The organism is Ruegeria sp. BHSC029 (genome assembly GCF_059613085.1).
Genome location: NZ_JBXWRU010000006.1, coordinates 163284 through 275318, shown reverse-complemented (window position 1 = coordinate 275318; position 112035 = coordinate 163284). Strand labels below are relative to the sequence as shown.

The 112035-nt window shown below is 61.6% G+C and carries 115 protein-coding genes, 1 tRNA gene and 1 riboswitch (2 of these 117 running past the window's edge); of the genes, 67 read left to right on the top strand and 49 right to left on the bottom strand.

The genetic code is table 11. From position 1 onward, the window contains the following. The 6 genes from AC2FML_RS16345 to AC2FML_RS16320 form a co-directional block, all read right to left on the bottom strand. Nucleotides 1-995 carry the 5' portion of a hypothetical protein gene (locus tag AC2FML_RS16345; protein ID WP_496783877.1) on the bottom strand. The gene continues 439 nt to the left of window position 1, outside the view, so 995 of the gene's 1434 nt are visible here — the first part of the coding sequence; its start codon is at nt 993-995; its stop codon lies beyond the left edge, outside the window. 782 nt (nt 996-1777) lie between these two features. Then, nucleotides 1778-1951 carry a hypothetical protein gene (locus tag AC2FML_RS16340; RefSeq protein ID WP_170359951.1) on the bottom strand — a complete coding sequence of 58 codons (174 nt, stop codon included), beginning with the start codon at nt 1949-1951 and terminating at the stop codon, nt 1778-1780. A 42-nt stretch (nt 1952-1993) separates the two neighbouring features. Beyond that, nucleotides 1994-2299 (bottom strand): hypothetical protein, encoded by a 306-nt coding sequence (locus AC2FML_RS16335; protein ID WP_496783876.1) that lies wholly within the window; start codon nt 2297-2299, stop codon nt 1994-1996. Nucleotides 2300-2352: 53 nt separating this feature from the next. Then, nucleotides 2353-2967 carry a hypothetical protein gene (locus tag AC2FML_RS16330; RefSeq protein ID WP_496783875.1) on the bottom strand — a complete coding sequence of 205 codons (615 nt, stop codon included), beginning with the start codon at nt 2965-2967 and terminating at the stop codon, nt 2353-2355. Between the two features lie 55 nt (nt 2968-3022). Continuing rightward, nucleotides 3023-3385: a hypothetical protein gene (locus tag AC2FML_RS16325; RefSeq protein ID WP_496783874.1), complete on the bottom strand. Its 363-nt coding sequence runs from the start codon at nt 3383-3385 to the stop codon at nt 3023-3025. A 300-nt stretch (nt 3386-3685) separates the two neighbouring features. Next, on the bottom strand, nt 3686-3985 hold the full coding sequence (locus tag AC2FML_RS16320; RefSeq protein ID WP_496783873.1) for a hypothetical protein: 300 nt from the start codon (nt 3983-3985) through the stop codon (nt 3686-3688). Nucleotides 3986-4630: 645 nt separating this feature from the next. Next, a riboswitch (cobalamin riboswitch) is annotated at nt 4631-4838 on the top strand. Between the two features lie 103 nt (nt 4839-4941). Here AC2FML_RS16320 and AC2FML_RS16315 point away from each other — a divergent pair. The 4 genes from AC2FML_RS16315 to AC2FML_RS16300 are packed head-to-tail and all read left to right on the top strand — an operon-like array spanning nt 4942 to nt 8122. Then, nucleotides 4942-5340 (top strand): DUF1636 family protein, encoded by a 399-nt coding sequence (locus AC2FML_RS16315; protein WP_170359959.1) that lies wholly within the window; start codon nt 4942-4944, stop codon nt 5338-5340. After that, nucleotides 5337-6143, top strand: coding sequence for an ABC transporter ATP-binding protein (locus AC2FML_RS16310; RefSeq protein WP_496783872.1), 807 nt, complete (start codon nt 5337-5339; stop codon nt 6141-6143). The genes AC2FML_RS16315 and AC2FML_RS16310 overlap by 4 nt, the downstream gene beginning before the upstream one ends. Next, nucleotides 6140-7093 carry an ABC transporter substrate-binding protein gene (locus tag AC2FML_RS16305; RefSeq protein ID WP_170601071.1) on the top strand — a complete coding sequence of 318 codons (954 nt, stop codon included), beginning with the start codon at nt 6140-6142 and terminating at the stop codon, nt 7091-7093. Before AC2FML_RS16310 ends, AC2FML_RS16305 begins: the two co-directional genes overlap by 4 nt. Continuing rightward, nucleotides 7094-8122: a FecCD family ABC transporter permease gene (locus tag AC2FML_RS16300; RefSeq protein ID WP_170445399.1), complete on the top strand. Its 1029-nt coding sequence runs from the start codon at nt 7094-7096 to the stop codon at nt 8120-8122. Nucleotides 8123-8433: 311 nt separating this feature from the next. Here the strand turns inward: AC2FML_RS16300 and AC2FML_RS16295 are convergent, their stop codons facing one another. Further along, nucleotides 8434-8820: an XRE family transcriptional regulator gene (locus AC2FML_RS16295; RefSeq protein WP_496736174.1), complete on the bottom strand. Its 387-nt coding sequence runs from the start codon at nt 8818-8820 to the stop codon at nt 8434-8436. 124 nt (nt 8821-8944) lie between these two features. On the opposite strand from AC2FML_RS16295, the gene AC2FML_RS16290 reads away from it, so the two are divergent. The 6 genes from AC2FML_RS16290 to AC2FML_RS16265 all read left to right on the top strand — a co-directional run bounded on the left by AC2FML_RS16290 (nt 8945) and on the right by AC2FML_RS16265 (nt 16372). Further along, entirely contained in the window at nt 8945-10486 is a 1542-nt protein-coding gene (locus tag AC2FML_RS16290; protein WP_496783871.1) for a recombinase family protein, read from the top strand. Beyond that, a complete protein-coding gene (locus AC2FML_RS16285) occupies nt 10486-11142 on the top strand; it encodes a plasmid partitioning protein RepB C-terminal domain-containing protein (protein WP_496783870.1) in 657 nt (218 codons plus the stop codon). Before AC2FML_RS16290 ends, AC2FML_RS16285 begins: the two co-directional genes overlap by 1 nt. After that, the gene (locus AC2FML_RS16280; protein ID WP_496783869.1) at nt 11142-12041 is read left to right on the top strand and encodes a plasmid partitioning protein RepB C-terminal domain-containing protein; all 900 of its coding nucleotides are present in this window, start codon (nt 11142-11144) and stop codon (nt 12039-12041) included. The genes AC2FML_RS16285 and AC2FML_RS16280 overlap by 1 nt, the downstream gene beginning before the upstream one ends. A 730-nt stretch (nt 12042-12771) precedes the next feature. Further along, nucleotides 12772-14781 (top strand): hypothetical protein, encoded by a 2010-nt coding sequence (locus tag AC2FML_RS16275; protein WP_496783868.1) that lies wholly within the window; start codon nt 12772-12774, stop codon nt 14779-14781. Further along, nucleotides 14778-15614: a hypothetical protein gene (locus AC2FML_RS16270; protein ID WP_496783867.1), complete on the top strand. Its 837-nt coding sequence runs from the start codon at nt 14778-14780 to the stop codon at nt 15612-15614. The genes AC2FML_RS16275 and AC2FML_RS16270 overlap by 4 nt, the downstream gene beginning before the upstream one ends. Next, nucleotides 15611-16372 carry a DUF6339 family protein gene (locus tag AC2FML_RS16265; protein WP_496736188.1) on the top strand — a complete coding sequence of 254 codons (762 nt, stop codon included), beginning with the start codon at nt 15611-15613 and terminating at the stop codon, nt 16370-16372. Before AC2FML_RS16270 ends, AC2FML_RS16265 begins: the two co-directional genes overlap by 4 nt. A 36-nt stretch (nt 16373-16408) precedes the next feature. Here AC2FML_RS16265 and AC2FML_RS16260 read toward each other — a convergent pair whose 3' ends face one another. Then, nucleotides 16409-18010, bottom strand: a complete 1602-nt coding sequence (locus AC2FML_RS16260; RefSeq protein WP_496783866.1) for a DNA cytosine methyltransferase — start codon at nt 18008-18010, stop codon at nt 16409-16411. Nucleotides 18011-18077: 67 nt separating this feature from the next. Here AC2FML_RS16260 and AC2FML_RS16255 point away from each other — a divergent pair, with 67 nt between their 5' ends. After that, nucleotides 18078-18542, top strand: a complete 465-nt coding sequence (locus AC2FML_RS16255) for a very short patch repair endonuclease (RefSeq protein WP_496736194.1) — start codon at nt 18078-18080, stop codon at nt 18540-18542. A 66-nt stretch (nt 18543-18608) separates the two neighbouring features. On the opposite strand, the gene AC2FML_RS16250 is transcribed toward AC2FML_RS16255, so the two are convergent. From AC2FML_RS16250 to AC2FML_RS16230, 5 genes are all read right to left on the bottom strand, one after another. After that, nucleotides 18609-21224, bottom strand: coding sequence for a 3'-5' exonuclease (locus tag AC2FML_RS16250; RefSeq protein WP_496736196.1), 2616 nt, complete (start codon nt 21222-21224; stop codon nt 18609-18611). Nucleotides 21225-21315: 91 nt separating this feature from the next. After that, nucleotides 21316-22935 (bottom strand): Hsp70 family protein, encoded by a 1620-nt coding sequence (locus AC2FML_RS16245; RefSeq protein WP_496783865.1) that lies wholly within the window; start codon nt 22933-22935, stop codon nt 21316-21318. After that, the gene (locus AC2FML_RS16240) at nt 22932-24368 is read right to left on the bottom strand and encodes a hypothetical protein (RefSeq protein WP_496783864.1); all 1437 of its coding nucleotides are present in this window, start codon (nt 24366-24368) and stop codon (nt 22932-22934) included. The genes AC2FML_RS16245 and AC2FML_RS16240 overlap by 4 nt, the downstream gene beginning before the upstream one ends. A 259-nt stretch (nt 24369-24627) precedes the next feature. After that, a complete protein-coding gene (locus tag AC2FML_RS16235; RefSeq protein ID WP_496783863.1) occupies nt 24628-25068 on the bottom strand; it encodes a hypothetical protein in 441 nt (146 codons plus the stop codon). 6 nt (nt 25069-25074) lie between these two features. Beyond that, entirely contained in the window at nt 25075-25416 is a 342-nt protein-coding gene (locus tag AC2FML_RS16230) for an AAA domain-containing protein (RefSeq protein ID WP_496737101.1), read from the bottom strand. On the opposite strand from AC2FML_RS16230, the gene AC2FML_RS16225 reads away from it, so the two are divergent. Beyond that, nucleotides 25366-26571, top strand: coding sequence for a recombinase family protein (locus AC2FML_RS16225; RefSeq protein WP_496783862.1), 1206 nt, complete (start codon nt 25366-25368; stop codon nt 26569-26571). The two genes, AC2FML_RS16230 and AC2FML_RS16225, sit on opposite strands and share 51 nt — an antisense overlap. A gap of 372 nt (nt 26572-26943) precedes the next feature. On the opposite strand, the gene AC2FML_RS16220 is transcribed toward AC2FML_RS16225, so the two are convergent. After that, nucleotides 26944-27033: transfer RNA gene (locus AC2FML_RS16220), tRNA-Ser, on the bottom strand. 709 nt (nt 27034-27742) lie between these two features. Here AC2FML_RS16220 and AC2FML_RS16215 point away from each other — a divergent pair. Further along, a complete protein-coding gene (locus AC2FML_RS16215; RefSeq protein WP_496783861.1) occupies nt 27743-28528 on the top strand; it encodes a FecR family protein in 786 nt (261 codons plus the stop codon). 38 nt (nt 28529-28566) lie between these two features. Then, nucleotides 28567-30801, top strand: a complete 2235-nt coding sequence (locus AC2FML_RS16210) for a CHASE2 domain-containing protein (protein ID WP_496783860.1) — start codon at nt 28567-28569, stop codon at nt 30799-30801. A gap of 231 nt (nt 30802-31032) precedes the next feature. Here AC2FML_RS16210 and hemC read toward each other — a convergent pair whose 3' ends face one another. After that, on the bottom strand, nt 31033-31995 hold the full coding sequence (gene hemC / locus AC2FML_RS16205) for a hydroxymethylbilane synthase (RefSeq protein ID WP_496783859.1): 963 nt from the start codon (nt 31993-31995) through the stop codon (nt 31033-31035). Between the two features lie 106 nt (nt 31996-32101). On the opposite strand from hemC, the gene hemE reads away from it, so the two are divergent. Continuing rightward, complete coding sequence (gene hemE / locus AC2FML_RS16200; protein ID WP_496783858.1) at nt 32102-33136, top strand: uroporphyrinogen decarboxylase; 1035 nt, start codon at nt 32102-32104, stop codon at nt 33134-33136. A 54-nt stretch (nt 33137-33190) separates the two neighbouring features. On the opposite strand, the gene AC2FML_RS16195 is transcribed toward hemE, so the two are convergent. Further along, nucleotides 33191-34285: a CaiB/BaiF CoA transferase family protein gene (locus tag AC2FML_RS16195; RefSeq protein WP_496783939.1), complete on the bottom strand. Its 1095-nt coding sequence runs from the start codon at nt 34283-34285 to the stop codon at nt 33191-33193. Between the two features lie 185 nt (nt 34286-34470). Between AC2FML_RS16195 and AC2FML_RS16190 the strand changes: the two genes are divergently transcribed. From AC2FML_RS16190 to uvrC, 8 genes are all read left to right on the top strand, one after another. After that, on the top strand, nt 34471-35745 hold the full coding sequence (locus AC2FML_RS16190; protein ID WP_496783857.1) for a TAXI family TRAP transporter solute-binding subunit: 1275 nt from the start codon (nt 34471-34473) through the stop codon (nt 35743-35745). An 84-nt stretch (nt 35746-35829) separates the two neighbouring features. Next, complete coding sequence (locus AC2FML_RS16185) at nt 35830-36354, top strand: SRPBCC family protein (RefSeq protein ID WP_480697222.1); 525 nt, start codon at nt 35830-35832, stop codon at nt 36352-36354. A gap of 91 nt (nt 36355-36445) precedes the next feature. Next, the gene (locus AC2FML_RS16180; RefSeq protein WP_170343068.1) at nt 36446-37375 is read left to right on the top strand and encodes an ABC transporter ATP-binding protein; all 930 of its coding nucleotides are present in this window, start codon (nt 36446-36448) and stop codon (nt 37373-37375) included. Further along, nucleotides 37372-38133 carry an ABC transporter permease gene (locus AC2FML_RS16175; RefSeq protein WP_093963579.1) on the top strand — a complete coding sequence of 254 codons (762 nt, stop codon included), beginning with the start codon at nt 37372-37374 and terminating at the stop codon, nt 38131-38133. Before AC2FML_RS16180 ends, AC2FML_RS16175 begins: the two co-directional genes overlap by 4 nt. Nucleotides 38134-38237: 104 nt before the next feature. Further along, nucleotides 38238-39035 (top strand): S49 family peptidase, encoded by a 798-nt coding sequence (locus tag AC2FML_RS16170; protein WP_496783856.1) that lies wholly within the window; start codon nt 38238-38240, stop codon nt 39033-39035. Between the two features lie 168 nt (nt 39036-39203). Continuing rightward, nucleotides 39204-40154: a calcium/sodium antiporter gene (locus AC2FML_RS16165; RefSeq protein ID WP_170342350.1), complete on the top strand. Its 951-nt coding sequence runs from the start codon at nt 39204-39206 to the stop codon at nt 40152-40154. 22 nt (nt 40155-40176) lie between these two features. After that, nucleotides 40177-40956, top strand: a complete 780-nt coding sequence (locus tag AC2FML_RS16160) for an SDR family oxidoreductase (protein ID WP_496783855.1) — start codon at nt 40177-40179, stop codon at nt 40954-40956. 290 nt (nt 40957-41246) lie between these two features. Next, nucleotides 41247-43121 (top strand): excinuclease ABC subunit UvrC, encoded by a 1875-nt coding sequence (gene uvrC / locus AC2FML_RS16155; protein ID WP_496783854.1) that lies wholly within the window; start codon nt 41247-41249, stop codon nt 43119-43121. Here uvrC and AC2FML_RS16150 read toward each other — a convergent pair. After that, entirely contained in the window at nt 43106-44005 is a 900-nt protein-coding gene (locus AC2FML_RS16150) for a DMT family transporter (RefSeq protein ID WP_496783853.1), read from the bottom strand. The two genes, uvrC and AC2FML_RS16150, sit on opposite strands and share 16 nt — an antisense overlap. Nucleotides 44006-44196: 191 nt before the next feature. Between AC2FML_RS16150 and pgsA the strand changes: the two genes are divergently transcribed. Genes pgsA through AC2FML_RS16135 form a run of 3 tightly spaced genes read left to right on the top strand, consistent with a single transcriptional unit; the run spans nt 44197 to nt 45562 of the window. After that, nucleotides 44197-44865: a CDP-diacylglycerol--glycerol-3-phosphate 3-phosphatidyltransferase gene (gene pgsA / locus AC2FML_RS16145; protein ID WP_170342342.1), complete on the top strand. Its 669-nt coding sequence runs from the start codon at nt 44197-44199 to the stop codon at nt 44863-44865. Between the two features lie 3 nt (nt 44866-44868). Next, complete coding sequence (gene moaD / locus AC2FML_RS16140) at nt 44869-45114, top strand: molybdopterin converting factor subunit 1 (protein WP_170406910.1); 246 nt, start codon at nt 44869-44871, stop codon at nt 45112-45114. Nucleotides 45115-45118: 4 nt separating this feature from the next. Continuing rightward, nucleotides 45119-45562: a molybdenum cofactor biosynthesis protein MoaE gene (locus AC2FML_RS16135; RefSeq protein ID WP_170373118.1), complete on the top strand. Its 444-nt coding sequence runs from the start codon at nt 45119-45121 to the stop codon at nt 45560-45562. Nucleotides 45563-45566: 4 nt separating this feature from the next. Here the strand turns inward: AC2FML_RS16135 and AC2FML_RS16130 are convergent, their stop codons facing one another. The 3 genes from AC2FML_RS16130 to ubiA all read right to left on the bottom strand — a co-directional run bounded on the left by AC2FML_RS16130 (nt 45567) and on the right by ubiA (nt 48836). Continuing rightward, the gene (locus AC2FML_RS16130; protein WP_093963571.1) at nt 45567-45887 is read right to left on the bottom strand and encodes a hypothetical protein; all 321 of its coding nucleotides are present in this window, start codon (nt 45885-45887) and stop codon (nt 45567-45569) included. A gap of 1 nt (nt 45888) precedes the next feature. Continuing rightward, nucleotides 45889-47808 (bottom strand): OmpA family protein, encoded by a 1920-nt coding sequence (locus AC2FML_RS16125; RefSeq protein ID WP_170359987.1) that lies wholly within the window; start codon nt 47806-47808, stop codon nt 45889-45891. Between the two features lie 65 nt (nt 47809-47873). After that, nucleotides 47874-48836: a 4-hydroxybenzoate octaprenyltransferase gene (gene ubiA / locus AC2FML_RS16120; protein WP_496783852.1), complete on the bottom strand. Its 963-nt coding sequence runs from the start codon at nt 48834-48836 to the stop codon at nt 47874-47876. A 12-nt stretch (nt 48837-48848) separates the two neighbouring features. On the opposite strand from ubiA, the gene AC2FML_RS16115 reads away from it, so the two are divergent. The 7 genes from AC2FML_RS16115 (at nt 48849) to pheT (ending at nt 57192) form a co-directional block, all read left to right on the top strand. Next, complete coding sequence (locus AC2FML_RS16115; RefSeq protein WP_170365504.1) at nt 48849-49574, top strand: 16S rRNA (uracil(1498)-N(3))-methyltransferase; 726 nt, start codon at nt 48849-48851, stop codon at nt 49572-49574. Continuing rightward, nucleotides 49574-50422, top strand: a complete 849-nt coding sequence (locus AC2FML_RS16110; protein WP_496783851.1) for a GNAT family N-acetyltransferase — start codon at nt 49574-49576, stop codon at nt 50420-50422. Before AC2FML_RS16115 ends, AC2FML_RS16110 begins: the two co-directional genes overlap by 1 nt. Next, nucleotides 50419-50946: a hypothetical protein gene (locus tag AC2FML_RS16105; protein ID WP_170391769.1), complete on the top strand. Its 528-nt coding sequence runs from the start codon at nt 50419-50421 to the stop codon at nt 50944-50946. The genes AC2FML_RS16110 and AC2FML_RS16105 overlap by 4 nt, the downstream gene beginning before the upstream one ends. A gap of 77 nt (nt 50947-51023) precedes the next feature. Then, nucleotides 51024-52394, top strand: coding sequence for a glutamate--cysteine ligase (locus AC2FML_RS16100; RefSeq protein ID WP_496783850.1), 1371 nt, complete (start codon nt 51024-51026; stop codon nt 52392-52394). 112 nt (nt 52395-52506) lie between these two features. Then, nucleotides 52507-53574: a Hint domain-containing protein gene (locus AC2FML_RS16095; RefSeq protein WP_170372356.1), complete on the top strand. Its 1068-nt coding sequence runs from the start codon at nt 52507-52509 to the stop codon at nt 53572-53574. A 73-nt stretch (nt 53575-53647) separates the two neighbouring features. Then, entirely contained in the window at nt 53648-54721 is a 1074-nt protein-coding gene (gene pheS, locus AC2FML_RS16090) for a phenylalanine--tRNA ligase subunit alpha (protein WP_496783849.1), read from the top strand. 74 nt (nt 54722-54795) lie between these two features. Beyond that, on the top strand, nt 54796-57192 hold the full coding sequence (gene pheT, locus AC2FML_RS16085) for a phenylalanine--tRNA ligase subunit beta (protein WP_496783848.1): 2397 nt from the start codon (nt 54796-54798) through the stop codon (nt 57190-57192). Between the two features lie 46 nt (nt 57193-57238). On the opposite strand, the gene AC2FML_RS16080 is transcribed toward pheT, so the two are convergent. After that, nucleotides 57239-58123, bottom strand: coding sequence for a LysR family transcriptional regulator (locus AC2FML_RS16080; RefSeq protein ID WP_496783847.1), 885 nt, complete (start codon nt 58121-58123; stop codon nt 57239-57241). 84 nt (nt 58124-58207) lie between these two features. Between AC2FML_RS16080 and AC2FML_RS16075 the strand changes: the two genes are divergently transcribed. Both AC2FML_RS16075 and AC2FML_RS16070 read left to right on the top strand, forming a co-directional pair. Further along, nucleotides 58208-58840 carry a class I SAM-dependent methyltransferase gene (locus AC2FML_RS16075; protein WP_480728434.1) on the top strand — a complete coding sequence of 211 codons (633 nt, stop codon included), beginning with the start codon at nt 58208-58210 and terminating at the stop codon, nt 58838-58840. 89 nt (nt 58841-58929) lie between these two features. Further along, a complete protein-coding gene (locus AC2FML_RS16070) occupies nt 58930-59379 on the top strand; it encodes a YtoQ family protein (RefSeq protein ID WP_093963775.1) in 450 nt (149 codons plus the stop codon). A 48-nt stretch (nt 59380-59427) separates the two neighbouring features. Here the strand turns inward: AC2FML_RS16070 and AC2FML_RS16065 are convergent, their stop codons facing one another. After that, entirely contained in the window at nt 59428-60126 is a 699-nt protein-coding gene (locus AC2FML_RS16065) for a glutathione S-transferase family protein (protein ID WP_496783846.1), read from the bottom strand. 214 nt (nt 60127-60340) lie between these two features. On the opposite strand from AC2FML_RS16065, the gene AC2FML_RS16060 reads away from it, so the two are divergent. Continuing rightward, the gene (locus AC2FML_RS16060) at nt 60341-61147 is read left to right on the top strand and encodes a mechanosensitive ion channel family protein (RefSeq protein ID WP_170367577.1); all 807 of its coding nucleotides are present in this window, start codon (nt 60341-60343) and stop codon (nt 61145-61147) included. An 88-nt stretch (nt 61148-61235) separates the two neighbouring features. Here the strand turns inward: AC2FML_RS16060 and ald are convergent, their stop codons facing one another. After that, on the bottom strand, nt 61236-62354 hold the full coding sequence (gene ald / locus AC2FML_RS16055; RefSeq protein WP_170342313.1) for an alanine dehydrogenase: 1119 nt from the start codon (nt 62352-62354) through the stop codon (nt 61236-61238). Nucleotides 62355-62489: 135 nt separating this feature from the next. Between ald and AC2FML_RS16050 the strand changes: the two genes are divergently transcribed. Together AC2FML_RS16050 and ppk2 are read left to right on the top strand one after the other, a co-directional pair. After that, entirely contained in the window at nt 62490-62948 is a 459-nt protein-coding gene (locus AC2FML_RS16050; protein WP_496783845.1) for an Lrp/AsnC family transcriptional regulator, read from the top strand. A gap of 150 nt (nt 62949-63098) precedes the next feature. Next, nucleotides 63099-64016: a polyphosphate kinase 2 gene (gene ppk2 / locus AC2FML_RS16045; protein ID WP_496783844.1), complete on the top strand. Its 918-nt coding sequence runs from the start codon at nt 63099-63101 to the stop codon at nt 64014-64016. A gap of 46 nt (nt 64017-64062) precedes the next feature. On the opposite strand, the gene AC2FML_RS16040 is transcribed toward ppk2, so the two are convergent. Then, a complete protein-coding gene (locus AC2FML_RS16040; protein ID WP_174819822.1) occupies nt 64063-65139 on the bottom strand; it encodes a CAP domain-containing protein in 1077 nt (358 codons plus the stop codon). 308 nt (nt 65140-65447) lie between these two features. Continuing rightward, nucleotides 65448-65654: a 30S ribosomal protein S21 gene (rpsU, locus tag AC2FML_RS16035; protein ID WP_005614280.1), complete on the bottom strand. Its 207-nt coding sequence runs from the start codon at nt 65652-65654 to the stop codon at nt 65448-65450. Between the two features lie 111 nt (nt 65655-65765). Here rpsU and AC2FML_RS16030 point away from each other — a divergent pair, with 111 nt between their 5' ends. After that, nucleotides 65766-66458, top strand: a complete 693-nt coding sequence (locus AC2FML_RS16030) for a COQ9 family protein (RefSeq protein WP_496783843.1) — start codon at nt 65766-65768, stop codon at nt 66456-66458. A 64-nt stretch (nt 66459-66522) separates the two neighbouring features. Continuing rightward, the gene (locus tag AC2FML_RS16025; protein ID WP_170373109.1) at nt 66523-67509 is read left to right on the top strand and encodes an NAD(P)H-quinone oxidoreductase; all 987 of its coding nucleotides are present in this window, start codon (nt 66523-66525) and stop codon (nt 67507-67509) included. A 33-nt stretch (nt 67510-67542) separates the two neighbouring features. Here AC2FML_RS16025 and AC2FML_RS16020 read toward each other — a convergent pair whose 3' ends face one another. Beyond that, nucleotides 67543-68400, bottom strand: coding sequence for a DUF2189 domain-containing protein (locus AC2FML_RS16020; protein ID WP_170391778.1), 858 nt, complete (start codon nt 68398-68400; stop codon nt 67543-67545). A 192-nt stretch (nt 68401-68592) separates the two neighbouring features. Here AC2FML_RS16020 and AC2FML_RS16015 point away from each other — a divergent pair, with 192 nt between their 5' ends. Then, the gene (locus tag AC2FML_RS16015) at nt 68593-69576 is read left to right on the top strand and encodes a quinone oxidoreductase family protein (RefSeq protein WP_170373107.1); all 984 of its coding nucleotides are present in this window, start codon (nt 68593-68595) and stop codon (nt 69574-69576) included. 48 nt (nt 69577-69624) lie between these two features. On the opposite strand, the gene AC2FML_RS16010 is transcribed toward AC2FML_RS16015, so the two are convergent. The 9 genes from AC2FML_RS16010 to AC2FML_RS15970 all read right to left on the bottom strand — a co-directional run bounded on the left by AC2FML_RS16010 (nt 69625) and on the right by AC2FML_RS15970 (nt 75735). After that, on the bottom strand, nt 69625-70158 hold the full coding sequence (locus AC2FML_RS16010) for an outer membrane protein (protein WP_170360015.1): 534 nt from the start codon (nt 70156-70158) through the stop codon (nt 69625-69627). A 256-nt stretch (nt 70159-70414) separates the two neighbouring features. Continuing rightward, nucleotides 70415-70888, bottom strand: a complete 474-nt coding sequence (locus AC2FML_RS16005) for a YHS domain-containing (seleno)protein (RefSeq protein ID WP_093963550.1) — start codon at nt 70886-70888, stop codon at nt 70415-70417. Nucleotides 70889-71085: 197 nt separating this feature from the next. After that, a complete protein-coding gene (locus AC2FML_RS16000) occupies nt 71086-71355 on the bottom strand; it encodes a hypothetical protein (protein WP_170360017.1) in 270 nt (89 codons plus the stop codon). After that, a complete protein-coding gene (plsY, locus tag AC2FML_RS15995; protein WP_170360019.1) occupies nt 71352-71957 on the bottom strand; it encodes a glycerol-3-phosphate 1-O-acyltransferase PlsY in 606 nt (201 codons plus the stop codon). The genes AC2FML_RS16000 and plsY overlap by 4 nt, the downstream gene beginning before the upstream one ends. Continuing rightward, nucleotides 71957-73237 carry a dihydroorotase gene (gene pyrC, locus AC2FML_RS15990; protein WP_496783842.1) on the bottom strand — a complete coding sequence of 427 codons (1281 nt, stop codon included), beginning with the start codon at nt 73235-73237 and terminating at the stop codon, nt 71957-71959. The genes plsY and pyrC overlap by 1 nt, the downstream gene beginning before the upstream one ends. After that, nucleotides 73234-73620, bottom strand: coding sequence for a hypothetical protein (locus AC2FML_RS15985; RefSeq protein ID WP_367646421.1), 387 nt, complete (start codon nt 73618-73620; stop codon nt 73234-73236). The genes pyrC and AC2FML_RS15985 overlap by 4 nt, the downstream gene beginning before the upstream one ends. Beyond that, complete coding sequence (locus tag AC2FML_RS15980) at nt 73605-74123, bottom strand: hypothetical protein (RefSeq protein WP_170435996.1); 519 nt, start codon at nt 74121-74123, stop codon at nt 73605-73607. Before AC2FML_RS15980 ends, AC2FML_RS15985 begins: the two co-directional genes overlap by 16 nt. Then, complete coding sequence (locus AC2FML_RS15975; protein WP_170367586.1) at nt 74120-75055, bottom strand: aspartate carbamoyltransferase catalytic subunit; 936 nt, start codon at nt 75053-75055, stop codon at nt 74120-74122. Before AC2FML_RS15975 ends, AC2FML_RS15980 begins: the two co-directional genes overlap by 4 nt. A 65-nt stretch (nt 75056-75120) precedes the next feature. After that, on the bottom strand, nt 75121-75735 hold the full coding sequence (locus AC2FML_RS15970) for a scavenger receptor class F, member 2 (protein ID WP_496734343.1): 615 nt from the start codon (nt 75733-75735) through the stop codon (nt 75121-75123). An 85-nt stretch (nt 75736-75820) separates the two neighbouring features. Here AC2FML_RS15970 and AC2FML_RS15965 point away from each other — a divergent pair, with 85 nt between their 5' ends. The 6 genes from AC2FML_RS15965 (at nt 75821) to AC2FML_RS15940 (ending at nt 83319) form a co-directional block, all read left to right on the top strand. After that, nucleotides 75821-76588 carry a uracil-DNA glycosylase gene (locus tag AC2FML_RS15965; RefSeq protein ID WP_496783841.1) on the top strand — a complete coding sequence of 256 codons (768 nt, stop codon included), beginning with the start codon at nt 75821-75823 and terminating at the stop codon, nt 76586-76588. Continuing rightward, nucleotides 76585-77184: a metallophosphoesterase family protein gene (locus tag AC2FML_RS15960; protein ID WP_496783840.1), complete on the top strand. Its 600-nt coding sequence runs from the start codon at nt 76585-76587 to the stop codon at nt 77182-77184. The genes AC2FML_RS15965 and AC2FML_RS15960 overlap by 4 nt, the downstream gene beginning before the upstream one ends. After that, the gene (locus AC2FML_RS15955) at nt 77181-77801 is read left to right on the top strand and encodes a LysE family translocator (RefSeq protein WP_496783839.1); all 621 of its coding nucleotides are present in this window, start codon (nt 77181-77183) and stop codon (nt 77799-77801) included. The genes AC2FML_RS15960 and AC2FML_RS15955 overlap by 4 nt, the downstream gene beginning before the upstream one ends. 6 nt (nt 77802-77807) lie before the next feature. Next, on the top strand, nt 77808-78350 hold the full coding sequence (gene moaB / locus AC2FML_RS15950; protein WP_093963541.1) for a molybdenum cofactor biosynthesis protein B: 543 nt from the start codon (nt 77808-77810) through the stop codon (nt 78348-78350). 107 nt (nt 78351-78457) lie between these two features. Further along, nucleotides 78458-79912, top strand: a complete 1455-nt coding sequence (locus tag AC2FML_RS15945; RefSeq protein ID WP_496783838.1) for an efflux RND transporter periplasmic adaptor subunit — start codon at nt 78458-78460, stop codon at nt 79910-79912. 5 nt (nt 79913-79917) lie between these two features. Then, nucleotides 79918-83319, top strand: coding sequence for an efflux RND transporter permease subunit (locus AC2FML_RS15940; protein ID WP_496783837.1), 3402 nt, complete (start codon nt 79918-79920; stop codon nt 83317-83319). On the opposite strand, the gene AC2FML_RS15935 is transcribed toward AC2FML_RS15940, so the two are convergent. Both AC2FML_RS15935 and AC2FML_RS15930 read right to left on the bottom strand, forming a co-directional pair. Continuing rightward, nucleotides 83286-83717, bottom strand: a complete 432-nt coding sequence (locus AC2FML_RS15935; protein WP_496783836.1) for an NUDIX hydrolase — start codon at nt 83715-83717, stop codon at nt 83286-83288. The two genes, AC2FML_RS15940 and AC2FML_RS15935, sit on opposite strands and share 34 nt — an antisense overlap. A 4-nt stretch (nt 83718-83721) precedes the next feature. Then, on the bottom strand, nt 83722-84534 hold the full coding sequence (locus AC2FML_RS15930) for a protein-disulfide reductase DsbD domain-containing protein (RefSeq protein ID WP_496783835.1): 813 nt from the start codon (nt 84532-84534) through the stop codon (nt 83722-83724). A gap of 141 nt (nt 84535-84675) precedes the next feature. Between AC2FML_RS15930 and AC2FML_RS15925 the strand changes: the two genes are divergently transcribed. Next, the gene (locus AC2FML_RS15925) at nt 84676-85230 is read left to right on the top strand and encodes a YqgE/AlgH family protein (protein ID WP_496783834.1); all 555 of its coding nucleotides are present in this window, start codon (nt 84676-84678) and stop codon (nt 85228-85230) included. Here the strand turns inward: AC2FML_RS15925 and AC2FML_RS15920 are convergent, their stop codons facing one another. After that, nucleotides 85231-86181: an L-threonylcarbamoyladenylate synthase gene (locus AC2FML_RS15920; protein WP_496783833.1), complete on the bottom strand. Its 951-nt coding sequence runs from the start codon at nt 86179-86181 to the stop codon at nt 85231-85233. It abuts the gene before it with no gap. Nucleotides 86182-86316: 135 nt separating this feature from the next. On the opposite strand from AC2FML_RS15920, the gene AC2FML_RS15915 reads away from it, so the two are divergent. The 7 genes from AC2FML_RS15915 to AC2FML_RS15885 all read left to right on the top strand — a co-directional run bounded on the left by AC2FML_RS15915 (nt 86317) and on the right by AC2FML_RS15885 (nt 92848). After that, entirely contained in the window at nt 86317-88020 is a 1704-nt protein-coding gene (locus tag AC2FML_RS15915) for an acyl-CoA dehydrogenase (RefSeq protein ID WP_496783832.1), read from the top strand. Further along, nucleotides 88020-89066, top strand: coding sequence for an MBL fold metallo-hydrolase (locus tag AC2FML_RS15910; protein ID WP_496783938.1), 1047 nt, complete (start codon nt 88020-88022; stop codon nt 89064-89066). The genes AC2FML_RS15915 and AC2FML_RS15910 overlap by 1 nt, the downstream gene beginning before the upstream one ends. Nucleotides 89067-89070: 4 nt before the next feature. Continuing rightward, nucleotides 89071-89523, top strand: coding sequence for a DUF6173 family protein (locus AC2FML_RS15905; RefSeq protein WP_496783831.1), 453 nt, complete (start codon nt 89071-89073; stop codon nt 89521-89523). Nucleotides 89524-89587: 64 nt separating this feature from the next. Next, on the top strand, nt 89588-91426 hold the full coding sequence (locus AC2FML_RS15900) for a glycerophosphodiester phosphodiesterase family protein (protein WP_496783830.1): 1839 nt from the start codon (nt 89588-89590) through the stop codon (nt 91424-91426). Continuing rightward, entirely contained in the window at nt 91413-91973 is a 561-nt protein-coding gene (locus AC2FML_RS15895) for a hypothetical protein (RefSeq protein WP_496783829.1), read from the top strand. Before AC2FML_RS15900 ends, AC2FML_RS15895 begins: the two co-directional genes overlap by 14 nt. Before the next feature lie 91 nt (nt 91974-92064). Continuing rightward, a complete protein-coding gene (locus AC2FML_RS15890) occupies nt 92065-92199 on the top strand; it encodes an aa3-type cytochrome c oxidase subunit IV (protein ID WP_093963530.1) in 135 nt (44 codons plus the stop codon). A gap of 16 nt (nt 92200-92215) precedes the next feature. Then, nucleotides 92216-92848 (top strand): hypothetical protein, encoded by a 633-nt coding sequence (locus AC2FML_RS15885; protein WP_496783828.1) that lies wholly within the window; start codon nt 92216-92218, stop codon nt 92846-92848. Here AC2FML_RS15885 and AC2FML_RS15880 read toward each other — a convergent pair. Both AC2FML_RS15880 and AC2FML_RS15875 read right to left on the bottom strand, forming a co-directional pair. Beyond that, entirely contained in the window at nt 92837-93169 is a 333-nt protein-coding gene (locus AC2FML_RS15880) for an AzlD domain-containing protein (RefSeq protein ID WP_170360054.1), read from the bottom strand. The genes AC2FML_RS15885 and AC2FML_RS15880 overlap by 12 nt on opposite strands. Next, on the bottom strand, nt 93166-93882 hold the full coding sequence (locus tag AC2FML_RS15875; protein WP_170342980.1) for an AzlC family ABC transporter permease: 717 nt from the start codon (nt 93880-93882) through the stop codon (nt 93166-93168). Before AC2FML_RS15875 ends, AC2FML_RS15880 begins: the two co-directional genes overlap by 4 nt. Here AC2FML_RS15875 and AC2FML_RS15870 point away from each other — a divergent pair. The 5 genes from AC2FML_RS15870 to AC2FML_RS15850 are packed head-to-tail and all read left to right on the top strand — an operon-like array spanning nt 93881 to nt 97850. Further along, on the top strand, nt 93881-94825 hold the full coding sequence (locus tag AC2FML_RS15870; RefSeq protein WP_480632381.1) for a formate dehydrogenase accessory sulfurtransferase FdhD: 945 nt from the start codon (nt 93881-93883) through the stop codon (nt 94823-94825). The two genes, AC2FML_RS15875 and AC2FML_RS15870, sit on opposite strands and share 2 nt — an antisense overlap. Continuing rightward, entirely contained in the window at nt 94815-95471 is a 657-nt protein-coding gene (mobA, locus tag AC2FML_RS15865; protein ID WP_170360058.1) for a molybdenum cofactor guanylyltransferase MobA, read from the top strand. Before AC2FML_RS15870 ends, mobA begins: the two co-directional genes overlap by 11 nt. After that, nucleotides 95468-95977: a molybdopterin-guanine dinucleotide biosynthesis protein B gene (gene mobB / locus AC2FML_RS15860; RefSeq protein ID WP_496783827.1), complete on the top strand. Its 510-nt coding sequence runs from the start codon at nt 95468-95470 to the stop codon at nt 95975-95977. Before mobA ends, mobB begins: the two co-directional genes overlap by 4 nt. A 20-nt stretch (nt 95978-95997) precedes the next feature. Further along, a complete protein-coding gene (locus AC2FML_RS15855) occupies nt 95998-97257 on the top strand; it encodes a molybdopterin-binding protein (RefSeq protein WP_496783826.1) in 1260 nt (419 codons plus the stop codon). Beyond that, nucleotides 97254-97850: a GNAT family N-acetyltransferase gene (locus AC2FML_RS15850; protein ID WP_496783825.1), complete on the top strand. Its 597-nt coding sequence runs from the start codon at nt 97254-97256 to the stop codon at nt 97848-97850. Before AC2FML_RS15855 ends, AC2FML_RS15850 begins: the two co-directional genes overlap by 4 nt. Here AC2FML_RS15850 and AC2FML_RS15845 read toward each other — a convergent pair. The 3 genes from AC2FML_RS15845 to AC2FML_RS15835 all read right to left on the bottom strand — a co-directional run bounded on the left by AC2FML_RS15845 (nt 97847) and on the right by AC2FML_RS15835 (nt 99941). Further along, nucleotides 97847-98839: a hypothetical protein gene (locus AC2FML_RS15845; RefSeq protein ID WP_170438503.1), complete on the bottom strand. Its 993-nt coding sequence runs from the start codon at nt 98837-98839 to the stop codon at nt 97847-97849. The genes AC2FML_RS15850 and AC2FML_RS15845 overlap by 4 nt on opposite strands. 12 nt (nt 98840-98851) lie before the next feature. Beyond that, nucleotides 98852-99322, bottom strand: a complete 471-nt coding sequence (gene greA / locus AC2FML_RS15840) for a transcription elongation factor GreA (RefSeq protein WP_005978981.1) — start codon at nt 99320-99322, stop codon at nt 98852-98854. A 238-nt stretch (nt 99323-99560) separates the two neighbouring features. Then, nucleotides 99561-99941, bottom strand: a complete 381-nt coding sequence (locus AC2FML_RS15835; protein WP_005978983.1) for a VOC family protein — start codon at nt 99939-99941, stop codon at nt 99561-99563. 89 nt (nt 99942-100030) lie between these two features. Between AC2FML_RS15835 and soxR the strand changes: the two genes are divergently transcribed. The 4 genes from soxR (at nt 100031) to AC2FML_RS15815 (ending at nt 104898) form a co-directional block, all read left to right on the top strand. After that, nucleotides 100031-100486, top strand: coding sequence for a redox-sensitive transcriptional activator SoxR (gene soxR / locus AC2FML_RS15830; protein WP_170342262.1), 456 nt, complete (start codon nt 100031-100033; stop codon nt 100484-100486). A 136-nt stretch (nt 100487-100622) separates the two neighbouring features. Next, complete coding sequence (locus AC2FML_RS15825) at nt 100623-102269, top strand: electron transfer flavoprotein-ubiquinone oxidoreductase (protein ID WP_496783824.1); 1647 nt, start codon at nt 100623-100625, stop codon at nt 102267-102269. A gap of 105 nt (nt 102270-102374) precedes the next feature. After that, nucleotides 102375-104087, top strand: coding sequence for a tetratricopeptide repeat protein (locus AC2FML_RS15820; RefSeq protein WP_496734292.1), 1713 nt, complete (start codon nt 102375-102377; stop codon nt 104085-104087). Then, nucleotides 104077-104898 carry a 4-(cytidine 5'-diphospho)-2-C-methyl-D-erythritol kinase gene (locus AC2FML_RS15815; RefSeq protein WP_170406812.1) on the top strand — a complete coding sequence of 274 codons (822 nt, stop codon included), beginning with the start codon at nt 104077-104079 and terminating at the stop codon, nt 104896-104898. The genes AC2FML_RS15820 and AC2FML_RS15815 overlap by 11 nt, the downstream gene beginning before the upstream one ends. Here the strand turns inward: AC2FML_RS15815 and AC2FML_RS15810 are convergent. Then, entirely contained in the window at nt 104891-105889 is a 999-nt protein-coding gene (locus AC2FML_RS15810) for a polyprenyl synthetase family protein (protein ID WP_170360074.1), read from the bottom strand. The two genes, AC2FML_RS15815 and AC2FML_RS15810, sit on opposite strands and share 8 nt — an antisense overlap. A gap of 56 nt (nt 105890-105945) precedes the next feature. Here AC2FML_RS15810 and AC2FML_RS15805 point away from each other — a divergent pair, with 56 nt between their 5' ends. From AC2FML_RS15805 to AC2FML_RS15795, 3 genes are all read left to right on the top strand, one after another. After that, a complete protein-coding gene (locus AC2FML_RS15805; protein ID WP_093963516.1) occupies nt 105946-106161 on the top strand; it encodes a putative signal transducing protein in 216 nt (71 codons plus the stop codon). After that, entirely contained in the window at nt 106158-106931 is a 774-nt protein-coding gene (locus AC2FML_RS15800) for a tRNA1(Val) (adenine(37)-N6)-methyltransferase (RefSeq protein ID WP_170342957.1), read from the top strand. The genes AC2FML_RS15805 and AC2FML_RS15800 overlap by 4 nt, the downstream gene beginning before the upstream one ends. Before the next feature lie 120 nt (nt 106932-107051). After that, the gene (locus tag AC2FML_RS15795; RefSeq protein ID WP_093963770.1) at nt 107052-107216 is read left to right on the top strand and encodes a YdcH family protein; all 165 of its coding nucleotides are present in this window, start codon (nt 107052-107054) and stop codon (nt 107214-107216) included. On the opposite strand, the gene yddG is transcribed toward AC2FML_RS15795, so the two are convergent. The 5 genes from yddG to AC2FML_RS15770 form a co-directional block, all read right to left on the bottom strand. Further along, nucleotides 107213-108079 carry an aromatic amino acid exporter YddG gene (gene yddG, locus AC2FML_RS15790; RefSeq protein ID WP_496783823.1) on the bottom strand — a complete coding sequence of 289 codons (867 nt, stop codon included), beginning with the start codon at nt 108077-108079 and terminating at the stop codon, nt 107213-107215. The two genes, AC2FML_RS15795 and yddG, sit on opposite strands and share 4 nt — an antisense overlap. Further along, entirely contained in the window at nt 108076-109023 is a 948-nt protein-coding gene (locus AC2FML_RS15785) for a transcriptional regulator GcvA (protein ID WP_496783822.1), read from the bottom strand. The genes yddG and AC2FML_RS15785 overlap by 4 nt, the downstream gene beginning before the upstream one ends. 298 nt (nt 109024-109321) lie before the next feature. Further along, complete coding sequence (phbB, locus tag AC2FML_RS15780; RefSeq protein ID WP_093963512.1) at nt 109322-110044, bottom strand: acetoacetyl-CoA reductase; 723 nt, start codon at nt 110042-110044, stop codon at nt 109322-109324. Between the two features lie 186 nt (nt 110045-110230). Beyond that, nucleotides 110231-111406: an acetyl-CoA C-acetyltransferase gene (locus tag AC2FML_RS15775; protein WP_170445531.1), complete on the bottom strand. Its 1176-nt coding sequence runs from the start codon at nt 111404-111406 to the stop codon at nt 110231-110233. 196 nt (nt 111407-111602) lie between these two features. Next, on the bottom strand, nt 111603-112035 hold the 3' portion of the coding sequence (locus tag AC2FML_RS15770) for an EAL domain-containing protein (protein WP_170360083.1). Its footprint extends 401 nt past the window's final position; only the last 433 of its 834 coding nucleotides appear in the window; the start codon falls outside the window, past its right edge; its stop codon occupies nt 111603-111605.

Here is a 112035-nt window from a genome sequence, read left to right as displayed (position 1 = left end):
TACCAGTAGGGCGTGAAATCAATATTTCCCACACGGTCCTGCTGGCTGAAGATGAAGTCGAGCAGAACAATCTCGGTAAGCTCCTGCATCCAGAATGCCATCTGCCGGTCGCTGACATCGGGCCCAAGGTCCTTGTTGATCTGCCGATCCTTTCGGCCTTCCCTGACACCCTCTGCAATGGCCTCGGGCAAGCGTTTTGACGACCGCAAGGCCAGGAAAGCGGGTGTTTCCTGAAAATCGCGATTTTGGCCTTTGCCCCAACCGGACTTGCGGGTGCCGTTGATTTCCGAGCCGTAGCGATGACCGGGGCTATCAAGCAGGACACCGTATATCTGCGTTCGATCCGCGGTGAACAGATCATCCGTCGGTTGGTACGAGTTCGGGTCGGCATCCGCAGCCACGAAAACCCGCCAGCCTTCATGGTTCATGCGCCCGCCATGAGATCCGCCGGAAATCGCAAGGCCGGGCTCTGCAACCTCGGTAAGATGCGCCTTAGCGTCCATGCTGCGCCAGACCGCCACCGGAACTTTCACCGTCGCGTCGAAATACCTTGAGAAATGATAGTAGAGCAGTGACGAGGTGGAAAATGTTCCGCTTGTACCCTTCTGGTTCATGGTGGATTTGAATTTGGCCACTCTGCCATTGGCCAGTTCTTTTGCCGACTTGCCCTCCTTGCAAGCGTTTCTCTCGAACTCAGAGCGGTTCCCCACGTAGGGTCCTTCCGAAATATCGTAGACGGCCATTCCCGGGCTGGTGCTCCAAGTTTTTGGGCAAATGGCGATTTCGGGCGCATAGAAATCGATCTCGCAATAGGCAGTTTCTTCCTCAAGATCGCTGTTCTTGTACTCGCCCGTTGGGACTTTTTCGATCCGAATGCAGCGTTCCGTAACACCATTGGGACTATCAAATGTCGTGGCTTCTCCGCGAACATCGTCGCTCGCCCACAAGGCAGTGGGCGCAATGAAAGCCAGTGACCCCAGAAGATTGAACCTCATTTGGATAGTCCTCCCGATGTCATTTGGGGCAAATCGCGGCCTGTTGTTCGGCGGAGATCTTCAAACTGGGGTCGACACTGAAGTATGAGAATTTCGAGTCAATCCACTGGTCACACCCGCCCGAACATGGGGCCCCGTTTCGGGCATCATTCCAATATTTCTTGGCCCTGTCTTCCGTCCAGCCGCAAAACTGAACAAGCGCCATTGCCGACAAGGCGCCTGAGGAATGAACGCCCCACATACAGTGCACCAGGACAGGACCCTTTCCAGGGTCCTCAATCACCTCGTGTACGGCGGCCATGACACTGCCGGGGCGGGACGATCTGGCGTTCTGATAGTCAAAGGATCCGTTTCCACAACTGGTTCGGCCGTATTCAGTGTTCTTGCCGAAATCCGCGTAAAACCCGGCTGAAAACCCTTCATCGCACAGTGTTTCGCGCTGAGCGTTGCTCAAGCCCGTCCGACCCTTGTCGCCGCCCCTGAAGCCAGAGCGATACAAAACGCCGCTTAGGACTGGGCGAAAGAAAGCGACGCCGTCGACGCCTCCGTCGCTGCCCTTTGAGAGCATCTGGCTGTTGCTTGGGCCACCGTTTCGACTGGTGACGTCAGAATTCGCCGCAGTTGCCAGAACACCGATGAATATGAGGGACGTCAAAAACCGCATGCGTATTCCTTTCTGTTTTCAGCCGGCGATGCTCACGCTTTTCCTGCCGGCAATCCCGCGGAGAGACGTGTTCACGGTAACCAGGTCAGGTCGGCGGTTGGCTTCTCGCCCTCCAGAATTAAATCGGCCACACCAAGTTGATGATAAAGACGACCACGAAGTAGGCCAGAACAACTTTCCAATTCCATTGGTGTTTGTTTTCTTCGTTGATCACGCCGGCCGATTTCAGGGCCAGGTTGGTGATGATCAGGGCGACAACGGTAATCGCCGCATGTGCCAGGTCGAAATGCAAGCTGGAGCTCCTTTTTGCAGATTTGGGATTGATGAATGTGTGTCAGCAGTCACCTGACGGCAGCATCGCTACGTCCGAGTATCTTCCCTCAGATGTCGTGATCCGAGCACAAGCACCGGTCTCCTTGTTGAACCAGTACGAGGTCAGCCCTTCGCTTCGGATGAGTTCAAACCCGAGACTTTGAATGCCCATTTCAGCCTGACCCGCTCTTGCGCCTTCAAATGACGACAGATCGCTGGAACTGCCCACAATCGGTGCACTTGCTTCCACTGATCCGCCACTTTCGCCGCATCCTGCAAGCTCAGAGACACTGACCGCGCCGATCGCCACTAGGGTCTTGGACTTCATCTGTTTTTCCCCGGTTGTTTTGGAAATGCGGTTCAGGGTTTCAGGTCGATCACCTACTCAATTCCAAAAATGACGTTGTAGTCGACGGCAGAGCTGCCGCGGTTGATGACCTCGACAACATGATCGCCGGATTGCCACAGCTGTCCGCGATACTCCTTGTCCGCAGACATCAATCCCAGCAATTCAGACCCATCGGGGTTGCGAATGACGTAGTCCAAGGATCCATTTCGGGGAGCAACGCGGACGTAAAGGAACTGTTCGTTCTTCGCGCCAAGAACGTATTGCTGCGATTCCCCTGGCGCGAGTAGGCCGACGAGCTCGGCGCCGGTGGATCCGGCATCGAATGTGACGCGCTGGCTACCTGTAGACCCGGAAGCGCCGTCCATGGCTCCGCCACCATCATCCATCGCCTCGACAACCGACATCTCGCCAATGCTTCCGTCCTTGTACGCAATGCAGCGCCAAAGTGTTCCGCCGGCGTCACGCAGCATGACGAGCGTGCCGGCTTCCGAGAACTGTGAGCTTTCGATCGTACCGGATTGACCGTCCGGTCCACCGACCTGTCGCAGATGGTCGATACACGCGTCGTCGGCGTCTGACATGGCCAGGGCGGCCGTTCCGCTGATCGCAAGTGCGGGTGTGAAAAGATTCCAAAAACTGCGTTTCATAAGCAGGTCCTCTGTCGGTCTATCGTAAATGTTGTGTTTCCGGTGAGCAGAAACCTCACTTCGCTTCCCGCAGCTTTGCCAGAAATTCATCGCATGCCTGTGCGCTGCCGACGATCTCGTCCGTCGTTTCAATTCCTTGCAATGATGCCATCTCGGAGTTCACGCGATTGAGGATCTGATCTGCTTGCTCGGCGGTGATCAGGTTCTCGGCCTGAGCTCCCTTCAATGTGGTGCACACACCGGCGGACAAGCCTGTCGCAACGCCGACACCCATCGCGGCCCCGCCGCCCAAGGTCATCGCTCCAACCACGCCGAGGATGAGCCCGATCACAAGCCCCAAGATCACTTTTCCCATGTTTTCCTCCCATTTGGCGGGAAAGAGTTCCGCCTTCATTCCTGGCGCAAACCGCGTGCCCATCTGCATATCAAAACCAGTGCCAACACGTTGAGCACCGGTGCTATCGCCGCGAGCCACGGTTTGGCGGACTCTGAGAAAAGGTCCACCGCAAGGACCCAAGGCAGACCCAGCGGCAAAAGAAACACGCCAGACAATGGGTCTCGCTCCTGTCCAAACCAGCCAAACGTGCCCGTCACAAACGCAAACAACGCCAACAGGTAAAGGGTCGCGAACGCGATGATGGTTATTCTGCAGACCAAGCCGGACCTCTGCGTATCAAGCCAGTGCTGCGCAGCCGATTTCGGCTACGCATCAAACGGGTCACAACGCGCCTTCGTCGCCCAGGAACTCGATACCAGCTGTCGCGCCATCACTGTAGGCAATACAATTCCACGGAGCCCGATCCTCTCCAACCCCAACGGTGACTTGTGTTCCAGCCTCGCTGAACGCGGATGAGAGCACGACCACTTGCGAATTGTTGGTTGTTTTGGCCACGTCTCGCAGACACGCCTGTTGGGCGGGTGTCAGTTCGGCAGGTGCGCTAGACGTGCTGGTGTCGTCGCAGGCCGCTAGCAGTGCGAAACACGTCGCGCCTGAAATCATCGTGACTTTGTTAATCATTTTCTTCTCCTCACAGATTTGTTGATACTTTTGGAATAGGTGGTCTTATTTTGCGCGCTCACGTCTAAGCGGTCCCCGATTTTGCGGCCAATGACATGGCTGGCAGACAGATATTCTGCCGATCCCCGGGACCGTGAACAAAGCGTGCTGATGTTATGACATTATGGGTAAAAACCGGTGCGAACTTTCGCGGAAGGGTTCGTAAATTTAATCCCGGCACTGCGTCCTCCCAACGCTGATCTTCGTAAAATGCCTTCCGACCGCCAGCACTCACTCCAGCAGTCGGAAGGGCCCGACGAAACGGGCGACAGCGACAACAACGGAGGTAAAGCTAAAGTTGTGTCGAGTTCGTATGTTTGAATCAATCACAGGATAAATCAATGATTTTTCCGCGCGTAAATTTTGTACGCTTTCCAACGATAGGCTTCTGCATTCAAAGGGAAAAGGCGAGGCCGCTCACGGAGGCTTGGCAGTCGGCCCGCTTGCGCCGCCGTGTTTCGGGACCTTCCGAGCTATCTTAATCCAGTTGGTCAAAACGACGTGATTCTCGGCCCGGTCTGTCGCTCAGGTGGTGCCGAAGGGTCGCCTGGATACCTCCATTACGCACCCGCCCAGAACGTCGTTGACAGTGCAACCCGACTCATGGATGAGATTTGCGCTGATGGTTCCCGATCGTTTCGGCGGTCGGGTAAAAGGGAATACGGTGCGGCGCCGTTCTGACGCCAATTCCGTGACTGCCCCCGCAACTGTAGGCGGTGTGCGACCCCCGGATGCCACTGGGCCGATAGGTCTGGGAAGGCGGGGCAAGCCATACATCGCGAGTCAGGAGACCTGCCATCATCAAACGCAACTCAACCCGGGCGGGGTGTCCCGGAAGGAGGCCAAGATGGCATTTTCGGCTTGCGCCGCTGACATGACTGGTTCCCTTTCCGTCCCGCGATTTCGCGGAGGGCGAAGTGAGCCGACAATCAACACATCACATCACGGTTTGCCTATCTTGCCGACCCAAGGGCGCAGCCGTACGCCCCGGGCCTGACCTGATCGGACGATTGCGCGCCGCGCTGGCCGAAGACGACGGTTTGGCAGGTTTTGACGTTTCCGGTGCGGCCTGCATGGCCGGGTGCACCCGACCCTGTACCGTCGCCTATCACGCGCCGGGCAAGGCATCTTACCTGTTTGGCGGCCTGACGTCTGAAGAGACCGGGGCATTGGTGGAATTCGCCCGGCTGTACCAGCAGTTGCGCGATGGATGGTGCAGCTCGGTCGACCGCCCGGCCGGGCTTCGCCACGCGACGCTGGCCCGCATTCCAGCCGCGATGGCTGCGTCTTCGGAAAATGCGGATTGCGCCTCATGAGCGCGCCTTTGCTGTCGGTGGATACCGTCACCTGGGCGCCGCGAAAACGAGCGCCGTTGGTGCTGCACGAGACCAGTTTTGCGCTGATGCGCGGGCAGGTCATGGGGGTTGTGGGGCCGAACGGTGCCGGCAAGACAACCCTTCTGCGGATGATCTACGGCTATCACCGTCCGTCCTCGGGCGACATTCTGGTGGACGGCGTGTCCGTCAAAAGAATGGCCCCCCGGGCGCTGGCGCGTCAGGTTGCCGCCGTGCTGCAGGAGCAGCCCTCGGATTTCGCGCTGACCGTGCGCGACATCGTGGCGTTGGGACGTGTGCCGCACCGGTTAGGCCTGTCCACGCCCGGCAGTCGTGACCACCAGATCATCGAGTCCGCGCTTCACCGAATGGATCTGCACGGGTTTGCCGACCGTGGGCTGGCCACTCTGTCCGGCGGCGAGCGTCAGCGTGTGATGGTCGCCCGCGCCCTTGCCCAAGAGCCCCGGATTCTTGTGCTGGACGAGCCTACCAACCACCTGGACATCCGCAACCAGCTAGAGGTGTTGCGGCTGATCCGGGACCTCGACCTGACGATCGTCACCTCGCTGCACGATCTGAACCTGGCCGCCGATGTCTGCGACCGTGTTCTGATTCTGAAGAACGGTCGACCCTGCGGCTTTGGCCCAACCCAGACAGTGCTGAGTGACAGGCTGGTCTCTGACACGTTCGATGTCACCGCCCGGCAAGAGCAACTCAGCCTCAGTCACAAACCTCACCTGACCTATCAACTCCCCAATCCCCAACCAGAAGGAAGCTTGGAATGAAACCGACCACCCTAGTCCTGGGCTTGGCTTTGGCCGCCAATACCGCGATCGCGGAAACCACCGTGCAAAGTTGCAATCGAACCGTCACCTTTGACGAACCGCCCAAGGCGGCGATCTCGAACGACGTGAACCTGACGGAAATGATGCTGGTGCTGGGCCTGGCCGACCGAATGGTGGGATATACCGGCATTTCCGGCTGGAAGACGTTGGACGAGGACATGCGCGCCGGAGTGCAGCAGCTGCCCGAGCTGTCGGCCAAGTATCCCAGCAAAGAGGTGCTGGTCGGCGCAGATGCCGATTTCTATTTCGCGGGCTGGAACTACGGGATGAAAGTGGGTGGCGAGGTGACGCCAGAGACGCTCGAACCTTTCGGGATCAAAGTCTACGAACTGACTGAAAGCTGCATCCATATCGGCGACAAGCCCAAAGCCAGCATGAGCGACATGTACAACGATCTTCTGAACCTCGGTCGTATCTTCGGTGTCGAAGACAGGGCGCAAAAGCTGGTCCAGGGATATAAGGCCGAACTTGCTGAGATCACATTCAGCCTGAATCCTTCGGACGAGCCGCTGCGTGTCTTTGTCTATGACAGCGGCGAGGATACGCCGTTCACTGCCGGCCGCTATGCCATGCCGACCGCTCTGATCGAGGCCGCAGGCGGCGTCAACATCATGGATGATTTCGAGAAAAGCTGGGCGACCGTCACCTGGGAGGAAGTCGTCGATCGCAACCCCGAAGTCATTGTGATCGTCAATTATGGCGACGTCGCCGCCGAGCAGAAGCGGGACTTCATGGTCAATAATCCTGCATTTGCAGATCTGGACGCGGTCAAGAACGATCGTTTCGTGGTCCTGGAATATGTCGAGGCCACACCCGGACCGCGCAACATAAAGGCGGTTCGGAAGCTCGCCCATGGCTTTTGGGGCCCGGCTGCCTCGGTCGGCAACTAAATGCGCGTAGTGCAGGCGCGCCGGGTACTTCCGCTCTGGGCAGCGATGCTGGTGGGGCTGGTCGTGTTGGTCGTGTCCTTGTCCTTTGCGATCTCGGTGGGGGCCATTTCGGTGCCCACCAAGACCGTCTGGGGAGTGTTGCTGCACGAAGCCGGCCTATCCTCGGACGAGCCGACATGGTCAAAGGGCCGCGCCGCGATTATCTGGGAAATCCGTTTTCCGCGCGCCTTGCTTGCCGTCATGGTCGGGGCCGGACTGGCGATAGTCGGGGCCACCCTCCAGGCGGTCACAAGAAACCCGCTGGCCGATCCGCACCTGCTGGGCATTTCGGCCGGCGGCGCGTTTGGAGCCATTCTTGCCTTGTTGCATACCGGCTTGTTTCTGGGGCTTCTGACCGTGCCGGTCATGGCGTTTCTGGGTGCCCTGGCGGCCACGCTGACGGTCCTGAGCGTTGCCCGCTGGGCCGGCGCCACAAGCGCGGACCGCCTGGTCCTGACCGGTGTGGCGGTGTCTTTCGTCATCATGGCTGGCGCCAACATTCTGATTTTCCTCGGCGATCCCAAGGCGGCCCATACGGTCGTGTTCTGGATGTTGGGCGGGTTGGGGTTGGCTCAATGGTCATACCTGATCTACCCGCTGGCGATCCTGCTGCCATGCGGCACCTGGTTGTGGCTTCAGGCCGCTAGGCTGAACGCGATGACCATCGGGGATGAGACTGCAAGCTCGTTGGGTATTGCGGTGGCGCGGTTTCGGCTTGGTGTCTTTGCAGCTGGCGCGCTGATCACCGGAGTCATGGTGGCCTTCTCGGGCATGATCGGCTTCGTCGGTCTGATGGTTCCGCATATCGTGCGGTTCCTTGTTGGCGGAGACTATCGACGCGTCGTCCCTCTGTCAGCAATTCTTGGGGCTTTGTTCCTGCTCTGGGCGGATGTAGTCGCCAGAACTGCAATGGCCCCGGAGGACATCCCAGTTGGCGTCGTCACGGGTCTTTTGGGAGGGATCTTCTTTATTCTGTTGTTGAAACGCTGAGTGTTGAGGCCCGTTGGCGGATCATCAGCCAAACGGTGCTTGAAGCTGGCGGAGCACCGGCGAAGGCGCGCGGCAAAGGAGTAGAACTTGCAAGCAAGCCCTTCACTATCTTAGCCGTATTAATGGGTAATGGCGGTGCTGGGAGACCAATGCGAACCAGTCTCTACTAAAATGGCGGCACGCGAGAACACCCGGCGAACTCCGGGCGATTTTCTAACTTTCTGAATTTTCTAGGCTTTGATCGAGCGAAGCGACTTCGAACTGAACGTCACTCTACTCAGGAGTGCCGCGAACCTGGCGCGAAACGTCGCCTACTCGTTTTCAGCAGCCCCTGCCTCGGACGTGCCGAGAAGGCCGTCCAAGACCTTGAACATCTGAAGAAGGGTTTCGCGGGTTTCGTGAAGTCCCGCCCCGATCTTCAACTCACCTCGCCCGGCCAACGAGAGCATAGCTGCCAACACCTCGTTCGAATTCCGCATGAGCTCGACCAGGTGCTCTCCAGCCGGACCGTGGGAGCCGGCAAGCCAGTTCTTGGCCGTTCGCTCCGAGACACCCGTCCAGCGCATCACGATCTTGATCGCCCGATGAGATCCGCCGAGCTCCCGCTTCAGCGCAGCCGCAATGGCCATTTGGTATTTTAATCGATCGACCTTCCCTTCGTCGTCATCTGGAAAAGTCTTGCCCATCTTAGGAAACATTTTTCCGAACCTCCGCGTCTATGCTTCGGCCCCATGGAATCACAGGCATTTCCCGTGACTTGCCGAAGGCGAAAAATGAAAGGCTCGGTTCTTGAGCTGGAGGGACGGACATGACGGAGGCGCAATGGCGCCAAAGGGAGCGCAGCCTCGGCGCGCCGCTCAATACGTCCGCATGTCGACCGAGCACCAACGCTATTCGACCGAGAACCAGTCGGACGCGATCGCGCATTACGCTGAGCAGCGCGGGATCGAGATCGTCCGCACCTATTCGGATGAGGGAAAGAGCGGTCTAAGGATCCAGGGCCGAGATGGGCTCAAGCAGCTCATCGACGATATTCAATCCGGCAAAGCCGATTTCGAAGCGGTGCTCGTCTACGATATCAGCCGCTGGGGCCGGTTTCAGGATGCAGATGAGAGCGCCTATTACGAGTACATCTGCAAACGCGCCGGTATCTCCGTGATCTACTGCGCCGAGCAGTTCGAGAACGATGGCGGCCCGGTCTCGACGATCGTCAAAGGCGTCAAGCGCGCCATGGCGGGCGAGTACAGTCGGGAACTTTCGCAGAAAGTCTTCACGGGCCAATGCCGACTGATCGAACTCGGCTATCGCCAAGGCGGCCCGCCTGGCTTCGGCTTGCGGCGCATGCTGATCGACGAACATGGGGTCGCGAAAGGCGTTCTGGAGCGCGGCGAGCATAAAAGCATTCAGACGGATCGGGTCACCCTTGTCCCGGGCCCGGCCGAAGAAATCGCCATAGTCCAAGAGATATTCCACGCCTTCGTGGTAGATCGAAAGTCCGAGGCCGAAATCGCCGAGGTTCTAAATGCCCGAGGCATCCTGACAGACCTCGAACGGGCCTGGACCCGCGGGACCGTGCATCAAATCCTGATCAACGAGAAATACATCGGCAACAATGTCTGGAACCGCAGCTCCTTCAAACTGAAGAAACGGCGTGTGCAAAACGATCCCGAGATATGGGTCAGAGCCGAGGGTGCCTTCGAGGGCATCGTCGATCCTGATCTCTTTGCCGCCGCAAACGCCATCATCACCGCGCGATCGAGCAAGCTCACCGACGACGAAATGCTCGAAGGCTTGAAGGAAGTATTCGAGGCCGAGGGCTTTCTGTCTGGTCTCGTCATAGACGAAGCTAAAGCGTTGCCATCGAGCAGCGCGTACCGATCACGGTTTGGGAGCCTCCTTCGCGCCTACCAGTTGGTCGGGTTCAAGCCAGATCGGGACTACAGGTACATCGAAATCAATCGGCGCTTGCGCGAGCTCCATCCGAATATTGTCGCCGAGACGATTGCCGGCATCGAAGCTTCGGGCGGCAAAGTAGAGCGGCATCCCCGGAAAGACCTGCTCACGATCAATGGCGAATTCACCGCGTCCCTCGTTATCGTCCGGTGCAGCGAAACCAATGCGGGGTCTCTCCGGTGGAATATCCGCTTCGACATGAGCCTCAAACCGGACATCACGATTGCCGTGCGCATGGATCGGCCGAACCAGCGTCCGCTCGATTACTACCTGCTCCCCAGCCTCGACATGACTCTCCCCCGCATTCGCCTGGCCGAGCACAAAGGCTTGTCGCTCGATGCCTATCGCTTCGAGACGCTGGACCGGTTGTTCGACATGGCGGTTCACGTCCCAGTACCGGAGGTGGCCTGATGGCAGACCCGCAACCCCAAGCCCCCGAATTGATTCCGATGGATCGCATCACCGTGGTGAACCCGCGCGTGAGGAACCGAAAGGCTTTCAGAGAGATCGTCGACAACATCGCCGAGCTCGGGTTGAAACGGCCGATCACCGTTGCCGCGCGCAAAACCCAGCTTTCTCTCAAATATGTCCGCGGCGTCCTTCGGCTCCTCGAGAGCGGCGAGCACAGATTGCTCAGAGCCGTTGAGAGCGGAAAGCTTCCGGTCAGCGTTGCCGTCGATATCGCTGAGGCAAAAGACGCGGAAGTGCAGGACGTTCTCCGCCAGGCCTACGAGAACAACCAGCTGCGCGGCGGCCGACTGATGGCCGCGAAACGCCTGGTTGAGGCCCGTCAGCAATACGGGAAAGGACAACCGAGTGCAGACCGAAAGAAGAGACGAACGCTTTCGGTCGAAAGCTTGATCCGGACCTATCAGAACGACGTCGAGAAGAAACAAGTCCTTCTGCGTAAGGCGACCGCGACACGTAACGAGCTGATGTTCATCACGGAAGCGCTTCGCAAACTCCTGAATGACGAAAACTTTGTCACCCTTCTGAGGGCCGAAGGTTTGGCGACGATTCCGAAGAACCTCTCTGACCGCCTGGCCGCTCGAACGGGAGACCTCTGATGGCACGATCTGGGCGCTCCAAAACGATCAACATGGCGTTTGAGAAAGACCTCATTCAGCTGCCGCTCGAGCAGATCTGCCCGCTCTACGCAGTTCGAAAGGAAACCAAGGAGACAGTGAAATACCGTCAGGTCGTCGCCTCCATCAAAGAAGTTGGGCTCGTCGAGCCCCTCGTTGTCGTCCGCGACCAATCCGATCCCGAGAAATACATGCTGCTCGACGGCCACGTGCGCCTCGCGATCCTGGCGGATCTCGGAGAGCAGGATGCGCCGTGTCAGGTTTCGACGGACGACGAAGCCTTCACCTACAACAAGCGCATCAGCCGTCTCGCCACCATTCAGGAACACAAGATGATCCTGAAAGCGCTCGAGCGCGGCGTTCCCGAAGAACGGCTGGCCCGGGCGCTCAATGTGAACGTCAAATCCTTGCAGGACAAAAAGCGCTTGCTAGATGGCATCTGCCCAGAGGCAGCTGAGCTTCTCAAGGACAAGCAGGTCGCGCTGACCGGGTTCCAAATCCTGAAGAAGATGAAGCCGATGCGTCAGATCGAAGCCGCAGAGCTGATGGTGACGATGAACAAATACACCGTCAATTACGCCCGCTCACTTTTGGCTGCGACGCCGGCCAGCCAATTGAAGGATCCGGAGAAGCCGAAAGCTGTGAAAGGGATCTCCCGCCAGCAACTCGAGCTGATGGAGCGCGAGTCCGCGAATTTGGAGCGAGAGTTGCGCCTGGTCGAGGACACATACGGCAGTGATCACCTCGATCTGGTTCTGGCCCGCGGCTACGTCGCCAAGCTCATCAGCAATGCTCGCATCACTCGGTATCTCGAGATGTATCATCCTGAGTTTCTGCCTGAGTTCGAAAAGATCACGGAGACGGAGGCCCTGGCCTCCTGATCCGAGCAGTTCGGTCAATTTCGGCTGGACTGCATTCGGGGACCCGGACCCATAGAAGCGCGGGGACCGCAGGAGACGCCGCACGGTGGGGCGGATCGAGTGCAGCGGTGGGGATGGCGGCGATCCCGCGCGGGGCCCACCACGCCGAGATTATCCACTCGGCCAGACTCGCGAGAATTCTCTCGCGACCGGGCCGAAGCGCATATCCACGCGGAATGGCGCTTCGGCCAGCGGTGATCAGACCTTACTTGCCTCAGCCTAGCCTAGCAAAACTTTGCCATTATTTGCCGATATCCAATGCGAACATGCAAACGAAGTGATGCCGACATCCAAACGACAATACTGTGACGACCGATCAAACATCCAACTTCAGTCGACACGCCGAAGTCGCCTCTGGAGCTGGAACAGAGAGATCGAGCCGCCATCTCGATAACGATTTCCTCGCCAATCTGCATCAGACTGGACAGCGCCAACAGTGAAACCTCGAGGTCGCGCCGCCCACGCACATAAGCAACATTTTTGAAATGTTGGCGCTCTGTTGCAACATACGCGCAATATTGCTATATGTGCGAAATGAAGGATAAGCGAGAGAGCTTCGTGAGGCTAGCAGAGGGCCGTGTGAACCGGGCCCTCAAGGACATTCGGCTGATTGGAAATTTGTCAAATCGGTCCGCCTATAGCTACTCCGATGAGGACGTGAAGAAGATCTTTCGGACCCTGCAGCGGGAGCTTGAGCTGGCTCGATCACGCTTCGGCGATGGCGACAGCAGCGGTTCCGGCGATTTCAGGCTTTAAGCAAAGCCCTTTCAAAGACAGCGATGGAAGGAAGGCTTCGAAGATGGTTGAACCAGTTTTGAAATTTTTGCCAAACGAAGCAGGAGAGAAGGAAGGACTCGGAGACGCTGGAATTGAGACCTTTCGTGACGCGCCCTATGCCAGCTGCGCTAGAGAAGCTGGACAGAACAGTCGCGACGCAGCCACGGGTCTACCTGATCATCCAGTCAGAATGTCCTTCAATGTCTTGCTCCTCGATCACTCGAGCTTTCCGTCCCATGACATCCTGAAAGACACAATCGCGGCCTGCAGCGCCGAGGCGAAGCAAGACCGTGAACGTGAGTTCTTCTCCAATGCCTCCAAGGTGATAGACAAAAAGCAAATACCAGTGCTCGAAATAGCCGATCACAACACGACAGGCCTAGTTGGTCCGCCTGATGAGGAAGAGACCCCGTTCCATTCGCTTGTTAAGGCTTCTGGGGTTACTGCGAAGGACACCGTCGACTCGGGTGGTTCGTTCGGGATCGGGAAAAATGCGTCCTTTGCAGTGTCGGACCTTCAGACCGTCTTTTATGCTACGACTTACAAGGGCGAAGATGGCGAGGCCTTCGCCGCTCAAGGCAAGGTAAAGCTGGTGTCTCACACGAGCACCGAGGGCATCAAGCACAGGGCTACAGGCTATTGGGGTGATCCTCACGGATTTCGAGCTGTGACGGATCGCACCCTGGTACCTGACTGGATGAGACGCACCGAGATCGGCACGTCGATCTTTTGCATGGGCTTTCGCGCGGCTGAAGACTGGGCGGAACGCATGACGTATTCGCTTGTCTCGAATTTCTTTTGCGCCGTTCATCGCGAGCAAATGGTGTTCGAAGTTGACGACGGCAGGATCAACATAAACCGAAACACACTCGAGGACCTGTTCTCGAAGCCAGACATCATCGATGCAGCTGAACGCACGGGTCACCAAGCTGATCTGACCTTCGCAGGACAGCTCTATCGTTGTCTCGTCTCAGATAATGCGGAAGAACAAACCCTTACTATTCCAAAGCTTGGCAAGGTGCGCGTCAGAGTGCTGATCGAAGAGGGCATGCCCTGCCGCGTAGGATTCATACGAAATGGGATGCTGATAACCGACAATCTCCAGCACTTCGGGCATCCTCTCCAACAATTCCGCGGATCTCGCGACTTCATTGTTGTGGTCGAACCGGATGATCTTGAAGCCGGTGTGATGTTGAAGAGGCTTGAGAACCCGGCGCATGACGGCTTCTCGGCGGAACGGCTTCCCGACGCCGCCAAACGCGCAGATGCTGCAACAGCCATGAAGCGCCTTGGCAAGGAACTCAGGGAGATCATCAAGGCAACTACCGGCGTGAAGCATGAGGGCTCGGTGGTCTTGGACGAGCTGGGGCGTTTTTTTGCGGAAACCGGCAAGGCAGCCACACCCGACGATCCGAACGCCGAGCACGATCCTGAGCGATATACTTACGAGTCCACTCGACGAAAATCAAAGTCTCGCAAGGCATCAAGCCCTGCCGGAGGTGAGCGTGGCGGTCGCAGCCAGACCGGGACAGGGTCTGGCGGCAAAGGCGGTGGTAGCGGCTCCGGAACCGGTCGCGGCACGGGCGGTCGTGGCACGGCAGGAGACCGCGAGCCGGTCGTTCTCCGCGATGTGCGTAACCTGATCCGTTCAGACGGTTCCGGAGCAGCTACATCCCGTGAGATTCATTTCACTCCGGAGGCCTCAGGACCGATCATATTGACGGTCCAGGCCACGGGTGTAAACGCACCCGAGGGCCTGAACGTGACGGCTGCTGACGCAGGCGCTCCGGGTTCGGGCGTTCTCACTGTCGATGTAAAGGACGGCGAAAGGTGCAAGGTGACCGTTTCATTCGATGAACCATACGATGGCCCGATCGAATTGATCGCCGTGAGCCGCGCAGAAGTCGAGGAAACGCCGGCATGAGGTTCTCGGAAGAAACGCGCTATCCGCATCCGGTCCTCGCGCACGACACAGGAGATTTCACCGCTGGTGAATTCGACATGACCTTCATCCTCAGCGAAAACATCGCAACGGGGGCGCTCTCCATTCAGCACGAGACCACCCTGACGGAACCCGGGATCCGACAACTCGTCGAGACAGGCAAGGCGTCAGTGGGCTGCTTCGTACGCTGCACGGATACGTATCATACTGAACTCCGCACTCTGGCATGGCCCAACGGTCGCACCGACTTCGCTGCCGGAGTTCTGCTGAACAGGGTGTCCTTGCGACCGATCGTCTGGTTGAACGACACGCTGGCTGGCTGGGATCCTGGAACCATTCATCCAGAGTTTTCACCGCCGGTGGATCTGGGCCGCGGGGATATTATCGCGATTGGAGAAGAGCACATTATCTCTGTCGGACAAGCCAAGCTTGCTCCCATTGAAAGCATCTTCGAACTGGACCGCTCACCGGACATTCCGGAAGGGACGTTGCAGGTTGAGCTGGAGCGGGACCGAATCACCATTCTCGCTGGAGAGAAGACGCACGAAACCATCATGCTCTTGCGCGAGCAGAAGGCCGGGAAACCTGTGGTGATGAACTCGGTATACCTTCCAGCAGTGATGGAAGTCCTGGATGCGCTGCAAAATGGAGCGGACCAATACGAGTCATATCGATGGCATGCTCCGTTCACGGCCCGCTGCGATGCCCGAGGCGTTGATCCCAAGACGGATACATCGATTCTCGAGAGCGCTCAGAAGCTTCTCGATGGTCCTGCAAGCGGACTGGAGCAGTTGGTAGTGGAGGCAGATAGATGACGGTATTGCCGCTGAGGTTTCTTTCGGAAAAGAAGCTTTCCGAGCTCAGGGAGAGCATCGTGACCAACCGTGACCGGTACGAGGCCGGCGATTTCCTTGATCTCGAGCATGACAACGGCTGGGCTGTCGAGACCAGCACGGTTCAGGTTGATCATGACCTGCTGGCGACTCTAGATGGTACAGCGAGGACGGCAACCGCCGACGTGGACAACTCCCTGATCCTGTTTCAGGCTCTTCCCGGTATGACGCCTGCTCTCGCGCGGGAGGAGCGTGTCTGGGCCAGGCTGACGCACATCGAGTGCCTTGGCTATGCGCGCGACAGGTGGCTCTCGGGGAACAGCGGTGAGCCGCTCGACGCCCAGGTCAGGATCCACATGTTTGCTCAAGGTCTTACTGCGATCCGCGACGACAATGCACTATCCCGCCTTTGGTGGAACATGCACATCGCCAGCATCGCAGATCCGGATGATCCCGAAGGCGCGTTGCGACTTATCCTGAAGACCGCAGATATCCGTAGCAACTTTGTCGAACGCACGAATACGGCTGCTCGGAAGCCGCTTGCGAGAGCCGTCGTCCGCGCAATGCGAAGGGAGCCATGGATCACGTCGAGCGAGAGAGCCTTCAGGGAATTCATGATTGCACTGAACCGCGACGGCGGCGGAATCCTCTTCGAGGCTCTCTCCGACGATGAGGCCGACGCGCTTATGGACACATGTGCTTCCCGAGCCCAGTCACATATTGCGAAGAAGGCTGCTTGAGGCTTCCGCTTTCGAGGTCTCCCCGCTTTAAGACAGCTAGGCGATGTCCGGAACCGCCCCAAATGTCATAGGGTCCTCGATGTCATCGTTTTCTTCCGCGCTTCGCGTCTCTAGAACGTTGAGAATTAGGGCCGCGATCTGCCGTGCTAGGAACGGAGGCACAGCATTCCCAACCTGCACATACTGCTGTGTCCGGTTGCCGAGGAACAGGTAGTCATCAGGGAACGTCTGCAGGCGTGCCGCTTCGCGCACGGTGAGGCTTCGGCATTGCACCGGATCCGGGTGAATGAAATAGTGGCCATCCTTGGAGATATGACTCGTAACAGTTGTCGAGGCCTTCTCGGCAAGCTGGACACGGAAGCGGTCATTGAAGACGCCACTGTGCCAGTTGCGGTGGTCCGGACTTAGTGCCAAGGGAAAATCTCCGGCCTTCGGGCTGTACCCACGGACCGCACCGAACACCGCCGCAAAAAGATAGCGCCCCAGATCCGACACCATGTGCCCACGCGTCTCGTGCTGAGCAGTCGCACGCAGCTCCGGACGTTCTAGCCAGCTCAGGAGGTCGTCATTTGAACTTCCATAGCCTTCCGGAAGCGTTGATGCTGATCTGCGGCTCGGCGCATCGTTCTTCATGCGCCTTGCAACCGTCGAAAATGCCTCCCGAAGTGGGGCGCTCTCCGTTCCCGTGTAGATCTCGGCCAGTACTCTTGCGGCCTCCACCACTTCCTTTCGCCACTCCGATGCATCATCCCGGCCGCGGCTGATACCGCTTCGAAGCTCTGGCATCGTGCCGATCGCATCCTTGACAGTCCGCGGGATAGAGGAGGCAGAGATCTCTGCCCCGGCAGCTTTGCCTGCGAGATCGGATCGGATTCCGACGATGATAACCCTGTGGCGTCGCTGGGGCACTCCGAACTGCTCGGCACGCACAATGAAATCAGACGGCTGCCCGACCTCTCGCAGGCTGGCTCTTCCCTCCTCGACCCGGATCGCCCGAAGCTCATAGTGATGGCCTCGACCAGTACCAAGTGAAGACAGGTCCTCCATCAACATCTCGAAGACAAGACGGCTCTCGACCGTCGAGGACAACATGCCCTTGACGTTTTCCATCACGAAGGCAGCAGGTCGGAGCTTGTCGAGCACCCTAATGTATTCGCGGAACAGATAGTGTCGCTCATCCTCCTCGGGCACGTAGCCGACCTTGCCTTTCGCCCGAGCCCGACCGACAAGGGAGTATGCTTGGCAAGGAGGACCACCGATCAGGACTGTATCATCGTAATCCTTCCGAAGAGTTGCGATGGAACCGTCGATCACGGCAGCAGCATTTTCGGTCCCGAGCTCGAGAGCACGTGCTTCTTCGATGGCCATGCGCCAGGCCTCGCCCTCGACCGATGACCAGTCAGGCTCGCTGATCAGGCCTGCATGAAAATCGATGAACTCTTGAGGCAAGGTTCCATGACACGCCCGGTATTCGCGCAGGAACGCGCGTAGCGTCAGGGTGCGGTGGGCCGATGCTTCCTTCTCGACCGAAATACCGATCCGGAATGGGAAATGCCCATCTTCGACAAGAGAAGCGAACCCCTCACCGAGCCCCCCCGGACCGGCAAACAGATCAACAATACCGAATGAAGGAGGCAAATCAGATTCCTGTCGAATTCCAGTTGAACGCTATATACCAATTTCGAGAAGGAAGACCAGGGCGCTTGTGACTGACATAGTGGACCAGAAGACCCGCTCCCGGATGATGGCCGGGATAAGGGGAAAGAACACAAGACCCGAACTCGTGCTTCGGCAGGCGCTGCACGCTCGTGGCTTTCGATTCCGGCTTCATCCGAAGAATGTACAGGGACGGCCCGATCTGGTATTGGCCAGGTATCGCGCCGTCGTCTTCGTCCATGGCTGCTTCTGGCATCGGCACGAGGGCTGCCGCTACGCCACGATCCCTTCAACGCGCCCCGAGTTCTGGAAAGCCAAGTTCGAAGCGAACGTTCTACGCGACCGCTCCGTCCAGACAACGCTGATGGACGCGGGATGGCGCGTGGCCACAGTCTGGGAATGCGCCCTTCGAAAACAGGATCAGGTTGCGGCTTCGGTCGACGTTCTTTCTGCCTGGCTCAACACCAATGAGCAACGGATCGAGATCGGACAAGTAGATGGATCACCTTCATGACGGCAGGCCGGGGCCCCAGCCTGCCAGTATGCTCTCACAGCACAATGATTTAAGCACGAACTCCCCCTAATCCGGGATGGCCTTGAGGTTGTCTCTCAATTCAACAGATGTCTTGGGACCGAAGATGCTGCGAGCACGTGGCGACGACTCGAGGTCCCGCTTCAGGTCCCGGACCGATCTCCATTTCACTCTCTCCCGATTTCTGGTCAGGCCGCGACCATCAACCAGTTCACGCAGCTTCTGCTGGGCTTCGTGCGATAAGCCCAGAACGTATCCCGTGTAGCAATACTGTTCACCATTCAGTGCCCCAACATCACTGTGATCACTCTCTTCCAGCTCGGGAATCTTTTCCGGCGCCTGCGTGACGAACTCGGTATCGAGCTCTTCCACTTCGTCCCAGTCAAAGAAGGAGAGCTTTTCTCTGGCAGACTGCAGCCAAGGGCTCGGCTCTCCGTGATATGACAAATACAGGTCATTCTTCGCACGCGTCATCGCGACATAAAGTCGACACCCGTCGCGATACATCTCGTCGGCTGGCGTGTCATGAGGTGGAAGCACCCCTTCGCAGCAGTTGACGATCACAACGAGGTCGAATTCGTACCCCTTGGTCTGCTCGAGATCGGACAGAACGAGATGGTCGTGCAGAAATCCCCCGCTGCCATCAAGGGCCCGCAAGCCAAGTTTCTTGGCAAATCTCTCCACTTCGCACGTTGAGTACCCGGCAAGAGCAATACAGCAATTGGAGTTTGGATGTTGCTTCAGGTGCGAATTGACAACGGTCCTTGCATATCCAATTTCCTCCTCCAGAGACCCTGCCTTCAGCACGAGGGGCTCGTTAGAGGAACGATTTGCATACTTCGGGTCGAGGATCTCAAGATCCTTTTCAGGACGATCCAGCATTTCATCATGCAGGTTCTGGTAGAGCACATGATATGCCGCCTCCAGAATCTGTCTTGTGTTCCGGTAGTTGCGCTGGATCCTGCGTCTCCGGCCGCCAATGTCGATACCAGCTTCCGGGAGCACTCGATGCTTGGGCAGGATATGTTGGGCTATGTCTCCGCACAGGAAGATGTCATTTGGACCCGGAGGCACCAATTGCCGCAGGATCGAGAGTTCCATGGTCCCGAAGTCCTGGGCCTCGTCGATCACCACCCTCGTGAAGCGATTTGAGAGCTTGTCCTTGTAGCGCAAGAGGGCAGTGGTCAGGCCGAGATAGTCGATGACCCCGACGGCCTCCATCTTCTGTTCCCAGCCGTCGAGACCCTTCAGGATGGCTCGACGCCACTCCTCCTGGATTGGATGAGTGCGCCCCAATCGCTGGGTCTTCTTGGAATCGGCATAGTCAGTTCTCGTCTCCGGAGACAGAGCCGTGCGGATCCAGTCGAACTCCTCGCGAAGATAGGTCTCCGAGTTGATGCTCTGCGCGCAAAGGCTTTGGTGTATCGGAACCAGAACCTCCGCAGTCCGGGAGTTCGTCCAGCAGCGGTAATATTCCCTGAACACCTCATCGATGTGTTCATTGAGCTTCCATGAAACAGCGTCGTAGTAGTGCACTCTGTCGGGCTCGAACTCGCCTAGAAACTCCTGACACAACTCGAAGAAAGACGTCACCTTCACACGGTACCGGATCTCCGAACTGTCCGCTGCAGCGTCCACCAGCTTTGAGATCAAGCCAGCGAGACTCCGGTTCAAGGTAACCAGAAGAATCTTTTCGGCGTCGCTGGAGCCTGCAAGTCGAAGCGCACGGCGTACTGCAATGCAGGTCTTGCCGGAGCCGGAAACACCGGAGAGCTGCGAAGCGCCTTCGAAGTCCTCCTCCACGATCCTTTCCTGTTCAGGGTGCATGAACAGCATCCACTCAAGATGATCACCTTCGAGGGAGAAGCGTTTGAGCCATTCGTCATATTCCTCGGATCCGACTACAAGCCGCCTGATTGTGTCGCCATCCTTGACCGCGAGCACCTCTGATAACTCACTGTTCTCGATTGTCTTCGTTCGACCAAGGAATTCGTCAAGGCGCAGCTCGGCGTTCTCGACATCATCCGCCGCGAGATGGCAAAGCACGTCCTCAACGAGGTTTCGCCTATCGGTCGACGAAATGTCCTCGCAAATCCCGTGAATCTCATTGGCTGTCACGGTTCCATCCAGTTGGCTCAACTTCACAACTGTTCTTGCCGGGACACTTTCCAGTAGTTCATCAACCCTGGATGAGGAAAGTTTTTCGAGGATCGGTCCTTCGGAGGGTTTCGCTGAAAGAGACAAGACAACGCCCTGTTCAGGAGCGGATTTGTAAATCGGCCGAAGTGTACCGACCTCCCTGTCGAAGGCGACCTCCAAACCCCTGTTCCTGTTCAACCATGCTTCACAGGAATCGTGGTTTCCGACGAACAGCAGTACAATGCATTTATTGGCCTGTTGAGTGATCAAACGGAAGCCATCGCCTAGGTCAAATTTCACACATGACTTGATTCTGCTCTCACCATGATTGGTGATTGGGAATCTCTTCAGATCATCCAATCCACCATGGCTGATCGCCTCAATAATGCCTGAGGCCTTTTCAAATCGCTTCTTGTTCTGCCCGCCAAGCCTGAATAGTTTGTGAAGAGATGCATCAAAATCCTTGTGTCGAAGCAGTGCAACGTCCTGCTCCTCCAACTTCGTTTGCTGCGTTTGTTTAGCCATATATTCTGACCTCGTTGGACTTTTCGGTATGGTCGCCAAATCAATTTCGACCGAAAGACTCCGTCGCTAAAATTAATCTAAGCCGCAGGCTTCAGGAATGTGGAGAAGTGTATATGGGCCTGAGAACCTTTGGCCCGGGATCACCCTCAAAGTGTTCTATGGCCGGCTTCTGTTCCGGCAGCGCGGGATGGGCCCCACCGATCGCCACCGCCAACTGAGGATAGTAGGGTTCAATCTCCGGGTAGGCTTCCTTCAGCTGTTCGGGCATGGCATCGCTCAGTTCAAGCTTCACCCTTTGGTCACCGTCCACAAGAGGTTCGGAAACAAGCTCCTCGATCAATGACAGGCTTGCGCCACCCCCCGTTGGAACAAGATAGACCCTCGCATTGCTTTCCCTGATCGCGAATGCTGCCTTGGAGACCATATCCTTGATCGAGCCATAGATCTTTTCGACCATCGGATCGCGACGAAAGTCCTCAAGGGAGACCTCGACAAGCTCGTCGGTGACAAGTTCGACGAGAACTTCACCCGTCGAAAAAAGTGTTTCCTTCTCGGCTCGGATGGTCCGGCGCAGCGCTCGCTCCGCCTGCAAATACTCAGTGCTGCCCTTTGCGAGAGAACTGTGCTCCAGAATGAATTTCTGGAGCGCGTTGTCTATCGCATTACCTGCAAGGTTCTTGGCATCGCGCGCGCTCTGGATCTCCCACACCTTTGCGCGCTGGCCCCTTCCCTTTACGCATATGCATCCCGCAACATCGGTTGTACCTGCGCCAATATCAAGGATAACGAAATGTTGCCTCCCGGTCGGTTGCGCCTCCATCAACGCACCGGCACCCGCCGCCGTAGCTTCAGCAACAGCTTCCTTGAGAATATCGAACGGCAAATCCTCGTCAGAGGCCTGTCTGGCGGCCAGCAGAAGCTTCGATGCCCGACGGACGTCCAGCTGCGCATCGAAATCCGAAGGGTAGCTCCGCGCGAGGGCAATCGCCTCCGCAACGATCCGACGCATCGAGATTGAGTTCTGCTCTGCGATTTCCTTCTTCCATGCCGGATGTGTGTAGCGCATCGAAAGGGACTGCGGCAGCCCAACTGAAGCAAGAGACTGGTCCACCATTCTTACAAGGTGAGAAAGATAGAGAACGAGAGCATCCCTTTCCGCAAAGATCCCATCCGGATCCTTGGCTTCGGGCAACATACGTTTCTCGAGGTTCGAAACATCCTTGCTCAAGGTCATGTACTGTTTCGGGTTATCAATTAGCTGGTCCTGCTCGGCGGCTATGTCGTCAAAGATCTTTCGCGCGGACCGTCCGAAGTAAATCTCACCCCGATGTATCAGGAGCTCGGAGGGCATGAGATATCGCGCTGATCCTTCAGCATCGGGGGATAGCGCGATATCGATCAGTTCAGGGGCTTCTTCGGGATCATCTCCGTCGCTAGCATAGGCCTTTGAAAATGAAGTCCCGAAGTCAATGCAGACGAGCCTTTCCTCATCTGAAGGGGTCTCGGGCAACCACTTGACGAGCGGCTGAAAATCCTCAAGCGCTGAAACAGGTTCGATCCGAGGGGCGTCGTCTGCCGGCACTTCTTGCTGGATACCGATTAAACACTGAAGCGCCTTCAATTCGGCTTCTGACAGAAAGGTGTTCTTTCTGTCGGACGATGCGCGTTCAATGAGGCCCTGAAGAATGAGCTTTGCAAATTCCTCGTTCATGAATGCTTTACCTTCGGCTTGAGTAATATGCGCGGCGACCGATTTGGCTCGGCCTTTCGGGTGCCCGGCCTGACAACCAGGACATTTGCACCAATAGGGCCCTCATTGATCGCATCATGCTGCGCGGGATCAAATTGAACGACTTCGCCAGTATCAAGGAAGAGACTGATATGAAGCCTCTTGGCCAGGGACTGCACAACTTGTGAGACCTGCTTCGCTCTTCCGGAGATGTCAGAGATCAACTTTCCCTCGTCCGGCATGAGCTCACTCACATCGTCGGCAATTCTTTCGATTGCGGCTCCGTCAAATTCGGAAGATCTCACATAAACGAGCAGCCGCGATACATCTGTATCCAAGCGCTCGCCGGAAAGGGCTTCCACTGCGGCACTCGAATGCCGCTTTGCAGGTTCTTCACCGGTGCAGAACCAGGTTGAAAGATCCTCAGGCAGGCTGGAATCGCGGTCGACGATCTCCCGCGCGACACGCCCCAAGAGATTGCTACCACCTATCGCAACGAGGCTTTTTCGCAGCGCATCGTTCCGAAGACCCTGACGTGCGAATACATGCAATGCTTCGGCACCATGACGTACCAACCTGCGAGATATCGCCTCAAACTCCTGTGGTGGGGACGCTGGCCTCCACCAGTTTCTTAAGTCTTGAGCAATAAAATACGAGCTCGGATCGGAAGCAGCGGCAAAAGACAGGCGGACCACATCTGTAAGGGACGACATCAATTCGAGAGCCGCTTCGTCTCGCAGGCGTCGGTCTTCCGGTCCCTCCTCGGAGAGATGGCCAGAATACAGTATCCTGAGCTGGTGACTGAACTCGGATCCGGCCGGCAAATCGGACGTTATCAGCTTCTCGCTGATTGCAGAATTGATACGTCTGATGCGGCGCGCCAGTGTATCGGATCGATTACGTGCCGATCCAAACAGGAGATCGACATTCCCGTTAATTCGTTTGAGAAATTCGTCACGAGTCTCGGCCGCAGCCAGAGCGACTTCCACCCATACTCGCCTTGCCTTCTCCCCGAGGTCATCTCGAACAATTTCTGAAAAGGCAATCTCCACCACTTCCGGTGAAGGATTTCGCTGCAAGGCTTTTGCAAGGTACCAACGATCTTCGCCATCCTGGAGCGCCTCAAAGGAGGGCAAACCTGCGTCAACTCGCTGGTCCACGATCGGGAAGAAGACGTTTTCCATTGGCTTGGAAACCGAGGCTGCCCGTCCCGCAATCGACAGGCTGCTCCAAACGTCCAAAGGGCTTCCCTTCAGAATAGTTTCACGCAGCCCTCCAAGAATACGCCCGAACTCGTCGGTCTCGACAAACTCCTTGGTGAGCCTGCGGTCCTGGATGACCTTGCGCAGAGCAGCCACGACATCAGGCTCAACAAGCTGGTCGCCTTTTCCTGGAGCGTCTTCCTTTTGGCTCATGCTCTACCTCAATCAGCTCCTGTGCCAGGCCTTGGGTGGCCTGACTTCGCACGGCAACCAGCACAGGCTTCGTTTTGCCTTGGATGCTCGACCAATATACTGAAACGACGCCTTTTTAAGGGCAAGGCCAAAGGACTGCTGGGCTCGGAGCTGATTGTCGCGCGCCTAGCTCGGCGATGCGCCGTGCACGGCGCGGCCTCCAGCGGAAGCGAACCCTTCTTGATCACGCTTGCAATGAGCCGCCACTCGGAACAGTCCATCATGCACGGCGCCCTTCGAACCGAGGTTTCAGGTGCATATGCAGAAAAGCTTCAAGCATTCGGCTCAAGGCATCGCTCTCTTCTCCTGGGAGCCGGACATTTGCGCGGCCAAAATTATCGAGTATCCAGTCACCTATGTCTTGCTCGGCGCCATTGAAGCCGAATTCAAGCCGGTTGACCCAGATATCCTTGGCGAAAGTGCTACCCGCGCGCCGCGTACCATAGTGTTGGCTTGTAAATCTCGGCGAATAACCTGTCTGCCCAATTCGAAGCCACTCCTGATCGCGAAAGAACAGGTAAACTCCTCGCGCGTTCTGCAGTGGCGTGGGTCTTTTATGAGGGCCGTCCTCAAACTCCAATTGGAGAGGCGGCAGGTTAAGATCCTGAACACCATGAATTTCAACAAAGCGATCCAGAAGTTCTCTAAGGATTTGTTCCATTGATCCCTATCTTGTTCTGACGCTCTCAGATAACTCGAGGTATCTGCAGAATGCATTCGCAAGCTGCATCTGCCGCGGCGTCCGGCACTCCGCCTCGAACACTCTAGGCGAGGCCACCAGGACCGCAACGCACTTGGCTCGCGAGATCGCCACGTTGAACCGGTTTGCACTGTACAGGAATTCCATGCCGCGCGGCGCGTCTGCATGGCTCGAGGTGGCCATCGAATAGATTGCTATCGGCGCCTCTTGCCCCTGGAACTTGTCAACAGTACCGACGCGCGCACTAGGTAACCGCTGTTGAATCTCAAAGACCTGCGCGTTGTGCCGCCGCTCGGGTACGATCCGCATCCAGATCCCAAAACCCGCGGCCTCGTCATCAATGCAGTTGAGGCAGAGACCGTTCGGACGATCTTCGCGCTTTACGATGACCTCGGCTGCCTGAACGCTGTCATGCGCCGGGCAAATGAAATCGGGCTACGCTCGAAGCAGCACCGCTTCAAATCCGGGAGGGTCCAGGGCGGCAATCCGTTCTCACGCGGCCAGATTTATGCGGCTCTGCGCAACCCGATCTACATCGGCAAGATCCGCCACAAGACCCGGGTCTGGGATGGGCAGCATGAGCTGATTGTCTGCGAGGCGGTTTGGGACCGGGTTCAGGAAAAGCTGTCGGCTGCCAGTGCACGGCCACGGGGGCGGAAGAAAAGTGGAGACCGTCACGGTGCGACCCGCGTCGCTCCGCTGACGGGCAAGCTGCGCGATGACACCGGCGACCGGCTTACCCCGACGCACACCCAGCGTCATGGACGGCAGGTCCGATACTACGTCTCGAACCGATTGATCTCAGGAGGGACGGATCCCCAAGGCTGGCGATTGCCCGCTCCGGCACTGGAGCAGGCTGTGGCAAACGCCATAGCAAGGCACATCGGCGAGGTCGCACGCCGCCACCAGATTTGCGCAAGACCCGATCTGCAGCGCAACGATGCAATCCAGGCAAGAGCACTACGATTCACCAGTCGACTCTTGGAGGGCGGGCCGAATCTTCTGCAGAAAATCTTGGACGATGGGCAGATCACGAAGCACAGCGTTGTCCTGCAACTGAATGCGGATGGACTGGCCGAAGCGTTCGGAATCCAGCCCAATGAGATGGACCCTGCGGTTGGGACGGTCGAGGCTCCCTTCGAACTGCGTCGACGCGGTGTCGAAGGAAAGATTGTCATCGGCGACCGTGAACCCCAACCAGATCGTACGCTGCTTCGCGCTCTGTCCCGCGCGCATGACTGGGCAGCCGACTTGCGCAACGGCAGGCCCCTTGGTGAGATCGCCGCGGCGACGGGTCATACAGAATCTTACATTCGCACCCGGTCGCAGCTGGCGTTCTTGTCGCCCGAAATCCAGAGAGCGATCCTCGACGGGCGTCAACCGACGGACCTGACCCTCGAACGGATCATCCGAAAACCGGTGCCACTCGACTGGGACGCCCAGGCCAGGTTCTACGGTTTCTAGGCCGGATTGCGACGTCCCTGATCTGGGTGTGATGTTCCCTGTTCCCGCTGAAAAGTTCCCTGATAATCGCGAAAATGTTCCCTGTTGTTTTGCGTAGGGAAATCTTGCGCAACGCACTGATAACACGTGATGATTCAGGGGCCAAAATCAGCCAAAAGGCCCAAATTTGAAGTATTTCCCTGTATTTTCCCTGTTAGCAGGGAATTTTGGCGCTAACCGAAGCGCGTGATGGTGCCTCCGGAGACACAACGCAGAAGTCCCGGCAGTTCACGGGACTATGGTTGTCTCTCCGGCAGACGGCATAGCCCAAGCGCCCGGAAAAACGGGAGAAAACAGGGAAAGAAGGACTGCGCTGACAGAGATAGGGGTGGGTGGCGGAGACGAAGGGATTCGAACCCTCGAGACGGTTTCCCGCCTACTCCCTTAGCAGGGGAGCGCCTTCGACCACTCGGCCACGTCTCCGCCGACGGGTATAGCCGTGCAAGCGACGGAAATACAAGGCCAATTCCTGCACCACCGGAAATTTTTGCCGGATTGGGCGAAGCCCTTGAAAACGCTTGGAATCGCTTGGGTCTGCACCCGCTTGGGCAAAGGCGTGGTCGCTATGTCTTGCTGTTGGATTTTCAAGAACCATGCGTGGATTCGCGTTCTGCTTCGATTTGGTTTCGCTGAACCAACGTCGGTTGGCCTTAGAATGTACGCGCGGCCAGAGTACGCAATCGGACACAAAAATTTGGGCGAGCCAGGTGCGGTAGGGAACTGCATCTGCAAAATGATGGGTGTCGCAAACGGCTGAACCAATTGGAGAGGTTGCCTGCCTTTGGCGTTGGAACGCGCTCTGCTGGATCACCAGTGCCAGGTGATTTGAGTTGCAGAAACGGCCGTTTCTTTTGACTGAACTCGGCGGCTCAGCTTCTCCGCTGAACAGGCATAAGAACAGAAAACTTGCCAATTACATGCCAATGGATGCATATTTGCTAAGATTTTAGTCATTTTGATTGATCCAAAAAAACAGTTTCAGAGGCTGGCCGGGCAGTGAGCGCATCCGCGCTCTACAGTAACCTTTGGGGGAAGGGCTGGCATTTTGGCTTGGTTGAAGATTGTTCTGGTTGGTTTTTTCGTTCTTTGCGTTCCTGCCCTCAGTTGGGGAAATATCGGAACCGTAATCAGCGTGAAACAGGGGGCGGACGTGACCCGTGGCGGCAAAACGCTGCCCCTGCGTAATGGGATGGAGGTGTTGTCCGGCGACTCGATCGTCACGGATGCGAATGGCGTGGTTCAGCTTGTCTTTGTGGATGACACGAAGATCGCGGTTGGTCCCAATGCGCGGATGGTTCTGGACGTGAAGATGTTGCGCGGCAACCGCAAGGCTAAAAGCTTTGCTGTCGAGGCGCTGGGTGGAAGCTTCCGGTTCATCTCGGGCAAAAGCAGGAAAGGCGCCTACTCCATCAAGACGCCGACGGCCACCATGGCGGTGCGGGGCACGGTATTTGACATGTGGATCGCGCCGGGAAACCAAAGCGCGATGCTCGTGCTGCACGGCACGGTTCAGATGTGTGGCCTCGGCGGCTCTTGCCGATCAACGGGTCGGATTTGCAGCTTGTATGCAACCAGCCAGCGTGGTGCGGTCGGGCGCCCGGTCGATCAGGCGATGTATGACAAGGCCGTGGTCAGCGGTTTTCCTTTCATTCAGTCGCAGAAAGACCTCAAGCCGCCTTTGCAGGTGGATGTCGAAGGGTGCTCGGGTGAATCCCAACCTGCGCCGCGCGCAAAATCGGACGCGCCCGAACCGCGCCGGTCCGCTCCGCCGCAGAGGCAGGTCAAGGCAGCGGTTGCCGCGCCGCCCGAACAACCGGATCCGGTCGGGCAGTTCGACAGGTCGGGCGATCGGCCCGAATCTATCGATGATCGGCGGGATACTGGCGGCGGTGTCTTTGGGTCCGGCGGCGATGGCTAGAGCGTTGTCCATGTCGTTGCCGGCGAGCAGAGGTTGACGTGAGCGTCAGGCAGCACGAGAAAGCTGGACGGCGCCGTGCTTTTCGGCTGGTGGGCCTGGGGCTGATCCTGTTTGGGTGTCTGCTGCGGGTACTGGACCCTTATCCGGTCCGCATGTCCCGGCTGATCTATTTCGACGTGTTGCAGCGGTTGTCCCCGCGCACCTTCGATCCCGATTTGCCGGTCCGGGTCGTCGATATCGACGAAACGTCGCTCGAGAATTGGGGCCAATGGCCTTGGCCCCGGACCCTGTTGACGCAGATGGTCGAGCGTTTGGGCGAGTATGGCGCCGCTTCAATTGCCTTTGACATGTTGTTCGCCGAGCCCGATCGGTACTCACCGTCGCGGCTGCTGAGTGATCCGGCCCTGGCTGACATTCTCAGCGCCAAAGAGGAGGCCGCCCAACTGGACAATGACATCTTGTTCGGGTCCGAGGTTTCGAACTGGCCCGTCGTGATGGGTGTGGCGGCGCGGTTGACCGGAGGGGATCAGGACATTGCCCCGAAGGCCGGGATCGTGGAGATCGGCGAAAACCCGGCCGCCGGGCTGGTGTCCGTGCCCCACTGGACTCCGCTGGCGCCACCGCTGGACCGGGATGCAACCGGGATCGGCGGTGTGAATGTTTCACCTTTGGGCGGCACGGGCGTGGTGCGTCGGGTTCCGGTGTTGTGGCAGGGGCCAAGCGGTGTTCTGCCCGGACTTGGGCTGGAGGCTCTGAGGGTCGCGACGGGCGAGCCGGTGATCTTCATCGAAGGGGCTCAGGGCGAGGCCGGCATCGTGCTGTCGGTCGAATTGGCGGGTCTGGTCCTGCCCACAACGGAAAACGGAGAGGTCTGGGTCAGGTACAGACCGGATGATCCCAGGCTCTACCTGTCGGCCAATGACATACTGCTATCCGCAGATGATCCGGTTCTGCGCAGCCAGATCGAAGGTCGGATCGTATTGATCGGAACGTCGGCGTCAGGTCTGTTCGACATGCATCAGACTGCGTTGGGAGAGTCCGTTCCCGGCGTCTCCATCCACGCCCAAGTCATCGAGCAGGCGCTGCTGGGCGACATGCTGACCCGGTCGGATGTCACCGCCGCCCTCGAGCTTCTGGCTTTCATCATCCTTGGAGTCGTCGTCACGGTCGTCATGTCCAGTTTCGGGGCCGTTGCCTCGTTCATGGCCGGCGGCATCGCGGCGGCCGTGGTTGTCGGGGTCAGTTGGTTGGCGTTTCAGAACCAGTCCGTACTGTTCGATGCAACCTTCCCGCTTGCCGGCGGGATGGCCAATTTCGGGCTGTTGTCCGGTTATCTGTTCATATCGACCGAGCGGGAAAAGCGGGTGATCCGGCGGATCTTCTCGCACTATGTCGCGCCCGAGATCCTGGACGAGATGGATGCAACCGGACACCAACTGCAACTGGGCGGTGAAACGCAGGAAATCACGGTCATGTTCTCGGACATTCGCGGGTTTACACCGTTGTCCGAGCGGGTGTCGGCCACGGATCTGGTCGCGCTGCTCAATGAACTGTTCTCGGTCATCGGAGACCGGATCCTGCACGAAAAAGGCACCATCGACAAATTCATCGGGGATGCGGTCATGGCGTTCTGGAACGCGCCGGTTCCGGTGGAGCGGCACCCGCTTCTGGCGGCACAGGCTGCGTTGCAGATGCGGCGAGCTCTGGCCGAGTTCAATGCTTCGGACACGATGCGCGGGCATCCTCCGATCGCATTGGCGACAGGATGTGCCACGGGAATGGCCTGCGTCGGCAACATTGGCTCGCGGCGGCGATTCAACTACACGGTGATCGGAGATGTGGTCAACGTCGCCGCTCGAATCGAGCAGAGTTGCCGCCAGGTCGAATATGACATCCTGATCTCAAGCTCAGTCTCACAGGCCGCTGGCGCCGATCTCGCGATGCTCGAAGCCGGGCTTGTTCATCTGAAAGGCAAGACCGAACTGGAGCCGTTATTTGCTTTGGTCGGTGACAGCGTGTTGGCCCATAGCGCGGATTTCCGGAAGCTGCAGGAGATGCATCAGGATCTGATCATTGCGATACGTGCACGGCGGGCTCACGACGAAATACAGCGCTTGAGCGAAGCCTGCAGCGCCCAAGCAGGCTTGGTCGAACCGGGCCTGCGCGCGTTCTATGCGGCCTTGCCGGGACGGTCGGCTGATTTCCGGTTCGACATCCGCTCGGGCCAGGCGATGTTCAGTCATCATGGCAACGTGCACCGGTTTCCCGGATGACAGGGACCCGTTACGGGCCGCAGAGTCAAAACGGGCCGTGCCTTTTTAAAAGGCACGGCCCGTTTCGATCGGACAGGGTTCTCAGTCTCGCCCCCTCGAATACTATCTACAAAATCACGAACTAAAACTTCGATACATTCGAGACTGATCCACATTCCCAATCGGGATGACACATTGATGCCCGATTTCAACCGGGGCGACAGTGAAGCAGTTCACATTCGCAGAAACTTTTTACAAATTTCTCCACTCGAAGAATCCGGGCCCGGCACGGTGCAGCAGTTCTGCCGCCACGGCCCGGCCCATTTCCGCTGCGTCCTCCGTCGAACCGGTCTGGCTTTCGGTGATGGCATCCGATCCATCCGGGCGCAGGACCTCGCCGCGTAGGCGCAACTGCCCATCGGCAAGTTCGGCCAGACCGGCAATCGGAGTTTCGCAGGACCCGTCCAGCGCGGCCAGCAACGAGCGCTCGGCCGCCAAGCGACAGGCCGTTTCAGAGTGATGAATGGCTTCCAGCATCTCGGCGGCCCGGTGGTCGTCCGCGCGGCGTTCGATGCCGATCGTACCCTGCGCGATAGCCGGCAGCATGTCGTCGGGCGAGATCGCGGTGGCAGGTACGTCCTGCATGTTCAGACGGCGGAGGCCGGCCATGGCCAGGAACGTGCATTCGGCCACACCATCAGCCAGCTTCTTCAGCCGGGTCTGCACGTTGCCCCGGAACTCGACCACGTTCAGATCGGGCCGGCGGTGCAGCAATTGTGCCCGCCGCCGCAGCGACGAAGTGCCGACGACCGCGCCTTCGGGCAGGTCATGGATCGAGTTGAGGCGGGGCGAGATGAAGGCATCGCGCACGTCCTCGCGCGGCAGGAACGTGTCCAGCACCAGCCCCTGCGGCTGTTCGACGGGCATGTCCTTGGTCGAGTGCACGGCGATGTCGATGTCCCCGCCCAGCATCGCCTCTTCGATTTCCTTGGTGAACAGGCCCTTGTTGCCGATCTCTTTCAACGGGCGGTCCGCGTCGATCATGGCGCGGTTGTCGCCGGTGGTCTTGATCACCACGATCTCGAACGCCTGTTCCGGCAGATCGAAGGCATCGCACAGCCGCTGACGGGTTTCATGGGCCTGGGCCAGCGCCAGCGGCGAACCACGGGTGCCGATCTTCAGCGGCGATGCGGGGGTGGGCAGGGTCAAAGTCATGGGCACAGCTTTAGTCGCGTCACATTGCCCTGACAATGGGGGCCACGCTTGACATTTTGCCGCTGAAGGCGGACCCGTTGCGCAAACCGGAATAGTGGGGGCTGACATGGCCGAGAACAAGAAACTGCTGCGGGCGCTGGCGGGCGAGGTACTGGACACGCCGCCGATCTGGATGATGCGACAGGCCGGACGCTATCTGCCGGAATACCGCGCGACGCGGGAACAGGCGGGCGATTTCCTGTCGCTGTGCTACACCCCCGATCTGGCGGCCGAGGTGACGCTGCAGCCGATCCGCCGCTATGGGTTCGATGCCGCGATCCTGTTTGCCGACATCCTGCTGGTGCCGCAGGCGCTGGGCGCCGACCTTTGGTTCGTCACCGGCGAAGGGCCGCGCCTGTCGACGATCACGCAGCAACCGGATTTCGATGCGTTGAAGCCGGTTGATACGATTCACGAGACCTTGTCGCCCGTCTATGAAACCGTGCGCATCCTGTCGCGCGAGCTGCCGTCCGAAACGACCCTGATCGGCTTTGCCGGCGCTCCGTGGACCGTTGCGACCTATATGATCGCCGGGCGTGGCACCCCTGATCAGGGTCCTGCACACGCCCTGCGCGAGGAAAACACCGCGCTGTTCGAGGCGTTGCTGGACCGGATCACTGCGGCCACGATCGAATATCTGTCGGCTCAGATCGAAGCGGGGGCCGAGGTGGTCAAGATTTTCGACAGCTGGGCCGGGTCGCTGAAAGGCGAGGCTTTCACCAAATACGCGGTCCAGCCGTGCCGGATCATCACCCAGGCGCTCAAGGAACGCCATCCGGGCATTCCGGTCATCGGTTTCCCGCGTGAGGCGGGCGAGGGCTATGTCGGCTTCGCGAAGGCCACCGGTGTCGATTGCGTGGCGCTGGACAACTCGGTTGCGCCGGAATGGGCGGCCGAACATGTGCAGGTGGATGGCTGCGTGCAAGGCAACCTGGCCTCGTCTCACATGGTGACCGGCGGGCAGGCCCTGGTGGATGAGACCCGCCGCATCCTGCGTGCCTTTTCCAACGGGCCGCATATTTTCAATCTGGGACACGGGATCACACCGGATGCCGACCCGGAGAATGTGCAGCTGATGATCGACACGGTGCGCGGCGGATAGGCGGCGTGGGAGGGGGCCAGCCCCCTCTTGGCCGTTGGCTAGATGAAGGATGTGTCAGGTCTTTTTGAGAGCCTGAAGTTCGTTCAGAATTTCGGTCGTGTGTTGGCCGCGGGCCGGGCTGGGTTTCGGCTGCCATTGGTGGGTGGAGAAGCGCGGGGCGGCGGCGGCCTGCAGGGTGCCGTCTGTTTCTCGCCAGGTTTGGCGGGCGGTGTTCATCGGATGGGTTGCGGCCTCGTCGGGGCTGAGCACCGGGGCGACGCAGGCGTCTGAGCCTTCGAACAGTTTGGCCCAATGGTCGCGCGGTTTGGTTGCGAAGATTTCCGCCAGGCGCCGGGTCAGGTCTGGCCAGTGCGTGCTGTTGTATTGTCGCTGGAACGCCGAGTCTTGGGACAGGCCCAGGATTTCCAGGAATTGGGCGTAGAATTTCGGCTCGAGACATTGGACCGAAACAAAGCCGCCATCCGCGCAGGCGTAGGTACGGCTCCAATGCGGGCCGTCCAGCAGGCTCTGGCCGCGCGTGTCGGACAGGTTGCCGGTCTGGCGCAGGCTCATCAGCAGGTTCATCATATGCGCGGACCCGTCGTAGATGGCGGCGTCGACCACCGTGCCTGTGCCCGTTGTGCGCGCGTTCAGCAGCCCGGCCAGTATGCCGGTGACCAGATACATCGCGCCCCCGCCGATATCGCCGACCAGCGTGGCCGGGGTCATCGGCTCGGCGCCCGGTGGTGAGCCGTACCAGAGTGCCCCCGACAGCGCGATGTAGTTCAGATCATGTCCTGCGGTGTCGGCAAGCGGGCTGTCCTGGCCCCAGCCGGTCATGCGGCCATAGACCAGCGCCGGGTTCAGGGCGTGGCAGGCTTCGGGCCCCAGACCCAGCTTCTCCATCACGCCAGGGCGGAAGCCTTCAATCAACGCATCGGCGGTTTCGATCAGGCGCCGGGCGGTTTCGAGGTCGTCGGGGTCCTTGAGGTCGAGCGCGATCGAGCGCTTGCCCCGGTCCAGCACGGATCGGTCCGGCATGCCGGGTGTGACGGCGCCCCCCTTGCGGTGGATGGTCACGACATCGGCCCCCAGATCCGCCAGCATCATGGCGGCGAACGGGCCGGGGCCGAGACCCTCGATTTCGACAACACGGATTCCGTTCAGCATGAGCAGCACTCCCTCGCGGCGATGCTGGCCGGGACCCAGCAGGAATGCAAGACCGACCGGCGGCGACGCGGCGTCTGGCATCGGTCTGATCCGGAACGGGAAAAACCAACAAACACATCGGAATACTTGCCAGCTTGGGGCCAGCGGCGTAGCGTGCTGTCCGGGGTGGATCAGCGAGGGGTAGGATGCGTCTTTGGATCACGATCAGTGCCGCCATGGTCTTGGCGGTTCTGGTGGCAATCATCCTTCTGCTGCACCCGCCCGGCGACCTGCGCATGGCAGCCGGACCGGCGGGTGGTGCCTATATCGAAGTGGCGCAGGACTACTCCGATATCCTTGCTGAGGATGACATTCGGCTCGAGATCGTCGAAACCGCAGGGTCTGTCGAAAATGCGCGTCTCCTGGAAGACGGGGCTGTGGATGTGGCCTTCTTGCAGGGCGGCATCGAAGTTGACCCGGATCGGGCGCAGGCCATCGGGACCGTGTTTTTCGAGCCGATGATTTTCATGGCGCGCGAGGATGCCTGGATTCCGCCCAATCCCGCGCTGTGGCGTGGGTTGAGCGTCAACAGCGGTGCACCCGGGTCCGGCACCGCGGACGCATTCCGCGACTTCGAACGCGCTGTCGGGCTGGCCCAAGAGGATAACGTGCATGTTGCACTGCCCTATGACCAGGCGGCCGACGCCTTGTTGGACGGAACGTTGGACATCGCCGTTTTTGTCGCCCCGATCGAAGCTCCCTACCTGCTGGCCGCGTACGAGGTGCCTGGACTGAAGGTGCTGAACCTTGAACATGTCGAGGCGATTTCGCGTCGTTTGTCCTATGCCACCGTGGTGACCGTACCGACCGGAGGCATGTCGCTGAACCCGGTTCTGCCGCCGCGCCCGGTAGATCTGATCGCTCTCGAGGCGCGGCTGGTCGTGCGGCCGGGACTGCATCCGGCGTTGGTCAATCGACTGACGATGGCGGCGATCGCCCTGCACGAGGCTCAGGGCATCATTAATGACCCCGGGGCCTTTCCGGGGATCGAAGGGACCGCATTGCCCCTCAACAACACCGCACGGCAGCTGATACTTGAAGGGCCATCCACCTGGCATGATTGGTTGCCTTATTGGGTGGCGGCGCAGGTCAATCGGGTTTTCCTTTTGTTCCTGCCGTTCTTTTTCATCGTCCTTCCGCTGGTCCGGTTGTTGCCGCGCATCTACGCCTATTTCCAACGATGGCGTGTCTGGCAGCACTACCCGGAAATTCGTCTGATCGAACAGGACCTGGCCGACAACCCTTCCGCGGAAGACCTCGTGCGGATGCAAGGCCAATTGCAGGTGCTGGACGAAAAGCTGGCGGACCTACGGCTGCCAGCGGCCTACAGGCAAGGGCAGTATGATGCCCGTCTGCATCTGGAACTGGTGCAGAAACGGATTGCCGACATGCGGGCTCAGGATTCCGGGGGCGGCGGGTAATGTGTGGAACACGGTTGCCGCAACGGCAGTTCGTGGATAGGTCTTTGGTCGAATATCAGACATTTCAAGAAAGGGGGTGCTCCCATGCAAATGAGTGACACGCGTGAAATTCAGGCGGCGCCGTCCGATGTCTATGCGGCCCTGCTGGACCCCGAGGTGCTGAAAGCCTGCGTGCCCGGTGCGCAAGAGGTTTCGGGCAATCCGACGGACGGTTACGAGGCGACCGTGGTGCAGAAGGTCGGGCCGGTAAAGGCCACGTTCAAAGGCACCGTCACGATGTCCGACATGGTTGAGGGTCAAAGCCTGACCATCGCCGGTGAGGGCAAAGGCGGGGCCGCGGGTTTTGCAAAGGGCAGCGCCAGTGTCACGTTCAGCGCCAGTGACAGCGGTGGAACGGTTCTGGCCTATGACGTGGATGCCAAGGTTGGCGGAAAGCTGGCGCAGCTAGGCAGCCGTTTGATCGACGGCTTTGCCAAAAAGATGGCTGACCAGTTCTTCTCGAACCTTCAGCAGCATTTCGAAGGCCCTGCAGCGCCGGAAGAGGCCGGCAAAGACACCTCCGAGGGGGAAAAGAAAGGCTGGCTGGGTCGCCTGACCGGGCGCGAGTGAAACCTGCGTTTGTGCGCAGAGGACTGTGCGAATTTGGTCTGTTCGGCAATCCTCTGGCGCGATACTGTCCCGGCCAGAACTGGGAAAACGCATGACGACAATTCTTTCGATCAAGGATCTGCGCAAAACCTATGCCGGCGGGTTCGAAGCGCTGAAAGGCGTATCGCTGGACATCGAAGAGGGCGAGATCCTGGCCCTGCTCGGCCCGAACGGGGCGGGAAAGACAACCCTGATCTCGACGGTTTGCGGGATTACCACGCCCACGTCTGGGACCGTCACAGTAGGGGGGCACGACATCCTCACGGACTTTCGTGCAGCCCGGCGCATGATCGGCCTCGTGCCGCAGGAAATTGCGCTGGAGCCGTTCGAGAAGGTCTGGAACACCGTACGGTTTTCGCGCGGTCTGTTCGGCTATGGGCAGGACAGTGCCCGGATCGAAGAGATCCTGCGCAAGCTGTCGCTGTGGGACAAGCGCAAGAACGCGATCAAGGAACTGTCGGGCGGCATGAAGCGGCGGGTGCTGATCGCCAAGGCGCTGGCGCACGAGCCGCGGGTGCTGTTTCTGGATGAACCCACCGCCGGTGTGGATGTCGAACTGCGCAAGGACATGTGGGCCATCGTCGACGAGTTGAAGGCTGCCGGTGTCACCATCATTCTGACCACCCACTACATCGAAGAGGCCGAAGCCATCGCCGACCGGATTGGTGTGATCGACAAGGGCGAACTGATGCTGGTGCAGGACAAAAACACCTTGATGGCGCAGATGGGCAAGAAGCAGATCGAGGTCATGCTGACCCGCACGATCTCGGACATTCCCGGCAGTCTGGCCCACCACAATCTGGTGCTGAACGGGCAGGGCGATGCGCTGATCTATACCTACGACACCAATGCCGATCGCACTGGCATCACCACTTTGCTGAATGACGTGGCCGAGGCGGGGCTGGTGTTGCGTGACGTTCAGACCCGGCAATCGAGCCTGGAAGAGATTTTCGTCAACCTCGTGTCCGGAGATGCCGCATGAACTGGTCCGCCATCGCCGCCATCTACCGGTTCGAAATGGCCCGGTTCTTCCGCACCCTCGCGCAGAGCTTTCTGTCACCGGTTCTGTCGACCTCGCTGTACTTCGTGGTGTTTGGCACTGCCATCGGCAGTCGCATCCAGGAGGTCGAGGGCGTCTCCTACGGCGCCTTCATCGTGCCGGGGCTGATCATGCTGTCGGTGGTGATGCTGTCGATCTCGAACGCGTCCTTTGGCATCTATTTCCCCAAGTTCCTGGGCACGATCTACGAACTGCTCTCGGCTCCGGTGAATTTCATCGAGATCGTGATCGGCTATGTGGGCGCCGCCGCGACCAAGGCGTTGTTCGTGGGATTGGTGATCCTGACCACCGCCACGTTCTTCGTGGACATCCGCATCGAGCACCCCTTCGCGATGGCCGCCTTTCTGATCCTGTCCTGCCTCAGCTTTTCCCTGCTGGGCTTCATCATCGGGATCTGGGCCAGCAATTTCGAACAGATGTCGTTGGTACCGCAGCTGGTTGTGACGCCTCTGATCTTTCTGGGCGGCACGTTCTACTCGATTTCGATGCTGCCGCCGGTGTGGCAGACGATCTCGTTGTTCAACCCGGTGGTCTATTTGATCTCGGGCTTTCGCTGGTCGTTTTACGGGCTTTCGGACGTGCCCATTCTGCTTAGCCTTCTGGCGATCCTGGCCTTTACCGGCTTCTGCCTGGCGGTCATCGGTTGGATCTTCAAAACCGGGTGGCGCATCCGCAGCTAGGGCGTTGCATTTTTGCCGTGGCTGAACAGGATTTTGGTTCACGTCACGTTCATGGCAGGTGGGGTCCCTTGTTTAAGGGGCGGGCGCACTCTACATCGGCACCCATGAAACTCAGCCTGCCGTTTCTCAACAAGCAGCCAACCGTGGCTGTCGTTCGCCTGTCCGGAGCCATTGGAATGGCTGGCCGAGCCTCGCTGAACGATGCCTCTTTGGCACCGGTTCTGGAAAAAGCCTTCCGCAAGGGAAAACCTGCCGCCGTCGCGCTCGAGATCAATTCGCCGGGCGGATCGCCGGTGCAAAGCTCGCTGATCGGTGCGCGGATCCGACGGTTGGCCGACGAGTTCAAGGTGCCAGTCCATGCCTTTGTCGAGGACGTGGCGGCCTCGGGTGGTTATTGGCTTGCGGCTTCGGCGGACGAGATCTGGGCGGATGACAGCTCGGTTCTGGGGTCGATCGGGGTCATCTCCTCGGGGTTCGGAGCCCATGTTTTTCTGGCCCGTCAGGGGATCGAGCGGCGCGTGCACACCGCCGGGAAATCCAAATCGATGCTGGACCCGTTCTCTCCGGAGAAAGAAGAGGATGTCACGCGTCTCAAGGGGCTTTTGGAGGACATCCACCAGAATTTCATTGCCTATGTGAAAGCTCGGCGCGGCAGTCGCTTGGACGAGGCCGCCGATCTGTTTACCGGTGAAATCTGGCTGGCGCGGCGTGCGCATGAACTTGGGCTGATCGACGGCATCGCGCATCTGAAGCCAAGGATGCAGGAAGTGTTTGGCGACAAGGTCAAATTCCGGCGCTACGGGTTGCGCCGACCGATCTGGTCGCGTTTCGGAACGGACATGGCACAGGACGCCATTTCCCTGCTCGAGGAGCGCGCGGCCTACGCGCGCTTTGGTATGTGACGTGATCGTCAAGGTCGTCATTCTGTTTCTGGTTGCCATGGGGGTCCTGGCGATGTTCGGAAAGCTGCGCTTTCCCGGCCAACAGCGATTGAACTCCGCGAAATGTCCGCGCTGCGGTCGATTCCGGATCGGCAAGGGCCCCTGCAAATGTGAGCAAGGAGGGCGTCGATGACGGCCTGGCTGCTTTCCGGTCTTGGCTTGTTGATCCTGCTGTTGGCCGGTGACGCGCTGGTGAGGGGTGCGGTGAATCTCAGCCTGCGTCTGGGTGTTCCCGCCCTAATCGTCAGCCTGACGATCGTGGCCTTCGGTACCTCGGCGCCTGAGCTTCTGATTGCCATCAAGGCCATCGAGGAAAATGCGCCCGGTATCGCGTTGGGCAATGTCGTCGGTTCGAACACGGCCAACATCCTGCTGGTCTTGGGTTTGCCGGCCTTGCTGGCCACGATCCACAGCAGCGAATGCAACACGCGCAGAAACTACATCTTCATGTTGCTGGCCTCGGTTCTGTTCATCGGTTTGGCCTTTTGCGGGGAATTCAACCTGTTCAGCGGGGCAATCCTGCTGGCGGGATTGGCTCTGATCCTGCTCAACGCCTTCCGAGAAGCGCACGCGCATCGCAACTCCTGCTCGGAAGAGCAGGACCTGGAAACGCTGGAAGAGGCCGACCCGGACATGCCGTACTGGAAGGTGTCGCTGTATCTGGTGCTGGGGCTGATTGGCCTGCCGATGGGCGCGCACCTTCTGGTCGACAACGCGACCATCATTGCGCGGACCTACGGGGTCAGTGAAACGGTGATCGGGTTGACGCTGGTCGCGGTCGGAACCTCGCTTCCCGAACTGGCGACCACCGTCATGGCCGCGTTGCGCCGGCAGGCCGATGTTGCTCTGGGCAACGTCATCGGTTCGAACATGTTCAACCTTCTGGGCATTGTCGGTATCGCCACGCTGTTCGGGCGCATCCCCGTGGATCCCGAATTCCTGCAATTCGATCTTTGGGTCATGCTGGGCTCGTCCTTGCTGCTGATCCCGTTCGTTTTCTTCAAGCAAGACATCACCCGGGTCTGGGGGTTCATCTTGACACTGCTTTACGTCACATACGTCGTGATCTTGTTGGCCTGATCTGACTGAAAGGAGCCCCTTCATGACCCGAGCACTGGTGACCGGCGCCGGCATTCGACTGGGGCGGGCCATGGCGTTGTATCTGGCGAAACGTGGCATGGACGTTGCCGTGCATCACGCAACCTCGAGCGCTGCCGCTGCCGAGACCGTGTCCGAGATCCAGTCGATGGGCCGCAATGCCGTGGCGCTGCAGGCCGATCTGCTGGACGAGGATCAGGTGCAGACCCTTTTGCCGGGCGCGGCCGAGGCGCTGGGCGGTCCGATCACCTGTCTGGTCAACAATGCGTCGATCTTCGAATACGACAACATCCGCACTGCCACCCGGCAAAGCTGGGATCGCCACATGGACAGCAACCTGCGCGCGCCCTTCGTGCTGACGCAGGCCATGGCAAGCCAGGGTCTGGAACCCGAGATGGATGAGAATGACGAGCCCGTCGCGACCGGCTTGATCGTGAATATGGTCGACATGCGGGTGCGCAAACTGACGCCTGAGTTCATGTCCTACACCATCGCCAAGATGGGGCTATGGGCATTGACCCGGACGGCGGCCCAGGCACTGACGCCAGCCATTCGCGTCAATGCCATTGGGCCGGGTCCAACCCTGCAGGGACATCGGCAAAGCCCCCAGCACTTCAAGACGCAACGCGAAAACACGGTCCTGGAACGCGGTGCAAACCCGTCGGATATCAACGCGGCCCTTGGGTATTTTCTGGACGCACATGCGGTCACGGGCCAGCTTTTGTGCGTTGATGGCGGCCAGCATCTGGGCTGGCAAACGCCTGATGTAGTGGGCCTTGAATAGGTATTGGCCCTGCAAGTTTTGCACCGCTCTCGATCCTGTTACAGGTTCGTTACAAAAATGTCTTTTTTTTCATACACTTGTAAAACGAGAATAAAAATATCGTTTAGAATCAATGCATTGAATTTGTGCCTATTTATTGTGCAACGCAGTGAAAACACAAGGATTCAAGGAAAAATCACGGTGCAGGGAAAGTTGTCCGCACAGTTATCCACAAGAATCGTGGATTTGTTTTCTCTTGATCTGAGGCGCGCAAGATTGCAGCCACGGTCAGAGAATCGTATCTCTCTCTCATGACCGCCGACAGCGCCCCTCAATCCCAGCCTCAGCCGACCGGCTATGCCTGCATCCAGAAATACGTGAAGACGCTGGACAGTTCGCCGGGTGTCTATCGGATGCTGGATGCGGACAGCCGGGTTCTGTATGTCGGCAAGGCGCGCAACCTGCGGGCCCGGGTGTCGAACTACACCCGTCCGGGACATTCCGGCCGGATCGAGCGGATGATCGCCTCGACCGCGTCGATGATGTTCCTGACCACTCGGACCGAGACCGAGGCGCTGCTGCTGGAGCAGAACCTGATCAAGCAGCTCAAGCCCAAGTACAACGTGCTGCTGCGCGACGACAAAAGCTTTCCCAACATTCTGGTGGCCAAGGACCATCCATTTCCGCAGATCAAGAAGCATCGTGGGGCCAAGAAAGACAAAGGTGCCTATTTCGGCCCCTTCGCCAGTGCGGGCGCGGTGAACCGCACGCTGAACCAGCTGCAGAAGGCGTTTCTGCTGCGCAACTGCTCGGATTCGATGTTCGACAGTCGCACCCGGCCCTGCCTGCTCTATCAGATCAAGCGCTGCTCGGGGCCGTGCGTGGGCATGATTTCGCAGGCCGACTATGCCGAAAGCGTGCGCGACGCCGAGCGGTTCCTGTCCGGACGCTCGACCCGAATCCAAGAGGAACTGGCCGCGCAGATGCAGGAGGTTTCGGACGCGATGGAGTTCGAGCGCGCCGCCGCCCTGCGCGACCGGATCCGCGCGCTGACGCAGGTGCAGACGGCGCAGGGCATCAACCCGCGCGGCGTGGCCGAGGCGGATGTGATCGGACTGTACATGGACAGCGGTCAGGCCTGCGTTCAGGTGTTCTTCATCCGCGCCAACCAGAACTGGGGCAACCGCGATTTCTATCCGCGGGTCGGCCCCGACGTCTCGCCGGCCGAGGTGATGGAGGCCTTTCTGGGCCAGTTCTACGACAACAAGGAACCGCCGCGCCAACTGATCCTGTCGGACGCGATCGAGAACGCCGACCTGATGCAGCAGGCCCTGTCGGAAAAGGCCGGCCGCAAGGTCGAGATATTGGTGCCGCAGCGGGGCGAAAAGCTCGAGCTGGTCTCGGGCGCGCTGCGCAACGCGCGCGAGGCGCTGGCGCGCCGCATGTCGGAAAGCGCGACGCAGGCCAAGCTGCTGCGCGGTCTGGCCGAGGCCTTTGATCTGGACGCGCCGCCGAACCGGATCGAGGTCTATGACAACTCGCATATCCAGGGCACCAACGCGGTTGGCGCGATGATCGTGGCCGGGCCCGAGGGGTTCATGAAGAACGCCTATCGCAAGTTCAACATCCGCGGCGACGACCTGACGCCGGGCGACGATTTCGGCATGATGAAAGAGGTGCTGACCCGACGCTTCACCCGCCTGCTGAAAGAGGACCCCGGCCGCGACAAGGGCCTGTGGCCCGATCTGCTGCTGATCGACGGGGGCGCGGGGCAGGTGAGCGCCGTGCACGAGATCATGCAGTCGCACGGGGTCGAGGACATCCCGATGGTCGGTGTGGCCAAGGGCGTCGATCGGGACCACGGCAAGGAAGAGTTCCACCGCATCGGCCAGCGCCCCTTTGCCCTGAAGCGTAACGACCCGGTGCTGTATTTTATTCAGCGGCTACGGGACGAGGCGCACCGCTTTGCTATCGGTACCCACCGCGCCAAACGGGCCAAGGCGATGGGAGCGACGCCTCTGGATGAAATCCCCGGCGTAGGCGCGTCCCGCAAACGCGCCCTGCTGGCGCATTTCGGCAGCGCAAAGGCGGTCAGCCGTGCCAATCTGGCGGATCTGAAGGCCGTGGACGGGATCTCGGCCGGTCTGGCGCAGAAGGTCTATGATTTCTTTCACGAAAAGGGCTGAGGCCGCTGGCGCCCGCGCCACAGGATGTACAGCCCCGAGGCCACGATCAGCGCGCTGCCCAGCCACATGGTCTGGTCCAGATGCTCGTCGAATATCAGCATGCCCAGCCCAATGCCGAACAGAAGGCGGGTATAGCGAAACGGAGTTACGGCCGACACTTCACCCGTCCGCATGGCCAGCATCAGCGAAGAATAGGCCACCGCGCCCATCACCACGGCCCCGGTCAGGTGCAGGGCGGCTCGGGCGTCCACCGGCACCGCGGCGGCGCCTTCGAAAGCCCGGTACAGTCCACCGGCGACGACAATTGACAGAAAGCCATAAAACCCAAGAACGGTGGTGCCCAACGTGGCGGGGGCGGCGCGGCTGGCCAGATCGCGGCCGGCAAAGCCCAGCATTCCCAGTACCGCAAGAATGGACAGGGCCGAGAAACTGTCTCCGGTCGGCTGGATGATGATCACCACTCCGATCAGTCCGACCAGAATGGCACTCCAGCGCCGCCAGCCGACGGTTTCCCCGAAAAACAGCGCGGCACCCGCCACCACGACCAGCGGCGTGGCCTGCAGGATCACTGTGGCCGAGGACAGCGGCGTCAGGGCGATGGCCAGCACATAGAACAGGCGGCCGAAGACTTCGAACAGCACTCGGATCTTCATCGGCTTGGATAGGACATCGGGGTGCAGCAACCGCCGCCCCTGAATCAACGCGACCCCGGCGAAAATCAACGCCCCGCCCAGTCCGAACAGCACCAGAACCTGCCAGATGGGCAGCACCTTGGCGGCACTTTTCAACAGCGCGTCCTCCAGGGCGAACCCGGCCATGGCCGCGATCATCCAGGCGCCGCCGATCAGATTGGCGCGCGCATCGGTTCTGATATGTGAGGTCACGGGGCGGATCTTTCCTGATGTGCCGATACCCGCGCAACCTGACCCGTTCTTCGCGCCGCGCCAAGGGGGAAACGGTCGTCGATCCTCCGCCTGCGACGGTCTGACCTGTCGTGGTCCAAACACCTGTGTTCTTGGCAGTTTTTTGTCGTGCCGTCTTTTCTGTTCCCGGCCATGGTTGTAGGGTCCAGCGCATGAAGTGGAACCTGCCGAATATTCTGACTTTGCTGCGCCTACTGGCCGCGCCCGGCCTGGCGGTGATGTTTCTGTATTTCACACGGCCCTACGCGGATTGGTTCGCGCTGATCCTGTTCCTGTCGGCGGCCATAACCGATTGGTTCGACGGCTATCTGGCGCGCGCGTGGAAGCAGGAAACCAAGATGGGCGCGATGCTGGACCCGATCGCCGACAAGGCGATGGTGGTGATCGCGCTGATGATCCTGGTCGGCTATTCGACTGAGCACTGGACGCCCTGGTTGGTGCTGCCCGCCACCGTGATCCTGTTCCGCGAGGTCTTCGTCTCGGGCCTGCGCGAGTATCTGGGCGACGTGGCCGGAACGCTCAAGGTCACCAAGCTGGCCAAATGGAAGACGACCGCGCAGATGGTGGCGATCGCCGTGCTGTTTTCGCAGGGCATATTCGAGCACTATTTCGTCATGTCCACCTTCGGCATGGATGCCGCGCTGATAGACCAGATCCTGTCGGGCCAGGTCGAGGACATCTCGGGCCTGCAATGGAAGCTGGATGGCATGTTCTGGTCGGGCCGCATCGGGTTGTGGCTGCTGTGGATCGCGGCGACGCTGACATTGATCACCGGCTACGACTACCTACGTAAAGCCATGCCCCATCTGAAGGAGGGCTGACGCATGGATGTTCTGTATTTCGCCTGGGTCCGCGAGCGAATCGGCTTGCCGAAGGAGAAGGTCGAATCCTCCGCGGCCACGGTCTCCGATCTGGTAGCGGAACTCAGCGCCCGCGAAGACCGCTATGCCGCGGCCTTTGCCGACCTGTCGGCCCTGCGGGTCGCGCTGGATCAGGAATTGTCGGATTTCGACGCGCCCCTGGCCGGCGTCCGCGAAGTGGCCTTTTTTCCGCCCATGACCGGCGGATAAGGCAATGCGGATCTCCGTCCAGCAAGAGCCGTTCGATCTGGGGGCCGAGGCCAATGCCTTTGCCGCAGGTGACACGGCCAATGGCGCCATCGTCACCTTTACCGGTGTCGTGCGAGATCTGGCGCAGACCGATCTGGCCTGCATGGAGATCGAGCATTATCCCGGCATGACCGAACGCGCCATCGCCAAGATCGCCGAGGAAGCCAAAAGCCGTTGGTCTCTGGGCGATGTTCTGGTGATCCATCGCCATGGGCGGCTGGCCCCAGGTGACCGGATCATGATGGTCGCAACGGCAGCCCCGCACCGCAAAGATGCGTTCGAGGCTGCCGAATACCTGATGGACTACTTAAAATCCCGCGCCCCGTTCTGGAAGAAGGAAATCACAGGTTTGGGCGCGGAGTGGGTTGCCGCCAAGGACGAGGACGAGGACGCGCTGTCGCGCTGGTAGGCGCTCAGTCGGCGTTGTTGATCCGGCCGCGCAATTCCTCGGCTTCCTGACGGGCGGCGCGCAGCCCGTCCATAGCCGCGGCCAGCTCGGCCTCGGTTTGGGTCAGCTGGTTGGTCAGCTCGGCCTCGCGCTGCTGCAGATAGGTGATCGCCTGATCACGGGTTTCCTCGGCCTCGTGCAGCTCCTGGCTCATGCGGTCCAGATCGGCCACGTCGGATTGGCGCACGCGCGACAGGCGGTGCACCAGCCAGTTGGCGAACCAGCCCATGCAGAAGGCGGCGAACAGGATGACGGCGGTGGCGATGATGAATTCGGTTCTGTTCAACTTACTGGTCCCCTGCATCCGTTTCGGATGCTTCTTCTTCTGTTGGCGCAGGTTCGGTTGCGCTTGTCTGGGTCTCCAATGCTTCCAGACCGGTTTCCTGATTGGCGACCGGCTCGGGCCGGATCAGCCGGAATTCGATGCGCCGGTTTTTCTCGCGCCCGTCTTCGGTGTCATTGTCTGCAATCGGCTGCGTCTCACCATATCCTGCGGCCGAGTAGCTTTTGGTCGGCACCCGACGGGCGCGCAATTCGTTAAGGATGGACTGGGCGCGTGACTGGCTCAGCTGCTGGTTCATCTCTTCACGGCCCTGGCTGTCGGTATGACCCTGGATTTCAATCCGGATCGGTCCACATTCGCGCAGGATCTCGGCAATCTGGTTCAGACTGTCGCGGGACTCTGATGAAACCGTAGCCGATCCGGGCTCGAACGTGATCTTGCGGGTTTCCTGAACCTCGGCGATGCGACTTTCGCACTGCTCGGGGTCTGGCAGCGCGTCTTCGGGTTCGGGCGGGGGCTGATAGGTGATCGACAGGTCAAAGTCCTGCGCATCGCCCAGCTTGTCGGACAGCAGGCCCGCGATCTGTGCCTTGGCGTCTTCATCATGGCTGACGCCTGTCAACTCGACCTTGTCGGGCGTTACGGTCAGCACGCCGTTGTTCAGCCAGGACAGGGATTCCAGCCCCGCCAGAACGCGTACGGGCCAGTCCTGCGGCATCTGGTCGACTACGCGGGCGGCACTGTGAACCTGATCGGATCCGAAGGCAGCCCGGGCGTAGCTGTCGATCATGTCACGCTGCAAATCGTCGCCCAGACGGCCGCGCAGTTGTACCAGACCTTCCGGGCTGCGGGTGGCGGTGAATTCCACAGGTCCGGCCTGTTCGTTGTTTTCGGGTTCAGGCAGAACCGCGTGCAGGGCAAACACTTCGGGCAGGGCGTTTTCCAACTCGCCCACGACCTTGTCGAAGGTGGCCGGGCTGGTGTTCGGTTCAGCAATCAGCGTGATGTCGGCATCCGACATCGTGACAGAACCTTGCCCGATCTCGGACAGAGCCCGGATACTCAGTTCAGCGGCCTGCGCCCATCGGGGCGATGGCACACCCAGGCCGATCGTGCAGGTATAGGGCCCTGACAGCCCGGCATCCTGCGCGGCGGCAACAATGGTGTCGCGCGCCTTTTCATCCTGTGCCGAACAGGCGTCGAACTGTCCGCCATCTTCCGAAATCAGATAGCGCAATGTGAACGGAGTGATCACCGGGCGCGGTGCCGAAATCGCCAGACCGATGCGCAAGCTGGGCGGCGCGGCGCGTGTCAGCTCTTGTTCCAGCCGTTCTTTTTCCTGCTGGCTGTCAGCGATGGCAGTGATCTTGACCAGGTCGGGGCTGGCGGAAACCTTGGCTCGCGGCAGCTTGGACAGGGCAAGGATGGCGTAGGATATCGCGTCGTCCCAGCCTTTGGGTTTCTTGTAGTCTGCGGTTTCCAGCAGGTCCGACACCCGCGCCTGGGGGTCCAGCTTCTGCAACCGGGCCATCAGAGCGTTGCGATCCACGCTGGCCGGAACCAACCCGATCACGGATATGCCGCTGTCGTTCCGGAGGATTTCAGCCGAGAATTTGGGCGGAGTCAGGTCAGCCGTCGGGGCAATGTCCATCTCGTCGATCACCCGAGAGGTGTCGACCTGTGTACCGGCCGCGGTCAGCGCGTTGAATCGGGTGGCCTCGTCCGGGGCAGTACCGGTCAGCACAACGCGCAGCCCATCCGCCTGCACTTCGGCCCACTCGTGGCCCTGCATGCTCAGTGCATTTCGAACGGCAGTTTCCGAGGTTTCTTCGATCTTGGTCACCGCGAATCCGGCGGCCAACAGGCAGACCCCCGCCGACACGACAAAGATCAGGGCTGATGTCAGGAAATACGGCAAGCGCATGAGCGGTTTCTTATCTCCTCGGGCCATTGGGCGGGACTCTTACAGGCACCGGTACCGAGGTGCAATCAGAGGAGCAATGCGACGCAAAGGAAGATGAGCGGAATAAGGCCGGTGTCCCGGTTGGCGCGAAACAGTTGCAGCAGCTTCGCGTTGTCTTCGATGTCCAGCCCGCGCAGTTGCCACGCCATGTGCCACCCCATTGCCCAAGGTCCACCGATGGCCACGACCAGCGCCAGCACGCTGGAATTGGGCAGCGCGGCCTCGACGATGGCAAGCCCCATCAGCGCCACGGTCGCCACAAGGAAATACTTCAGCCATTTCGCGGTGTCGGTCCCGAACAGGCGCGCGGTGGACTTGATGCCGATCAGCTCGTCATCCTCTGCGTCCTGGTGGGCATAGATCGTGTCGTAGAACAGCGTCCAGGCGATGCCCGACAGGTACAGCAGGATCGCGGGCCATTCGACCGTGCCGCGATGCGCCGCCCAGGCCAGCAGGGCGCCCCAGTTGAAGGCCAGCCCCAGAAACACCTGCGGCCACCAGGTGAAGCGCTTGGCATAGGGGTAGATCGTCACCGGCAGCAGCGACAGGACGCCCATCGCGATGGCCGCCTGGTTGAAGGTCAGCAGGATCGCCAGCGCCAGAAGGCACTGGATGCCCATCCAGATCACCGCCTGCCGAACGCTGACCTGACCCGAGGGGATGGGCCGCGAGCGCGTACGGGCGACCTGCGCGTCGAACTTGCGGTCGGTGATGTCATTCCAGGTGCAACCAGTGCCACGCATCAGAAAGGCCCCGGCCGCGCACCCAACGGCAATCCACAGATCGCCCCAGCGCGGCTGACCGTCATGCAGGATCGCCAGCGCCAGGCCCCACCAGCACGGAATCAGCAGCAGCCACGTCCCGATCGGCCGGTCCGCGCGCGACAGCCGCAGATAGGGGCGGGCAAAGGCCGGGGCGCGGGTATCGACCCAGTTGCCGGTAACGGCGTCGGCGACCTGACCGTCTGGTGTTGGGGCATTGCCTTGCATATGTAGGGTCTCATGAGTGCGAAGATCAGGCTGTATGTAGATCACCCTTTGGGTGCGGGGCAATCGGTTCCTTTGACGCGCGAGCAGGCCCATTACCTGTTCGGCGTGATGCGTCTGGCCGTGGGCGGGCAGGTGGCCCTGTTCAACGGCCGCGATGGCGAGTGGCTGGCGGAGGTGGCCGAGTGGGGCAAGCGAGGCGGTGTTCTGAGCTGTCTTGAACAGACCCGGCCACTGCAACTGCCGCCGGACCTGTGGCTGCTATTTGCTCCGATCAAGAAGGCGCGGACCGATTTCATCGTCGAAAAGGCGGCCGAGATGGGGGCCGCCAAGATCATACCGGTGCAGACTGCCTTCACCAATTCCGAACGCATCCGCCAGGACCGGCTGCAGGCCCATGCGGTCGAGGCGGCCGAGCAATGCGGCGGCACCTTCGTGCCCGAGGTCTGCGACCTGCAGCGGCTGGACAAGCTGTTGGACAACTGGCCCGACGATCGCCAGCTGATGTTCTGCGACGAGGCCGAGGCCGGATCGGCCCTGCGCCTGGCCGCGCAGGACAAGGGCCTGCCGTGGGCCATCCTTATCGGCCCCGAGGGCGGGTTCTCCGATACCGAGCGCCAGCGGCTGAAAGATCTGCTGTTCACGCATGTGGTCAGCCTGGGGCCGCGCATCTTGCGGGCTGACACGGCGGCGGTCGCCGCGATGACCCTGTGGCAACAGGCGCTGGGGGATTGGTCCTGATGTGGCGGCTGGCGCAGCAACAGGACGTTCCGGCGATCGAACGGTTTCTTCTGGACCATGTGCAAAGCTCGATGTTCGCGCTGGCCAACCTGCGAGTGTTCGGCCTGAACGCACCTGCACCGCGCGCGATGAGCATGTGGATGCTGGGCGACCCGCTGCGCGGCGTGTTCGGCATCACCAACGAAGGCATGATCCTGCCGCAATGCCCGGATCTGCCCGAGGCCGGCCTGGCCGAGGCAGCGGACCTGATCCGGGGCCGCACGGTCATTGGGTTGGCGGGCGAGGCCACGCAAGCCCGCCGGTTTCTGCGACAGGCCGGATGGCAGGACCGCGCCGCCCGTCTGGACCGGGATGAGCCCTCTTTTGCGCTGGACTTGCGCGACCTGATCGTTCCACCAACGGAAAACGCAAGGCTGGTGCCTCCGTCTGACGGCGACCGCAGCCTGCTGATCCGTTGGCGCGAGGCCTATCACTTGGAATCTTTGGGCACCGACCCGGGCATGGCCCGCAAGGCTGCGCAGAAAGACATCGACGGATATATTCAGCGCGACTCGCACCGGTTGTTGATGGTCGACGGCCACCCCGTCAGCATGACAGGCTTCAATGCCACGTTGCCCGAGATCGTCCAGATCGGCGGCGTGTTTACGCCGCCCGCGCTGCGCGGGCGAGGCTATGCCCGCACCGCCGTCGCCCTGCATCTGGCCGAAGCGCGGGCCGCCGGAGTGCGCAGGGCCGTTCTGTTCGCGGCTTCAAACGCCGCCGTGCGTGCTTATGTTGCGATTGGGTTTGCCCCTGCCGGGACCTTTTCACTGGTCCTGTTCAGCGATCAGATGGAGGCCGCGTCATGAGTTTCATCCGACCCGAAGCCAAACTGGCCCTGTGGCGCTGGCGCGAGGTGCTGGCCGCCGGGTTCGTTCTGATCCTTGGCCTCAGCTGGATCGGCGGTCCGGGCGGGTTGCTGGGCTGGCTGGGCTGGGTGCTTGTGCTGGTCTCGGTCGCGCTGGCCGTGATCGGCGTACAGCGCGCGCGGTTCCGGCTGGGCGCGGGCGGGCCGGGCGTGGTGTCGGTGGATGAAGGGCAGATTGCCTATCTGGGGCCGCTGGAAGGTGGCATCGTCGCCACCCGCGAAATCGAGAGCCTGACGCTCGACCCCACCGCCAGCCCCGCGCATTGGGTGCTGGAACAGCCCGGCCAGCCGCCGCTTCACATTCCCGTGAATGCCGAAGGTGCCGAGGCACTGTTCGACGTGTTCTCGGCCCTGCCGGGGCTGCGGACCGAGCGGATGCTGTCGGAACTCAAGGGCGGGGCGTCGCATCCGGTGGTCATCTGGGAACGCCACCCCTCGCGCCCGGCACACATCCGGTTGAATTGACGGTGCATTGACACCGGGGGAGATTGCGACCACCACTGACCCCCACGACTCGACACTTCAGGATCGGAGCACGGTTCATGTCCATTCCTCAGTCCGGCGGCGGGCCGATCGAACGCCACGAACAACTGGCCGAATACCTGGCCGATGGCTGCAAACCCAAAAGCGAATGGCGCATCGGGACCGAGCACGAGAAATTCGGCTATTGCAAGGACACGCTGAAGCCGCTGCCCTACGAAGGCGAACGCTCGATCCTGGCGGTACTGCAGGGGCTGCGCGACGGGCATGGCTGGACCCCCGTGGAAGAGGCGGGCAAGCTGATCGGGCTGGAAAAGGACAGGGCCAACGTCTCGTTGGAACCGGGCGGGCAGCTGGAGCTGTCAGGCGCTCCGCTGGAGACCATCCACGAGACCTGCGACGAGGTGAACGCGCATCTGCGCGACGTGAAGGACATCGCCGATAAGATCGGCGTAGGCTTCATCGGGCTGGGCGCCGCACCGATCTGGAAGCATGAGGACATGCCGCTGATGCCCAAGGGCCGGTATGTCCTGATGAATGACTACATGGAAAAGGTCGGCGACATGGGCCGCGCCATGATGCGCCGGACCTGCACGGTTCAGGTCAACATCGATTTCGGGTCCGAGGCGGACATGGTGCAGAAGCTGCGCGTGGCGCTGGCCCTGCAGCCGGTGGCGACCGCGCTGTTTGCCAACTCGCCCTTCTTCGAGGGCAAGCCCAACGGCCACAAAAGCTGGCGCAGCTACATCTGGCGGCATCTGGATGACGCGCGCACCGGCATGCTGCCCTTCGTGTTCGAGGACGGCTTCGGGTTCGAGCGCTATGTCGAGTACGCTTTGGATGTGCCGATGTATTTCGTCTATCGTGACGGAAAGTATATCGACGCGCTGGGCATGTCATTCCGCGATTTCCTGCAGGGCAAGCTGCCCGCGCTGCCGGGCGAGACGCCGACGCTTTCGGATTGGGCCGATCACCTGACCACCGCCTTCCCCGAGGCGCGGATCAAGAAATTCATGGAAATGCGCGGGGCCGACGGCGGCCCGTGGCGCCGTCTGTGCGCGCTGCCCGCCTTCTGGGTAGGGCTGACCTATGACCAGTCCGCGCTGGATGCCGCATGGGATCTGGTCAAGGGCTGGGACGCCGAAACCCGCGAGGGGTTGCGCGTCGCCGCGGCCCGGGACGGGCTGCAGGCGCAGGTCGGCGGTATCAACATGCACGATCTGGCGCGCGAGGTGGTGGCCATCGCCGAGTCCGGCCTGAAGGCGCGGGCGCGGCCGGGTGCAGGCGGGCTGGTCCCGGACGAGACCCATTTCCTGAACGCGCTTAAGGAAAGCATCCAGTCCGGCAAGGTGCCGGCCGACGAGCTGCTGGAGCATTACCACGGCGACTGGCAGGGCGATCTGACGCGGATCTACCCCGAATACAGCTACTGACCGCGACCTGTTGCAATTAGGGGCCTGTTAGCCACATTCCCGGATCGCGCCTTGTTCGGCGGCGGCGTTTGCGCGATACATTCGGGTCAGGTTTTCCGGTCGTGGTGCTTTCATGGCGCGTATCAGTGAGTTGCATTATTCCAATGCCTATGCCGCGAATTCGGGCGTGTCCGAATTCTTGGAGGTGTCCCTTCGCCCCGGCGAAGATCCGGCGGATTTCACCGTGTCCTTCTATCAGGCGAACGGGCAGGTTGGGATCGAGATCCCACTCAACGATCCCTCCGTTCAGGTCACCGTCGACCCCGACAACAACGAGATCGTCTATGTCATCTCGGCCGATGATTTTCCGATCTTCCTGACCGATCCGGATGGTGGCGGCCCAACCAATTACGAAGCCTATGCGCTGACCAACACCGCCACGGGTGAGGTAATAGATTTCTACGACATCGGTGGCGGCACGCAGAACATCGTCGCGGTCGATGGGTTGGCGGCCGGGGAAACCTCGGTCAACCTGCCGGTGCTGGTCGGGCCGAACCAGACCACGACGACCCTGCAGTTCAATCAACCCGATCCTGACACGCTGACCTATGGCCCCTTGTCGCCCGGGGATACCGGGGCCGCCTGTTTCACGGCCGGAACCCTGGTGGATACCCCCGAGGGGCCGCGCCGGATCGAGACGCTGCAGCCCGGCGATACGGTCCTGACCGTCGATGACGGCCCCTGCCGGGTGCGCTGGATCGGCGGCCGCACGGTGCGCGGCGTGGGTCGTTTCGCGCCGGTGCGCATCCGCGCGGGTGTTCTGGGCGCCAAGACAGACATTCTGGTCTCGCCCCAGCACCGCATTCTGGTCGGAGGCTGGCAAGCCCAGCTTCTGTTCGGCGAGGATGAGGTTCTGGTCCCCGCCAAATCGCTGGTCAACGGCGATACCGTCACCGTGCAGCCCTGTGACATTGTCCGCTATGTCCACCTGTTCTTCGACCGGCACCAGCTGGTCACCACTTCAGGTCTTGTGTCCGAGAGCTTCTTTCCGGGGCAGGAGGCGCTCTCGGGGCTGGAGCAGGAGGCCGCGCGCGAACTGTTTGCGCTGTTCCCCGAACTGCAGACCCATCCGCAGGGCTATGGCCCCACGATCCGCCCGGTCCGGTGTGATCGACAGGCAGCGGTTCTGCGCGCGACCTGATCACGCGGCCCGGCCCTCTTGCTTTCGCGCGCTGCTGTGATAGCAGGACAGCAACAGAATTCAGGGGACCGTCATGGACGATCTTAAGGCAAAATACCTGGGTCAGATCGCTGACGCAGGCGACGAAAGCACGCTGGAAGCGATCCGCGTGGCCGCGGTGGGCAAAAAGGGCGAAGTGGCGCTGAAGATGCGCGAACTGGGCAAGATGACGCCCGAGGAACGCCAGGTCGCCGGCCCCACGCTGAACGCGCTGAAGGACGAGATCAATTCGGCGCTGGCCGCCAAGAAGGCCGCATTGGCCGATGCCGCGCTGGACGAACGTCTGCGGACCGAGTGGCTGGACGTGACCCTGCCCGCGCGCCCGCGCCGCCAAGGCTCGATCCACCCGGTCAGCCAGGCGACCGAGGAACTGACCGCGATCTTTGCCGAACTGGGCTTCTCCGTCGCCGAAGGTCCGCGGATCGAGACAGATTGGTACAATTTCGACGCGCTGAACATCCCCGGCCACCACCCCGCGCGGGCCGAGATGGACACGTTCTACATGCACCGCGCGCCGGGCGACAATCGCCCGCCGCATGTGCTGCGCACCCATACCTCGCCGGTTCAGATCCGCTCGATGGAAAAGCAGGGCGCGCCGATCCGCGTGATCTGTCCGGGCGGTGTCTATCGCGCCGACTATGACCAGACCCACACGCCGATGTTCCACCAAGTCGAAGGCCTGGCCATCGACAAGGATATCTCGATGGCGAACCTGAAATGGGTGCTGGAGGAATTCGTCAAGGCGTTCTTCGAGGTCGACGATGTCGAACTGCGCTTCCGCGCCTCGCATTTCCCGTTCACCGAACCCTCGGCCGAGGTCGATATCCGCTGTTCTTGGGAAGGCGGCCAGCTGAAGATCGGCGAGGGCGACGACTGGATGGAGATTCTGGGCAGCGGCATGGTCCACCCCAAGGTGATCGCCGCCGGCGGGATCGACCCCGAGGTCTATCAGGGCTTTGCCTTCGGCATCGGCATCGATCGTCTGGCGATGCTGAAATACGGCATCCCGGATCTGCGGGCGTTCTTTGATTCCGACCTGCGCTGGCTGCGCCACTATGGGTTTGCGGCGCTGGACATGCCCAACCTGCATGGTGGCTTGTCACGATGAAATAGCGTGGGGCTTGCCCTGCTGCCCAAGAGAATTCGGCGGGCTGGCCCGCCTTACCGGACAGGAAAACAGAAATGAAATTCACCCTCTCCTGGCTGAAAGACCACCTGGACACCGACGCCTCGGTTGATGAGATCGCCGAGGCGCTGACCGATCTCGGGCTCGAGGTCGAAGAGGTCATCAACCCGGCCGACAAGCTCAAGGATTTTACCCTTGGCTATGTGAAACATGCCGAGAAACACCCCGATGCAGACAAGCTGCGCGTCTGCAAAGTGGACACCGACGTGGGCGAGTTGCAGATCATCTGCGGCGCCCCCAACGCGCGCGAGGGCATCACCGTCGTGGTCTGCAAGCCGGGCATGTATATCCCCGGTCTGGATCTGACGATCAGCGTTGGCAAGATCCGCGGCGTCGAAAGCTTTGGCATGATGGCGTCCGAGCGCGAGCTGGAACTGTCGGACGAACATGACGGCATCATCGAGCTGCCCTCGGGCGAGGTGGGCCAGCGGTTCGTCGACTGGCTGGCCGAGAACGACCCCGCCAAGATCGACCCGGTGATCGAGATCGCCATCACCCCCAATCGCCCCGATGCGCTGGGCGTTGCGGGCATCGCGCGCGATCTGGCGGCGCGGGGTCTGGGCAAGTTGAAGCAGCGCGACTATGCCCCGGTGCCGGGGGATTTCGAAAGCCCGATCAAGGTGACGATCGACGACGACACGCTGGATGGCTGCCCGCATTTCACCGGTCGCTTGATCCGCGGCGTCAAGAACGGCCCCAGCCCGCAATGGCTGCAGGATCAGCTGAAGGCGATCGGTCTGCGTCCGATCTCGGCCCTGGTGGATATCACCAACTACATGACGTTCGACAGCAACCGCCCGCTGCACGTCTTTGACGCCGACAAGGTCAAGGGCAACCTGCGGGTGCACCGCGCCAAGGGCGGCGAGAAACTGGTGGCGCTGGACGAAAAGGAATACACTCTCCAGCCCGGGATGATGGTGATTTCCGACGACAACGGCCCGGAATCCATCGCCGGCATCATGGGCGGGCAAGAGACCGGCTGTACCGAGGACACGGTGAACGTGTTTTTGGAAAGCGCCTTCTGGGATCATGTCCAGATCGCGCTGGCGGGGCGCGCGCTCAAGATCAACTCGGACGCGCGGTACCGGTTCGAACGCGGAGTCGATCCGGCATACACGCTGGAAGGGCTGGAGCACGCGACCCAGATGATCCTGGACATCTGCGGCGGCGAGGTTTCGAAGGTGGTCGAGGCCGGCAAGGCGCCGGACCATTCGCGCGCCTATCGGCTGGATGCGGCGCGGGTGCAGTCGCTGGTGGGCATGGACATCCCCGAAAGCGAGCAGCGCCAGACCCTGACCCGGCTGGGTTTCCGTCTGGAAGGCGACATGGCCCATGTGCCCAGTTGGCGCCCCGACATCCAGGGCGAGGCCGATCTGGTCGAGGAGGTCGCCCGCATCGCCTCGCTGACCAAGCTGCAGGGCAAGCCGCTGCCGCGTGTCACGGATGGTATTCCCAAGCCGGTCATGACCCCGGCCCAGCGGCGTCAGTCGATGGCGCGGCGCAACTGCGCGGCGCTGGGGTACAATGAATGCGTCAGCTACACTTTCATCGATCAAGCCTCGGCCGCGCTGTTCGGTGGCGGCGACGACGCGACGATGCTGGAAAACCCGATCTCGTCCGAGATGAGCCACATGCGTCCCGACCTGTTGCCCGGCCTGTTGCAGGCCGCGGCGCGCAACCAGGCGCGCGGCTTTGCCGATCTAGCTCTGTTCGAGGTCGGCCCGGTCTTTCATCACGGGGAACCCGGCGAGCAACGCACCCAGATCGCAGGCCTTCTGGTCGGGCGGACCGGACAAAAGGATGTGCACGGCGCCGCCCGCGCGGTCGACGTGTTTGACGCCAAGGCCGATGCGGAGGCCGTGCTGGCCGCCATAGGTGCCCCCGCCAAAGTGCAGATCCTGCGCGATGGCGACGCCTGGTGGCATCCGGGCCGTCACGGCAAGATCTGCCTGGGCCCCAAAAAAATGCTGGGCGTGTTCGGCGAACTGCATCCGCGCGTGCTGCAGCCGTTGGACATCAAGGGCCCGGCCGTGGCCTTCACCATCTGGCCGGACGAGGTGCCGCTGCCGCGCAAATCCGGCACCACCCGCTCGGCGCTGGAACTGCGTGACCTGCAGGCGGTCGAGCGTGACTTTGCCTTTGTCGTCGATGCCGATGTCGAGGCGCTGACGCTGGTGAATGCCGCCGCCGGCGCCGACAAGGCGCTGATCGAAGAGGTGCGCGTGTTCGATGAGTTCATCGGCGGCAGCCTGGGCGAGGGCAAGAAATCTCTGGCCATTACTGTCCGGCTTCAGCCGACCGACAGCACGCTGAAGGAAAAAGACATCGAGGCGGTGGCGGATAAGATCATCGCCAAGGTCACCAAGGCCACCGGCGGCGTTCTGCGCGGTTGAAGCGGCTCTAACCCGAAGAGACACGCGCGCCGATGGTGCGCGTGTTTCAGTTTGCGAAGAAATCCGCCAGCAGGTCAAAGACCAGCCGGATGCGGCGGCTGGTATGCAGTTCGCGATGGGTGGTCAGCCAGATCGGGAACCGCAACGGCTCCATGTCGGGAAGGACGCGCTCCATTCCCGGTGTGGCATCGCCCACCGGCTCGGACATGGGCGCGATGCCAAAGCCCTGCCGGGCAAACTCCCACGAGACGATGCCGTTCTGCGACCCCAGGCGGAAGTTTTCTTCGGTCAGGCGCAGCCCGATCGGTTCGAAATAGGCGATCATCTGCGCGGTGTCGCCGAAACTGATGAACTCGTGCCGGGACAGGTCCGACAGGGACTTGGGGCGTCCAGCGCGGTTCAGGTAGGCGGTGGCGGCATAGAAATGCCCGTCAGCCTCCTGCACCAGTTTTGCGATCAGGTCGGGCTGGTCGGGGCGGACATGGCGGATGGCGATATCCGCCTCGCGCCGCATCAGATCGCGAATGTCGTTCGCGGCGATCACGTCGATCCGCAGTTTCGGAGCCTGCGCGCGGATCTCGCGCAGCAGATCCGGCAGGATATAGGCCGACATCACGTCGCTTGCGGTGATCCGCACCTGCCCCTCGATCGACTGCGCCTGACCGGACGCGGCCAGCGCAATGCGATCTGCGGCGGCGCCCATGGTCCGGGTGTGCTCCAACAGCTCGATCCCGGCGGTGGTGATCTGAAGTGACCGGCCGATCCGTTCGAACAGCATCACGCCCAGATCGGATTCAAGCGCGGCGATCTGGCGGCTGAGGGTCGGTTGTGTCTGGTCCAACCGTCGTGCCGCCGCCGAAAGCGAGCCGGTCTCGGTCGTGGCCAGAAAGGCGCGGATATGGTTCCAGTCGAATTTGCGCGGATCATCCATGCAAGAATGTATAAGGATTCTGCGAATTTCGGCAATTCACCTTTGAAACGCGTATCACTAGCTTGCGCTCAAAGGAGAGCCGACATGACCGCAACAGCCAAATTCTGGGACGGAATCGCCGAGAAATACGCGAAATCCCCGATCCGGGACATCGAGTCCTACGAGCACACGTTGCAACGCACGGTGTCCTATTTGAAGCCAACCGACCAGGTGCTGGAACTGGGCTGCGGAACCGGGCGCACCGCGCTGCGGCTGTCCGGCCATGCGGATACGATCACGGCGAGCGATGTCTCTCCGGGCATGTTGGCCGTGGGCCGCAGGTTGGCACAAGAGGAGCAGATCGAAAACGTCGTCTTTGTCGAGGCCGACGCGAACCGCCCCCCGAATTGGGCCTATGATGTGGTGATGGCGTTCAATCTGCTGCACCTGATCCGGGATCTGGAGGCGACGCTGGCCGGGGTTCATGAGGTGTTGAAACCCGGCGGTCTGTTCATTTCAAAAACGCCCTGTCTTGCCCAGGGTGGATTGGGGTTCAAGTTCGGCTTGCTCAAGCTGCTGCTGCCGATCATGCAGCTTTTGGGCAAGGCGCCATTCGTCAGTCAATTCGACATCAAGACGCTGGAAACCGCCATTGAAAACGCCGGGTTCGAGATTATCGAAAGCGGGAACTTCCCGGCAAAACCGCCCTCGCGCTATCTGGTGGCCCGCAAGCTGTGACGCCAGCGCAGCATCGGCAGGCAACTTCCGCATTGGGCTTTGCGGGTTTGGACAGTAAACAGGGCCAGAAGCAAAAGGCGGAGGCTGCAATGGGTTTGAATGTCTACCTGTCGGGCGAGATCCACACGGATTGGCGCGAACAGATCATCGAAGGCGCGCAAGGGCTGGACGTCACGTTCAACAGCCCGGTGACCGATCATGCGGCCAGCGACGATTGCGGGGTCGCCATTCTGGGGGCCGAGCCGAACAAGTACTGGCACGACCACAAAGGTGCGATGGTCAACGCGATCCGTACCCGCAAGGGGATCGCCGATGCCGACGTCGTCGTGGTGCGATTCGGGGACAAGTACAAGCAGTGGAATGCGGCCTTCGACGCGGGCTATGCCGCGGCCCTGGGCAAGTCGATCATCGTGCTGCACGGTCCCGAGCATCAGCATGCGCTGAAAGAGGTCGATACCGCCGCGTTGGCGGTGGCCGAGGAGCCCCGCCAGGTGGTCGAGATTCTGCGCTATGTGCTGACCGGGAAACTGCCCGGTTGATGGCACGGAATGCCGACGCCGCTTGCAAGGCGGCGACGGCGTGATCCCTTACCCGCGCGGAGGCGTGACCAGACCCTTTTGAACCGCGGGCCGGTCCAGGAACCGGTTCAGATAGGCGATGGTGTTGCGATGATCGTCCCAGCCGACCAACTCTTTGGCGCCGTAGAAATCAAGGCCGCGCAGCCACGGGGCCAAAGCGATATCGGCAATTGAGTACTCACCGGCGATCCAGTCCTGCCCGTGCAACTGGGTCTCGACGACATTCAGCAGCCGTTTGGCCTCGTTAATATACCGCTCGCGCGGGCGCGGGTCTTCGATCGCGCTGCCGGCGAACTTGTGGAAGTAACCCAGCTGCCCGAACATCGGACCCACGCCGCCCATCTGGAACATCAGCCATTGCGTGATCCGATACTTGTCGACCGTGTTCTGGCCGAGGAACTTGCCGGTTTTCTCGGCCAGGTACAGCAGGATCGCACCACTTTCGAACAGCGCCAAGGGCTGTCCGTCCGGGCCGTCAGGATCGATGATCGCCGGAATCTTGTTGTTTGGGTTCAGCGACAGAAACTCGGGGCTTTTGACGTCAGCGTCTGACAGGGTGACCTTGTGCGCCTCGTAGGGCAGGCCTGTTTCTTCGAGCATGATGGACACCTTCACGCCGTTCGGCGTCGGGAAGGAATAGAGTTGGATCCGCTCCGGCGAATGCGGGGGCCATTTGGTCATGATCGGGAAGGTGGCGGTGTCCAGCATGGCAAGCTCCTTGTTCGGGTACTATTGCAAGCTAGGCATTCAGGGGCGGATTGTTAGATGGCGGTCTGTGCAACCCCGGGCAGCGACTGTTTGCTGAAGCACAGCGGGGAAATCCGGGACATTTCAAACCTAGACCTGTGCGGTTTTATCGCCCAATGTTGAGGAAACCCCGCGCAAAAGTCGCGGGTTTGTTGCTGTTGGAAAGGAGACGCCCGTGGATGAGGTCGTGACGCAGGTAGGGGCATTTGCCCCATTGATCATGAGCGCGGTCAAAGCCCTGATCGTTCTTGTTGTCGGCTGGATAGCCGCTGGCATGATCGCAGGGATCGTTCGCCGCCGAATTAATTCGACCCCGCAAATCGATCCGACTTTGGGGAATTTCGTTGCCAGCACCGTCAAATGGGTGATCCTGGCCATTGTCCTGGTTGCTGTGCTTGGCATCTTCGGAATCGAAGCGACGAGTATCGTTGCCATTCTGGGTGCCGCTTCGCTGGCCATCGGCCTTGCGCTGCAGGGCACGCTCAGCGATCTAGCCGCAGGTGTGATGCTGGTGGTTTTCCGGCCATACAAGCTGGGTCAGTTCGTGGATATCGGTGGGACAGCCGGCACGGTGAAGGACCTGAACCTGTTCACGACCGAACTGGTCACGCCCGATAATGTGCAGATCATCGTTCCCAACGGTCAGGCCTGGGGGTCGATTATCACCAACTACTCGGCCCACGACACGCGGCGTGTCGATCTGGTGTTCGGGATCGACTATGGCGACAGTGCGGATGCGGCCATGAAGATCATTCTGGATGTGGCCAAGGCGGACAAGCGCATACACTCGGACCCCGAGCCCTGGGTGCGTGTGACCAACTTGGGAGACAGCTCGGTAGACCTGACCGCGCGGTTGTGGTGCGCGGCCGCCGACTATTGGGACGTCAAGTTTGATCTGACCAAGGCCGTCAAGGAAGCGTTTGACAGCAAGGGCATTTCGATTCCCTACCCGCACTCGGTGGAAATCCACAAAGAGGGCTGAATGCTCCCGCCCGTCCGTCGGGCATTGGAAATGCCCTTCTCCGGTTGGGCCAAGCGCCGCGCAGATGCGCGGCGCTGTTGCGTTTCGATCAGGCTTTGACGACCATTGCGGGCGAAACCACGTCGATCCCCAGTGCCTTGCCTACGGCATAGTATGTCAACTGGCCGGCGTGCACGTTGAGGCCCGCCAGAAGGTGGGGATCGTCCTGGCACGCCTGCTTCCAGCCCTTGTCGGCCAGCGCCAGCATGAACGGCATTGTTGCGTTCCCCAGCGCGATGGTCGAGGTCCGTGCCACCGCACCCGGCATATTGGCCACGCAGTAGTGCATGATGCCATCCACCTCATAGATCGGATCCGCGTGTGTCGTTGCCTTGGAGGTTTCGAAGCAACCGCCCTGGTCGATGGCAACGTCGACAAGCACGGCGCCCGGCTTCATGGTCGACAATTGCTCGCGGGTGATCAGTTTCGGTGCGGCCGCGCCCGGGATCAGAACGGCCCCGATCACCATATCCGCCGACTGGATCAGCTCGGCCGTAGCACCGGCGGTCGAGTACTGGTTCTTGAACCGGCCACCGAAGACGTCGTCCAGATAACGAAGGCGCGGCAGCGAACGGTCCAGAACGGTCACATCAGCGCCCATGCCCGCCGCCACCTGAGCCGCATGCGTGCCGACGACGCCGCCACCGATCACGACAACCTTGGCCGGGCCCACACCAGGGACGCCGCCCATCAGAACGCCGCGCCCGCCATTGGCTTTTTGCAGAGTCCACGAACCCACTTGCGGTGCCAAACGCCCTGCGACTTCGGACATCGGGGCAAGCAGTGGCAGACCACCGTTGGAATCAGTTACCGTTTCATAGGCGATCGCCGTGCAGCCCGAGGCCAGCAGATCGTGGGTTTGCTCAGGGTCGGGCGCAAGGTGCAGGTAGGTGAACAGCAGCTGGCCTTCGCGCAGCATCTTGCGCTCGACCGCTTGCGGTTCCTTGACCTTGACTATCATGTCGGCGGTCGCGAACACCTCTTCCGCGGTGTCCACGATGCGCGCGCCTGCGGCGACATAGGCGTCGTTGTCAAATCCTGAACCCAGCCCGGCGCCGGTTTCGATGATGACCTCGTGACCACGGGCAACCGCTTCCTGCGCGGCGTTGGGGGTCATGCCTACGCGGAATTCCTGCGGTTTGATTTCCTTTGGGCATCCGATTTTCATGGGGCTCTCCATTCATAAACTGCACAAATTATGTGCAGAAAGCGGTGCAATTTCTGTGAAACTCGGTGCGCAACTGCGCTAATATGTGGGAAATTTTTCGATGAAATGAGAAAATCTTGCAACGGATGTGCGTGAATGTCACTTGATGCGACTGACCGAAAGATTCTGGCGGCCCTTCAGCGCAAGGGGCGTATGTCGAACGCGGAACTGTCCGAGCAGGTCAACCTGTCACCGTCGGCCTGCCATCGCCGGGTTCAGCGGCTTGAGGCGGAAGGCTATATCCGGGATTATGTCGCGCTGTTGAATGCGCGCAAACTGGGGGTGCCGACAACCGTATTTGTCGAGATCACCTTGCAGGGTCAGGCCGAGGAGGTGCTGGAGGCTTTCGAGCGGGCGGTCCGGCGCATTCCGGACGTTCTGGAGTGTCACCTGATGGCCGGGTCGGCGGATTATGTCCTGAAGGTGGTCGCCGAAAACACCGAGGATTTTGCGCGCATCCACCGCCAGTATCTGTCGCGCCTGCCCAGAGTTGCGCAAATGCAAAGCTCGTTCGCCCTGCGGACCGTTTTCAAGACGACCGCACTGCCTGTTTGACCCTGGTGCGGCAGTCTTGCCGATGCGGTTGTATCTGCCGTTGAGCCGGTTCAATATTGGCCTTCGGGGCGGGAAAAAGGTCGGCATGACATTGGCCGGTTACACGTACCCGATATGGTCCGAGACTGTTGAAAGATAAGGAGCAGGCCCTTGGCTGAAAACTATGAGAACACAGTCGACGATTGGCTGGAAGCCGAGTTGCAGGACACACTGGACGAGGATTTTGAGATCGAGTTCAGTGAACCCATGCTGTCGATGGAGGTCCGCAAGATCTATCGCGAACAGCATCCTGAAATGCTGGATCGCAAGGTCTATTTCCGCAACCTGTTGCGCCTGCAGGCCGAACTGATCAAGGTTCAGGACTGGGTGCAGCATACCGGCGCCAAGGTTTGCATCCTGTTCGAAGGGCGCGACAGCGCTGGAAAGGGCGGGGTAATCAAGCGGATCACCCAACGGCTGGACCCGCGGGTTGCACGTGTCGTTGCTTTGCCTGCCCCCAGCCGGCGCGAGCAGAGCCAGTGGTATTTTCAACGCTATGTGCCGCATTTGCCGGCGGCGGGTGAGATCGTTCTGTTCGACCGGTCGTGGTACAACCGGGCGGGCGTTGAACGGGTGATGGGCTTCGCCACCGAGGCCCAGGTCGAGCAGTTCTTTCAGGACGTTCCCGAATTCGAGCGCATGTTGGTTCGGTCGGGGATCATCTTGCTGAAATACTGGTTCTCGATCACGGACGAAGAACAGCAACTGCGCTTTCTGATGCGAATCCACGATCCGATGAAGCAGTGGAAACTGTCACCGATGGACCTGGAATCGCGGATCCGCTGGGAAGACTATACCAAGGCCAAGGAAGATATGCTGTTCCGAACCAACATTCCCGAGGCCCCCTGGTACATTGTCGAAGGCAACGACAAAAAGCGGGAAAGGTTGAACTGCATGGAGCATATTCTGACCAAGATTCCGTACGAAGAGGTGCCCCACGAAAAGGTCACTCTGCCGGATCGGAAATACAATCCCGAGTATGAACGGCGGGTTCTGCCGGACGAATTGTACGTGCCCAAGATTTATTGAAAGAAAGTGCCCCAGAATCGGGGCACTTTTTTCGGCCGCAACTGCCTCAGAAGATGAATGAGTCGCGGTCGAGATCAGCCAGCAAGGTATCCTCGAGGATCACCATGTGGCCTTTGCCATCGTCGATCACCACATCGTTGCCTGACTGAGAGATATGGTTGTTCATCAGATCCTTGTAGCTTTTGATGGCGGCGCTGCTGCGCAGCACAACCTGGTCGCCGTCTTCGAAATCGGTAACGCGGTTGATACCGTTGCTGAAGAAAAAGTCATCTGCGCCGGTGCCGCCGGTCATGATGTTGGTTCCGCTGCCGCCACGTAGAACGTCGTCACCCGTGCCACCCGACATCGTATCGTCGCCGGCCTGACCTTTCAGGATATCGCGATCATCGCCGCCTTCCAGAGTATCATTGCCCTGTCCGCCGAACAGCCTGTCACGGCCGCCTTCGCCGCGCAGAGTGTCATCCCCGGACCGCCCCAGAAGGGTATCTCGACCACTTTGCCCGGTCAGAGTGTCATCGCCGCCGCGCCCGTCCAGTCGCCCGGCTTTCCCGACTTCCAGGGTAAACCAGTTGTCTTCGGCATTCCCTGTCTTTCCGGGTTTGACAAAAATCTCCACAGGGCCGGCGGGTGTTGGGGCCGGGGCGGGGGATGGCAACGGAGTTCCTCCGCCGCCGGAACCGCCGGTATCCAGTTGGACCGCCGCCGAAGTCCGCGCGAAGTTCTGCGTGACCATGATGGCGTCGTAATTCACGCCGTTATGCAGGTATTTCCCGGTCTCGATCCCGATCCCGATCACCGTCACGTTCGGATCGAGTATGTTGGCCTTGTGGCCGGGGCTGTTCATTAGGCTGTCGTGCAGGTTCTGGACGTCATCGGCCAGACCTGGGGCACCGCGGACACTTTGCCATGCTATGTTTTCGGTCGCACGCCAGCTGCCTGAAAACACAAAGCCGGCATCTTCCATCCGATCCCACGGCTGGGACTTGCCGACACCCGTGTGGCTGAACTTGTCTACGTCCAGCATCCATTGGCTGTGATCCTCAGCGGCGTCGTTCAGCCTCAGTTCCAGCTGGACGGGCTGCAGGCCTCGGCTGGCGCGCTCGGCATTTATGAGCTCCAGCATTTGCCTTTCAAGTGAACTTGCGACTGACACGATTCTGCCTCCATTGGATTGCGTTATTTTGAGGCGACATTAGTGGCGAGAATTTGGCGTAGAAAAGTCACAAATCTGCCGGGTGGAATCGGACGGCGAATTGCCACCAAAACTTGCTGATTCATGTGCGGCAACTTGCTGAGTGATGCCAGACGGCGTCAGTTTTCGGGCTTGGATTTGCAGGCACACCGGGGATTTGTTCCCCAGAAACGACAAACCCCCGGGCGATGCCTCGGGGGTCGTCAAATAGTGTCATCCAAAGCTGGACGAGGAAGATCTTAGAGCAGACCTTCGCGCTGGGCTTTCTTGCGTGCCAGTTTACGGGCACGGCGGATCGCTTCAGCTTTCTCGCGCGCTTTTTTCTCGGACGGTTTCTCGAAATGTTGCTTCAGCTTCATTTCACGGAACACGCCTTCGCGCTGCAGCTTTTTCTTCAGGGCACGAAGCGCCTGATCGACATTGTTGTCGCGAACACTAACCTGCATGTGGTTGTCACCACCTTTCTAGATAGAGTTGCAAGGAAATTGCAGGAGTTGGCCGTATAGCAAAGCGGACCTAACTTGTCTAGTACTGGGCCCAAAAGTCGGAGGACCGCCATGACCGTGACCTATGAAGATGCAAAACAGCAATTGCTGGACGCAATTCTGACCCATGTTCCTTTTGATGGTTGGTCCGAAGAGAGCTTTCGCGCGGCCATTGCCGACTGCGATCTGGACGAAGGTCTGGCCCGTGTCATCTGCCCGCGGGGCGCCGTGGATCTGGCGCTCGCATTTCACGCCCGCGGGGACGCCGAGATGCTTGAACGGCTGAACTCCGAGGACCTGAGCGATCTGAAGTTCCGCGACAGGATTGCCGCCGCAGTGCGCTTCCGCCTGCAGGCTGTCCCCGACAGGGAGGCGGTGCGCCGAGGCGTGACTTTGTTTTCGTTGCCGTCATATGCAGCAGATGGCGCCAAAGCGGTCTGGGGCACCTGTGACCTGATCTGGGATGCGCTGGGCGACACTTCGGATGATGTCAACTGGTACACCAAACGCGCAACACTGTCGGGTGTGTATTCCTCGACCCTGTTGTTCTGGTTGGGCGATGACAGCCCGGACCACCAGCGGACCTGGGAATTCCTGGATCGCCGCATTGCGGATGTGATGCAGTTCGAGAAGCTCAAGGCGCAGGTGAACAACAATCCGCTGTTCAAACCGTTCCTTGCGGTTCCCAACTGGCTGGCAAGTCAGGTTCGGGCGCCAGTCAGGATGCGGGCCGATCTGCCGGGTCGTCTGAACCCGCGCAAGTAACTGCCTCTTGCTGCTGGGCCTTTCCCGATTCGCCTGATACCCATTGCGCAAAGGAGTTTTGCCAATGCCCCAGATGATGCGCGCCATTGAGATCACCACGCCCGGAGGTCCGGACGTTCTCAAGCTGACGGAACGCCCCATGCCCGAGCCGGGTCATGGTCAGGTGGTTTTGAAAGTGGCCTATGCCGGCGTCAATCGCCCAGACGCTCTGCAGCGGGCCGGGGCCTATGATCCGCCGCCGGGGGCCAGCGACCTTCCCGGGCTCGAGGCTTCGGGCGAGGTGGTGGCCATCGGGTCCGGCGTCTCGGGGTTGGCATTGGGGGATCAGGTCTGTGCGTTGTTGCCTGGCGGCGGGTATGCAGAATACGTGGTAACACCGGCGGCACATTGCCTGCCTGTGCCCTCGGGCCTGAGCCTGAAACAGGCCGCCTGCCTGCCCGAAACCTTCTTTACGGTCTGGTCAAACGTATTCACTCGTGGCGGGCTGAAGGCTGGCGAACGGTTCCTTGTACATGGGGGATCGAGCGGGATTGGTACCACGGCCATTCAACTGGCCAACGCTTTCGGAGCCCGGGTCTTCGTGACGGCTGGTTCGGACGAGAAATGCCAGGCCTGTCTGGACCTGGGGGCCGAGAGGGCGATCAACTACAAGACCGAGGATTTTGTTGCTGCCATGCGGGCCGAAGGTGGGGCGGATCTGATTCTCGACATGGTTGGCGGCGATTACATCCCTCGCAACGTCAAGGCGCTGGCCGAAGATGGCAGGCTGGTTCAGATCGCGTTTCTGCAAGGACCCGTCGTCGAGTTGAACTTTGCTATGATGATGGTCAAACGCCTGACCCTGACCGGCAGCACACTGCGGCCACAGAGCGACCTTGCCAAAGCGCGCATCGCGCAGGATCTGCATGAGGCGGTCTGGCCGCTGCTTGAGGCTGGAAAAGTTGCCCCGGTCATGGACAGCGAATTTGATCTGGCCGATGCCGCCGCTGCACATGCCCGCATGGAAAGCTCCGGCCACATTGGCAAGATCGTCTTGAAAGTATCAGGCTAGGCCTATCAGCGCGGGGGGTGCCCCGCGCTTTGCTCAGGCGATGGCGCGTCTATAGAGGTGCCATGTCGCGTGCCCCAAGACAGGCATTGCGACGATCAGGCCCAAAAGCAGCGGGATCGCACCAAGAACCAGCAGCGCGGCGACGATGAAGCCCCAGGTCAGGATCACGGTCGGATTGTGCCGCAGGACCCGGACCGAGGTGACAACGGCCACAGGCAGGCCGACCTTGCGGTCAAGCAGCAACGGGAAGCTGACAACGCTGACGGCCAAGGTCACCAGAGCAAACAGGAACCCAACCGCCGATCCGACGATGATCATGGTCCAGCCGGGGCCGGTGGTCAGAGCCCGTGTCAGAAATTGGCCCAGCGTCTCTGGCGGCTGCGGACCCAGTGTTTCGATATAGATGCCGTGTGCCACCATCAGCCAGACCAGCAACAGCATGACAAGGTAAAAGGCCAGTGCCAGTATGGCGCCGAACGAGGGGGATCGAAAAACACCCAACGCGTCCAGCCAGTGAACCTCGTGCCCCTGTTCCCGCTTGCGGCTGATCTCGTACAAGCCCAGTGCAGCGACCGGACCGATCAGCGCAAACCCGGCCACCAGAGGAGCCAGAAGTGGCACCATGTTGGCTTGCATCGCGAATCCGAACATCAAAAGCCCCGCGATCGGGTAGATCAGAACGATGAAAATGGCATCGGCCCGGATCGCCAGAAAGTCTTCGTATCCGGCGCGCAGGCACTCTCGCAAGTCTTGCAACGTCAGCGTTTGTACCGTCGGCAGATGCTGGGTGTCAGCGCTGCCGATGCCCGTTACGTTTTCAGCGATGTGATCGCTGGTCGCGCCGAGTTGCTGCGCGGTCCAACTGATCGGGTTTCCGATTGTCTTTGCCATTGTCATCCCTTTCCTTGGCGCAGGTGCGCCGCAGGATGCATCCGGCGAAAAGTTGCCCGTGGCCGGATGACCCGGCAACGCCTGACCCTAGTGTACCACAGTTTTTTCCAATCCTGGTTCACCCTTGCGAGATCGCCCGATTGCCCTGCGGCGCCGAAGTGATAGCTTGGATCCAGGCAAAAGGAGGTCAGCATGCAGAAAACGGCACGTACCGTGGTCATTCACGAAACCGGCGGCCCCGAGGTGCTGAAGATCGAGGATAGACCGTTGGGTGACCCGGGACCGGGCGAAGTTCGGATCCGCCATCACGCCTGCGGTCTGAATTTTATTGATGTCTACCAGCGGACCGGTCTGTATCCGATGGAACTGCCGCACGCGCTGGGAATGGAAGCCGCCGGGGTGATCGAGGCGGTCGGCGAAGGCGTGACGCATCTGAAACCGGGCCAGCGGGCGGCCTATGCCGCGGTGCCGGCCGGTGCCTATTGCGAAGCGCGGGTGATGCCCGCGTCGCAGGTGTGTCCCTTGCCCGGCGGAATCTCATTCGAGACCGCGGCGGCCATGATGCTCAAGGGCCTGACGGTTGAATACTTGTTTCACCGCACCACGCCGCTGAAACGTGGTGATACGGTTCTGTTCCATGCCGCCGCCGGGGGTGTCGGCCTGATCGCGTGCCAGTGGGCCAAATCCGAAGGCATCAAGCTGATCGGCACGGCCGGGACCGATGACAAGTGCCGTCTGGCCCAGTTCAACGGCGCCACACACTGCATCAACTACCGAACCGAGGATTTTGCGTCCCGCGTGGCCGAGATTACTGGCGGCAAAGGGGTCGATGCGGTCATGGACTCTGTCGGTGCCGATACGTTCGAAGGCTCGCTGGACTGCCTCAAGCCATTGGGGATGATGATTTCCTTCGGCAATGCGTCTGGACCCGTGCCACCATTCAACATCGGCATTCTTGGGCAGAAAGGGTCGTTGAAGATCACCCGGCCGACGCTGTTCACCCATATCGCGGACCATTCCGTGTGTCAGGCCATGGCCCGGCGGCTGTTCGGCAAGGTGGCCGGCGCCGAGGTCAAGATTCACATCGATCAACGCTTTGAACTGGATCAGGTCGCCGATGCGCACCGCGCACTGGAGGCGCGGCAGACAACCGGAAGCACGATCCTAGTGCCATGAAAAAGGCCCGGCACGCCGTGCCGGGCCCGTTCGATTCTGCGCGAGGGATCAGAAGCGGTATGCTGCCCGGATCTGGAACGTGGTTGCATCCACGTCGACACCGGTCGAGTTGAAATTGTCGAACTCGTGGTACAGCAGCTCGCCCGCGATGCTGACGTTCGGCGCGACGATCTGTTCATAACCGGCGCCGATGAACCATCCATCGTCGCTGCCCAGCGTGTCGGTTCCCGCATCTGCGTAACCGGCGACACCATACAACAGCCCCTGCGGGTTGACCTTGTAGCCGGCGCGGGCTTTCAGCCGCCAGACGTCTTCGACCGTTGCGGCACCCGAAAGGTCGACATCAGACCAGTCATAGTCAAAGCCGCCGCCCACGACCCAGTCGCCCAGATCATAGTCGTAACCAAGGATCAGACCGCCGATGGCCCCGTTTCCGTCCACACCGGACAGGCTGGTGCCGATATCCGCGTAGCCGACCTGCGCACCTGCATAGAACCCGGTCCAATCGCCCGAGGACTGCGCCATGGCGGTGCCGGCTGCAAAAGTTGCGACGGTGGTCAAAAGTGCCAGTTTGCTCGTCATCTTGCTATCCTTTCGTTGGAAGTTATCTGCCTCGGCCCTTGGTTGGCCTGAAGGTTTGTATTGATCTTTACGTTCCGGCCGGTGGGCCGGATCATTGGTTTTTCGCTGTGATTCCGACCCGGATTTCCGCAAGGTCGGCGTCTGGCCGCCCTATTGGAGTGTTGTTCTGATCACATAGGTTCGGGGTCGTGGGGCTTCAAATCACGATCGGCGGCAGAAGCATTCTGCCGCCGATCCTTACCGCCAATTCAGCAGATTATTGCTGCAGTTCGGCCGGATCCTTGTCGGCGATCGTTTCCCAGTTGACGCTGGCTTTCTCGATGAAGCCGGGGATGTCGCCTTCCCAACGCTGCTGGATGTCTTCCGACAGGTTCAGGTACAACTTGTTGTCCACGATCTTCCAGTAGGTCGGATCGCCGTCAAACTTGAACCCCATGGCCGCTCCGAAGGCGCAGTAGCCGCCGTAGGCCGGCAGGTAGGCCTCGGGATTGGCTTCGAACGCGGCCTTGTTCTCTTCGGTGGCAAAACGGTACAGCGCATCGTTGTGCAACGCCGTGATCTTGTAGCTGCCTTTGGTCGGCTCGCCTTCGGTGAAATACGCCACCGGGTCGTAACCCTGCATCGCCAAACCGGTCGACGAGGCGTTGATTTCTACCCCGGCCGCCAGGGCCGAGCTTGCGATTGCCACAGACAGCGCAACGCCGCCCAACAGGGATTTGATCTTGTTCATGGTTCCACCTTTCGTGATCGGGCTGCCCGGCATGTCCAAGCGCGGGCGTTTCAGCACCGAAATTGCGTTTCGTGCACCCGGTAATTGAGCGTCACGAAAACTCAGGTGGGAAAGGCGGCGATCACGTTCAAAGCAATCAAACGTGAATGTGCGGAAATACCAGGCGGTCTGTTCGCAAGCGCAGATCGGTCTGCGGTTCAGCTGTCGGGTACCAGGGCCAGAACAAAGCGTACGACCTTGGCGGCAGGCATCTCGCAGGGGCGCAGCAAAGCGCCGCTTTGATCCGTCAGGTACAGGTTCATACTGATGTAGTCCGCACCACCCCGTTCATGGGCGACCAGCTTGTGCGATTTGCCGCCGGCCATCGCCAGCCGCGTGACCGAATAGCTTCGACCGTTTGCGGTTCCGGTGAACGAACCCGCCGGCAAGGCAAAGAATGAGTCCAAAAAGTCGGCCGGCGCGGTCACGATTTCCCGATCTTGGGCTCTGTTCCCGCCTTGATACGGGCCAGATTTTCGCGGTGGCGCCAGTAAATCAGCAGCGTCAGAACGACGCCCAGCAAAAAGGTCGACCCGTCCGTCAGGATCATCACCCATGTTGTCGACAGGGCTGCCGCGGCCAGCGCGCCGAGGGACGAGATCCGCCAGATCGCAGCAGCGACCAGCCATGTCAGACAGCACGCAACGCCCACCCGCCAGTCCAGCGCCAGCCACAGGCCCAGGAAAGTTGCCACGCCCTTGCCGCCCTTGAAGCTCAGCCAGACCGGGTAGCAATGGCCGACAAAAGCCGCCAGCGCCGCGACCTGGGCGGCATCGTCGCCGGCCAGTGCCCGGGCCAGCAGGACCGCGACCACGCCTTTGCCGGCGTCGAACAGAAGAGTCAGCGCCGCCGCCGCCTTGCTGCCAGTGCGCAACACGTTGGTGGCACCAATATTGCCGGACCCGATCTGGCGCAGGTTGCCCAGTCCCATCACTCGCGCAACGATCATGCCATAAGGCACCGACCCCATCAGGTATCCGATCGCGGCCCAGATAATCAGTTGGGTCGTCGAGCTGTCGAAAACGGGCATCAGGATCTCCGGAAAATTTCTTTGCCTGCAACGTAGGTTGCGGTGACCTTACCCTGCATCCGCTGTCCGTCAAACGGGGTGTTCTGCGATTTCGATTTCAGCGTGAACCGGTCCAGCACGAAGGGCACATCCGGGTCGAACAGAACCAGATCGGCCGGGGCGCCCGCGCTCAGGCGGCCGCAGTCCAGCCCCAGTCGTTTCGCCGGATTCAGTGTCATGGCCCGGAACAGGGTCGGCAGGTCCAGTTGATCGGCATGATACAGGCGCAGTGCGGCCGGCAGCAGGGTTTCCAGCGCCACCGCGCCCGAGGCCGCCTCTTCGAACGGGAGGCGTTTGCTTTCCTCGTCCTGCGGTGTGTGCATCGAACTGATCGTGTCGATCAGGCCGGAGCGTACGGCCTCGATCACCGCCTGCCGGTCATCCTCGGAGCGCAGCGGCGGCTTGACCTTGAAGAAGGTGCGATAGTCGGCCACGTCCAGCTCGTTCAGCGTCAGGTGGTGGATCGAGGTGCCGGCGGTGATGTCCAGCCCGTTGCGCTTGGCCCGTTCCAGTGCGGGCAGGGCGCGGGCCGTAGTGATCTGGTCGGCGTGATAAGCCGCGCCGGTCATTTCCAGCAGGGCGATGTCGCGGTCCAGACCCATGCGCTCGGCCATGGGCGAAACGGCCGGCAGGCCGCGCAGGGCGGCAAATTTGCCGCTGGTGGCGGCGGCTCCGCGGCACAGGCCCGGGTCCTGTGGGTGGGCGATGACAAGCGCGCCGCAGGCCCGGGCATAGGTCAGCGCGCGGGAAAATACCTTGGTGTCCGTCACCACATGGTCGCAGTCGGTAAAAGCCACCGCGCCCGCATCCATCAGAAACCCGATCTCGGTCATCTCGCGCCCGTCGCGGCCCTTGGTCAGAGCGGCCATGGTCAGCACGTTGACGGGCGTGTCGGCCTGCGCGCGTCGGGTGACGAACTCGAGCGTTTCCGGCGTGTCGATCGCAGGCAGGGTGTCGGGGCGGGTGACCATTGTGGTCACGCCTCCGGCCGCGGCGGCAAGGCCCGCGGATTTGTAGCTTTCCTTGTGTCGCTCGCCCGGCTCGCAGACCTTGACGCCGATATCGACGATGCCGGGGGCCAGACACTGACCGCCGCAATCAATCACCTGCGCGTCCGCCTCGGGCGCCGGACCGTCGCCGCTGGCCAAGATGCGCCCGTCGGCCACATGCAGCCAGCCCAGGGCGTCGGTTCCGGCTTCGGGGTCGATCAGGCGGGCGTTGGTGAAGATCAGGTTGGTCATGCCATTGCCCTTTCAATCGCGGCTTTGGTGGCGGCCGGGTCGGCCTGGTACTTGATCAGGTGCTTGTCGCCGCCTTTGGTGACGATCTGCACGAAGCTGCCCATGATATTCACGGCCGCGATCTGGTTCAGCGGCACGCTGCGCCCGCCGGGTCCGGTCAGGGTGGTGTCGGTCATCTGCCAGTTGGCCACCAGTTCCTCCGACGCCAGGTACCACGCCCGGACGCCCACCGCCGCCAGACCGGCCGGGGCGCCGGTCCAGACATAGGGATTTCCGATCAGCCACAGCACGAGCATCGCCCCCGCCATCGCGCCCGCGGCCAACCAGGCGTTGGTACGGACATAGGCGCCCTTGTCCGGCGCAAAGGTCACAGGATCAGCCACAGAGCACCTCCGATGACCAACAGGATGATCAAGGCAAGCACGGCCGATCCCGTCCGGCGGGGTTGCTCGCTCGAAACCGGGCTCGGCGCGGCCGAGTAGGGTCGCGCGCTTTCGGTTTCGATGGTGCCGCCGCTCCAGTTCGTGGCCTCTTCGGTGTAAAGACCGATCAGGCGCAGACGCGGGTCGGGGCTCAGCGTGGCCGCGCGCGCACTCAGGGCCGCGCTGCGCAGCACCAAAACCCAGCCGTCGACCGACTCCAGTTTGGCCCGGTCCAGCTGGTCCTCGGACACGCCGCAGCCCTCGCTGAGATAGCCGTAGAGGCCCAGGTCCTCGAGGTCGGACACCGGAAACACGTCGATCTGCTCGGGGTCCAGCCCAGTGACGCCAAGGATCTGGTCTGCCGCGCCGGGCTCGCGCAGGAACTTCGCCTCTTCGGGGCGCATGTCCAGCGCGAACAGGCGGATCACGCCGCGCTCGCCAGCCGAGATGTCCAGATCGCTCATGCCTCCTCCTTCAGGTTGCGGGCCAGCAGTTCCATCGCGGCCATGCGCACGGCGACGCCCATCTCGACCTGCTCCTGGATGACCGAGCGGTTGATGTCGTCAGCCAGCGTGCCGTCGATCTCGACCCCGCGGTTCATCGGGCCGGGATGCATCACGATGGCGTCCGGCTTGGCCAGCGCCAGCTTGGCGGCGTCCAGGCCATAGCGGTGGTAGTATTCCCGTTCCGACGGGATGAACCCGCCATCCATCCGCTCTTTCTGAAGGCGCAGCATCATCACCACGTCCACGTCGCGCAGGCCCTCGGTCATGTCGTCATAGATCTCGGCCCCGAATTCGGCGAATTGCGCAGGCACCAGCGTCGGCGGGCCGATCAGGCGGATGCGGTTTTCCATCTTGCCCAGCAGGATCAGGTTTGACCGCGCCACGCGGGAATGGGCCACATCCCCGCAGATCGCCACGTTCAACCGGTGCAGCCGCCCCTTGGCACGCCGGATGGTCAGCGCATCCAGCAGCGCCTGCGTGGGGTGCTCGTGCCGCCCGTCGCCGGCGTTCAGCACCGCGCAGTTGACCTTCTGCGCCAGCAGGTCTACCGCGCCCGAATGCGGATGCCGCACTACCAGCAGGTCGGGATGCATGGCGTTCAGCGTCATCGCCGTGTCGATCAGGGTCTCGCCCTTTTTGATCGAACTGGCCTGCATCGCCATGTTCATCACATCCGCACCCAGCCGCTTGCCCGCCAATTCGAAACTGGCCTGCGTGCGGGTCGAGTTCTCGAAGAACATGTTGATCTGGGTCAGCCCCGCCAGAACGTCCGAGTGCTTGGCCGATTGCCTGTTCAGATCGACGTATTTTTCGGCCAGGTCCAGAATGGCGGTGATGTCGGATTGGGACAGATGCTCGATGCCAAGTAGGTGACGATGGGCGAAACGCATGGGCCGGGCTCCTGTCTGACAGTCGCGCCGCTTATAGAAAGCGCAGCGCGTCGGGGCAACTGGAGTCAGTCCCCATCGGGCAGTTTCTCGCATCCGCCTTCGGGCAGGCACCGCTCGCCGGGTTTGCACCACTTGCCGTATCCGCAATCGACGGCCTTTCTGGGCACGCAGCCCTGATTGGCCGAGCATTTGAACCCGGTGCGGCATTGCGATCCGGTCTCTTCGCACAGATACCAGCCGGGGCGCGTACAGCCGCCGCCCGGCAGGCAGGTCGAACCGGCTGCGCAGGTTCGCCCGTCGTCGCAGGGTGTTGCCGGTTTCGGTGAGGGGTCGAAATCCGGCGAACTGCGCTCGCATTCGCCGCGCGCGTTGCAGAAGGACCCGCTGGGGCAATCCAGCCGCGAGGCGCATTTGTTCGCGCCCGCAGGCGCACATCGGGTGCCCCCGGCCACGCATTTCTCGAACGGCCCGCAGGACCGCCCGCCGCCGCAATAGGTGCCCCCGGCCTGAATGCAGAACCCGTCATAGCTGCAGCGTTGGCCAACCGAGCAGCATTTCAGACCGCACTGAAACTGGCCCCCACGGCATTGGCCTTGATTGTTGAGAAACGACTGTGCCTCCGACCCGCCGGGCAGCAGGGCGAACAGAGTGATCAGCAGAAGGCCCAGGGTTCGCGTCATGACGGGGACTATCGTCGGCCCGGCAATGCGCCAAGGCAAGGCCAATTTGCTTTCCCTTCCCGCAAAGCTGAGTAGATTGATGGTCATGGAATCGGCCCTTGACCCCTACACCGCGCGTGCCCTGCTGGAATGGCAGGTTGAGCTGGGCGTAACCGATGCGATCGTCGACGCACCGGTTGACCGCTATGCATTGCCGGATACCGCGCCAAAGGTCAAAAAATCCGCCGTAGCGCAGCCCGCGGTGCAAAAGCCCGCCAAGGCGGATCCGGTGGTCGAGGCAAAGAAGGCTGCGTCTGCGGCATCGTCTCTGGATCAGCTGCGCGCCGCTATGGAGGCGTTCGAACACTGCGATCTGAAGCGTGGCGCGCGACAGCTGGTCTTTGCTGACGGGACACCCGGTGCGCCGGTCATGATCGTCGGCGAGGCCCCGGGCCGTGAAGAAGACCGCGCTGGAAAGCCGTTCGTTGGCCGCGCCGGGCAGTTGCTGGATCGGATGCTGGCCGCGATAGACTTGGACCGCGCCAAGAACGTTTACATCAGCAATGTTCTGCCCTGGCGTCCGCCGCAGAACAGGGACCCGCGGCCGGACGAGATCGCGATGATGCAGCCGTTTTTGGAACGGCACGTGGCCCTGTCCAAGCCGAAGGTCCTGGTGGTGATGGGCAACATCAGCTGCCAGGCGGTTCTGAACAAGCGCGGCATCACGCGTCTGCGCGGGAAGTGGGAACAGGCGCTGAATCTGCCGGTTCTGCCGATGCTGCACCCCGCCTATCTGCTGCGCCAGCCCCATGCCAAGCGTCAGGCCTGGGCCGATCTGTTGGATCTGCGCGCATATCTGGAGAACAAGGGTTGAAGGTTCTGGCCTTTTCCGACCTCCACATGGCCCGCAATCGGGCTGCGGAACTGGTGGCAGCCAGCGTCGACGCTGACCTGGTGATCGGCGCGGGTGATTACTGCAACATGCGTCAGGGGCTGGACGAGGCGATGGATATGCTTTCCGGCATATCCGCGCCGATGGTTCTGGTTCCCGGCAACGCCGAAAGCGCCGAGGAACTGGCGGCGGCCGTGCCGGACGGCGTGCATGTTCTGCACGGAACAGGCATGACCGTGGACGGGCTGCGCCTGTTCGGACTTGGCTATGGCGTACCGGTCACGCCATTTGGTGACTGGTCCTGCGACCTGACCGAAGCCGAGGCCGCAGAGCTGCTCAATCGCTGCCCGTCGGCCGACATCCTGATCACGCATGCCCCGCCCAAGGGCAAAGGCGACCGGACCTCGCAGGGGCAATCGATCGGATCGAGCGCGGTGCGCGACGCGGTGGAACGGATTCAACCTGACTTTGCTCTGTGCGGTCATATCCACGACAGCTGGGGTTTTCGCGGCGAGATCGGTCGCACCCGGATCGCAAATCTGGGGCCCAAGGTGAATTGGTTCGAGGTCGATCCATGATCGAATACGCAACGCTGTTGACCTTCATCCCAGCCGCCATCGCGCTGAACATGACGCCGGGGGCTGACATGATGTTCTGTTTCGGGCTTGGGCTGCGGTCCGGTGCCCGGCCGGCCATCGTGGCCAGCGCGGGTGTTTCGACCGGTCTGATGGTTCATGTTCTGCTGGCTGGGCTGGGACTTGGCGCGGCGGTCGCGGCTATGCCCTGGCTGTTCGACGTCATTCGCTGGCTGGGCGTGGCCTACCTGCTGTATCTGGCCTGGGGCACCATCAGAAACGGTGCGGTCCGGACTGACGCTCCACTGCAGTCGTCGGGCCATGCCTTTCGCGAGGGGATGCTTGTCAACATGACGAATCCCAAGATCATTCTGTTTGTTCTGGCTTTCATCCCGCAATTCGTATCGCCGGCCAACGGATCGGTTCTGGCTCAGTTTCTGCTGCTGGGCGCGATCATCGCTGTGGGCGGGTTCGTCGTGAATGCCCTGGTGGGGTCATTTGCCGGCGGCGCCGGGCGAGCGCTGATTTCAAGCCCGCGGGCTTCACGAATTCTCGGCTGGGTCAGTGGCGGCGTGTTCGTCGCTCTGGCGGCCCGGCTGGCCATTATGGAAAGAGCCTGACACGACATGTCCCGAATTGATGAAACCATGGAATTCATCCCCATCCGCATCGCTGTTCTGACCGTATCGGACACGCGGTCACTGGCCGAAGATCGTTCGGGCCAAACATTGGTCGACCGGATCGAGCGTGCGGGGCACACCGTGGCCGACCGCAAGATCATTCAGGACGAGCGCGCCCAGATCGCCGAGCAGTTGCGGGCGTGGGTCGCCGACCCCGAGATTGACGTGGTGATCTCGACCGGCGGCACCGGCTTGACCGGGCGCGATGTCACGGTCGAGGCGCATCGCGATGTCTACGAAAAGGAAATCGAGGCTTTTGGCACCGTCTTCACCCTGATTTCGATGGAGAAGATCGGAACCTCGGCGGTACAGTCGCGGGCCACAGGTGGCGTCGCCGGCGGAACCTATCTGTTTGCCCTGCCGGGCAGCCCAGGGGCCTGCAAGGATGCCTGGGACGGCATTTTGGAAAAACAGCTGGATTATCGCCACCGGCCCTGCAATTTCGTGGAAATCATGCCCAGATTGGACGAACATCTGCGACGGAAGTAGACTGGTCGTACGTTTAACGGCTCATAACCGCCTTGTGGGTTGGTATTTTTTCCGGCCCGGCTACCTATTTATAGACGGCGTCCCGTTGCAACCGGAGTGAAAGATCAATGCGATTTCTGCGGCAGAGCCTCATCGGTGTCTTTCTGGCATCCCTGATGCTTGCGCTGTTGATTGTCGCGGCGCAGATGATCACCGGCGCAGTGCAAGAGGTCATGACCCGCGACAACAAACCCCCGCAGGCGCGCGAACGCGTGTTCGCCGTCACGGTTCAGAGGGCCGAGCTACAAACCGCCACCCCCTATCTGGAAGCATTTGGCGAAGTTCAAAGCCGCAGGCGTCTGGAGTTGCGGGCGGCGCTGGGCGGCCGCGTCATCGGGCTGGCGGAAAACTTCGAGGATGGAGGGGTTGTGCGCGCAGGCGAAGTTCTGGTCGAGCTGGACCCGGCCGATGCGCAGGCGGCGCTGGACCGGGCGCGGTCGGACCTGCTGGATGCCCAGTTTGAAGAACGCGATGCCGAACGCGCCCTGCTTTTGGCACAGGATGAATTGAAGGCCGCCGAGTCCCAATCGGATCTGCGGGAACGGGCCCTGCAGCGTCAGAAGGATTTGCTGGACCGTGGCGTGGGCGCGACCGCCAGCGTTGAAGAGGCCGAATTGGCCGCGGCCTCGGCCCGGCAAACCGTGTTGTCGCGCCGTATCGCTTTGGCGCAGGCCGAGTCCCGCGTCGATCAGGCAACGACGTTGCTGGCGCGGGCCCGTATCGCTTTGGAATCGGCGGAACGCGATCTGGAAGACATGACCATCCGCGCCCGGTTCGACGGGACGCTGACTGGTGTCACGCTGGTTGAAGGGCGCCTGGTCACGGCAAATGAAAAGCTGGCCGAACTGGTCGACCCGTTCGCGCTGGAGGTCGCGTTCCGTGTTTCGACCGCGCAATACGTGCGGTTGCTGGACGATCAGGGCAAGCTGATCCCGGCACCGGTGACCATCTCGCTTGAGGTGACGGGCACGGACCTGAGCGCCACCGGTCGGATCAGCCGCGACAGCGGGTCGGCCGGCGAGGGCCAGACCGGCCGGTTGCTCTATGCCCGGCTTGATGACGCGCCGGGGTTCAAGCCCGGCGATTTCGTGACCGTTTCGGTCGAGGAACAGCCGCTGGATAATGTCGTGCGTCTCCCGTCTTCGGTTCTGGATGCGCAAGGCACCGTGCTGGTGCTGGGCGACGACGACCGGCTGGAAACGCTCCCGGTCGAGCTGGTGCGCCGGCAAGGGGACGAAGTTCTGCTGCGCGGCGCCGGGCTGGAAGGGCGCGAAGTCGTTGTGGGTCGGACCCCGCTGCTGGGGTCGGGGGTCCGCGTGCGCCCGGTTCGCATCGAAGACAGCGCCGCGGTCGAGCCGGACATGGTCGAGCTGACGGACGAGCACCGCGCGCGGTTGGTGGCGCAGGTCGAGGCCAGCGACCGCATGTCCCAGGACGCCAAGACCCGTGTTCTTGCTCAGTTGAGCGAGGCGAAGGTGCCGTCGTCTCTGTTGCGGCGGCTTGAAAACCGGGCCGGGGGATAGGCGCCATGATGCGCGAGATCCCGGGCGCGGCCAGCGGCATCCTCAGCTATTTCACGCGTCACCGGACCATTGCCAACCTTCTGCTGGTGGTCATGCTGGTCCTTGGCGCGGCTTCGGCGCCGAACATGCGGGCGCAGTTCTTTCCGGACGTGATCCTGGAACGGGTCAATGTCAACGTCGAATGGGATGGTGCGGGGCCCGAGGATGTGGACAACGGGATTGTCCAGATCCTTGAACCTGCATTGCTGGCGGTCGAAGGCGTTGCCAGCACCGAGTCGACCTCTCGCGAAGGATCGGCCCGCATCGCGCTGGAATTTGAACCCAACTGGGACATGAGCCGCGCCGTCGAAGAAGTACGCACCGCGGTCGACAGCGTGACCAACCTGCCTGAGGACGCCGAAGAACCGTCCATCCGGCGTGCCGCGTGGCGAGACCGGGTGACGGATGTTGTCCTCACCGGCCCGATCGAGACCGGGCAGCTGGCCAAATTCACGGATGAGTTGATCAATCGGCTGTTCGCTGCCGGTGTCACGCGGACCACGATCCGCGGCCTTGCCGCCCCACGCATCGTGGTCGAAGTTCCCACCGCGCAGTTGATCGCCAACGACATCACCCTGTCCGAGATCGCCTCGGCGGTCGCGGCCGAGGTCACGGCCAATCCGGCCGGGGACGTGACCGGCGCAAACGCCCGGATCCGCACCGGTGTCGAAAAGCGCACCCCGGAGGAGATCGAGCGCATCGCTTTGCGCACCTATCCGGACGGGTCCAAGCTGGTGGTCGGCGATGTCGCGCAGATCCGGGTCGAGGGCGTTACTCGCAATCGCAGCTATTTCGTGGGCGAAAATCCGGCCATGTCCGTCCGGGTGGACCGGTCGAACCTGGGGGACGCGATCGACATTCAGCACACGGTCGAGGATGTGGTTGCCGAGATGCAGGCGAGCCTGCCGGATGGTATCTCGGTCGAGCTGATCCGTACCCGGGCGCAGGCCATCACCGACCGGTTGGACATTCTGATCGACAACGGGCTGGTCGGGCTGGGCTTGGTGGTGTGCCTGCTGTTCCTATTCTTGAATGCACGCATCGCATTCTGGGTGGCGGCCGGTATTCCGGTGGCCATGTCGGCGGCCATCGCCTTCATGTATATCGGCGGGCTGTCGATCAACATGGTCTCGTTGTTCGGCCTTATCATCACGCTGGGTATCGTGGTGGATGATGCGATCGTGGTGGGGGAACACGCCGATTTCCGGGCCCGCCGTCTGGGCGAGCCACCGGTCGTTGCCGCCGAGCGCGCCGCCCGGCGCATGGCGATGCCGGTTTTTGCGGCCACGGTCACGACCGTGATCGCCTTTTTCGGTCTGACCGCCATTGGCGGACGGTTCGGAGAGCTGATCCGGGACATTCCCTTTACGGTGATCGCTGTACTGATCGCCTCGTTGATCGAGTGTTTTCTGATCCTGCCGAACCACATGGCGCATGCCATCGCACATTCGGCCAAGGAACACTGGTATGACTGGCCCAACCGGGTTGTGAACAGGGGTTTTCGCTGGGTGCGCGACACTCTTTTCCGAACTTTGGTGGCGTGGGCAATCTGGGCGCGATACGTGGTCGTGGCCCTGATGATCGCCATTCTGGCCAGCCAGATAGCGCTGTTCATCAAGGGCGACGTCAATTGGCGGTTTTTCAACGCGCCCGAGCGGGGCTCGGTCACCGGCAATTTCATCATGGCCGAAGGCGCTACCCGCGCCGACACGATCGAAATGATGCACATTCTGCAGCGCGCCACCGAAGAGCTGGGCCAGATCTACGAAGAACGCCACGGTCGCAACCCGATCGACTATGTTCTGGCCGAGATCGGGGGCAGCGCCGGCTATGGTCTGTCCGCCGCCGATGGCAAGGATGGCGATTTGCTGGGCGGTATCTCTATCGAGCTGATCGATGCCGACCTGCGACCTTATTCCAGCTTTGAATTCGTGGGCGAGCTGCAGGAATTCGTGCCGCGCCATCCCAAGGTCGAATTGCTGACGTTCCGCGGCTGGCGCTCGGGTCCGGGTGGTGATGCCATCGACGTGCAGCTTTTCGGCGCGGACGTGAACACACTGAAATCCGCGTCCGAGGCCCTGCAGGCGGAACTGTCGAAATACCCCGAGGTTTCAGCGCTGGAAGACAATCTGGCCTATGACAAGGAAGAATACATTCTGGATCTGACGGCACAGGGTGAGGCGTTGGGTTTCCGCATCGAGACATTGGGCAGGGTTCTGCGTCACCGTTTGAACGGGATCGAGGCGGCGACATTCCCCGACGGTCCCCGCAGCGCCGAGATCCGGGTCGAACTGCCCGAAAGCGAGCTGACCGCAGATTTCCTGGAACGCACGTTGATGCGGTCACCGGACGGGGTCTATGTCCCGCTGGCTGACATCGTCTCGGTCAAGCGCGAGTCGGGGTTCTCGACGGTGCGCCGGGAAAATGGCCTGCGGGTGATCGCAGTGAACGGGGACATATCCGAGGATGACCCGGCCCAGGCCGCGGAAATCACCCGCGCCATGCGCGAGGAAATCCTGCCTGATATCGCCGCCGAGTATCAGGTCGAGTGGCGCATGGCCGGTCTGAGCGAACAGGAGGACGAGTTCCTGACCGAGGCGCGTACCGGTCTGATCCTGTGCCTGACCGGAATCTACCTTGTTCTGGCGTGGATCTTCGCCAGTTGGACAAGGCCGCTTGTGGTGATGGCGATCATTCCCTTTGGACTGGTCGGCACCATCTGGGGGCATTACATCTGGGGCGTTCCGCTAAGCATGTTCACGGTCGTCGGCCTGTTGGGCATGACCGGTATCATCATCAATGACTCGATCGTTTTGATAACGACCATTGATGGGTATCAGCAGGATCGCGGGCTGGTGCCCTCGATCATAGAAGGAACCGCTGACCGGTTGCGTCCCGTGATGCTGACCACGCTGACGACGGTGATGGGGCTGGCCCCGTTGCTGTACGAAGGGTCGCAGCAGGCGCAATTCCTCAAACCCACGGTGATCACACTGGTCTACGGGCTCGGGTTCGGCATGGTGCTGGTGCTGCTCCTGGTTCCCGCGTTGCTGGCGATCCTGAGTGATATTTCTCGCCCGATGACGGCGATGCGCCGCGCCTTGCGGGCGCCAGACAAGGTGGTCCGGGTCGCGGCCGCGGGGACGGGCGGGGCGATGTTCCTCTGGCTGCTGGTCACGATGGTCTGGCCGGTTATGGCCGGCGCGCCGCTGGGTGTGCTGTCCGGGCTGTACGGCGGCGAGGACGGTCTGGCGTTGCTGAGAATGGGGCTGGGAGCGTTCGCGGCCGGTGCGGTTGCCATTCTGGCCGTCAGCCTGATCGTGTCCGGGGCGCTTTATGTCAGGCTTTCATCCCGGGCCAGTGCCTGAGACAGAAGGTCGGGCACCCGGGCGCTCATGGCAAGGCCGCGGTCCAGCACCTGCCGGATTGGAAACCAACGCGCATCCTGCGCATCATCCGCTGCGACCGGAGTGCCGGATCCGAAGCGGCAGGACACGCCCACCAGCAAATAGTGGGCGGTGATCTGTCCGGCCGCATCCCGGACCAGCAGATCAAGGTTGCCCAGATACGCCTGCGGGGTTGCTTCGATACCGGTCTCTTCCATCAGCTCGCGCGCGGCGGCCTGCAGGACGGTTTCGCCCCACTCCACATGGCCGCCCGGAAATCCCCAGAGACCGGCATCGGGGGCCTTGCTGCGTTGCACCAGCAGGACATGGCCCTGATCTACGACAACCGCCAGTGCGCCGATCCGGGGAACCTGCTGCATCCGCTCAGCCCGCGCTGCAGCCCAGAATGTCGACCGCGTGTTTGGTCCCCAGAACCGTGATCCGCACGGCGGACCGGTCCAGCGCAAAGGGCTGACCGTCGGGACTGATCACCTCGGACGTGGCGGTCAGCCGGTTGCCTTGCCGCTTGGTTTCAGTCTGCGAGGCCCACAGGGCCGGGTTCCCTGGTTCGATCACCGCAAGTTCGGCACCACCGGCCGAGGGCATGTCGATCTGTACCTGAACCTGCAAACCGTCCGCGGTCGGGCTCAGGCGACAGGCCGCGCCGGTAACGCCAGCCTCGCGTGCAGAGAAGGGCCGTTGCGCAAGCGCAGCCGCGATCGCCGGATTCCTTGCTGCGCCGGCGTCCAGTTCGTGGTCAAATTTCAGCGATGCGGGAATGCAGACATCCTTGCACACTCCCAGATCGACCTCGCCGCGCAACCGTACCGGTTTGGATGCGTCCTTGGGGGTAATCCGAACCGGCAACACCAGCTGGGTTTCATAGCCGATGGACTTCAGGCCGTTCTGGTCAAAGACATGCGGCGTGGGCCAGGTGATCGCAACCGCGCCGACATTGCCCGAGCGGCGCCAGTCGAATTCAGGCGGAATGCCGGCGTCACCGGGGGCCCGCCAATAGGTCTTCCATCCGGGTTCCAGATCCAACCGGATCGCGGTGAGATAGGTTCCATCCTCGGATTGGCCGCCATCGATCACGTCCAGCCGGACGATCGAGTCGATCGATTGCCCCTGCGCAGGTGCGGCCAGGGCCAGACAAGCTGAAACAACGGTCAGGACGGGTTTGGACAGCGATCTCATGATCCATACATGCGACTTGCGGGCAGGTTTGCCAAGTCACGTTCTGGTCACCGGCAGAAATCGCGGGATTTCAGGCGTGATCCCTTGCCAATCCGGCTTCCGCAAGGTCATTGTAAGGGAATAAGCCGCACGAGTTTTTTGATGGATCTGACTGGAAAACTGTTGATTGCGATGCCCGGCATGGGCGATCCGCGCTTTGATCATTCAGTGGTGTATCTGTGCAGCCACGGCGATGACGGCGCGATGGGTCTGATCGTGAACAAACCGTCGGATTTGCGGATCAAGACGCTGCTGGAACAGTTGAACATCTCGTGCCGCATCCCGGTTGTCGGAGAACGCCTTGTGCATTTCGGTGGCCCCGTCGAATTGTCCCGGGGGTTTGTCCTGCACAGCGCGGACTACGACGCAAATCTGCATTCGCTGCACGTGGCCGGCGATTTCAGCATGACGGCGACGCTGGACGTGCTCGAAGATATCGCCTCTGGCAAGGGGCCGCTGAACTCGATGCTGATGCTGGGCTATTCGGGATGGGGGCCTGGACAGCTGGAAGATGAGATCGCGGCCAATGGCTGGTTGACGACCGATGCTACATCGAAACTGGTCTTTGACGTTGCCGACGACGAAAAGTGGGAGGCCGCCTTGGCCACGCTGGGTGTCGATCCGCTGACGCTGTCGGCCAGCGCCGGTCGGGCCTGATCAGGAGTTGCGCGGCGCCGCGGCCCGGCGCAGGCGGTCGTTGATGGCCGCCCCCACGCTCTCGGAAGGGATCGGGCTGACGGCAATCGGCCGCCCCGTACCGTCCAGTTCGTGCAGATACGCAAACAGGTTTGCCGCCGCTTCGATCAGGTCACCCCTGGCAGACAGGTTGCGGTCGCAATCGACATTGCCAAATCCCAGCAGCAGCTCGTCCCCGCGCCGCTCGGTGGCGTTCAGCCGCACCGGTGCATCCGGAGCATAATGTGACAGCAACTGCCCCGGAGCGGTCAGCAGATCTCCGGGCTTGTGGCGGGTCAGGCGCGTGCCCAGAACCGTTTCGATCTGTTCCAGTGCCACACCGCCGGGCCGCAGCAAAGCGGGGGTGCCGGCCAAGCCCACGATGGTCGATTCCAACCCGACTGAACAGGGTCCGTCATCCAGTACGGCGGCGATCCGACCGTCCAGACCTGCGCGCACATGCGCCGCAGTGGTCGGGCTGATCCGACCGGAGGGGTTTGCCGATGGGGCAGCGACGGGTCCGTCAACTGCGCTCAGCAATGCGCGCGCGGTTGGGTGGGCTGGCACCCGCACGGCCAGCGTCTCCAGCCCTGCCGTCACCAGCGAGGACACGCCATGCCCTGCGCGCAGCGGCAGCACCAGCGTCAGCGGACCGGGCCAGAACGCAGCTGCCAGTTTTTCGGCATTGTCCGACCACTCGACATAGCGTTTGGCGGCCTCGACCGAGGCGACATGCGCGATAAGCGGGTTGAAACTGGGTCGCCCTTTGGCGGCGTAGATCGCGGCGACGGCTTCGCCGTTGCGGGCGTCGCCGCCCAGCCCGTAGACGGTCTCGGTCGGGAAGGCGACCAACAGTCCCTGACGCAGCAGGTCGGCCGCGGCTGCAATCCCGGCGGGATCAGCATCCAGATATTGCGTGCTGTTGGGGATCATGGGTGGTGACGCGGCGTTTTGGTTGCTTGCAACAGGGGGACGGATAGGTAATCGGACAAGCTTAGATGAATACCGGCGCGGGCCATGGATTCCAAGCCCGCCATTGCGACCGACACACGATTTCCGGGGGAAACCATGCCATATCGCGCTCCTGTCACTGATTACGAGTTCCTGATGGACAAGGTGGTGGGGTTCAAGGACGTCGCCGCGACCGAGAAATTCGCCGAGGCCACCCCGGACGTGGTCAGCGCCATCCTGACCGAGGCCGGCAAGATGTGCGAAGAGGTAATGGCCCCCCTGCAGCGCCCCGGCGATCTTGAGCCGGCGCGACTGGAAAACGGGGTTTTGCGGACCTCGCCCGGCTATGCCGATGGCTGGAAGGCGATCGCCGAGGGTGGCTGGATCGGCATGAGCGGCGACCCGGAATACGGCGGCATGGGCCTGCCCATGACCGTGACCACCGCCGTGAACGAGATGATGAGCGCCGCCTGCCTGTCGCTGCAGCTGGCCCCGTTGATGAGCCAGGGTCAGATCGAGGCGCTGGAACACCACGCCAGCGAGGAACTCAAGGCGCTGTACCTGCCCAAGCTGATGTCGGGCGAATGGTCGGGCACGATGAACCTGACCGAACCGCAGGCCGGGTCTGACGTCGGCGCGCTGACGTCCAAGGCCGAACCCAACGGCGATGGTACCTATGCGATCACCGGGCAGAAGATCTACATCTCGTGGGGCGACAATGATTTCTGCGAGAATGTCTGCCACCTGGTTCTGGCCCGTCTGCCCGATGGCGCGCCGGGGACCAAGGGGATTTCCCTGTTCCTGGTGCCCAAGTTCATCCCCGATGAAAACGGTAATCCGGGCGTGGCGAATGACCTGAAGGTGGTGTCGTTGGAACACAAGATGGGACTGCATGGCTCGCCCACCTGCGTGATGCAGTATGACGGCGCCAAGGGCTGGCTGGTGGGCCAGGAACACAAGGGCATGGCCGCCATGTTCACGATGATGAACAACGCGCGCCTTGGCGTCGGCGGGCAGGGCGTGGGCGCGGCCGAGGGCTCCTATCAGCACGCGTTGGCCTATGCTCTGGAACGCAAGCAGGGCAAGACGCCTTCGGGCACGATCATCGATCATGCCGATGTGCGCCGGATGCTGATGGACATGCGGGCCGACCTGTTCGCCGCCCGTGCGATCATGCTGGCCAATGCCGCGGCCATCGACATGGCCAAGGCCACCGACAACGCCGACTGGGCCGCGCGGGCGGCCCTGCTGACGCCGATCTGCAAGGCTTTCGGCACCCAGACCGGCATGCGCGTGTCCGAGACCGGCCTGCAGGTGCATGGTGGCATGGGTTATGTCGAGGAAACCGGCGCCGCGCAGTATTACCGCGATGTCCGCGTCACCGCGATCTACGAGGGGACCAACGGCATTCAGGCCATGGACCTTGTTGGCCGCAAGATGATGGACGGGGGTGAAGCCGCCGCCCGCCTGCTGGACGAGATCGAAGATCACGCTGAGCGCGCCCGTGCCACCGTGCCCGAGCTGGCCGGCCCGGTGTGGGAGGCGACCGAATCCCTGCGCGAGGCGACCGAGTGGCTGGTGGCGCAAGAGGACATGAACAACCGCTTTGCCGGGGCCGTGGCCTATCTGAACGCCTTTGCCCGCGTGCTGGGTGCGCATTACCACCTGATCGCCGCTTTGGCCGATCCGGATGGTCCGCGCGCCAAGCTGGCGCGGTACTACATCACCGCGCGCCTGCCGGAATACGCGGGCCTGCTGGATCAGGCGCAGATGGGAGCCGGCGATCTGTTCGCGCTCAGCGCTGACGAACTGGCCGCATGATGGACGGCGCGCGGCCTCCGGCGTTTCGCCATCCCTGGCCCGAGCCGCCCGCGCCCGGACAAGCCACCGAGATCGCCGAGGGCGTGCTGTGGATGCGCCTGCCGCTGCCGATGGCGCTGGACCACGTCAACGTCTACGCGCTGGATGACGGCGATGGCTGGACGGTGATCGACACCGGGATTTCATCGAAAAAGACGCGCGGCCTTTGGTCCGACCTGATGGCCGGGCCGCTTGCGGGCAAGCCGGTGACCCGGGTGGTGGTCACGCATCACCACCCCGACCACGTCGGTAATGCCGGGTGGTTTCAGTCGGAGCATGGCGCCGATCTGGTCTCGAGCCGCACCGCGTGGCTGTTTGCGCGAATGCTGACGCTGGACGTGCAGGAGAGCTGGCCGGAAGAGACGCTGGAGTTCTACCGCAGCGCCGGCATGGCCCCCGAGATCCTGGCCAAGCGCATGTCCGAGCGGCCCTTCAATTTTGCCGACACGGTCTATCCGATGCCTCTGGGCTTTGTCCGCATCAAGCAGGGCGAAGTGATCCGCATGGGCGGGCGGGACTGGGACGTGCATATGGGCAATGGCCATGCCCCCGAACACGCCACGTTCTGGAGCCGCGACGACAACCTGGTGATCTCGGGCGACCAGATCCTCAGCTCGATCAGCCCGAACCTGGGCGTCTATGCCACCGAGCCCATGGCCGACCCGGTGTCCGACTGGCTGGAGGCCTGCGAGCGCCTGCAACAGCTGGCACGGCCCGATCAGGTGGTGCTGCCGGGGCACAAACTGCCCTTCATCGGCCTGCCGATCCGCATGAAGCAACTGATCGAGAACCATCACGGCGCTCTTGCACGCCTGCTGGACGATCTGGACGCACCCAAGGCGGCGTCGGACTGTTTCGTGACTCTGTTCAAACGCCCCATCCGCGACGGCGAATACGGTCTTGCGCTGGTCGAGGCGGTTGCGCATCTGAACCATCTTTATCACACTGGAGCCGTGACCCGGGCGCGCCGTGAAGACGGCGCATGGGTATATCAACGCAAAGGTTGAGATGATGCAGGACAAGATCGAAACCTCGGCCGAGGCCGCCGAAGCGGCGGCTCTGCCCCGGTGTTATGAGGTGCATGCCGACCCGGACAGCACGTCGGGCACCAAGGACCTGCCCGAACCCCTGCGCCAGCCGGTCGATAACAAAAGCCCCGCCCAATGGGCGTATGAACGGCTAATCCTGTACATCCAGAACTTCGAAAAAACGCTCGATGCCGATCACGAGGTCGCCATGGGCTTTACCGGCGGTGACGCCGGGGTGATGCGGATCGAGGGGATGGGATATTTTGACCCCGACGTGATCACCTTCTACGGCTCGGACGGTTCGGGCGCACGCACCCAGCTGGTGCAGCATGTCAGCCAGCTGAACGTCATGCTGCGCGCCCTGCCCAAAACGGTCGAGGACAAGCCTGCCAACCGGATCGGCTTCCGCCTCGCGGCCAAGCTTGAGGAAAGCTGAGCGTCACGCTTGCAATTCACATCTGCGCGGCCTTGAATGAATTCAGCATTCAAAGGGGGCCGGCGTGTCACATTTCTCAACCGTAACAGATGCCTATCGCGGGGCTTGGGCCCGGCGCCGGACCTTTGTTCCCATCTATCTGGCGGTGCGGCTGCTGCTGATCGCGCTGATCGCACCCGGCGTAGCCTTCACCGTGAACCTGGCGGTGATGCTGTCCGATCAAACCGCGCTGACCGATCAGGACATCGCCATGTTCATCCTGTCGCCGGTTGGTTTCGTGGCGGCGGTGGTCATTCTGGGCCTATTCCTGTTGGCCGAGGTGTTCGTCTTTTCGGTCATGGCCGGATCGCTCAGGATGGGCGAGAGCGACCCGTGGCGGGCCGGCGGGTCGGCGCTGCGATTGATCCTGTCGCGCCTGCCGACGCTGTTTTCCTTCGCGGTGCGCTTCATTCTGCGGGTGCTTGTTCTAGCGGTGCCTTTCGTGGCGGTCGCGGGCCTGATCGCGTGGTGGACGCTGACCGAATACGACATCAACTATTACCTGACCTTCCATCCGCCCGCCTTCCAGGTGGCCGTCGCGCTGATCGGGCTGGTGGTGCTGGCGTTGGCCTGGGTGCTGATCCGCCGCCTGTCGGCCTGGGCGCTCGCCCTGCATCTGGTGCTGTTCGAGGGAATTGCGCCTTCGGACGCCTTCGCCGAAAGCGCCCGCCGAATGGAGGGCAAACGCGGCCGGTTGAAGATCGAACTGGCACTGTGGCTGGCCATACGTCTGGCGATTGCTGCGCTGATTGCCGCCGTGGCCAGCCTGTTGTTCCACCTTGTACCTCTCGAACAAGGCACGAACCTGCGGTTTGCCCTGACGCTCAGCCTGCTGGTGGCCGGGCTGTGGTCTCTGGCCGGATTGGTGCTGGCGGCGGTGGCGCTGGGAGCGCTGGCGGTTCTGCTGGATGGGTTTTTTGAACCTCGCGCGGCAGAGCTGCCTGACCCCGAAGCTGGAAACCTGCGCGCCCCGGTTCTGGTGACCGTTGCCGCGGCAATCGTGGCCCTGCTGGCCGGTATCTGGTTCAGCCAGGACGTGCTGGACCAGATTTCGGCACCCGATCATGCCGACGTGATCGGCCACCGGGGCGCGGCGGCGCTGCGGCCGGAAAACACGATGGCTGCAGTGCTAAAGGCCATCGAAGACGGGGCCGACTGGGTCGAGATCGACGTACAAGAAAGCGCCGACGGCGAGGTGATCGTGGCCCATGACAGCGACTTCATGAAGCTGGGCGGGGTCAATCTGAAGGTCTGGGATGCCACGATGGAGGATGTGGCGCAGATCGACATCGGCAGCTGGTTCGACCCCGAATATGCCGATCAGCGCACTCCGACCCTGCGCGAGGTTCTGAAGGCCGCGAAGGGCAAATCCAAGGTCATCATCGAACTGAAATACTATGGCCATGACGTGGATCTGGAAAACCGCGTGGCCGCCATCGTCGAAGAATTTGGGATGGAGCAGGACATCGCCACGATGTCGCTCAAATACCCGGCGGTGCAGAAGATGAAAGCGTTGCGCCCGGACTGGCGCGCCGGCGTTCTGGCTGCCACGGCGGTGGGCGATCTGACCGGGCTGGAGGGCGATTTCGTCGCGGTGAATGCCGGGATGGTCACGCCCGGGCTGATCCGCTCGGTCCATGATGCAGGCAAGGATATCTATGTCTGGACGGTGAATGACCCGCTGCAGATGTCGTCGATGGCCTCGATGGGTGTCGACGGTCTGATCACCGACCGCCCCGCCATGGCGCGTGAAGTGCTGCGTGTCCGCGCGGAAATGGAACCGGGCGAGCGCTTGCTGCTGTGGCTGGCCACGACCTTCGGCCTGTCGGTCGATACCGAGGCGATGCGCGATGAAAGCCCCTAGCTTCGGTTTTTTGCTCGCCTGCCTTGCCGGTTCGGCTTCGGCGCAGGATCTGATGCGCGGCGTCGAGATGCCCGCGCATCGGGCTTTGATCGCGCAATCGGTTGGGCAACCATTGAGCGCGTTTGAAACCGATGGCTGCTCGGGGGGCATGTCGTCCAGCTGGCGGCTGGTGGCAGAGACCTTTCCCAGATTTCGCGCGGTTTACGAAAGCCACCCGCCGTGGGAAACCTGCTGCGTAACTCATGATCGCGCGTATCACACCGCCGGGGGCGCCACGTCCGCCGACGCCAGTTTCGACGCCCGGCTGGAGGCTGACCGCGCCCTGCGCGCCTGCGTCAAGGAATTCGGAGCCGTGCATGCGCAGGACTATGCCACGCAGTACGACATGACGCCCGAGCAGGTGACGTCGGCCATGTCGATCACCGCCGAGGCGATGTTCATGGCCGTCCGATTCGGAGGTGGCCCCTGTACCGGCCTGCCGTGGCGGTGGGGCTTCGGGTATCCCGGCTGCTCGGTTTTTGCCACTGATGAGGCTGCGGGCGACTGAACTCGGGCATTTGCGCGCGATTGACGTCGTGACAGGCCGGAAAATATGATTTATCCAAACCGGCAAACACGCGAATGGGGAATCTTTCGAAATGGCTGAACACAAGCACGGCGAGATGGACATCACAGTCCAGACCAAAACCTTCAACGGGTTCATCAAATTCACCACCTACAGCGTCGTGGTGATCTGCTTCATTGCCCTGTTTCTTGCGATCTTCGGGGCATAAGCCGGACTGACGGGTCATGTTTCGCATCTTGATTGCCTGCCTGCTGGCAGTGACCGTCGCAGGCTGTGCCACGTCGCAGCGCCCTCAGGCCGACCAGTCCGAGATCGTTGCGCGATCCTACCGTGACCCGGGGCCCTCAACGCTGACCCTGTACACGATGATCAACACGCGTACGGGGTCTGGCGCGCATACCTCGCTGATGATCAGCGCCAGCGAGCGGGTAATTTTCGACCCCGCCGGGTCGTTCCGCGCCGACGTGGTGCCGATCAAGGATGACGTGCTGTATGGCATCACCCCCGCGGTCGAGCGTGCCTATCGCAGCTCGCACGCACGCGAAACGCATTATGCGCGCATCCAGACCATCCAGGTGACCCCCCAGCAGGCCGAGATCGCCTATCAGCTGGCCAAACAGTCCGGACCGGTTCCGGGCGCCTACTGCGCCAACTCGACGGCTCGGCTGCTGCAGCAGGTTCCCGGGTTCGAGCAGATCCAGACCACCTTCTACCCGGTCAAGTTGTCCGATCAGTTCGGGCAGATTCCGGGGATCGTCACGACCGAATATCGTGAAAACGACAGCGCCGATCTGCAGGCGGGGCTGGCGGCCAACAACGCCGCGCTCAACCAGCTGGAAGCGGCTTCAACCAACTAGGTACAGCAGACCATACAGCGTGCCGGCCCCGGCAAAGATGGCGGCCAGCACGTTCTTGGTGATCAACCCGACGCTCAGGGCAACCACGGCCGAGGCCATGCGCGGCAGGTCCGGCTGGCCCTCGGTGGCCGTGGGCCACATGACCAGAGGGGCAATCAGGGCCGGCAGGATGGCCACCGCCGTATAGCGTAGATGCCGCAGCAACCATGGCGGCAACGGACGGTCTCCGACAAAGCCGATGAACACGAAGCGCAGGGCATAGCTGCCGAGCGCCAGCCCGACGATGATCGTCCAGACCGTTGTCTGATCGGGGGTGGTCATAACGCTACCTTTCTGCGTTCCAGCATCACTTCGGCCTGCGCACCGGCCATCATGCCCGCGCAGCCCGCGATCAGCAGGCCAAGATTGTAGGGGATTGCCACGCATAGCAGCGACACGACGATGGCGACCAGAGCCGCGACCACATGGGCCGGAGTGCGCATCATCGGGCCGATCATGGCCAGAAAGGTGATCGGCAGCGCGAAATCCAGTGCCCAGCTATCCGGGATCTGCGTTCCCAGGTAGGCGCCAATAAAGGTTGCCAGTACCCACATGGGCACCAGCGGCGAAACCGAGCCCATGAAATAGGTCATGCGCTGCGGAACCGACATGTCCGGTTCCTTTTCGAACTGGACGATCGAGCAGGCATAGGATTGGTCGACCGTAAGATAGGCGGCAAAGGCCCGTTGCCACAGGGGCGCCGCGCCCAGATAAGGCGTCAAAGACGCTGAATACATGGCCATCCGCAGGTTCACGGCCAGTGCCGAAACCAGAATGATGGCCGTGGGTGTGCCGTCCTGCAGCAGCTGCAGCGAAGCAAACTGCGCGGCGCCGGCAAATACGGCTGCGGTGAACACCATGGTCTGCAGAATGCTCAGGCCCGCCTCGGTCGCGAAGACGCCGAACAGGGTGCCGAAGGGCACCGCCACGAAGATGAACGGGGTCCCGTCGCGAAAACCCTGCCAATAGTATGACTTGGATGTGGAGGTTGCCATGGCTAGATCCTATGGTGGTCTGCGCAGCAGTAGCGGGTCAGCGAGAGGGTTGCAATTGGCCACCGAAACCGATCTGTCGGAATACATCATCGCCCCCGATCCCGGCGCGGCGCGGTTGACCCGCGCGGTCGAGGGGGTGGACCAGAACGGCGAGGTCAGCCGCATCTCGGTTGTCGAGGAGCGCCCGCTGACGATCTTCCTCAATTCGCAAGAGATCGTGACGGCCATGACTATCGGCGATTACCCGGAATATCTGGCGCTGGGCTTTTTGCGCAACCAGGGCATGTTGCGCCCCGATGACGAGATCACGCGGGTCGATTACGATGACGATCTGGAAACCGTCGTGGTGCGCACGACCCGCGAAACCTCGTACGAGGACAAGCTGAAGAAAAAGACCCGCACCAGCGGCTGCGCGGTGGGCACGGTGTTCGGCGACATGATGGAGGGGCTGGAGGGCGTGCGCCTGCCGCAGGTTCAGGTGCGCACCTCGTGGCTGTATGATGTGGCGGCCAAGATCAACCGCACGCCGTCGCTGTACCTGCAGGCCGGGGCGATCCACGGCACGGTTCTGTGCCGTGAGAGTCGCCCGCTGGTCTATATGGAGGACGTGGGCCGCCACAACGCGGTGGACAAGATCGCGGGCTGGATGTTGTCCGAAGGCGAGGCGTCCGGCGACAAGATCCTGTACACCACCGGGCGGCTGACCTCGGAAATGGTGATCAAGACGGCGATGATGGGCATCCCGGTTCTGGCTTCGCGGTCCGGCTTTACCGCGTGGGGCGTCGAAATCGCGCGCGAGGTCGGCCTGACCCTGATCGGCCGGATGCGTGGCCAACGTTTCGTCTGCCTGTCGGGCGAAGACCGGCTGCTGCGCGACGCGGACCCGGCCACCGTCCCGGTCGAGGACAGGAAGCATCGAAGGAAAAGCGCCGATGGAAGTTGAAGCATCACGCCCCCTCGGCGTCATACTGGCCGGAGGTCTGGCCACGCGGATGGGCGGCGGAGACAAAGGGTTGCTGCAACTGGGGGGGCAAAGCCTGTTGGCGCATGTGATCGACCGGTTGGCGCCGCAGGTGGCCGGGCTGGCGCTGAACGCCAATGGCGACCCTGCGCGCTTTGCCGATCTTGGCCTGCCGGTCCTGCCGGACAGCATCACGGGTTACGCCGGGCCGTTAGCGGGCGTTCTGGCCGGGTTGGATTGGGCGGCGGGGCAGGGCGCTGATTGCATCGTCACCGCTGCCGCCGACACGCCGTTCTTTCCGCGCGATCTGGTCGAGCGGCTGACGCGGGCGGCGCAGGGGCAGGCTCATCCGCTGGCTCTGGCCACCACGCCGCGCACCGGTGACGCGGCGCTGAAATCGGGCGGTGGCCGCCGGGTGAACCGGCACCCGACCTTCGGCCTGTGGCCCGTCGCTCTGCGCGACGATCTGCGCGCGGCCCTGACGGACGGGTTGCGCAAGGTGGTCCTGTGGACCGACCGCCATGACGGGCGCGAGGCGCTGTTTCCGGCCGACCCGTTCGATCCGTTCTTCAACGTCAACACGCCCGAAGATCTGATCCGGGCGCAGCACCTGTTGGAGCGGGCATGAGGGTTTACGGCGTCACCGGCTGGAAGAATGCGGGAAAGACCGGACTGGTCGAGCGGCTGGTGGCCGAGATCACCGGGCGCGGGTTCAGTGTCTCGACCGTCAAACACGCTCACCACGCGGTTGACGTGGACCAGCCGAGCACCGACAGCCACCGCCACCGAACCGCCGGGGCGTCCGAGGTTCTGCTGGCATCCAGCCGCCGCATCGCCGTGATGCAAGAGCTGCGCGGCGCGCCCGAGCCGCCGTTGGACGATCTTCTGGCGCGTCTGTCCCCGGTCGATCTGGTGCTGGTCGAGGGATACAAGCGCGCGCGCCACCCCAAGGTCGAGGCTTTTCGCGCCCAGCCCAGAAACCCGCTGATCGCCGCCGACGATCCGACGATCCGCGCGGTGGCCAGCGACACGCCGCTGGATCTGGACCGTCCGGTTTTCGATCTGAACGACACGCCTGCCATTGCCGATTTCATCCTGGCCGAGGTCGGCTTGGGGCCGCGGCCCAGCCCCTGACCATGCCCGAGGACCGGACCATGCCAAAGATTGCGCCTCCACCGTTGAAAAACGACTGTTTCGCCCTGCCGCCGGGGGTCGAATGGACCCCGGTCGATGACGCGCTGGCCCTGCTGCGCGACCGGTTGCACCCGGTTGCCGGCGTCGAGACCCTGCCCGTTGGTCAAGCCTGCGGGCGCGTTCTGGCGCAGGACGTGATCGCGCAACGGTCGAATCCGCCGCTGCCCAACACGGCAGTGGACGGGTACGGTTTTGCCGGTGGTCGGCCCGAGGGCCCGCATGTTCTGCCGCTGGCCGAGGGACGCGCGGCGGCGGGCGTGCCGTTTGCGGGGGCCGTGCCGGAGGGGCAGGCGCTGCGCGTTCTGACCGGCGCGCCGCTGCCCGAGGGGGTGGATACCGTCATTCTGGAAGAGGACGTGACCGTGCAGGACGGCCACATCGCCTTCAACGGTCCTTTGAAGGCTGGCGCCAACACGCGCAAGGCGGGCGAAGACGTGCAGGCCGGGGCCTTGGCTCTGTCTGGCGGGCGACGCCTGACGCCTGCCGATCTGGCGCTGCTGTCGGCGGTGGGCGTGGCCGAGGTCCCGGTCCGCACGCCCTTGCGCGTGGGGGTTCTGTCTACCGGCGATGAATTGCGTGATCCGGGTCAGGCCGCGGGGCCGGGCCAGATCTATGATGCGAACCGCCCGATGCTGTTGGCGATGCTGCAACGGATGGGTTTTGTGGCGGTCGATCTGGGCCGCGTGGGCGACGACCGGGCCGCGCTGCGGGACCGGTTGGACCAAGCTGCGCAACAGACCGACGCGATCCTGACCAGCGGCGGCGCTTCGGCGGGGGACGAGGATCATGTCTCGGCCCTGCTGCGCGCGGCGGGGGCCTTGCAAGAATGGCGCATCGCGCTGAAGCCGGGCCGCCCGCTGGCGCTGGGCCTGTGGCAGGGCACGCCGGTGTTCGGCCTGCCGGGCAACCCGGTTGCGGCGATGGTCTGCACGCTGATCTTTGCCCGGCCCGCGCTGGGCCTGATGGCGGGCGCGGGGTGGCGGCGACCGCAGGGCTTTGACCTGCCCGCCGGGTTCGCCAAGCGCAAGAAACCGGGCCGCCACGAATACCTGCGCGCCCGGGTCCGCGAAGGCCGGGTCGAGGTGTTTCATTCGGAAGGGTCGGGTCGCATCAGCGGGCTCAGCTGGGCCGAAGGGCTGGTCGAGCTGCCGGACGGCGCGCAAGACATCCAGCCCGGAGACCCTGTGCGTTTCATACCCTATGGCAGTTTCGGCCTGTGACGGTTTCGGTCTCGTGCGGGTTTTCCCCTGATGAGCGGGCCCGGGCGGCCGCGCTGTTCTGGCAGGCGTTCTCAGGCAAGCTGTCGCGCGTGATGGGTCCGGACGCCCGCGGGTTGGCCTTTTTTGAACGGGTGCTGAACCCCGGTTTCGCCCTGGTGGCGCGGGATGCGGATGGGCGGATGCTGGGGCTGGCCGGGTACAAGACCTGCGACGGTGGGCTGACGCAGGGAAGGCTGGCGGATCTGGCCCGGGTCTATGGCTGGTTCGGCGCCCTGTGGCGGGGCCTTGTCCTGAGCGTTCTGGAGCGCGACCTGAAGCCGGGTGTGTTCCAGATGGACGGCATATGCGTGGCGACCGAGGCGCGCGGGCAGGGTGTCGGGACTCTGCTGCTCAGGGCGATCAAGGACGAGGCACAGAGGCTGGGTATGCACGAGGTGCAACTGGACGTGATCGACACCAACCCGCGCGCGCGGACCCTGTACGAGCGCGAAGGGTTTCAGGCGATCGGGCAGGACCGTACCGGCCCGTTCAAACACCTGTTCGGATTCAGCTCGGCCACGAAAATGCGGTGGGTCCTGCCCGACGGTGGCTAGTCGAAGGTCCCGGCCACCCGGCCCAGCAGCATGAAGGCGCGCGCCGTGCGTGTGTCGCCCAAAGCGGTCAGGTCGGCGTCGCTGGCCTGAGGTTCGAACTCGGCGATCATGGTGTCGAAGCGGCGCAGGAAATGGTGCACCGCATCGCGAAAGATCGGGTCCTGTTTCAACCGCGCCGAGGTCAGCGCCAGGCACGACCGGTCGCGGATACCGCCCAACGCGGCGACCGCACGCCCGCGTTCGCCCTTGGCGAACTGGCGCCAGACCTCGGGGCGGGCCATGTCCGGACGCAGGTCGTCCATGTAGATGCCTTCCTGGCTGAGCAGAGTCAGCACGTCCTCGGCGGCCTGCACCAGTTGCGCGGTCTTGCGGTCCTTCATCGCGCGGCGCAGGGCGTTGAAGCCTTCGGTATCCTCGGCGGTTTCGGGAAAGTTCAGCGCGCGGATGAAAATGTCGGTGGGCAGAGGAGTCGTTATCTCTTCGGCCGGGGTGCCCAGTTCCAACGAGGTCTGGCCCGAGGGTGCCGCAGGTCTTGCCAGCGGCGCAAGATCCCGCCGCTTGCTGGAGAACGTGGCCAGCGTGCTTTGGGTGTGCCGGGCGGCCGCGGCGATTTCATCCAGTTTCCGGGCCACCGCGGGTTCGTAGGTGCTGGCCGAGCGCTGTTGCTGCGATACATAGGCCTGCCGGATCGCGTCGATCGCGGTCTGCAGCCGGGCGCTTTCTTCGCGCATGATGCGGCTGGCGCGCATGGCCAGCGCCGCGACCCAGATCATCGCCACCGGCATGAACACCGCCAGCAGCATCACGATGAAACTGCCGGCCTGCGTCTGTTCCGGCAGCACCAGAAAGACCACGGCCACCACCAGCCAGATCAGGCTGAGGGCCGCGGCCGCAATCTCGATCCCGGTGACGCTCGGTCGGCCTGGACGGTCATAGATGCCCAGCCAGGTGGGGCGTTTGCTGTCCTGATCAGGGTCTTGGCCCGACATGGCGCGCTCCGATCAGGCGTAGTGGATGCTCAGCACTTCGTACGAGCGCACGCCGCCGGGGGTGCGCACCTCGACGCTGTCGCCTTCTTCCTTGCCGATCAGGGCGCGGGCGATGGGCGATTTGATGTTCAGCAGGCCCTTTTCGATATTGGCCTCATGCTCGCCCACGATCTGCCAGGTCTTTTCCTCGTCGGTGTCCTCGTCCACCAAGGTGACCTTGGCGCCGAACTTGATCGCACCCGACAGTTTGGTCGGGTCGATCACCTCGGCCAGCGACAGAACGCCTTCCAGTTCCTTGATGCGGCCTTCGATGAAGCCCTGCTTTTCGCGGGCCGAGTGGTATTCGGCGTTTTCCTTCAGGTCGCCCAGTTCGCGCGCCGAGGCGATGGCCTCGATGATGGCGGGGCGTTCAACGGACTTGAGTTGCTTGAGCTCTGCCTCGAGCGCGGCAAAGCCCGCAGGCGTCATGGGGATCTTTTCCATATCTTCTTTTTTCCACGCACAAATTGAGTCGCCCCGCCGCATGAGACCAGCGTCGGGGCGAAAGATGGGTCGGCAATTACCTGACCCAAATATGGCGTGAAATGCAAGAGGCCAAGGGGTTTGGCCCCTGCAATCCGCAACTTAACGCCGTCGGGGCGGTGGGGGTTTCCGATTGTGACGATGCCCCAGCAGATCACCGCGTTTCCAGCGATGCGCCTCGGCGCCGAACCAGAGCATCTCAATCATATTGAACGACCTCGAATTCGATGCCGTTGTCATCGTCGAAATAGAACCGGCGGCCGGGTTCATAGTCGGCGTGGTTGTGCGGCTCGAAGCCCGCGGCGCGAACCTTGGCCTCGGTCGCGTCGATGTCCTCGACAAGCACGCCCACATGGTTCAGCCCGCCGACGATGTCATAGCTGCTTTCACCCGATGGTTTCGGGTCGGCCGGGGCGTAAAGCGCCAGATAGGTATGCGCGCTGCCCACATGCACGGTATAGCCGCCAGCGATGGCCGGGCCTTCCCAGCGGGTTTTCCATCCGAATACGTCCTGCATCCAGGCGGCAGTTGCCTGCGGGTTGCGGACGGTGAAGTTCGTGTGTTCCAGCGTCGCCATCATGGGGTCTCCTTTTCATGTTCAGGCTTGTTTCGACTCACCGTACTTCCTAAACCTAACTTTAGCTCAAGAGATTCTTCCAGGAGGAGATCATGCCCGCATCCGAAGGCCTTTCCATCGGCGCATTGGCACGCCGCACGGGGTTGGCGGTATCCGCCATCCGCTATTACGAGGCGCAGGGGCTGATTTCCCCCTGGCGCAATCCGGGCGGTCAGCGGCGGTATCAGCGCGCCGACATCCGTCGGCTGAGTTTCGTGATGATCGCCCAGCAGTTCGGTCTGACCCTGCCCGAAATCCGCGAGGTTCTGGCCGGGCTGCCCGACAACCGCACGCCCACGCCGGCGGATTGGAAAAAGATCAGCGTCGGCCTGCGCGCGCATCTGGACCAGCGAATCGATACTCTGCTGCGTCTGCGCGACAATCTGGACGGCTGCATCGGCTGTGGCTGTCTGAGCCTTCCGAAATGCGCGCTCTACAACCCCGACGACCGGGCCAAGGCGCATGGTAGCGGTCCCAGGTACCTGATGGGTGACGCGCCCGAGGGCTGATCTGCCGCATTGCAGCAATGTTACGCCGTGTTTTGATTGACCAAGGTCTTTTCCAGCAGGTAATCAGCCGGGAAACAAAATTTCGCCGAGCCCGCGCCCCAGGCGCCAATTCGGATAGTTAGCGGAGGAGCCCACGATGGCCGAAATTGAACGCGAAGCGATGGAATACGACGTGGTGATCGTGGGCGCAGGCCCGGCGGGCCTGTCGGCGGCCATTCGTCTGAAACAGCTGGACGCCGACCTAAACGTGGTTGTGCTGGAAAAGGGCTCGGAAGTGGGCGCGCATATCCTGTCGGGCGCGGTGCTGGACCCGTGTGGTCTGGATGCGCTGATCCCCGACTGGAAGGAAAAGGGCGCGCCGCTGAACGTGCCGGTGCGCGAAGACAACTTCTATATGCTGGGCGAGGCCGGCAAGCTGCGCATCCCAAACTGGCCGATGCCGCCGCTGATGAACAACCACGGCAACTACATCGTCTCGATGGGCAATGTCTGCCGCTGGATGGCCGAACAGGCCGAGGAACTGGGCGTCGAGATCTTCCCCGGCATGGCCTGTTCCGAACTGGTCTATGGCGACAATGGCGAGGTCAAGGGTGTCGTGGCAGGTGTCTTCGGGCTGGAACCCGACGGGTCCTATGGCCCCAACACCGAGCCGGGCATGGAACTGCACGGCAAATACGTCTTCCTGTCGGAAGGGGTGCGCGGGTCGTTGTCCAAGGAAGTGATCGCGAAATACGACCTGTCCGCCGGGAAAGAGCCGCAGAAATACGGCATCGGCATGAAGGAAATCTGGGAGATCGACCCCGCCAAGCACAAGGAAGGCAGCGTCACCCACACGATGGGCTGGCCACTGGGCGGCAATGCCGGGGGCGGGTCGTTCATCTATCACCTGGAAAACAACCAGGTCTATGTCGGCTTCGTGGTTCACCTGAACTACAAGAACCCGCACCTGTTTCCTTACATGGAATTCCAGCGGTTCAAGCACCACCCGGTGGTGGCCGACCTGCTGAAAGGCGGCAAGCGCGTGGCCTATGGCGCCCGCGCGATCACCGAGGGCGGATATCAGTCGATGCCGAAGCTGGTGGCACCGGGTGTCGCGCTGCTGGGCTGTTCGGCGGGCATGGTCAACGTGCCGCGCATCAAGGGCAACCACAACGCGATGCTGTCGGGCAAGGCAGCGGCCGAGGCCGCGTTCGAGGCCATCCAAGCCGACCGGTCGGGCGACGAGCTGTCCGACTATGAAGACGAGGTGCGCAACGGTGCGATCGGCCGCGACCTCAAGAAGGTTCGCAACGTCAAGCCGCTGTGGTCGAAATACGGCCTGACCGCTTCGCTGGCGCTGGGTGGCATGGACATGTGGACCAACACGCTGGGCTTCTCGCTGCTGGGGACGCTGGGCCATGGCAAGAACGACGCCGAGGCGACCGAGGATGCCAGCAAGCACACCCCCATCGACTATCCGAAGCCCGATGGCACGCTGTCTTTCGATCGTCTGACCAACGTGGCGTTTTCGTTCACCAACCACGAAGAAAGCCAACCCTGTCACCTGAAGCTGACCGACCCCGAGATTCCGGTGAAGGTCAACCTGCCCAAGTTTGATGAACCGGCGCAGCGGTATTGCCCGGCGGGCGTGTACGAAGTGGTGAAGGATGAGGCCGAGCCGCGATTCGTGATCAACTTCCAGAACTGCGTCCACTGCAAGACCTGTGACATCAAGGATCCCAGCCAGAACATCACGTGGACCACGCCGCAGGGTGGGGACGGACCGAACTACCCCAACATGTAGGCAAAAACCCGGGCAATGGCGGGGCCGTGAACGCTCGGCCATTGCCTCTGGCGGGCCAAGGCCCTAGCTTGTTCTGCAATCATAGGCAGACAAGGCAGGTATTAGGTGGTTTCACTGGTTCGTCGCACGGCGCTGGCCGTGTTTCTTGCGACAGCGGCTGTCGTTCCGGTTCACGCGGATTCCGGCGCGGGATCCTATCTGGCTGGACGCCAGGCCATCTATGAAAGCGACTACAAGGCTGCCGAGGAGTACTACTCCAAGGCCCTGATTTTCGATCCGGGCAACACCAAGCTCAAGGAAAGCGTGCTACTGGCGCGCGTGGCGCTTGGCGATGTGGAACGTGCATTGCCGATCGCCGAGGACATGGAGGCGAACGGGCAGCCCAACCAGGCCGCACGTATGGTTGTTTCCGCCAAACTGGTATCTGACGGAAAGTTCGACGAATTGCTGGCCCGTGACCCGGAAAATCAGGGCGTTGGCCCGCTGGTCGATGGGCTGATGACGGCCTGGGCGCATCTGGGCAAGGGCGAAATGACCAAGGCGATGGCGCAGTTCGATGAGGTCGCCCAGCAGGACGGTCTGCGGGAATTCGCGCTGTATCACAAGGCGTTGGCGCTGGCGTCGGTTGGCGATTTCGAGGGGGCCGAGGCGATCTTTGCGGCCGACGACAGTATCGTTGCGCGATTCTCGCGACGTGCAGCGCTGGCGCGGGTCGAAGTCTTGTCGCAGCTCAACCGCAACGACGAAGCCCTGCAATTCCTGGAAAACGTCTTTGCGGCGGGCAGCGACCCGTCGATCGAGTCCTACGTGGACACGCTCAGCGCCGGTGGCACCTTGCCATTCACCCATGTCGGATCGGCCACCGAAGGCGTGGCCGAGGTCTTTTTCTCGGTCGGGGCGGCGTTGAACACCGAGGCTGCACATGACTATGTGCTGCTATACGCGCGGATCGCGACTTACCTCCGGCCCGATCACATAGATGCGATCCTGCTGAGCGCGGAACTGCTTGAGCAGTTGAGCCAGTACGACCTGGCCGCCGAAGCCTATCGAAAGGTTCCCACGGATAGCAGCGATTTCCACGCAGCCGAGCTGGGGCGTGCCGAAATCCTGGCTCAGTCGGGGAAACCGGATGCGGCGATCGAAGTGCTGGAAAATCTGGCGGCCCGGCAGCCCAATCTGCCCAGTGTCCATGTCGCCTTGGCCGACCTGCAGCGGCGTCAGGAAAACTACGCCGCAGCTGTCACCTCGTATGACCGAGCCATCGAACTGACCGAAACCGGTTCGGGTGGCAACTGGTTCCTGCACTACGCCCGCGGCATCTGCCACGAACGGCTCAAGGCCTGGGACAAGGCCGAGGCGGATTTCAGGCGTGCCTTGGAGTTGAATCCGGATCAGCCGCAGGTTTTGAACTATCTCGGTTACTCGCTGGTCGAGCGGCAGGAAAAACTGGAAGAGGCGCTGGACATGATCGAGCGCGCCGTCGCGATCCAGCCTGACAGCGGCTATATCGTCGACAGCTTGGGCTGGGTTCTGTTTCGCTTGGGCCGGTACGACGAGGCGGTCGAACATATGGAGCGCGCCGTTGAACTGATGGCCGTGGACCCGGTGGTCAACGACCACTTGGGCGACGTCTACTGGGCCGTCGGGCGCACCCGTGAGGCCGATTTCCAATGGCGGCGCGCGTTGTCCTTCATCGATCCCGAAGATACCGATGGCGAGGCCGACCCCGACCGGATCCGTCGCAAACTCGAGGTCGGGCTGGACGCGGTGCTGGCCGAGGAAGGCGCGGCCCCCCTCAAGGTCGCCAATGGCGATTGAGGCCTTTGCGCCCGCGAAGATCAACCTTTCCCTGCATGTGACCGGACGGCGGGCCGACGGATACCATCTGCTGGATTCGCTGGTCGCCTTTGCCGATGTGGGAGACACGTTGATCCTGTCACCCGGGCCCGAGAATCGCCTGACCGTGACCGGCCCCCATTCCGCCGGGGTGCCGACCGACGACCGCAACCTCGTCTGGCGGGCCGCTCGGGCGATGGGATGGATCGGGCAAATCCAGTTGGACAAGGTTCTGCCGCATGGCGGGGGAATCGGCGGCGGCTCATCGGATGCGGCTGCGACTTTGCGGGCCATCGCAGGGGAAGACGCGGAAGTTCCGCTGGAAACGGCTTTGGCCCTGGGCGCGGATGTTCCTGTTTGTGTACTGGGCAGAGCAGCACGAATGCAGGGCATTGGTGACCGTGTCGCCCCGGTTGCATTGCCCGCTTTGCCCGCGCTGCTGGTCAATCCGGGTGTGCCGGTTCCGACGGGGCCGGTGTTCAATGCGCTGGATTCGCGCGACAATCCGGGTATGCCGGATGAGATCCCGGCATTCGAAACGCCCGAGGCGTGTGCTGATTGGCTGGCCGGGCAACGGAATGATTTGCAGGAAGCGGCAATAGGCTTGGCGCCCCAGATTTCAGACGTGTTGCAGGCGCTGGGTGAAACGCGGGACGTTCTGCTGGTGCGCATGTCGGGGTCGGGTTCGACCTGCTTTGCGCTGTACCCGTCCATGAAGGCCGCACATTTTGCGGCCTACGAGATTGGTGTTTCCCAGCCGGACTGGTGGTGTCGCGCAAGCGTCCTCAGTTGAGGCGGGATACGACGTAATCGGCCAGATCACCGAGCAGGTCGCGCAACTCGTGATCGGGCAGCGCGATCAGAGCGGTTTTGGCCTTTGCTGCCCATGCCAGAGCGTCTGTCCGGGTCTCCTCCAGGGTGCCGTATTTGCGCATGAGGTTCAGGGCCAGGTCCAGGTCTCCATCCTGTTGCCGGCCCTTCTCGATCGTGCGCTCCCAGAACGCACGCTCGTCGGGTGTGGCCTGGGCCACGGCCTTGATCACCGGGAGGGTCAGTTTGCGCTCGCGGAAGTCGTCGCCCACGTTCTTGCCGGTGGCCTTGCTGTCGCCCTGATAGTCCAGCAGGTCGTCGGCGATCTGGAAGGCGATGCCCAAGGCGTCGCCATAGCTGAACAGTGCCCGGACCTGTTCCTCGGACGCACCGGCGATCACACCGCCCACCTCAGTTGCCGCGGAGAACAGCGCGGCGGTCTTGCCGCGCACCACCTGCAGGTAGACGGCCTCATCCGTGCGCAGGTCGGTGGCTGCGGTCATCTGCAGCACCTCGCCTTCGGCGATGGTGGCCGAGGCATTGGCCAAGATGTCCAGAACCCGCAGAGACCCGGTTTCCACCATCAACTGGAAGCTGCGCGAAAACAGATAGTCGCCGACCAGCACGCTGGACTTGTTGTCCCACAGCAGGTTGGCAGTGGGTCGGCCGCGCCGCTGGGCGCTTTCGTCGACCACATCGTCGTGCAACAGCGTGGCGGTGTGGATGAATTCGACCGTGGCGGCCAAACGGATGTGATGATCGCCGCCATAGCCGAACAGCCGCGCGGCGGCCAGGGTCAGCATCGGGCGCAGGCGTTTGCCGCCGGCTTCGACCAGATGCGCGGTGACTTCGGGGATGCGGGGCGCGTGTTCCGAGGCCATGCGGGTGCGGATCAGAGTGTTTACCGCCTCCATTTCACCGGCCAAAATCTCGGCCAGTCGCTCATGCGGTTTCGAGATCGTGCTGATCGTCATCACACTCCTGATACAAGGCTCGACTTTCGTCCTGCCTTGCCCTTACATCCATCCCCATGAAAGAACTTCTGCGCAGCACCGATCCGACCATCATCGCCTTTGCATCCGCTCTTCTTGAGGGCGAGGATATAGACTGCTTTGAGATGGACGTAAATATGAGCGTCCTCGAGGGAGGCATCGGAATCTTTCCGCGCCGCCTCATGGTTCGGACCGATGACCTCGAGCGGGCAGAGCGGGTGATGCGTGACAATGACATTCCGCTGGGAAGATGACCGGGTTTCCAGACAGCGCGCTGACTTGCAACGACTTTCTGGGTGGCCGCCTAAAGCTGTGGCAGCCGCGAGACGGTTATCGCGCCGGTGTCGATCCGGTGCTACTTGCTGCCGCGGTTCCGGCCAAAGCCGGGCAGTCGGTGCTGGAGCTGGGCTGCGGGGCGGGCGCTGCGGTTCTTTGTCTCGTGACCCGCGTGCCCGGTCTGCGGCCGACGGGGGTCGAGCTTCAGGCCGACTATGCCGATCTGGCCGCAAGAAACGCGCAATGCAACGAGATCGATTTGTCCGTTCACGTGGCCGACCTGTCCAATATGCCGACTGATCTGCGTCAGCAGCACTTCGACCACGTGATCGCAAACCCCCCCTATTATCGGCCCGGTGCACATAGCGCGGCCGTCGATGCTGGTCGGCGAACGGCGCTGAGCGAGCAGACGCCGCTGTCCGACTGGTTTGACGCGGCGGCGCGCAGGCTGGCACCGCGCGGGTACCTGCACATGATCCAACGCGCGGAACGCTTGCCCGACATGCTGTCGGCCTGCGCGGGTCGGTTGGGCTCGGTAGAAGTTTTGCCCATCGCGCCGCGTATGGGGCGCGGGGCCGAGTTGCTGATTCTGCGGGCGCGCAAGGGCGGACGAGCGGATTTTCGGTTGCATGCGCCGCTGATTCTCCACAGCGGTGACCGCCATGAAAGGGACGGCGACAGCTATACCGACACGGTATCCGGCATCCTGCGCGAGGGCCGACCAATGCCCTGGCCGGACGCCCGATAGGCAATGACCAGCCGAAATTGTCGGATTTGAACAAGAATCCGAGCGTCTGCGGCGTGACAGGCTGGAAATGATGTGATCAACTTCCCATGTGATATTCAGAAACAGAGAAGGAGGATCGCCATGAGCGTAAGCGCACATCTGACGGAACTGAAGAAGAAGCACGAAACCCTCAGTCTCGAAGTGGAACAAGCCCAGCGCTCGCCCGGTATCGACGATCTCCACATTGCTCAACTCAAAAAGAAGAAGCTGAAGCTGAAGGAAGAGATTGAACGCCTGTCGGCTTAATGTCGCAGGCTGGCGCGTGCCGCGATTGCAGCGCCGCCGGTAACAAGCAATGCCGCGATCGCCAGCGTCCAGGACGGCGTGGCGATCCCGGCGACCACAAGCACCAGAGTTGACAGCAGGGGTGCCGCGTACGAGCTGGTGCCCAACATCTGGATGTCACCGTGCTTGACCCCGATATCCCAGACATAGAACGCCAGCCCAACGGGCCCCAACCCCAGGGCAACGGTCGACATCCAGGCCAGTGCGTCGGGGGGCCAGACTGTCTGCTCAAGGCTGAAATGCAGGATCCACGAGGCGATGGCGGTCAGCACGCAGAACACTGCTACCGAGCTGGTCGGCGTTTGACCCAACCTGCGCGACAATACGGAATACCCCGACCACGTAAGGGCACACAGAAGCGCGAGCGCATAGCCCGGCAGATGTTCGGCCTGAAACCCTGCGGTTCCGCCACCGGTGATGATCAGCGCGGCCCCGGAAAAGCCCAGACAAGCCCCGAGCAGATGGCCCAGACGTAGGGTTTCGCCGGGAAGCAACCCTGAGAAAAGCACGATCAGCAAGGGCCAGAGGTAGGCGATCAATCCGGCCTCGGCCGCAGGTGCCATGCGCAGGGCCGAAAAATACAGGGCGTGGTATCCGAACAAGCCAACCGTGCCGAAGGCGAATACCTTCCAACTGACCTGTTTCAGTTGCGCAAGTCCACCGCTGTGCCATGTCCAGATCAAGCCAAGGGTTCCGCCGATCGTGAAGCAGATGGCGTTCAGCAAAAGCGGCGGGGTCGGCGCCGAGCCAACCGTGAACAGCGCCAGCAGTGCCCACAAAAGGACGGCGGCAAAGCCGATGGCGGTGGCGTGGTTCTTTGTCATGCGGGGGGGATTTCCTCGACGGGTATGATTTCCAGACCGTCGGATATGTGCGCGGTTTTTTCGATCTCTGCAAGGAACCAATCCCGGAAGGCGGCAATCTGAGGGCGCGTCTCCTCGCCCGAACGGCACAGGAACCGGAAGCGGGCCTTGGTTTCGATGGCGGTTTTGAAGGGCATGACCAGCCGGCCTTCGATCACATCCTTGATGATCATCGGGCGCCGTCCCAACGCGACGCCGACACCCGCCACCGCGGCATCAATGGCGTGATCCGCGTTCGAGAAATGCGCGCCATGGGTCGGCGTGAAGTCCACCCCGACCGCGCGAAACCAGGCGGGCCAGTCACAGGGCGGGTTCAGGAAGTTGATCGAGTCATCGTGGATCAGCGGCGCTTTGGTCAGGTCCTGCGGCGTCGGAAACCGGGCCGCAAGCTCGGGCGTCATGACCGGCGTCAACCACTCTTGCCGCACGGGAACTGAATACAGCCCGTCATCCTGCCCATACCCGAACCGGATCGCGACATCCACGTCGTCGCGCTCGAAATCGAGATTGCGCAGCGTGGCTGAGAATCTCAGGTCGATCTCGGGATGGGCGCGGGCGAACTCGTAAAGGCGGGGGGCCAGCCATTTGGCTGTCAGGGCCGGCCCAGCGGTCACTGTCAGTGTTGTGTTGTCCTGCAGGCGGCGGGTGGCCGACCAAGCCGCCTGCAGCGCAGCAAACCCTTTTTCCGTGCCCGGGGCCAGGGTTCGTCCGGCCTCGGTCAGCTCGACTGCACGGTTCAATCGGCGGAACAGCGGCTCACCCAGATGCTCTTCCAGAGACTTGATCTGAAACGACAGCGCGGCTGGTGTCACGTTCAACTCGTCTGCAGCCTTGGCAAAGGACATATGGCGGGCGGCGGCGTCAAAGGCCCTGAGGGCGGTGAGTGGGGGAAGTCGGTCGCTCATCATCACATAAGATTTTCTAAACTGAAGGCGGAAAAACTCTCGTTTGTACCTATTAAAAACAACAGGCATGTTGAATGCAAGTCAAGTTCACCTTTAGTAGAAGGGAAAAGCCATGATCGAGATGACGACCAATCCTGCCGCACAAAAGGCAATTCTGCGCGCTCATCAAGAGCGCGGCAAGGCGATCCGGAGTTTCTGGAAGTGGGTTCTGGGTTCCCGCTGAACGCTGCGCGCGCGTTCTTACGGGATCAAAGGAGGGTCGACCCGTTGGGTCGGCCCGTTTTCATATAAGCCGCGATCAGACGAAAAACTGCGCGCCGTTGGCCGAAATCGTCGACCCGTTGATGAACTGCGAATCTTCCGAGGCCAGGAATGCGACGCAGCGGGCAATTTCCTCGGGTTCGCCCAAACGGCCTGCGGGGATCTGACCGATGATGGCTTCACGCACCTTTTCCGGAACGGCCATGACCATCTCGGTCGCGATGTATCCGGGGCAGATAGCATTTGCGGTGATGCCGGCGCGCGCGCCTTCCTGCGCCAGGGATTTGACGATGCCCAGATCACCGGCTTTGGTGGCGGCATAGTTCACCTGAGCGAACTGGCCCTTTTGCCCGTTGATCGAACTGATCACGATCACCCGACCGAACTTGCGCTCGCGCATACCGGGCCAGACGGGGTGTACGGTGTTGAACACCCCGGTCAGGTTGGTGTCGATCACCTGGTGCCACTGTTCCGGTGTCATCTTGTGGAACGGCGCGTCGCGGGTGATGCCGGCATTGGCGACAACGATGTCGATCGGGCCGAGCTCGGCTTCGACCTTTTCGATGCCCGCCTTGGACTCGTCATAGTCGGCCACGTTCCATTTATAGGTCGCAATGCCGGTTTCCTCGGTGAACTTGGCCGCGGCTTCGTCATTCCCCGCATACGAGGCGGCTACATTGTATCCTTCGGCCTTGAGCGCTTTGGAAATTGCTGCGCCGATGCCGCGGGTGCCGCCGGTTACGAGTGCTGTACGTGCCATTTAGGACTCCTCCAAATTTAATCGTGTTGGTAATTCTGTTACTCTGAGAGATTGAGTTGCGCAATATCGTTTCGTCGCGAGATGGCTCTTTCCGTTTGGTGATATTGTCGCATCCTAGGGATATTCCCGGAGTGTAACAAAAAAGGGCGCCCATTGGACGCCCTTATTCGTGACTTGTTAAAGCACTTAGACGCGCTCCACGCACAGGGCGACGCCCATGCCGCCTCCGATGCAGAGGGTTGCCAGACCCTTTTTCGCGTTCCGGCGCTTCATTTCGAACAGCAGCGTGTTCAGAACCCGGCAGCCGGATGCTCCGATCGGGTGGCCGATGGCGATCGCGCCGCCGTTCACGTTCACGATCGAGGGATCCCAACCCATGTCCTTGTTCACGGCGCAAGCCTGTGCCGCGAAGGCCTCGTTGGCTTCGACCAGATCCAGATCGTCAACCGACCAGCCGGCCTTTTCCAGCGCCTTGCGCGAGGCATAGATCGGTCCGACACCCATGATCGACGGGTCCAGCCCGGCGGTCGCATAAGACGCGATGCGGGCCAGCGGTTCGATCCCGCGCTTTTCGGCGTTGTCGGCTGACATCAGCAGGGATGCCGCCGCGCCGTCATTCAGACCCGAGGCGTTGGCCGCAGTCACCGAGCCATCCTTCGTGAAGGCTGGACGCAGCTTGGCCATCGCCTCCATGGTCGCGCCGTGACGGATGTACTCGTCACTATCCATCACGATGTCGCCCTTGCGAGTCTTGATGGTGAAGGGGACGATCTCGTCCTTGAACTTGCCGGCCTTCTGCGCGGCCTCAGCCTTGTTCTGGCTGGCCACCGCGAACTCATCCTGCATATCGCGGCTGATCTGCCACTTCTCGGCCACGTTCTCGGCGGTCTGGCCCATGTGGTAGCCGTTGAACGCATCCCACAGGCCGTCGCGGATCATGGTGTCGATGTATTTCATGTCGCCCATCTTGTGGCCCGCGCGCAGCGATGCGGCGTGGGGCGACAGGGTCATGTTTTCCTGACCGCCTGCGCAGACGATCTCGGCATCGCCCAGCTGGATATGCTGAGCGCCCAGTGCGACGGCACGCAGGCCCGAACCACAGACCTGGTTGATGCCCCAGGCCGCGCTTTCCTGCGGCAGGCCGGCGTTGATGTGCGCCTGGCGTGCGGGGTTCTGGCCTTGGGCGGCCGTCAGAACCTGACCCATGATGGTTTCGCTCACCTCGGACTTGTCGATCCCGGCGCGTTCCACGACGGCTTCGAGGACGGCAGCGCCCAGATCATGTGCGGGGGTGTTCGCAAAGGAACCGCCAAAGCTGCCGACGCCCGTGCGTGCGGCGGATGCGATTACTACGTTGGTCATACAGTCAATCCTTTACCGTCAAGGTCCTGTGGGAAATCTGACGGCGCAGGTCGCACAGAGCCTCTCTGGCGATGCAAGAGCGCCTCGTGATCCCCCGCTCCAGCACTTTCTGCCATAGCGCAATGCTGCACGTGCAGCAACGGACAGCTTGTCTCATGAGAAAGCCTCGGCTGGATAGCGCCCAAGGGAATTGGGTTCAACTTCCTGTTTTGGCTTCTTTTTCCGGTTGCCACGGGGCTTTCACCGTCGGAGCGCCGAATAGGTAGCCCTGCAGACAGTCCACACCGCTGGCCACCAGAAACTCGGCATCTTCACGCGTTTCGACCGATTCGGCGATGACCAGAATCTCGAATTCACGGGCGACGGCGATCAGCGCGCGCACCAGCGCCTGATTGTCCGGGTTGGTGCTGACACCCCGTACGAACTGCCCGTCGATCTTCGCCGCGTCAAAGAAGAACTCGCGAAAATACCTGAAGCTGAAGTTGCTGGCGCCGAAGTCATCCAGCGCAAAAGCGATCCCGCGATCCTGAAGCCGGTCCATGAAATCGATCACCAGTTCGGGAACCTGCATTGCCGAGCTTTCGGAGATTTCGAGGATAAGCCGCTCGCCCAGCGTTTTGTCCCGCTTG

Bases quoted from the DNA above. Each gene is read 5' to 3' on its own strand.
- AC2FML_RS16335 (WP_496783876.1), bottom strand. From the start codon at position 2,299: ATGAAGTCCAAGACCCTAGTGGCGATCGGCGCGGTCAGTGTCTCTGAG.
- AC2FML_RS16330 (WP_496783875.1), bottom strand. From the start codon at position 2,967: ATGAAACGCAGTTTTTGGAATCTTTTCACACCCGCACTTGCGATCAGC.
- AC2FML_RS16325 (WP_496783874.1), bottom strand. From the start codon at position 3,385: ATGGGCACGCGGTTTGCGCCAGGAATGAAGGCGGAACTCTTTCCCGCC.
- AC2FML_RS16320 (WP_496783873.1), bottom strand. From the start codon at position 3,985: ATGATTAACAAAGTCACGATGATTTCAGGCGCGACGTGTTTCGCACTG.
- AC2FML_RS16310 (WP_496783872.1), top strand. From the start codon at position 5,337: ATGAGCGCGCCTTTGCTGTCGGTGGATACCGTCACCTGGGCGCCGCGA.
- AC2FML_RS16305 (WP_170601071.1), top strand. From the start codon at position 6,140: ATGAAACCGACCACCCTAGTCCTGGGCTTGGCTTTGGCCGCCAATACC.
- AC2FML_RS16300 (WP_170445399.1), top strand. From the start codon at position 7,094: ATGCGCGTAGTGCAGGCGCGCCGGGTACTTCCGCTCTGGGCAGCGATG.
- AC2FML_RS16295 (WP_496736174.1), bottom strand. From the start codon at position 8,820: ATGTTTCCTAAGATGGGCAAGACTTTTCCAGATGACGACGAAGGGAAG.
- AC2FML_RS16290 (WP_496783871.1), top strand. From the start codon at position 8,945: ATGGCGCCAAAGGGAGCGCAGCCTCGGCGCGCCGCTCAATACGTCCGC.
- AC2FML_RS16285 (WP_496783870.1), top strand. From the start codon at position 10,486: ATGGCAGACCCGCAACCCCAAGCCCCCGAATTGATTCCGATGGATCGC.
- AC2FML_RS16280 (WP_496783869.1), top strand. From the start codon at position 11,142: ATGGCACGATCTGGGCGCTCCAAAACGATCAACATGGCGTTTGAGAAA.
- AC2FML_RS16270 (WP_496783867.1), top strand. From the start codon at position 14,778: ATGAGGTTCTCGGAAGAAACGCGCTATCCGCATCCGGTCCTCGCGCAC.
- AC2FML_RS16265 (WP_496736188.1), top strand. From the start codon at position 15,611: ATGACGGTATTGCCGCTGAGGTTTCTTTCGGAAAAGAAGCTTTCCGAG.
- AC2FML_RS16250 (WP_496736196.1), bottom strand. From the start codon at position 21,224: ATGGCTAAACAAACGCAGCAAACGAAGTTGGAGGAGCAGGACGTTGCA.
- AC2FML_RS16245 (WP_496783865.1), bottom strand. From the start codon at position 22,935: ATGAACGAGGAATTTGCAAAGCTCATTCTTCAGGGCCTCATTGAACGC.
- AC2FML_RS16240 (WP_496783864.1), bottom strand. From the start codon at position 24,368: ATGAGCCAAAAGGAAGACGCTCCAGGAAAAGGCGACCAGCTTGTTGAG.
- AC2FML_RS16235 (WP_496783863.1), bottom strand. From the start codon at position 25,068: ATGGAACAAATCCTTAGAGAACTTCTGGATCGCTTTGTTGAAATTCAT.
- AC2FML_RS16230 (WP_496737101.1), bottom strand. From the start codon at position 25,416: ATGCGGATCGTACCCGAGCGGCGGCACAACGCGCAGGTCTTTGAGATT.
- hemC (WP_496783859.1), bottom strand. From the start codon at position 31,995: ATGACTTTGACCCTGCCCACCCCCGCATCGCCGCTGAAGATCGGCACC.
- hemE (WP_496783858.1), top strand. From the start codon at position 32,102: ATGGCCGAGAACAAGAAACTGCTGCGGGCGCTGGCGGGCGAGGTACTG.
- AC2FML_RS16195 (WP_496783939.1), bottom strand. From the start codon at position 34,285: ATGCTGAACGGAATCCGTGTTGTCGAAATCGAGGGTCTCGGCCCCGGC.
- AC2FML_RS16190 (WP_496783857.1), top strand. From the start codon at position 34,471: ATGCGTCTTTGGATCACGATCAGTGCCGCCATGGTCTTGGCGGTTCTG.
- AC2FML_RS16185 (WP_480697222.1), top strand. From the start codon at position 35,830: ATGCAAATGAGTGACACGCGTGAAATTCAGGCGGCGCCGTCCGATGTC.
- AC2FML_RS16180 (WP_170343068.1), top strand. From the start codon at position 36,446: ATGACGACAATTCTTTCGATCAAGGATCTGCGCAAAACCTATGCCGGC.
- AC2FML_RS16175 (WP_093963579.1), top strand. From the start codon at position 37,372: ATGAACTGGTCCGCCATCGCCGCCATCTACCGGTTCGAAATGGCCCGG.
- AC2FML_RS16170 (WP_496783856.1), top strand. From the start codon at position 38,238: ATGAAACTCAGCCTGCCGTTTCTCAACAAGCAGCCAACCGTGGCTGTC.
- AC2FML_RS16165 (WP_170342350.1), top strand. From the start codon at position 39,204: ATGACGGCCTGGCTGCTTTCCGGTCTTGGCTTGTTGATCCTGCTGTTG.
- AC2FML_RS16160 (WP_496783855.1), top strand. From the start codon at position 40,177: ATGACCCGAGCACTGGTGACCGGCGCCGGCATTCGACTGGGGCGGGCC.
- uvrC (WP_496783854.1), top strand. From the start codon at position 41,247: ATGACCGCCGACAGCGCCCCTCAATCCCAGCCTCAGCCGACCGGCTAT.
- pgsA (WP_170342342.1), top strand. From the start codon at position 44,197: ATGAAGTGGAACCTGCCGAATATTCTGACTTTGCTGCGCCTACTGGCC.
- moaD (WP_170406910.1), top strand. From the start codon at position 44,869: ATGGATGTTCTGTATTTCGCCTGGGTCCGCGAGCGAATCGGCTTGCCG.
- AC2FML_RS16135 (WP_170373118.1), top strand. From the start codon at position 45,119: ATGCGGATCTCCGTCCAGCAAGAGCCGTTCGATCTGGGGGCCGAGGCC.
- AC2FML_RS16125 (WP_170359987.1), bottom strand. From the start codon at position 47,808: ATGCGCTTGCCGTATTTCCTGACATCAGCCCTGATCTTTGTCGTGTCG.
- ubiA (WP_496783852.1), bottom strand. From the start codon at position 48,836: ATGCAAGGCAATGCCCCAACACCAGACGGTCAGGTCGCCGACGCCGTT.
- AC2FML_RS16115 (WP_170365504.1), top strand. From the start codon at position 48,849: ATGAGTGCGAAGATCAGGCTGTATGTAGATCACCCTTTGGGTGCGGGG.
- AC2FML_RS16110 (WP_496783851.1), top strand. From the start codon at position 49,574: ATGTGGCGGCTGGCGCAGCAACAGGACGTTCCGGCGATCGAACGGTTT.
- AC2FML_RS16105 (WP_170391769.1), top strand. From the start codon at position 50,419: ATGAGTTTCATCCGACCCGAAGCCAAACTGGCCCTGTGGCGCTGGCGC.
- AC2FML_RS16100 (WP_496783850.1), top strand. From the start codon at position 51,024: ATGTCCATTCCTCAGTCCGGCGGCGGGCCGATCGAACGCCACGAACAA.
- AC2FML_RS16095 (WP_170372356.1), top strand. From the start codon at position 52,507: ATGGCGCGTATCAGTGAGTTGCATTATTCCAATGCCTATGCCGCGAAT.
- pheS (WP_496783849.1), top strand. From the start codon at position 53,648: ATGGACGATCTTAAGGCAAAATACCTGGGTCAGATCGCTGACGCAGGC.
- pheT (WP_496783848.1), top strand. From the start codon at position 54,796: ATGAAATTCACCCTCTCCTGGCTGAAAGACCACCTGGACACCGACGCC.
- AC2FML_RS16080 (WP_496783847.1), bottom strand. From the start codon at position 58,123: ATGGATGATCCGCGCAAATTCGACTGGAACCATATCCGCGCCTTTCTG.
- AC2FML_RS16075 (WP_480728434.1), top strand. From the start codon at position 58,208: ATGACCGCAACAGCCAAATTCTGGGACGGAATCGCCGAGAAATACGCG.
- AC2FML_RS16070 (WP_093963775.1), top strand. From the start codon at position 58,930: ATGGGTTTGAATGTCTACCTGTCGGGCGAGATCCACACGGATTGGCGC.
- AC2FML_RS16065 (WP_496783846.1), bottom strand. From the start codon at position 60,126: ATGCTGGACACCGCCACCTTCCCGATCATGACCAAATGGCCCCCGCAT.
- ald (WP_170342313.1), bottom strand. From the start codon at position 62,354: ATGAAAATCGGATGCCCAAAGGAAATCAAACCGCAGGAATTCCGCGTA.
- AC2FML_RS16050 (WP_496783845.1), top strand. From the start codon at position 62,490: ATGTCACTTGATGCGACTGACCGAAAGATTCTGGCGGCCCTTCAGCGC.
- AC2FML_RS16040 (WP_174819822.1), bottom strand. From the start codon at position 65,139: ATGCTGGAGCTCATAAATGCCGAGCGCGCCAGCCGAGGCCTGCAGCCC.
- rpsU (WP_005614280.1), bottom strand. From the start codon at position 65,654: ATGCAGGTTAGTGTTCGCGACAACAATGTCGATCAGGCGCTTCGTGCC.
- AC2FML_RS16030 (WP_496783843.1), top strand. From the start codon at position 65,766: ATGACCGTGACCTATGAAGATGCAAAACAGCAATTGCTGGACGCAATT.
- AC2FML_RS16025 (WP_170373109.1), top strand. From the start codon at position 66,523: ATGCCCCAGATGATGCGCGCCATTGAGATCACCACGCCCGGAGGTCCG.
- AC2FML_RS16020 (WP_170391778.1), bottom strand. From the start codon at position 68,400: ATGGCAAAGACAATCGGAAACCCGATCAGTTGGACCGCGCAGCAACTC.
- AC2FML_RS16015 (WP_170373107.1), top strand. From the start codon at position 68,593: ATGCAGAAAACGGCACGTACCGTGGTCATTCACGAAACCGGCGGCCCC.
- AC2FML_RS16010 (WP_170360015.1), bottom strand. From the start codon at position 70,158: ATGACGAGCAAACTGGCACTTTTGACCACCGTCGCAACTTTTGCAGCC.
- AC2FML_RS16005 (WP_093963550.1), bottom strand. From the start codon at position 70,888: ATGAACAAGATCAAATCCCTGTTGGGCGGCGTTGCGCTGTCTGTGGCA.
- plsY (WP_170360019.1), bottom strand. From the start codon at position 71,957: ATGCCCGTTTTCGACAGCTCGACGACCCAACTGATTATCTGGGCCGCG.
- pyrC (WP_496783842.1), bottom strand. From the start codon at position 73,237: ATGACCAACCTGATCTTCACCAACGCCCGCCTGATCGACCCCGAAGCC.
- AC2FML_RS15980 (WP_170435996.1), bottom strand. From the start codon at position 74,123: ATGAGCGATCTGGACATCTCGGCTGGCGAGCGCGGCGTGATCCGCCTG.
- AC2FML_RS15975 (WP_170367586.1), bottom strand. From the start codon at position 75,055: ATGCGTTTCGCCCATCGTCACCTACTTGGCATCGAGCATCTGTCCCAA.
- AC2FML_RS15970 (WP_496734343.1), bottom strand. From the start codon at position 75,735: ATGACGCGAACCCTGGGCCTTCTGCTGATCACTCTGTTCGCCCTGCTG.
- AC2FML_RS15965 (WP_496783841.1), top strand. From the start codon at position 75,821: ATGGAATCGGCCCTTGACCCCTACACCGCGCGTGCCCTGCTGGAATGG.
- AC2FML_RS15955 (WP_496783839.1), top strand. From the start codon at position 77,181: ATGATCGAATACGCAACGCTGTTGACCTTCATCCCAGCCGCCATCGCG.
- moaB (WP_093963541.1), top strand. From the start codon at position 77,808: ATGTCCCGAATTGATGAAACCATGGAATTCATCCCCATCCGCATCGCT.
- AC2FML_RS15945 (WP_496783838.1), top strand. From the start codon at position 78,458: ATGCGATTTCTGCGGCAGAGCCTCATCGGTGTCTTTCTGGCATCCCTG.
- AC2FML_RS15940 (WP_496783837.1), top strand. From the start codon at position 79,918: ATGATGCGCGAGATCCCGGGCGCGGCCAGCGGCATCCTCAGCTATTTC.
- AC2FML_RS15935 (WP_496783836.1), bottom strand. From the start codon at position 83,717: ATGCAGCAGGTTCCCCGGATCGGCGCACTGGCGGTTGTCGTAGATCAG.
- AC2FML_RS15930 (WP_496783835.1), bottom strand. From the start codon at position 84,534: ATGAGATCGCTGTCCAAACCCGTCCTGACCGTTGTTTCAGCTTGTCTG.
- AC2FML_RS15925 (WP_496783834.1), top strand. From the start codon at position 84,676: ATGGATCTGACTGGAAAACTGTTGATTGCGATGCCCGGCATGGGCGAT.
- AC2FML_RS15920 (WP_496783833.1), bottom strand. From the start codon at position 86,181: ATGATCCCCAACAGCACGCAATATCTGGATGCTGATCCCGCCGGGATT.
- AC2FML_RS15915 (WP_496783832.1), top strand. From the start codon at position 86,317: ATGCCATATCGCGCTCCTGTCACTGATTACGAGTTCCTGATGGACAAG.
- AC2FML_RS15910 (WP_496783938.1), top strand. From the start codon at position 88,020: ATGGACGGCGCGCGGCCTCCGGCGTTTCGCCATCCCTGGCCCGAGCCG.
- AC2FML_RS15905 (WP_496783831.1), top strand. From the start codon at position 89,071: ATGCAGGACAAGATCGAAACCTCGGCCGAGGCCGCCGAAGCGGCGGCT.
- AC2FML_RS15895 (WP_496783829.1), top strand. From the start codon at position 91,413: ATGAAAGCCCCTAGCTTCGGTTTTTTGCTCGCCTGCCTTGCCGGTTCG.
- AC2FML_RS15890 (WP_093963530.1), top strand. From the start codon at position 92,065: ATGGCTGAACACAAGCACGGCGAGATGGACATCACAGTCCAGACCAAA.
- AC2FML_RS15885 (WP_496783828.1), top strand. From the start codon at position 92,216: ATGTTTCGCATCTTGATTGCCTGCCTGCTGGCAGTGACCGTCGCAGGC.
- AC2FML_RS15880 (WP_170360054.1), bottom strand. From the start codon at position 93,169: ATGACCACCCCCGATCAGACAACGGTCTGGACGATCATCGTCGGGCTG.
- AC2FML_RS15870 (WP_480632381.1), top strand. From the start codon at position 93,881: ATGGCTAGATCCTATGGTGGTCTGCGCAGCAGTAGCGGGTCAGCGAGA.
- AC2FML_RS15875 (WP_170342980.1), bottom strand. From the start codon at position 93,882: ATGGCAACCTCCACATCCAAGTCATACTATTGGCAGGGTTTTCGCGAC.
- mobA (WP_170360058.1), top strand. From the start codon at position 94,815: ATGGAAGTTGAAGCATCACGCCCCCTCGGCGTCATACTGGCCGGAGGT.
- mobB (WP_496783827.1), top strand. From the start codon at position 95,468: ATGAGGGTTTACGGCGTCACCGGCTGGAAGAATGCGGGAAAGACCGGA.
- AC2FML_RS15855 (WP_496783826.1), top strand. From the start codon at position 95,998: ATGCCAAAGATTGCGCCTCCACCGTTGAAAAACGACTGTTTCGCCCTG.
- AC2FML_RS15845 (WP_170438503.1), bottom strand. From the start codon at position 98,839: ATGTCGGGCCAAGACCCTGATCAGGACAGCAAACGCCCCACCTGGCTG.
- greA (WP_005978981.1), bottom strand. From the start codon at position 99,322: ATGGAAAAGATCCCCATGACGCCTGCGGGCTTTGCCGCGCTCGAGGCA.
- AC2FML_RS15835 (WP_005978983.1), bottom strand. From the start codon at position 99,941: ATGATGGCGACGCTGGAACACACGAACTTCACCGTCCGCAACCCGCAG.
- soxR (WP_170342262.1), top strand. From the start codon at position 100,031: ATGCCCGCATCCGAAGGCCTTTCCATCGGCGCATTGGCACGCCGCACG.
- AC2FML_RS15825 (WP_496783824.1), top strand. From the start codon at position 100,623: ATGGCCGAAATTGAACGCGAAGCGATGGAATACGACGTGGTGATCGTG.
- AC2FML_RS15815 (WP_170406812.1), top strand. From the start codon at position 104,077: ATGGCGATTGAGGCCTTTGCGCCCGCGAAGATCAACCTTTCCCTGCAT.
- AC2FML_RS15810 (WP_170360074.1), bottom strand. From the start codon at position 105,889: ATGACGATCAGCACGATCTCGAAACCGCATGAGCGACTGGCCGAGATT.
- AC2FML_RS15805 (WP_093963516.1), top strand. From the start codon at position 105,946: ATGAAAGAACTTCTGCGCAGCACCGATCCGACCATCATCGCCTTTGCA.
- AC2FML_RS15800 (WP_170342957.1), top strand. From the start codon at position 106,158: ATGACCGGGTTTCCAGACAGCGCGCTGACTTGCAACGACTTTCTGGGT.
- AC2FML_RS15795 (WP_093963770.1), top strand. From the start codon at position 107,052: ATGAGCGTAAGCGCACATCTGACGGAACTGAAGAAGAAGCACGAAACC.
- yddG (WP_496783823.1), bottom strand. From the start codon at position 108,079: ATGACAAAGAACCACGCCACCGCCATCGGCTTTGCCGCCGTCCTTTTG.
- AC2FML_RS15785 (WP_496783822.1), bottom strand. From the start codon at position 109,023: ATGAGCGACCGACTTCCCCCACTCACCGCCCTCAGGGCCTTTGACGCC.
- phbB (WP_093963512.1), bottom strand. From the start codon at position 110,044: ATGGCACGTACAGCACTCGTAACCGGCGGCACCCGCGGCATCGGCGCA.
- AC2FML_RS15775 (WP_170445531.1), bottom strand. From the start codon at position 111,406: ATGACCAACGTAGTAATCGCATCCGCCGCACGCACGGGCGTCGGCAGC.